The organism is Clostridium sp. (assembly GCF_047718555.1).
In the GTDB taxonomy this organism is placed as follows: domain Bacteria; phylum Bacillota; class Clostridia; order Clostridiales; family Clostridiaceae; genus Clostridium_I.
In genome coordinates this window covers 1-115,343 of sequence record NZ_JBDNRK010000005.1, presented here as the reverse complement: position 1 = coordinate 115,343, position 115,343 = coordinate 1, and the positions used below count along the sequence as shown (strand labels likewise).

The following is a 115,343-nucleotide window of genomic DNA, read 5'->3' as shown; positions in this document are numbered from 1 at the left end:
TTTAAGTATTTCATATATGGTTTTTGAAGTAGTATCTTCCATAGTGTAGCCTAAAAGGGCTACTACTTCCTTTAATTCATTTTCTTCATTTGTTTCGATTTCAATATAAGGGAAAGGGCAAAAGGATTTATCATTTATGTCTATTTCCACTAAAGTATTTTTATATTTATAGCTTTCTCTGGATTTTTTTATACTACTTTTAAGTATTAGACCAAGAGACAAAAATATATCATTTCCTGCATCACCATTACTTATGATAATTTCATTCTCTTCCATAATTTTATATTTTTCCTGACTTATAAGTTTTTTTGTAGTCATATAATAACGTGTTTCATTTTTTAATAAATCTTCTACAACTCTGATTCTAGCATAGCCTTTTTCTTTAAGTAGTCTATTATCAGGAAAGTCATATAAATTATTAGTTTGGTTTTCCATTTTTACTCTTTCAGCCTTTATGTCTATCAGTTTATTTCTTATTTCATCTATATTTATATGTATTATTTTTGTTTCAAGTTCTTTCAAAATGTTCACCTCTTAATTCGTCATAAGGACAGTTTAAATTTATATTTTTACATGACCCAAATATATTCATTGATATTATAACATAGTGCAGTTAAATAGGGCATCTTAAAATAAATAATAAGTTAGAAATGCGGTGCATATTTTCAATCATGCAAGGCAATGAATTATGATGGTAGTTGTGCTATCAGGAGTTTGTACTGAGGTAGTATAAATAGACTATAATACTGGATAATTTAGTAGAAGCTTATAAGTTTAGATTAAAAGGTTAGTGTGATATAATTAAGTATATTTAAATGTTAGACAAGGGAGATAAATAATGGATGATTTTTATGAACAATTTGTGGCCAGAAAAGACAGTAGATTATATAATTATGTTAAGTTTTTAATGTATGTTACTGGTTTTGTAGCCATAGCTTGTTTTGCTATAATGAAGATTATAGGTTTTATTATATTTGCTGTAATAACAGTTATTATTTTTGTTGCCAGAAGGATGTTATATGTGGAATATGAATACAGCTTTACTAATGGAGAAATAGACATTGATAAGATAATAGATAGAAACAAAAGAAAAACAGCAGCTAATTTTCAAATAAAAGATATTGAAGTGATGGCAAAGGCAGAAAGTGATTTTATAAAGTCTAGCGACTTTAAGTATGACAAAGAACTGAATTGTTATAATAATTGTAACAATAGTGATATTTACAGTATATTAGTAATTTGTAATCAGGAAAAATTGAGAATAAACTTTGGACCGGATAAAAAATTTATAGAACTCTGCTTTTCAATGAATCCTAGAAAAGTAAAGACATCCTCAAGGTAATCATAAAGAATTTGGAGGGAATATTTTGGAATACATTAATGAGGTTAATTTAAATGAGGCTATCATTCATGTGTTAGACAATAATGGTGATGAGCCTGTTTATAATGAATATACACTGGAGCTTTCTGATGAAACCTATGAATATATATTAAAACATATACAAAAATCTTTAAAAGATGAAGAATTGAAATATGCAGTGTTTAATAGTGAAAGAAACATTGTTAAAGAACTTTCACAGGAATATCTAAGTGGTCAGGGGGATTTCATAACTGTATCTAAAGAAATAGCAAAGCAGCTTTTTATATTGATGAAGTCAAATGGAAATATACCATCCTGTGATCTCATAGTAGTATCTATATCTACAGAATTTGGGCCCATGCTGGCACTTTTAAAAATGGATTATGTTAAAAATTACACTCATAATATAGAATTTTTGGAGAATAAAATAGGGATAAACATAATACCCCAATTTATAGGACTCCCTTCTGGAGGACAGAGACTTCAAAAATGCGCCTTTATAAAGCCAATTTTAGATGAAAACAGTTTCGATTTAATGGTTATAGATAAGCAGAGTAAAAGTAAAGAGGGAGAAGATTATGGATCAAATTATTTTATAAGTAATTTTTTAGGCTGTACTGTAGTTGAGAATGAAAGAGATATTACTAGGAATTTTATAAAGACAGCTGAAAAGTGGACAAGAAATAATTTAAAGGATAATGCGGAAGCGGCAGAGGTTGTAAGATCTTCTCTTAAGAAAAAACTTAAACAGGAGGATAAAATTGATATCAATGAATTTTCACAGGATGTTTTTGGTGAAAGTAAAGATGTAGCAGAAAATTTTGTGCAATATGTTAAAGAACAAGGTGTAGGTGATCATGTAGAGGTTGATAAGCAGTGGGTAGAGAATAAGCTAAAGAGAGTACGTCTTAAAATAGATAAGGATATCGATGTCTACATAAATGAAGAGACCTATGACGATAGTTCAAGGTTTGAAATTGTGAGAAATGGTGATGGAACCATAAATATAGTTATTAAGCATATTAAAAATTATATAGAGAAATAAATTGTTCAATATTATTAATTAGATGGATCATCAATAGAATTTATGTTATGGATATAAAGAATTATAAAAATGAGGGGTGAATAATGTGAAATTTGATTTTGATTCTATTATAAATAGGAAGGGTACCAATAGTATCAAATGGGATACAGTCCCTGAAGGTTATATTCCACTTTTTATAGCGGATATGGATTTTAAATCTCCACCTGCTGTTATCAAATCTATAGAGAAAAGAACGACTCATGGTGTTTTCGGATATACAAACCCTGGTGAGGAAGTTTATGATGCTATTTTTAAGTGGTTTTATAAGGAATATGGTTTTCAATTAAAAAAATCATGGATTACCTGGCTTCCTGGCGTAGTACCTGGACTTAGGGTGGCAAGTGCAATGGGTCAAGGAGATGTAATTACGACTACTCCTAATTATTCTATGCTGCTTTCTGCACCAGTAAAAGCTGGTAGGAACAGAATTGATTCTCCATTAAAGTTAGGTAGTAAAGGCTATGAAATGGATTTTGAGGATTTAGAGAGAAGAATTACTCCTGAAACAAAGGTATTTTTACTTTGTAATCCACATAATCCTGTAGGAAGAGTATATACAAAAGAAGAACTTTTAAAGGCAGCAGAATTTTGTAATAGACACGATTTAATTCTTGTATCAGATGAAATCCATTGTGAATTGATTTTTGATAGACCTCATGTACCTATTGTAACCACAGGTGATATTGCTCTGCAGAGGTCTATTACTCTTATGAGTCCTGGAAAGACTTATAATATTCCTGGAGTTCCTATTGCTTTTGCAATTATTCCAAATAGAGAACTTAAAAAACGTTTTGAGGCAGCTGGTTATGCCATGCCTCATCCAGGTGTACTAAACTATGAAGTTTGCCGGGCTGCCTATGGGGATTCAGAAATGTGGAAAAAAGAGCTCATAAATTATTTACGTAATAATCGTGACTATATTGAAAAAGAGCTTTCTAGTAGATTCCCAGATGTAATTTATACTCATGTAGAGGGTACCTACCTGACCTGGATTGATTTTAGACCTCTTGGAATAGAAAATCCCTTTCAATTTTTCTATGAAAAAGCTAAGGTGGTATTTTCAAATGGTAAGGATTTTGGCCAAGATGGTTTTGTAAGACTTAACTTTGGATGTTCCCGTCAGTTATTAAAGGAAGCTTTTCATAGAATAGAAGATGCTGTAAGAGAGTATTGCTAATGTTAAAAACAGTATATATATTTGAAGAGAGTATAGGAATAAGTTGATTATAAACAATAGAAAATAAATGTTAAATTTTAATTGCAATTTATATACAAAAATAATCATAGAAACAATATGTAATGTATAAAATAAAAAAAGGAAGGGGCCACCTTCCTTTTTAAAATTATAGAGTGTTTGCTGAACCTAAAACATTTTCTATTTTATCTTCTACAGTAGCTTGGATTGCAGCTCTTCCAGCTCCACAGTATTTTCTTGGATCAAATTCTTTTGGAGTATCTCCAAATACTTTTCTGATACCAGCTGTAAAAGCAAGTCTTAAATCTGTATCCATGTTTATTTTACATACAGCTAAAGATGAAGCTTTTCTTAACATATCAGTAGGTATTCCCTTTGCACCAGCAATATCTCCACCATATTTGTTACAAGTTTCAACAGCTACAGGATCAACTGCTGAAGCACCGTGAAGAACTATTGGGAAACCTGGTAATTTTTGTTGGATTTCTTCTAATATATCAAATCTTAATTTAGCTTCTCCAGTAAATTTGAAAGCACCGTGACTTGTTCCAATAGCTATTGCTAATGAATCAACTCCAGTTCTAGTTACAAAGTCTACTGCCTGCTCTGGATCAGTGTATACATGAACGTCGCTTTTAACGTCATCTTCAACGCCTGCAAGTACTCCAAGTTCAGCTTCAACTACAACGCCATGAGCATGAGCATAATCAACAACTTCTTTAGTTTTTGCTACATTTTCTTCATATTCAAAATGTGAACCGTCAAACATAACAGAAGTAAAACCGGTTTCTATAGCAAGTTTAACTGTTTCGAAATCTGGACCATGATCTAGGTGAAGAGCAAGATCTATTCCAGTATCAGCTATAGCAGCATCAACCATTGCCTTTAAATATTTAGGACCAGCGTACTTTAAAGCACCTGATGATACCTGAAGTATAACTGGTGATTTTTTAGCTTTTGCTCCGTTAACAACTCCTTGAATTATTTCCATATTATTGATGTTAAAAGCACCTATTGCGTAATGACCTTCATAAGCCTTTTTAAACAATTCTTTAGTAGTAACTAATGCCATTTTAAAATTCCACCTTTCAAACTTGAGTGGGGACTATTTTTGTCCCAGTGGGACATATCCCTACATATATTATAATTCAAATAAAGATTATTTTCCATAGTTTAGGCACAATAATTTTCATTAAAATGTGTTTTTAAATGTTAATTTTCTCTAAAATACGTTTTGAATGTTAATTTTCTCTAATTTTCTGATTCTTTCTATGAGAAATTCTATACTTTGAGCAGATGCAAGAGCTTCATCTTTATTTTGACATTTTATGTATTCCTGAAGTTTGTGTTCTTCTATGCTTATATCGTCAATTAGAGTATGATTTATAAATAGAGAACAGTTATTGGAATAAATATGCCAATCATTAGATATTTTAGCTGATAGATCGTTGGCAGCTTTCCAATTGTCATCATTAACATAATTTTTTATAGAATTATTAGAAGAATACATGATATAAGATATTTTGTTTAAATATTTTACTGAAAGAAAGCAAGTAAATATCATAGCTGCAAATAAGATGAAGGCTATAACGACATTTTTCATTATATTTCCTCCTAAAATTTAAATTTCATATATTTATATATTACAGTAAATTATTTGGTAAATAGACATTGCAGCACTCAACTTTTGAGTTTACGACAATAGCGATACTAGTGAACTTATTGATAATGTATCTAAGCTTGTTGAATGTATAAACTTCCGTTAAGTGAGCTTCATTGATAAAGTTGTGTGTAAAATTTACCCTTTGAATCAACGAGGGCAATAAATACATCTTTAGATGAATTTATATTTTTACTTCTTAAGGTTGTCATAAGCCATTTCTCATCTCGGTTTATAATATCTAAGTTTTTATAATTAACTACACCATCCAATATTAGAGTTACAGGAATAGCATCCTGTTTACATTTCACATTTAAATCCTGCTTTGTGGCGTTAGAAAGTTCAGTCTTTGGAATTATGGATAATTGACCGCTGGTTTCCAATATAGCAAATTCTATATCTTGTAAATTGTAATAGCCTTTAAGACGGACTTCCTCTAATAAATCATTCATATTCAATCTTTGACTTCTCATTACATCTATGTCTACTTTGCCATTATTGATAAGTATACTTGGCTTTCCGGATATTATTAAACGAGCAGCTTGAATCTTTAGTTGAAGTAGGGAAAAAATTATTTCTATAAATAAAAGAGTTACTATGGGTATTACCCCATGAATAATAGGTATTCTTGTATCCTGCATAGGAAGTGAAGCCAAATCAGAAATTATTATAGTTATTCCTAGTTCAAAAGGCTGCAATTCGCCTATTTGCCTCTTCCCCATAACTCTCATTACTATAACCAGTAAAATATATAATATAATAGTTCTTATCATAAGAATAAACATAAAATCTCCCCTTAATACTTAGGCATATTCAAATAAATAACTAGTCAGTATGCTAGCCTATTTTGAATCCTACTGCGTCAGCAGAACCCTCAGATAGCCTACTATCCTCGGAACCTGCTTCCTTGTTGAATTCAAAATATTCGTCGCATCTTTGACTTACTATTTATTTTCACATGCCTCATTCTATCTATAATCTATAATGTTTGCATATTTGTTAAATTTAATACAAAACAAATTTTTTATTTTAGTTGCCTTTTGTGGAAGATAAAAAGATAATAAATTTTACAAATAGTAGTGGTTGTTTTATGTTTAAGGGTGGTTTACTATGTTTATATACAATTATAATAAGGCACATTCAGATAAATAATAGTTAGTATGATGGTATCTTTGACTTACTATTTATTTCCATTTGCTTAATGGCACTATTGAAAAAAAGATAGGTGATAGAGATATGAAAGAGTTTAGTTGTTTTGATATAGTAGGACCAATAATGATAGGACCTTCCAGTTCACATACAGCAGGGGCTGCAAGACTTGGAAGAATTGCAGGTATAATTGCAGGAGAAAAAGAAATTTCAAAAGTTAAATTTTTTCTTCACGGCTCCTTTGCTAAAACTTATAGAGGACACGGAACGGATAAAGCACTAGTAGCAGGTATTCTCGGGATGGATCCCTGGGATGAAAGACTTAAAAATTCTTTTGAAATAGCAGAGGAGAAGGGATTAAAATATGAGTTCATAGAAACAGATCTTGGCATAGAGCATCCTAATACAGTTAAATTTGTTATTACAAAAAAGGATGGAAGCGAAGTTGCAGTTTTAGGCTCTTCAGTAGGTGGAGGAAATATAAATATAAGTGAAATAGATGGGCAAAGGGTGGATTTTGATGGAAATTATCCAACACTTATAATAAAGCATAAGGATGTGCCGGGAATGATATCAAAGGTAAGTACAGTTATATCAGAAGCAGGCATAAATATTGCATTTTTAAAGGTATATAGAAAAAGTAAGGGTCTTACTGCAGCTATGATATTTGAAACAGATGAAATTATATCTGAAAATATTTTAAATAAAATAAAGGATGTAGGAAATATTGAAAGTATAAGATGTGTAAATCCAGTTACGGAGGGAAGATAGATGTTTGTAGATACAGGCAGTGAACTTATAGATATTTGCAGCCGAGACCATATATCCATACATGAGTATACTCTGCTGCAGGAAATAGAGAAAAGCGGAGAAACGGAAAATATTATATTTAATAGAATGGGAAGGGCTTTGAATGTAATGAAAGAGTCAGCTGAATACGGATTAACTCATGAGGTTACCTCTGTCAGTGGACTCATTGGTAAGGATGCAGTAAAAGTATATAAATATGCCAAGAGTAAAAATACAATATGTGGAGAATTTTTAGTTAAAGCCATGGCAAGAGCATTATCTTCTTCAGAGGTAAATGCGGCTATGGGAAAAATTGTGGCAGCACCTACAGCTGGATCCTGCGGAATTTTACCGTCGGTTATAATAAGCACTGGCGAAAAGTATAGTAAATCTGAAGATGATCTTATAAGAGCACTGTTAACGGCTTCAGGGGTAGGTATAATAATAGCTAAAAATGCTACTTTAGCTGGAGCGGAAGGAGGCTGCCAGGCAGAATGTGGATCTGCAGCAGCCATGGCTTCAGCAGCAATAGTAGAGATGTTAGGAGGCAGTCCTAAGCAAGCCTTGGATGCAGCAGCTATAGTTATAAAAAATATTTTGGGACTTGTATGTGATCCAATTGCAGGACTTGTAGAAGTACCTTGTGCAAAGAGAAATATAGGAGGGACAGTAAGTGCATTATCTACAGCAGATTTAGTACTTAGTGGCGTGGAAAGTAAAATACCCTTTGATGATTGTGTAGCTGCTATGTACACCATAGGAAAACAATTGCCCTGTGAGCTTAGAGAAACAGCTCTGGGAGGACTTGCAGCTACGAAAACAGGACTTGAACTTAAAAAAATTGTTCAGAGCAAAAATCATTAAATTAGTATTTATCACATATAATATTAGTGATATTTATGTTAAAGGTGGATTTGATTTGTCAAAGAGAAAAGTTATAGAAAATTATTACTCCGACGTTAGCAATCTTGCGGATCTACTTGGAAGGCTTGTTAATTCTTATAGACTTTTAATCGGCGGAGTAGGTGAACTCAATCAAATAGCACTGGCTACTAAAAATGATGTGAAAAATGCACTTAAGAGAGTGGATAAGCTCGGTGATGTCATTGACAGCATATTGAGTGATATGGATGATACTAATGTACACTATATTCAATATTGTAAGCTTAAAAGTGAATTTCTAAAAAAATCTACAAATATAGATAGTATTCGTACAGAAATTGAAGAAGAGCTAAAATCATCAAATTAAAAGAGCTCCATAATTAGTTTATGGAGCTCTTTTTTACACTTTTTTAATTTTTAACTTACTTATCATAAGATATGATAGCATTATTATTAAGACAATGGTTAATGTTGCATTAGGAGCTGTTTTAGATAAAATTAGAATTAGAGAATAAAATGCAATAATTATGCCAGCAGCAGTTATTGGAATCCCCATAAAATTTCCATCAAAGGTTGTAGTATTATATCTTGCCAGTCTGTAAGCACCTGCAATTGGAAGCAGCAAAACTAAAACATAACCAATTAAACCAAATCTAGAAAAATCATACAAATTAAAAACCAAAATGGAAGGAGCAACACCAAAGGAAACTAAATCAGCCAGTGAATCAAGTTCCTTTCCAAGTTCACTAGAAACGTTTAAATATCTTGCTACTCTACCATCATACCTATCTATAAGTGCCGCGAATATAATAAAGAGACAAGCCCATTTGTAAGCGCCTAAATTTTGTGATGAAGCCTCGAATGTCATCAAAAGAGATAATACCCCGCAAGCCAAATTACTTAGTGTAAAAAAATTTGGTACAGAATTTTTAGCCATTTTTAAAATCACTCCTATGTTTTATATAATATTGCATAATGAGTTCGTAAATAAAACCAGATAATTGCAGTATATCAATCTGATATTATTAAGCATGTATAATATAATTATCTATTATAACTCATTTATAGGAAATAGTTAATAGTTTATTAATAATTTTATATATAAGTACTCTAGTTTTTGCAAATACTAGAAATGAATTTACTGCCATGTTATTATATAATATACTGGAGATGATAAAAATATGAAGGGCTATAATTACAAATTTAAATATGCTCTTATTATTTGTATTGTGATTATTGTTTTATACTTGTTTTTTTATAATAGAACTATACTTACATATACAGGTATGGGACATTTTAGAAAACATATATCTATGAGATACTTAAAAGATTATATATTAAGCTATGGAAATTTTGCGGTAGTTGTCTTTATTATAATATATTCACTTAAACCAGTAGTGCTAGTTATTCCAACTTCATTATTATCTATATTGGCAGGGAATATATTTGGACCAATGTATGCCTTTGTATTAAGTATGATAGGATGTTTTTTTTCGGCTTCTCTGGCATTTTTCCTTGCTCATATGCTTGGAAAACCCTTTGTGGATAAGATACTTAGAGGAAAGATTTTTAAACTTGACAATAGAATCGAAAAACATGGTTTTTTAATAATGCTTCTCATGAGATTATCTTTTGTCTTTCCCTATGACCCTCTTAGTTATGCCGCAGGGCTTACTAAAATGAGATATACGGATTTTATTCTTGGAACAATGCTTGGAATAATACCAGAAATGTTATCTTATTCCTTTATGGGAAAACATTTAAATAGACCTTTTTCAGTTAAAATGTTAATACCTATTGCTGCAATGCTTGGTGTTGCTTTTACAGCTTCTTACATATATAGAAGGTATAAAAAAATAAAAACTAATTAGGTATTATATAAAAATTACTCTTGGTTAAAATATAATTAGGAGGTGTTTTTATTATGAAAGTTAGCGAAATAATGACTGAAAGTGTAGCTAGTCTAAATTCAAATGATACTATTGAGAGGGCAGCTCAACTTATGATGGAACATAATATTGGTTCTATACCTGTGTGTAGAGGGGAAAAAGTTGTAGGTGTTATTACAGATAGAGATATAACTCTTCGATCTGTAGCCAATGGACAAAATGCAAAAGTACAAACCGTTAAGGAAATAATGTCTTCAAATCCTGTGCTTATACAACCTAGCATGGAGGCTGAGGACGCAGCAAGAATAATGAGTGAAAGGCAGATAAGAAGACTTCCCGTAGTAGAAAATGACAATTTAGTTGGTATTGTTTCTTTAGGTGATATAGCAACTAATTCTACCATGGAAAACTTAGCAGAAAAGACATTATGTGAGATTTCTGAGCCTTGTACACCAATAATTTAAAAACAGCCTGATATTAGGCACATGAAAATCAATGAATCTTACTTGGTGGGAGTTTTTATTCCCACCAAGTTTAGATGAATTATCTAGATGCTAGTCATGGAATAAACAACAAGTCAAGAAGATAAGTATGTTGACTTGTTATTTGTTTACAAATTATTTTGAAACAAATATTAAAAATAGAATATACTATATAAAGAGAGATAAATATGCTTTTATAATAATTTTGCTGCTTAAATGATATAATCTAAGCAATAATTATTTGTGGATAATAATTTTACATTATACTATTATGAAATTTATTGATAGGAGATACAGTATGCATAAAGTAAAATTTATTTATAATCCTTATTCGGGAGAGAATTCCATTATAACCAATATAGATAAGGTTATAGAGATACATCAAAAAAAGGGTTATATCGTAATACCATATAGAATAAGTAGGGGATATAGCATAGATAAGGCTTTTGAGGATATAGAAGATGACTATAAATATATACTTATAGCTGGTGGAGATGGTACTGTAGACACAGTAGTTAACTGTATGAGGAGTAAAGAAATAGATATACCTATAGCTATTCTTCCTGTAGGAACAGCTAATGATTTTGCAAAATTTATTGGTATGCCTGCTGACATCGAAAAGGCTTGTAAACAGATATTGAATACAGATGTAAAAAAAGTTGATTTAGGTAAAATAAATGATAAATATTTTATAAATGTAGCCAGCATGGGGCTGTTTACAGATATATCGCAAAAAATTGATATTAATTTAAAAAACACAATGGGAAAGTTAGCCTATTATATAAAAGGGATAGAACAACTGCCCAATTTTAGAAAGTTAAAGGTTAAGGTTAAATCTTCAAAAAATCATTTCGATGGAGATATGTACTTGATTCTTATATTTAATGGACAAACCGCGGGGAATCTAAATTTTGCTTATAAAGCTCATTTGGATGATGGGCTCTTAGATGTAATTATAATAAAAGCTAGCAATCCTGTAGATATGATAGGCCTATTTATAAATATGCTTAAAGGTGATCATTTAGATAATAATTCAATAATGTATTTTAAAACTGATGAACTGGAGATAGAAAGCTATGAGGATATAACTACAGACATAGATGGGGAGAAGGGGCCAGATTTTCCACTTAAAATTACCTGTATAAAGCATGGACTAAAAATTTTAGGTATAGAAGAATAAATAGAGTTTTTTACTAATATTAATAAGTAATAATAAGTTTGAGGAGAAGATAAATGATAGTTTATATATATCTAATTTTATTATTGCTTGTTTTATTATCTGTTTTATTTGGAATAGGACTATGCTTAAAAGGTCCAAAAAAAATACGAGCTCTTAGCAGCATTGTTTTAATTTTGCTATTGCTAAGATATATATCACTTTTCATTATGTATATAAATAATAATCTCAGTTATATGTATATTATGAAGTCTGTTTATTTTCTACATTTTACATGTATACCAATAAGTGGTGCTATAATACTGTATATTTTACTTAGAAGAGATAGTATAAATTTTTTACATATTACTTTGGGAGCCTTAGCATTTATAATTATCTATTTTTTAATGTTTTTAAAGGTCACAGTATATATATCAATGATAAATGATAGTTCACTGGGTTATAGCATGAATTTACAACATAATTTTTGGTATATAGATATAGTTTATCTTGTTATAAATATACTTTTCCTTATGTTGGCGATTAATGCGATAAACAATTCAAATATAAATAGGATAGGCATAATATTAGTAGTTTGCTCGGCTCTTTGTACTACAGTGGCTATTATATTACCTTATATTGGTATTCAAATCATGCCTCAGTATATATGGGGAGAACTTATGTGGGTATCAACTTTAAATTATTGCCTGGACAAGGTAAAGAAGAAATAGACTTAAAAATGGGAGCAAAAGAAAAGGGAGATAGCTTTTATGAATTTATTAAATAAAGATCAAGTAAACATTCTTGTTGTAGATGATGAGGAGAGTATAACCTTATTTATAAAAATGGGGCTGGAAGCTGAAGGCTTTATTGTATATACTGCATCTGATGGGATTGAGGCAATTTCTTTAGCGAGAAAATTAAATCCAAATGTAATAATATTAGATGTTATGATGCCGGGTATGAATGGCTATGAGGTATGTTCTCAAATAAAGAAACTTATAAAAACATCCATTATCATGCTTACTGCTAAGGATGAAATAGATGATCGAGTTAAAGGGTTGAATTTAGGGGCAGATGATTATATGGTAAAGCCCTTTAGTTTCAAGGAATTATTAGCAAGAATTAACGTTAGGCTTCGTAATAGATTTCCGGAGCTAAATGATGTGTTACATATAGGAGATTTTTCAGTAGATAATGGCGCTCATGAAATTTCTTTCCATAATAAAATTTTGAAATTATCTCCAACGGAATATAATTTACTTAATTATTTATTAGTTAATAATGGATTAGTATTGAGCAAAGCAGCAATACTTGAAAAAGTTTGGGGTAATGATTTTAATGGTGAAGAAAATATAGTAGAAGTGTATATTAGGTACTTAAGAGATAAGCTTGAAGATAAGGAACATAAAATTATTTGTAATGTACGGGGTGTAGGTTATAAGGTGGTAATATAGATGAAAAGGCTCAAAAATATATTAGAGACTAATAGCTTAAAATGGCAGCTATTATCTCGTTTTTTTCTAATATTAATATTGTTATTAATTATAATTGGAATTTTGCAATATGTAACCATGAAAGAATATTTATATGGAGGTAAAGAGCAGGTTTTAGACTCCAGATTTCATAATCTCGATCAATACAAAGTACAGCAAATTCAAACATCAGAAGATTTGATAAAAAATTCAAATAGTCTTATGGATAAAACAATTGATTCAAATATGAGTGGTGCAATTATAGATATAAATGGAAATATTATAGCAGGTGTTAGTAAGGGTTCAAGTAATATGGATACTAATGATATAAGTAAATCTAAAGATTTAGATAGATTCCAACAAACTGTTCCTATTCCAAAGTTATCACAGGATGATTATAAAAACCTATTTAAGCAAAGAGGAACTCTAGAAGGTTATAGATTAGTTAAAGATGAAAATAATAATTTACAGATAGTAGCTTTTCGTAAAATTGGAGATTTACATTTCCCCTCAGGTCTAATACAATTAAGCATTTCGGCTAAACCTGTTCAGGATATACTTTATCGACAATTTTACATTTACATAGCAGTTTCAATTTTAACATTAATGGTAGGTGGAATATTTGGTATAACAGTATTTAAATATACTTTAAAACCACTTTATAATATGACTAACATTGTAGAGAATATCAGCGTTGGACAATTAAATACCCGTTTGCCAATAGATAATAAACAATTGGAAATTGATAAATTAGCAAGTGCTTTTAATACTATGTTGGGAAAAATAGAAACATCCTTTGAAAAAGAACAATACATTAAAGAAAAGATGAGGCAGTTTATTTCCGATGCTTCCCATGAATTGAGAACTCCGCTTACGTCCATTCATGGATTTGTAGAAGTTTTATTAAGAGGGGCGGCAAAAAATGAGAAACAATTGGATTTAGCATTGAATAGTATTTTAATAGAAAGCGAAAGACTTAATAAATTGGTTAATGATTTATTATTGTTGACTAGATTAGACCAGCATGCTCCTGTAAAAATGAATAAAGAAAATATTAGTGATATTATAAATGAAATATATCCACAGCTAAAAATACTTTCAAAAGAAAGAAAAATAGAATTACAGTTAAAGGACAATATATTAGCTTATGCTAATAGAGATCAGATAAAGCAAGTTATTTATAATCTGATACAAAATGCTGTAAGGCATACAGATGAGGAGAAGGGCATTATAAGTATTATTACGGATTATGAAAAAGATTTTGTTCTTTTAGAGGTTAAAGATAATGGAATGGGAATATCTAAAGAGAATGTTACTAAAATATTTGATAGATTTTTTCGAAATGAGTCCCATAGATCACGTAAATATGGAGGATATGGCTTAGGACTTTCCATAGTGAAATCCATAATAGATGACCATCATGGAAAAATTGAAGTAAATAGTGAATTGGGAGTTGGAACTACTTTTTCTATATATTTAAAGAGGGTGCCTCAAAAGTAAAAATTAATGAATGATTTCCTAAATAACATTTATAACTATATACAAAAACAATAAGAACACTATGAAATTCAATTAAAATTATGTGAATTTCATAGTGTTTTTTATAATTATAAATTTTCATAACAAATATATTTTGAGGTAAATTCTATGCTTTAGCTTGATTTAACGCATCTTCTACTGCTGTCATAATTCCGTTACTACTATATGTAGCACCTGAAACAGCATCTACTTGAGGAGATTGTGCTGAAATTATTTCATTTTTTATTGAACTATAAGCCGTTTGATAATATTGATCATTCTCTGATACTGTTCGTATATTAACAATTTTACCACCTTTTATTGTAACTGAAATTTTAGTTTCACCCCTAAAGCCATTACCTATTCCCGTATATGTTCCGTCTTTATATTTACTTTGAGTAGTTGTACTGCTTCCAGTACTAGGTGCTACACTAGTTGTGCTAGAGGTTGTACTGCTCGTAGATTCATTATTATTTGTTGCATTGCTATTTTGAGATGGTGTAGTATTATTATTTGAAGAAGAACTATTATTTGCTACTGCGGTAGTATTACTTGTTGATGAATTACTTGCTACTGCATTGCTTAGTGCATTCTGTACTGCAGAAATAATTCCATGGCTGCTATATGTAGCACCTGAAACAGCATCTACTTCAGTAGATTGAGCTGAAATTATTTCATTTGGTATTGAGCTATAAGCCCTATTATAATAGTCTGGCGTATCTTCATTTGATATTGTTTCAACACTGGCAATTTTACCATTTTTTACTGTAACTGAAATTTTAGTTGTACCACCAAAACCAGTACCTGTTCCAGTATATGTTCCATCTTTATATTTTGTTTGTGGCATAGCGCTGCTGTTAGTATTGGCGGATACAGTAACAGGAAAATTTCTACTTATAACTTTGCCAGCTACATTATTGGCAGAATATAGTCCAGTAAAAGCAACAATGGCAATTGAGCTGGCCAATGCTGGATTAATGCTTTCATCACATATAGTTGCCTTAGTATTATTTCTAGGACATTTTTCTACACATTTTAAGCAATTTATGCATTCGCCACCCCTTACATTTTGAAGTTTATATAATTGTATTCCCATTGAACAATTGTTAGTACATACTCTACACTTACCACATTTATCAGAAGGTTTATTTATTTTAAATATACTAATCCTAGATATTATTGAAAATACAGCTCCTAAAGGGCATAAATATCTACAGAAGAATCTTTCGATAAATACAGCTCCAAAGGCTATTAATATCAATATAATAAAGCCTAGTGGATAATTTAAGATAACTTGCGGTAAATTAGTTATTTGTGCAAAGGCATCCCAGGGACTAAAAGTTTGGAAGGCTTTACTTCCAATTGTCCATATGAAAATTACTATAAATAATAGAACTACATATTTTAAATACTTTAATAGGGCATCTGCATCTTTATCAATTTTAAATTTGGTTTTAAATATTTTCCTTGATATAATATATATAAAATCATTAAAAGTTCCAAAGGCACAAAACCAACCACAGAAAAATCTGCTCAATACTATGGTTAAAATGAAAAGTGTTAACATTGACACTAAATTAGGAAATAACTGAAGAAGATTAAATTTTCCATTAATGATAGCAGAATATATTTCACCTAGTTGACTGAAAGCTAAAGCAAAAAGGCCGGGGAGTAAAAATAAAAATGCAATTTGAACAAAAATTCTAAATATCTGTATTTTAGGTATTTTTTTCATGACATCAATTCTCCTATTTCTATTTATTTAAAATGTATCATGAATATAACTATATAACACTTGTATTAATAAACACTTAAAGTTTACTTAAAGTTTGCTGAGAAATGAGTAACTATATTGTTAATATTATTTTAAAGTTATTTTACATGACTCTCATATATTTTTTCTTTTTTAATTCGATTTTAATCTTCTTTAAAGATAATAAAGGCGAAGATAATTACTATTTCTAAAAATAGTAGAATAGCTAAAAAGCTGTCTCCCAACGCATATGTATGCATTATGAGACAGCACATTTATCCTACACCTGAATTATAAAATCCACTATATTTTTTGCAATATTGGGATCACTATAATTTCTTTGACATTCTTTAATTTTTATTAATTCAGCAGCATCATCGGAAAGTAAGTTATCAATGGTGTTTTTTAGCCTTCTCACATTGGTACAGACTGCTCCTATATTGTATTTTTCAATATACTGGGGATTTTTTTCCTCCTGACCTGGTAAAGCTCCAGTTACAATCATAGGTAAATTACAGGCAATAGCTTCCATCATTACATTTGGGCTGCCTCTTGTGAAAGCTACATCAGATTCCACCATAAGTTCTTCAATATTATCTACGAAACCGTAGATATTAACTTTATCATCATATTTATCAAGTAAAGATTTTTCAAGTCTCCTTTTCAATAGTGAATTACGGCCTGTAACTATATTTAAATTACAATTAAAGTTGCTAAGGAGAATATTGGAAATCTTATTCATATTACCAACACCATCGCCTCCGCTAAGTAATAGGAAGGTTAAAGGATTATCATAAGTATCATATTTGTTTGTAATATTAGAATCATTATAAAATTTTGAGCGTACAGGAAAGCCTAAAACTTTAATCTTTGCTTCCGGAACTCCAAATTGTATACATTTTTCCATGGCCTCAATGGTTGGACTAATTATATAATCAGCTCTTTTATCTGCCCAAAGTGGATAAATACTTACTAGATCAGCAATAAAAGTGATAAAAGGAATTTTTATTTTGTTTTTCTCCATAATATTTATTATAGAGCCATTGAAGTTAGGATGCAGTGATAATATTAAATCTGGTTTTACACTTTTAAATAATCCCATGAATTTATCAGTTATGCTTAATTCAATTATTTCATTTATTATGGATGGTTTAATCGATGATAAATCCCAGATTAATTGCCATAAACCTTTGGCAGTTCTGGTAATTGTACCATAAGATTTACCAATTTTAAGTAGAGAATCACCACCCAAGGAAAAGCCATCTATTACAGTTACATTTATATCAGGATGCAGAGCAAATTGCTCGCATAAAGCTTCTGATATGCTTTTGTGGCCATTTCCTGTATAATTGGAAGAAATAATTAATATGTTTTTAGTCATGTTTTCACCTCTGTAATTAAATAATAGTTTATTGTTCTTTAGTATTTTGTTTAAAATACATACTAATTATTACACGAATAATTAATGAATTTTGTTGAATGCCTATAAATAAATTTTATATTAATAGGCTCATATTTAATGTTAACAATAAGTAAAAAATTTTTCAATGTAAAAATATAACTTTAGAAAATCAAACAGTTACAGTAATATATAATTTAAGGAGTGATTTTTTATTTATGAATAGAAGTAATATTAGAACAATATATACTGTGTTTATCTTTGTAGCCTTAGCAGCATTTGACAATATTATAATAGGTTTATTTCCACCTCTGTTTTCTTCTATAGCCAAGGATTTAAACATAAGTATATCTTCATTAGGAGTTGTATCTGCTATAAATATAATTGTTACAGCTATGTCATCAATCTTATGGGGATATGCAGCAGGAAAATACAATAGGAAAAGGCTTATTATGTTCGGTACCATTATTTGGTCTATATCTGTTTTTATGACTTCTAGAAGTAGTAATTATTTAGAGCTCATAATATCACAATTTTTTACAGGTATTGGTCTTGGCTGCATAGCGTCTATTGGTTTTAGTGTGCTTACGGACTTTATACCCTATAAATATCGAGGAATGATTCTCAGTCTTTGGGGAATGTCTCAGGGTTTTGGAGGGATAATGGGATCTCTAATGGCGTCACTTATTGCTACATCAAGTAACTGGAGAGAGCCTTTTCAGATTGTAGGCATAATAGGATTTTTCTTAACTGTTTTATATATTTTTATAAGAGAACCAGTTTTAGGTGAAGCAGAGCCTGAACTTAAAAAGCTTATAAGGGAAGGAAATACATATGATCACACTATACAATTAAGTGAAGTTAAAGGAATAATATGTAAAAAAACTAACCTATTGTTGCTGCTCCAAGGTATTTTTATGAATATTACTACAGGGAGTCTTATATGGCTTCCAACTCTATATATTTCAAAAATACAAAATCAAGGTTATGATAATAAAACAGCTATTATAGCCGCTGGATATCTGTATGCAATACTGCAGTTAGGTGGTTTGACGTCCTCTGGTTTTGGGTATCTAGGGGATTTATTGCAGAGAAAAAGTTATAAAGGAAGGGCATTAATGACTTCATTTTTTGTATTTATAACTATGCCGCTCTATGTACTTATGTTTATAATGCCAATGAATAAACTTTTTATTGATAACAGCAGTACTTATTCAATACTAATAAGTCTTTTGAAAGAAATAGTTATAAATCCGTGGATGATGGGAATATTTATACTGTCTTTTTTGGCAAGTGCTACTCAATCTTCAAATACTCCGAATTGGTTAGCCTTAATAACAGAGGTGAATCTTCCAGAACATAGAGGTGCAGCTTTTAGTATATCTAACATTGCAAATAGTCTTGGCAGAACTGTTGGAAATGTAGGAGTAGGATATTTGTTAGCTTTTATTTCAATATATAGAAGGGAACCCAGTAATTATATTATAACTATGGCAGTATTTCAGATGTTTTTGGTTCCAGCTGCTGTCTGTTATTTACGAATAGCAAAAACAAATGTCAGAGATATAAAAGACGTAAAGAAGACATTGTATAAGAGGGCTAAAGTTAATTAATATATTATTGTTTTGGTAATACATTCAATCTAAATTGGGCAAGTAATTCTTTTAAGTATTGATAGCTTTATATTTATAAAAATTTTACAAATATAAAGCTATCAACATATCTGCGATTACTTGCCCCCAAAATTTTAAGTAGGATTAAAATTTTTTTCGTAAATAAAATATTTTTAATCTAATTTTAATGTCCAGTGTGAATAATATATGTAAAATAGGGGAAAGAGGTGGGTAAATATGTATTTAAATATTTTAAATAGAATAAATATATTTGATAATTATGTGTTGAATTCTATTAATAAATATTTGAAAAATAAATATTTAGATAAATTAATGCCTATGATTACTACAATGGGGAATATAGGCATTATATGGATTGCAGTAGCTATTATTCTATTATTGAACAAGCCCTATAAGGTAATTGGAGGTATAGTAATATTGACATTGGCTATAAGTACAATTATTGGGGAAGGAATAGTTAAACACATAGTGAGAAGAATTAGACCTTGCAATAATGGAATTAATATTAATCTTCTAATATCCAGACCAATATCCTATTCTTTTCCCTCAGGACACACCAGTTCATCTTTTGCTGTGGCAGGGGTATTATCTATGTATTTTCATCAATATAGAATAATATTTATGGCAGTAGCATTCTTAATAGCATTGTCTAGATTGTACTTATATGTTCATTACCCTACAGATGTTATAGGTGGCATCATAATTGGAATACTATGCTCAAAACTAGTACTTATAATTTTAAATATAGTTTCTATACAAAATATTCATGTTTTAGGCATCTGAAAATAAATAAGAAGTCAAAGATGCGACGAATATTTTAAAGAAAAATAAATAAATTTTTAGGAGCTAGGACATTATATGATAAAATTTAATATTGATATATATTGAAAATAGAAAGAGGCTGAATATGAAAAATTTTAAAATACTCATAGTAGAAGATGAGAAACAGATGGCTATGTTTATTGAAATGGAATTGATTCATGAGGGCTATGAGGCTAATGTTTCTCACAATGGCATAGATGCCATTAAAAAAATAGAAAAAAACGGTTATGATTTAATTCTTCTTGATATAATGCTTCCTGGTTTAAATGGAATGGAGGTTTGCAAGGAAATAAGGTGCAATTATAACATACCTATTATAATGGTTACGGCCAAAAGTGATATAAATGACAAGGTTAAAGGACTTGACATTGGAGCGAATGACTATATAACAAAGCCTTTTGCAATAGAGGAGCTGTTAGCCAGAATAAGAGTAATAGAGAGGAACAATATACCAAGCTGTAAATATAATGAAATAAAATTCAAGGATATAATAATAAATAATAGTACACATCAAGTATTAAGAAGTGGTAGAAAAATTGATTTGACAAAGAAAGAATATGATTTATTAGAAACTTTGCTTATAAATAAAAATATAGTTCTTACTAGGGAACAGTTGATTGAAAAAATATGGGGCTATGATTATGAAGGTGACACAAATGTGGTAGATGTTTTTATAAGATACTTAAGGGGCAAAATAGATGATGATTTTGAAGATAAATTGATTACTACTGTTAGAGGGGTAGGATATGTAATTAATGAAAATTAATATTATTAGAGAAGCCAAAATTTCTGCTAAATTGACAATAATTTATGCTTTTATGTTTTCTTTTATATTACTTATATTAAATGCCTCTGTTTTATATGGCATAAAACATTATTTTTATTCTCAAGCTAATAAACAGTTAGTTGATGTGAAAAATATAATTTTAAATGATATAGGAGAACAAAAAGAAAATAACGATACAATAGATAAAAAAATATTAATAAATTTGCCATCTAGAGAAAATTTATATATAAAGCTTACAGAAAAGGATGGAAAGATAGTAAATATTCCAGAAAGATATTATTATAATGTAAAGGTTAATGAGGATTATGACAAAATAATACATTTAGAGGAAAAGGATAGGCATCTGATATATGAGAATGTAAAAATTGAAAATAATAATTATGGTATTAAAAATTTGCAAATAATCAAAGATATGGGTAGAGAATATGATTTTATGAAGATATTATTTTTCTTTATGGCAGTATCAGATTTTATAGGCATTGTCTCTTCAATTATTATTGGATATATTATAAGTAAAAAAATGCTGAAGCCTATAGATAATATTACTAAAGCAGCTGAAAATATAAGTATTAATAATTTAAATGAAAGAATAGATATGAAGGGTCCAGAGGATGAGCTTAAAAGACTGGCCGCTACTTTTAATAATATGATAAACAGACTTCAGGATTCCTTTAATAGGCAGACTCAATTTGTATCTGATGCCTCACATGAATTAAGAACTCCTATTGCAGTAATTAGTGGATATGTAAATTTGCTTGATAGGTGGGGGAAAAATGATAAAAAGGCTTTAGAAAAGTCAATTTATGCCATTAAGTTTGAAGTCTCTACTATGGCAGATATGATAGAAAAATTACTTTTCCTTGCCAAAGGTGATAGCGGTGTTTTGGAGATGAATAAAACTAGATTTTTTTTAAATAAACTTATAGATGAGGTAATTGAAGAAAGCAGGCTTATAGATAAAACTCATAATATATTAAGTGAAAAAAATCAAGTTGTAGAGATTCTTGCTGATTATAAAATGATAAAACAAATGTTTAGAATATTTATAGATAACAGCATTAAATTTACACCGGAAAATGGCAATATAGTTCTAAACTCCGTAATTAAAGAAAAAACTATAGAAATGACAATTAGTGATACTGGAATTGGAATACCAAAGGAAGAAATAGAAAGAATATTTGATCGGTTTTATACTGTTGATAAATCCAGGTCTAAAGATAAGGGAGGAACAGGTCTTGGACTATCTATTGCCAAGTGGATTGTAGATAGGCATAATGGAAATATAGAAGTAATTAGTGAGGAAGGAAAGGGAACAAGGATAATTATTAAAATTAATATAAATTATTTGGATGGAAATTTACTATAATCAGGTTTACTAAAAAGCATGTATTTGTAATTAAGAGAAGATATGAATACATGCTTTTTAGATAAGTAAAAATATTATTTTATTCTAGCTTTTGAGTTACTTTTCCTGGGATTATGTTTGTTAATCTTTGTATTGGTTTTATTGCTAGAAGAATGCTTTGTTTCATTAGTTGAAATTTTTCGCTTATTATTTTTAGCTTTAGTAGATTTATTTACCCTTGCCCTTGGAATAGATGGAATAAGACAATTAGGTCCACCACCTATTAAATCTTCTCTATGAGCCTTTACTAATGCTTCTTTAACAATTTTATAATTTTCTGGTTTAGCAAATTGCAGCAGTGCTCTCTGCATGTTTTTTTCATGCTGTGTTTTAGGAACATATACCTTTTCACCTGTAAAAGGATCCATCTCTGTATAATACATAGTAGTAGAAAAACTTCCAGGCGTAGGGTAAAAATCTTGTACCTGCTCTGGCTGGTATCTCATTTCCTTTATATATAAAGCAAGTTCTATAGAAGCATTAAGGTCACTTCCTGGATGACTGGACATAAGATAAGGTACAAGATATTGCTTCATTCCCAAATTATTATTTATATCAAAATATTTTTTTACAAATCTATCATAAACACTTCTGCTTGGTTTTCCCATCTTTTTTAAAACTTTATCACTTATGTGTTCCGGTGCAACCTTTAGCTGACCACTTATATGATGTTTGCAAAGTTCCTCAAAGAATTTTGTGTTTTTATCATGTATGAGATAATCATACCTTATTCCAGAACGTATAAATACCTTTTTTACCTTTGGCAGTGCTCTGAGTTTTCTTAGGAGACTAAGATATTCAGTGTGATCAATTTTTAAGTTTTTGCAGGGATTAGGGAAAAGACACTGTTTATTTTTACATACGCCTCTTTCAAGCTGCTCTTTACAGGATACATGTCTAAAATTAGCAGTAGGGCCACCAACATCATGAATATAGCCCTTAAAGTCAGCGTAATTTGTCATAGCTTTAGCTTCATCAATAATAGAATTCTGACTTCTATGCTGAATAGTTCTACCCTGATGAAATGTTAGAGCGCAGAAAGAACAGCCGCCATAGCAGCCTCTGTGGCTGGTAATGGAAAATTTGACCTCTGTAAGTGCTGGTATTCCCCCTTTATCTTCATAGCATGGATGATAGGTTCTAGTGTAAGGAAGATTATATACTACATCCATTTCTTCTTCTGATAAAGGATATTGAGGTGGATTTTGTACTATATATCTATCACCATGCTTCTGAACAATAGTTTTTCCTCTAAATGCATCCTGCTCCATAGCTTGAATCTTATAGGCATTTCCATAGGCTTTTTTATCTGAAGAAACCTCTTCGTAGGAAGGTGTCTCTACATAGTCCTTTAATGGACTTATGTCTGAAGTGATGTATTCCGTTCCACGTATATCCTTCATGTCTTTTATATTCATGCCATATTTACATAAATTTGCTATCTGAATGGTAGTTTTCTCACCCATGCCATAAGCTAATAAATCTGCTTTGGAATCAATGAGTATACTTCTTCTAACCTTGTCTTCCCAATAATCATAGTGAGCAAACCTCCTAAGGCTCGCTTCAATGCCGCCTATAACTATAGGAACATCTTTATAAGCCTCACGAGCTCTATTGCAATATACTATAAGAGCTCTGTCTGGTCTATGACCACTTTCACCTGCGGGGGAATAGAAATCATCATGTCTTTTTTTCTTTGCAGCAGTATAATGATTAACCATAGAATCTATATTTCCAGAGTTTATAAAGAAAGCATATTTAGGTTTTCCAAGCTTCATAAAATCCTTAGAACTTCTCCAATCAGGCTGAGCTATTATTCCAACAGTAAAGCCTTCATTTTCAAGAACTCTTCCAATTATAGCGCTGCCAAAGGAAGGATGATCTACGTAGGCATCTCCTGTTATTATTATAAAATCAAGCTGATCTATTTTTCTTTCTATTAAATCATTTTTACATATGGGTAAAAATTTATTGTTTTCCTTCATTAATTTTCTCCTAAATTTATTTTCAATATATTAATGTATTTCTGCTTTTAAATAGCTTTGTATAGTTATAAATGTTTTATTAAATATGAAAAACTGGCATTGCGTAATATGGGTCAATTAATAATATTAACATAATATAAGATAAATATAAATATGCAATAGTGAGAAAGTGAGAAAGGACGAAGTAACTATAAAGATTGAATAAACTAATAAATGTGGATTTTTGCTCATTGACAAGTGAAAGCTTTTCACCCGGCTTACGCGGTGAAAAAGTGAAAGATTGCCGCTGGGGCGTCAAGGTGAAAGAATTCACGGAGTGAATAGTGAAGGATGCTTTTTCTCTGCTATGTTGCGAAAAAAGCTTTATAAATAAAAACTTAATGATTATGGAATTCCAATTATTCTTTTAGACCGGTAGGTCGTTATAATAACTTGATTATCATGTAGACTTTGGATTTTATAGTAATATAGAGTGATTAGTAATAAGATTCATGGATTAATAGGGTAAAAGTAATTGTCAGTGGTCATTAATAGTGATTCAGCGCCCGCAGGGCTATGTTATGAATTTAAAACTTATAAATCGTCAATGTTATTTATTGGGTTAATGCCATCGGTCCTACGGACTATAATAAAACAACTATTTCAATTCTTCTGTTTTTAATAAATGAAAAACATTGCTTTACAATGTAAGAATACTGATAACAAACGGGCTTCCACCCAAAAAACTTTTTAAGAATTAAATTTCTATATTAAGTAGATTATTTTTAAATTTTTTCGTAGCATAGCGGAGAAAAATATCCTTTACCTTTGGCTTTAGCCAAATCTTTCACTTTCAACAAGCAAAGTGCTGTTGAAGCTTTCACCTTTCACGAAGTGAAATCTTTCGTTTTTTGTGGCTGTTAAATTCAATGCTTTTCGGGATTTTACACCACAAAAGCTTTCACTGGTTAATGAACAGAAACTTTCAAGTTAATTGGCACTTTTCTTATATTACGAATTTTAGATTTTTATAAATAAGCAATAAAGAAAAAATTTCCTTTAAAAGAAAAGTATTTTTTTCAGTGATTAAGTAAAAAATAGAATTATCTTTTATAACAGTAAAGGTAAGTTAAATATAAATAATTTGTGAAAAGGGGCTGAGAGCAGTTAGACAAAGTTTATAAAAATATTGAAATTTTTTAAGGTAAAAGAGCCAATAAGGCAAAGAAAATGATTAAGGAGTTGCTAAAAGATGAAAAGGGCGATTAACATTAGGCTTTTTCCATCTAAAGAACAAGAAATTCTTATGTGGAAGCATATAGGTTTAATGCGATATGTGTTTAATTGGGGATTAGATAAACAAATTAAACACTATGAAACCACTAAAAAGAAATTATCAGCAGCTGAATTAGGTATAGAACTTACTAAACTTAAAAATCAAGAAGGTTTTCAATGGCTTTATGATGTTAGTCATGCTACCTTAAAAGAAGCATTAAGAGATTTAGATAAGGCATATAAGAATTTCTTTAATGGGAGTGGATTTCCTAAATTTAAAAGTAAGAAAAAGTCTAAAGATAAGTTTTATTCAAGATACGATAAAATCTACTTTAAAGAAAACATAGTTAATCTTGAAAAGATAGGTAAAGTACAAAGTAGGCATAACTACGACGTTGATTTATCAAAAGTAAATAAATTCAGTAATCCAAGAGTGAGTTTTAATGGTAGAGTTTGGGTACTTTCAGTTGCTATTGAAATTAAAGTAGAAGATAAAAAAGAACAATTAAATGATTATAGCATAGGTGTGGATTTAGGTATAAAGATGCTTGCAATAACTAATATTGATAGTTTAGATACAAAGAATATTAATAAAACTCAAAAAGTTAAAAGACTAACAAAGAAATTAAAAAGATTGCAAAGACAATGTTCACGAAAATATGAAAAAAATAAGAAAGGAGTATGTTACCAAAAGACTGAGAACATTGCAAAACTTGAAAAGAAGATAAAAAGACTTCATAGTAAGTTAACACATATTAGAGAAAATCATATACATCAAGCTACTTCTAAAATCGTGAAAGCCAAACCTTTTAGAGTAGTTATGGAGGACTTAAAAGTATCTAATATGATGAAAAATAAGCACTTATCAAAGGCAATAGCGGAGCAAGGATTTAGTATGTTTATTACTCAAATGAAAAATAAATGTGCTAAATATGGAATAGAGTTTATCCAAGTACCAATTTTTTATCCTTCAAGTAAAACTTGCAGTTTATGTGGCAGGATAAAAAAAGACTTAAAGCTATCAGATAGAACTTATAAATGTGAATGTGGATTTGTAGCTGATAGGGATAAAAATGCTTCATATAACCTTGCAAAATATGGTTTAGAAATATCACTTTAAAGATATTCTAAATTGGGTATTCGTTATAACCCACTACTGAAAAGTAGCAAAGCTTATGGAGTGTTACACAAACCAAAGTAGCTTCGGCAAAATGGAACACTATGAAGTAGGAAAGAAACAAAATAATAATCTTTTATAATCTTTTTATAAAGTTTTATAGATTTTTGGTAACGGTGTACTCTTAGTAAAACTTATTTAAAGTTTTATTTAAAATAAAATAATGTAAATATATAAGTTTTGCTTAAGAGCTATTAGTATATGGAGACTATAAAAAATAAAAAAATAACATTTTCTTTAATAGCAGTATTGCTAGTTACATATTTTGGTACTTCTATTATTTTTTCTCCCTACAACAATGCTGTCAATGTTATTTCCTATAAATATGGATCAAGTGGAACTGCTGTAACCCAAATACAAACCAAACTAAAAAATTGGGGTTACTATAAAGATAGTGTAGATGGTAAATTTGGATATAATACCTATTTAGCTGTAAAAAGTTTTCAAAGTAAAAATGGATTGACGGCAGATGGTATTGTAGGAGATAGTACTTTGGCGGCTTTAGGGATAAATAATCCATCACAATCTGATAATGCACAATATTCCAGCAATAGTCAGGATTTAATGCTTCTTGCAAGATTAATTAATGGTGAGGCAAGAGGAGAGCCCTATGAAGGTCAGGTTGCTGTAGGAGCGGTAGTTATGAATAGAACAAGAGATTCAAGATTTCCTTCAACTGTTGCGGGAGTTATATATCAACCAGGGGCTTTTACAGCAACGGTAGATGGGCAGATAAATGCTAATATAGAACAGAGTTCTATTAATGCAGCAAGGGATGCTCTAAACGGCTGGGATCCATCAGGTGGAGCAATCTATTATTTTAATCCAGCTAAAGCTACAAGTAAATGGATATGGTCTAGGCCTTTAATTAAAATTATTGGAGAACATAGATTTTGTAGTTAATATATTTAATAGTCTAAGTTCAGTGAATTTATATCTTCACTGAACTTAGATTTATTATTTTCTAATTAATTAAAAAAACAAAATATATCCATAGAAGTTCATTAATATGTACACAAAAATGCGTTTATTTGCAAAATATAGTTGACAAAAAATAATTATAGAATATAATAAATATATAAAAACATACTCAAACACTTGGAAATATGTTGAAAAAGGAAAGTATTTTAAATGGAATTTTAAGAGAGAGAACTGGAAGCTGAAAAAGTTCTTAAAGGAAGTTTAAGAGAAGTGCCCTTTGGAATAGTGTCTTTGAATTTTAGTAAAAGGCAACGGTGAAGCCCGTTATAGCTTTAGGGCATATATGTGCTTGAATATGTAGCTTTTAGAGTGGATAACGAGCTATGAACTTCGTCTCTATAATGGGGTGGAGTTTTTTTCTTTTATATAAAAGAATTATATATTTATTTGAGGTGAGAGGTTAATGTTTAATAATCTGAAATACGATTTAGACAAAATAATGGAAAATGATCCTGCTGCTAGAAATAGAATTGAAGTATTTTTGCTTTATCCATGTGTACATGCAATATTATGGAGTAGGTTATCTCATTTTTTCTATAAATCAAAAATGTTCTTTTTAGCAAGATTAATTTCACAGTTAGCAAGATTTTTTACTGGAATAGAAATTCATCCAGGCGCAAAAATAGGAAGGGGTCTATTTATAGATCATGGAATGGGAGTTGTAATTGGGGAAACTGCTGAAGTAGGAGATAATGTGGTATTATATCACGGGGTTACTTTAGGGGGAACAGGTAAACACAAGGGAAAAAGACACCCTACTGTTGGAAATAATGTTCTTATAGGTAGTGGGGCGAAGGTATTAGGACCTGTGAATATTGGGAATAATGTTAAAATAGGAGCCAATGCGGTGGTATTAAAGGATATACCTGATAACTGTACGGCTGTTGGAGTACCGGCAAGAATAATTCCTCCCAGAGGAGGAGAAAAAAGTATAGTAGAAGAAAAAAATATAATAGATATGAAGGATTATATGTATTAAGTATAAAACTGCTGCTAAGGGAGCAGTTTTTTTATTAGCATAAGTATCAATGAATCTTATTTGTTCGTATAAACTCTTGATAAATAAGATTTAAAAATATAAATGGAGAAAAATATATGAGTAATAAAAGGCGTATTATAGATTTTTGCAGAAAATTAGGTATTTCAGAAATAGGTTTTTGTAAATGCGAAACCTTTTATGAATTAGAATCATATCTAAATAAAAGAAAAACTTCAAAATTACAAAATGAGTTTGAAGAAGAAGATATAAATAAGAGGATAAATCCTAATTTTTACATGGAGAAAGGTAAGACCATCATATCTATAGCATTTCCATATAGGTTTAATGAATATAAAAAAGAAGATGTATATTTTTCTTTATATACAAGGGGAAAAGATTATCATAAAGTAGTCTCCAGCTATCTTGAAAAAGTATGTAATTTTATAGAAACTCTAGGGGGGAGATCAGAATATTTTGTAGACAGTAATGTTCTTCCGGAAAGATATATTGCCTACAAAAGTGGAGTGGGTTTTATAGGTAAAAACAATATGCTTATTAATGAGAAGTATGGTTCCTATGTTTTTCTCGGAGAGATTATAACCGATTTATCTATGGAGCCGGATAAGTCAATTAAAAGTAAATGTGGGGAATGTGAAAGATGCATAAATGCATGTCCTACCAAATCCATAAATAGAGATTTTAATAATCCTAATATATGTTTATCTTATATTACACAGAAAAAACACATAGATGATGAATGGTTTAGTAGATTTAATGGCAGGTTGTTTGGTTGTGATACTTGCCAGATAGTGTGTCCTTTTAATTGTGAGGTGGATTATTCAACCATAGAGGATTTTCAGCCATTGGAGTTTATGAGCAAGGTTGATCTATATGAACTTATTCACATGGATAATAAAACCTTCAAGGATAAATATAAATTGTCTTCATGTGGATGGAGAGGCAAGAATATAATTCAAAGAAATGCTCTTATAAATTTTATGCTATATGAGAATAATAGAATGGTAGAGAATCAGAAAATAATATCACCTTACATAAATGAGTACCTTAATAGACTTTTAAATTTTAATAAATTATAATATAATAGACAATTGAAAGTTAATTTTGTAATTTACATATAGCTTGCGTATCTATGAAATTGTATATAATTTATTAATTGAAAGGCGGGATTTAAGTGATTATTTCTCCAAAACTATTAGGACTTATAGAGCTTCTTCCTACTGGAGTGGTTAGAGTTTTTGCTATTAAATTTTTGTCGAGGCTTATAGATAAACATGCAAAAATTCATTTATCGGGAACAGAGAATTTAAAAGGAGCAAAGGGACCATTTCTTTTTATAGGTAACCATTTGAGTAATTCTGATGGAATTATTTTATGGAAAGTTATGAAAGAATGGGATCCAACCTTTGTGGCAGGTGTAAAATTAAAGGGCGATGCCTTAACTTATCTAGGTACAATAGCTGTTAAAAATACAACTATAATACCAAATACTGCAGATAAAGAGGGAATATCAAACATAATAAAATTACTTAAAAGTGGGGAAAATATAGTGATGTTTCCTGAGGGAACTAGAAGTAGAGTAGGTTCTATGATAAAAGCTAAAAGAGGACTTAATTTAATTGTAAAGTTAAGTAAGGCTACGGTTGTACCCATAGGAATGTATGGTTCCGAAAAACTTCTCCCTATAGGCAAAGATTCTGACATGAATAATGAAACCTTTCACAAGTCAGATGTGTATATAAAAATCGGAAAACCTTTTGAAATGGCGAAGAGAAACAAAGATGAAGGTAGAAAAGAATATGAGGAAAGAGCTGCAGATGAAGCAATGAAGAGAATTGCAGAGCTTTTACCAGAGGAATACAGAGGAGTATATAAGTAATGTTCAAGTTAAATGCAGGCAATTGCTGTACAAAGTAATTCTATTCACGTATTAGAGAGTATATAAATAATGTTCAAATTTAAGAAACTAAATGTATTGATGGAAGTTTTCAATTATTGTTTATTTTAATATATCTAAATAAAAGTTGGTGACAAATTGAAAAAGAAAGATATTGATAGTACTTTAAAAGTTTTAAGTGAAGTTTATAATGAAGCAAAATGTGCACTGAATTTTAATAGCCCCTACGAGCTTTTAATTTCAACTATTTTATCTGCTCAATGTACAGATGTAAGAGTGAATATGGTAACTGAAAAATTATTTAGTGAATATAATACTCCAGAAAAAATGGCGGAGCTCACAGATGAGGAGCTTCAGGAAAAGATTAAACCTTGCGGTTTCTATAGAAATAAGAGTAAAAATATTTTAGCAACTTCCAGAGCTTTGCTTTTAAATTATAATGGCAAGGTTCCAAATACTATGGAGGAACTTACTGAATTACCTGGAGTTGGAAGAAAAACTGCTAATGTGGTTATGTCTAATGCTTTCAATATACCTGCTATAGCAGTGGATACCCACGTATTTAGGGTATCTAAGAGGATAGGCCTTGCCTCAGGAGACAATCCTCTTAAGGTAGAAGAAGAACTTAGAGCAGTTATTCCAAAAAAATTATGGAGTAATGCCCACCATTATCTCATATGGCACGGCAGAAAAATATGTAAAGCCAGAAAACCACAGTGCGAAATTTGCCCCATAAGTGAGTATTGTAATTATTATAAAGAAAATTTTAGTCACTTATAATTAATCATTGAGATTGAAGTATTGGAATCTATACTCAAGATTGATAAACAGAGTTCTTTGTTTCAGGTGGAATTTTTTTCTCCAGCTGAAACTTAGAAATCGTTATCCAGGGACGTAGCATCCGTTATCTCCCACTTTGATAGAAGATGGGAGTATTACGGATGGTAGTCATCGGATAAAATAAATCAAGAGGTGACTTTCATGAGATCTTTAAAAAAAATTTCTACAGAGGAATCCATTTTTATTGCAAGTGCACTAAAATGGACCTTCTTATCTATACTAATAGGTTTATTAGTAGGATCTTTCACAACATTATTTATAAAAATTATAGTCATTGGTGTTAATTTTACATCAAAATTTAAATTTTATTATTTATTTCTTCCGGCGGCATTTTTCTTAAGCAGCTTTATAATACTTAAACTTGCCCCTGATGCGAAAGGCCATGGTACAGAAAAGGCTATTGAAAGTGTAAATAAAAATAATGGGAATATGAATATAGTAGTAGTTCCTGTAAAACTTTTAACTACATTTATAACCATAATTTTTGGTGGTTCAGTTGGGCTTGAAGGTCCGGCAACTCAAATAGGTGGTGCAATTTCATCTTTCATAGGTCAGATGACAAAAATGAATGCAATGGACAAGCGTCGTATCGTGGTATGCGGAATAAGTGCTGGATTTGTGTCTGTATTTAATGCTCCTGTGGGTGCTGCAATATTTGCCTGTGAAGTTTTATACATAGGGAAAATTTCTTACATAGCTCTTCTTCCATCTCTTATATCTTCTTTTGTAAGTTATTATGTTGGACTATATATGGGAAATAAACCTTTGATTTTTACTATAAAATATGTACCTAATAATCAGGTAACTGCATTTTTAGAAGTATTTGTTTTTGGTATTGCCATTGGATTTTTAGCCATACTTTTTATAAAATTAATTAAATATGTTGAAAAAGGCTTTAAAAAAATCAAAATATATGCTCCATTAAGAGGAATTATAGGTGGTATTTTAATAATAGCAATAATTTATATGTTTAATTCTTTTCAGTCACTTGGAATAGGAGAGGGAACTATAAATAGAATTGTTTCAGGTGAAAAATTCAGTAATTCTTTATTTATAAATAAAGCTTTAGTAACTGCTTTCACATTGGGGTCTGGTGGAAGTGGTGGAATTCTAACACCTATGCTTTTCATTGGATCTTCCTTTGGAAATGCCTGGGCACAAATTACAGGTTCAAATGTAGCCTTTTATTCTGCATTAGGTATGGCATCCTTTTTAGCTGCCTGTTCAAATGTTCCAATTTCGTCCATTATAATTGCCATAGAGCTTTTTGGAAATCAGACTGGAATATATGCAGCTATAGCAATAGGAATAAGCTATATAATAGTTGGTCATGAAAGCATTTACCCAACTCAAGTTGTTATATACTCTAAAACACCTTCAGTGTCAATTGATGCAGATGTGGAAATAGGCGATATTAAAGAACAAAAAATATCAGAAAAAAAACATATTATGTGGAAATAACATCAGAATGAATTCACGAAACAGTACAGTCTCAAAATTTAGTAATGAGTTTTAGAGACTTCATTGTTTTTTATAGCTATTTTATATATTACTGCTTTCAATTAACTTCTCATTTTTGTGGGAAAATACTATTTTTAACAGAATAGGAGTAATTATAGTGGTAAGTATTACTACAATTAATGTGGGAAGAAATACTTCCTCGGATATAAGCTTTCTTTGGAGGCATATATTTGCAGTTATTATAGCTACTTCACCTCTTGAAATCATACCTACTCCAATTTGAAGGGATTCGCTTTTACTCATTTTCAGCATTCTGGCAGCAATACCGCAGCCCGCTATTTTTCCTATTACCGCCACTATGAACATTACTACGGTTATAAGTATTACTTCTAAATTCAATGCATTTAAATTTGCTTCAAGGCCAACGCTGGCAAAGAATATGAGAGATAAAAATCCAGAAGAAATGGCTTTTATGTTTCGTCCTATATATTCCTTGTAATGCAGCGATGAAAGAATAAGACCACATATATAAGCTCCTGTAATTGTAGCTATTCCCAAAGATTCAGCTATAAAGGCCATTAATAGGGCAAAGGCTATGGAAAATGTAAGTACAGATCGCCTTGGCTTTATATTTTTAGAGAATTTAATCATATATTTTGGTAAATATGCCACCGCAAATATTGAGCCGATGCAGAATAGGATTATCTTTGTAAAGGTTAATAAGAGTATTACAGCAGTGGAAGAGGCAGTACCTGCTGAAGTATTTGTCTGAGCTAAAGCCAGGACTAAAGAAATAAGAATAAGACCAAGTACATCGTCTATTACTGCGGCCCCTAAAATATTAATTCCAGATCTGGTATTTAATTTACCTAGTTCTGTTAAAGTTTGAACTGTTATACTGACGCTGGTAGCTGTTAAAATTACTCCAATGGTAATATTTTCCCATAAATTATTGAAAAACATATAGGCAGATAATGTACCCAGAATTAAAGGAACCGTAATCCCCATTATTGCAATTATAAGTGCAGATAAGCCTGATTTTTTAAATTCCTGTACATTTGTTTCTACCCCTGCAAGAAACATTAACATGATAACTCCTAGCTCTGAAAGCAGCTTTATATTATCATCATAATGCACAATATTTAATACTACGGGTCCAAGAATTACACCAGCTATTAAAGCTCCAAGAACTTCAGGCATTTTAAATTTTTTGCTTATTAGTCCTCCTATTTTTGTGAATATTAGTATTAAAGCTATATTTAATAAAGTTATTTCCATAAAGACCTCCTTGTTCAATAATTTAAATTATTTTTAATATGCAAATTGCAATTTAAATTATACATTTTAATAATATAACTAACTGCAATATAAGTTAAATCAATAGTTGTTTTGTAATGAATATTAGAATGTTATGCTATTTTAATGTAAGAGGCATTAAAATATTTTAAAATAACGACAAAAAAGCGGCAAGTATTGAAACTTTCCACCCCAAAAGTTATAATCTCTTGAAAACAAATAAATTATTTGTCCAACCGAAATACAAATATTAATTTTAACTTGATACTAGCATAAATATAATATTAAGTCAATTCATAGTTTATAGCTTATGCAATTTGTAATGCAGAATTTGTATAACAAATATTAGCTTAAAAATAATCTGAAATCCCATTGCTTTGTTTGAAACTTTTATGTTGATGCCTAATTATAAATTGTAGATATCATATTAATATAAAATTTTTACTACAAAATTACAATCAAAGTGATAAAAAAAAGTATAAATGGAAATAATATATTTACAAGTAATAAAATTTATATTAAAATGAAAATGAGAATCAATATCAATATATAAATGAAAATTAATAGAGAATATTTTGTTTAATTAAAATAATAGGAGGGAAGATTTATGAGTATTTTACTTGTTGGGGGAGACAAACTGGATAATATAAAGGAAAAGTTAACGGAAAAGGGATTTCAGAATATAGAGCATGTTAGTGGTAGAAAGAAGAGCGACAAGAAGATAAAAATTCCTGAAAATACAGATTTAGTTTTAGTTTTTGTAGATTATGTAGGACACAAGCTTTCACAAGCTATAAAGGAGCAATCCAGAAAGTATGATGTAAGAATTGCTTTTAGTAAACGTTCTTGGACGTGTATGGAGAAGACTATTCAAAAATATATTGAGGACATAGGAAATGATAAGCGAAGTTCTATTTAGAACTAAAGAAAAGACTATATATCATGATATTATTGAAAGCTTGGTAACAGCTCTTGAAGCTAAGGACATTTATACAAGTGGTCACTCGGAAAGAGTTGCTTTTTTATCCTATGAATTATCTAAAAAAATTGGTCTAAAAGGATTAGATATTGAAAATATCCATATAGCCGCTCATCTTCATGACATTGGGAAAATAGGTGTACCTGACAAGGTATTGAATAAACAAGGAAAATTACTACCACATGAATGGGAGTATATGAAGATGCATCCTAAAATAGGATATAATATTTTGAGTAAGTCGAAAAAATTAAAGCATATAGGAAAAATGGTATTGTATCATCATGAAAGATGGGACGGAAAAGGATATCCCAATGGACTTATTCGAACAGATATTCCATTAGGTGCAAGGATAATAGCTATATGTGATTCCATTGATGCAATGACATCTAATAGACCTTATAGAGAAGCAATGGGTTTTCAGATCTGTATGAAGGAAATATTAATTAACAAAGCTATTATGTTTGATCCATACATAGTTGAGTGTATTGAGGATAATTTAAATTTTATGAGGGAAATTATTAATATAAAATAAAATTATAATAAATTTATGTTGTTTTAAAATTTTTAATATTAAAAGCTTTAATACTGGCAATGCAGTTAATACCAGCGTTAAGGCTTTTATTTTATATTTGCATAATAATTTAAAAAATGAGGAAAATAAAAAAATTGATAATTAAATATATTTTTATCTTGCAGCAAAGGGAGTGGAATGATATGACAAATGCCTTTTTTAGTGAAATAATCTCGGCTACTGCAATCATAAGCGGAACTCTTATAGGTGCCATATGCAGTTATCTTATAGCTAAAAGTACTACTAATAAAAGTACAAAGGTTCAAAATGAAATATTTAATGAAAGCAGAAGATTAGAAGAAAATATAAGAAAAAAAAACACTTGTCAATATGCAAATATACTACAGCTAGATATATGTACAGCCATATTTCAAAGTATAAGGTCAATAAAAAATATTAATAGTAATGAAAATAATAAATATCCAATTTATATACCGGTAAATACTCAATATTCTAAAGCCATTGCATTTCTTACGGATGATTTTAATTTAAAAGAAATGAGTTATTTATATCAATTATATGGAATTATTGAAAAGATAAATTATGATATAAAAAATTTGAATTATAAAAATAATAGAGATTATGATTCTATAAAAATAGATTTTGAAATATTTCTAGAAAAGCTTTATGGGAAAAATATGAATATAATTTTAAATTTGGACGTAGATAATGAAATTACTTATGAAGAATTAATAAGTAATAATTTTATAAAAGATGGTTATAAAATTGTACTTCAGAAATTAAATAAAATTTGTAATTCTTCAAAATAAATTTTTAGTATAATAAGAAGCTATCTTATGGGAAATAAACAATTAATCAATTTTTGCCAAAAGTTTAATTATTATATGGAACTATATAAGGCACATTCAAATAAATAACTAGTCAGTATGCTGGTCTATTTTGAATCCTACTACGTCAACAGAACCCTCAGATAGCTCACTATCCTGGTCACCTGTTTCCTTGTATGATTCAAAATATCCGTCGCATCTTTGACTTACTATTTATTTTCATATGCCTAAAATGAATAATTAAATGTAATTTTATTAATAACATGATATAATTTAATTAGAAAATTTAGAATAAATGGTAAAAAAGAAACTTTAATATAAACTTAGTAGGAGAGTGTTGGAATGCCTTATATTAACTCAAATTTAACAATGAAACTTACAGAGGAAAAGAAAAATACAATAAAAGAGAAGTTAGGGGAACTTATAAGCATTTTACCTGGCAAAAGTGAGGAGTGGCTATTTGTAGGATTTAATGATAATAAGACTTTATACTTTAGAGGAGAAAAAAAAGAAAGAGCGGCGGTTGTAGAAGTACAAATATGTGGAAGTGTAAGTAGAGAAAGTAAAGAAAAACTTACTGGTGCCATTTGCAATTTATTAAGGGAAGAACTTAATATTGATGGAGAAAGTATATATGTGATTTTTCATGAAATTAATGATTGGGGTTATAATGGAACTCTATTTTAGAATATATTTTTCAAGAATATAAATTTATAGTATTTCTTTGTATGGAAACACATAGAATTAAAAGTAAATTTCATAAATATTTAGGAAAGGAAAAGGTTGACATCTTAATAAATAAGAGATGAATTTTATATAATATTCTGTCAACGGTAATTATATGAGTAAAACTTTAAAAACAATAATAATAGTCATAGTAATTGCATTAGTTATTATTGTGCCAATTATAGGCACCTACAATTCTATGGCGGCTTTAAATCAAAAGGTAAATAGTTCATCCTCAAACATAGATACCCAGCTGCAGAGAAGATCTGATCTAATTCCTAATCTTGTGGCTACAGTGAAAGGATATGCTTCTCAGGAAAAAGGTATTTTTACCGATATCGCCAATGCAAGGGCGAAGCTGGGTAGTGCTCAGGGAATACAGGAAAAAGCAGATGCAGATAATCAACTATCTCAATCATTGTCAAGACTTTTAGTTGTAGTGGAAAATTATCCGGATTTAAAGTCCAACCAGAATTTTAGAGATTTATCTGTAGCACTTGAGGGCAGCGAAAATAGAATTTCTGTAGCAAGGCAGGATTATAATAATGCTGTAAATGATTATAATACATCTATAGTGAAGTTTCCTAGCAATATTGTAGCTAGAATTTTTGGATTTACTTCTAAGCCTTATTATAAGGCTGATGCAGGAGCTTCTCAGGTACCTAAAGTTGATTTTACAAAGTAGGGATTATTATGAATAAAATTAAAGGTAAGCTAATATTAATATTGATGATATTAATATTAGTAATTATAGTATCGGTGTTGCATATAAAAGCACAACCTCAACCTCTTTCACCTACAAGTCTTAAATATGTAAATGACTATGCAGGTATAATGGACGATAGTACAAAACAGTATATTGTATCTGTTGGAAATGAACTTGAAAATAAAACCGGTGCCCAGTCAGTGGTGGTTATAATTAATTCATTAGATGGCAGGGATATAGAAAGTTATGCTAATGGACTTTTCAGAGAATGGGGTATAGGTCAGAAGGATAAAAACAATGGTTTACTTATACTCATTTCTATGAAAGACAAGAAATGGAGGGTAGAAGTAGGAAAAGGCCTGGAGGGTACTATAACTGATATTTATTCTGCAAGAATTATGGATTCTGTGGCTGCACCTAAATTTTCAACTGGAAATTTTAATCAGGGCATAAAAGATGCTTATTCTGTATTTGCGGATGACATAGCAAAATCTTATAATGTAAAACTAGAAAAGAATTCACACATAAAAATAAATGAAAATAGCGATAAAAATACCAGAGGAATAGTGAGTTTAATACCAACTGCTGCTATAATTTTGATTGTTATAATTCTAATCTTAAGGTCTTTTAGAAATGGACCAAGAGGTGGAAGCGGATTTGGTGGCGGGGGTTTTGGCGGATTTGGTGGAGGCGGATTCGGTGGTTCAAGTGGAGGATCTTCTGGTGGAAGTGACTTCGGTGGTTTTGGTGGTGGAGATTCCGGCGGCGGCGGGTCTTCGGGAGGTTGGTAGCAAAATAAGTGATAGCCTTAGTAATTTGACCTTGAGCCCAGTATTATTTCATAGAGAGGGTAAAGAATATGTACACACAGAAAAATAAATCTATTCTAAGGCTTTACAGAGAGCAGCTTGCAATAATTGTTATACTACTTACTTCAGCAATAATCGTTTTTTTCTCATTACTAATGGTGAATGTATATAGAAATCATCAAGGTATTAATCTTTCTAATTCACTTTCAGAACAAATAACATTGACGCAGATTATGGCAAAAGATTCTAATAGAGTTTTTGAAATAGAATCTTTGCTGCAAGTATACGATGGCAATGGTGAATCAAAGGAATCCCTACAAAATAAAGTAAATGAAACTTTAAAAGACTTAAAACAGGCAGAGAATAGCTATATTAAACAGTATAACTTTATAAAACAGGGATACATAGTTCAAGATAATGCTATAGTGAGCTTTAAGGGAATGCGTAATGATAATTTAAATAATATCTTTATTAAGCATGATAAAATTTGGCCGCAATATTATGAAAGTATAAATGTAGTTTTTAATAACAAAAGTAATCTTACGGAATTATTAAAAGCTACAAGATACATAAACGAGAATAATCAGATACTTCTAGACTATAATGAAAAAATGGCAAATTTAATTAAAGAATATGATAATAATAGAATGCAGGTTTATATTAATATTCTAACTGCTGTCGGAATATTAATATTAATAATATTAGCTGTATTTATGACAAACACTTATATAAATTTATTTCTGCCTATGAATCAATTTTATAGGGGAATGACTAATATAGGAATTAATGACCTCAACGTAGCCATACCTAAATTTAGGAGAGAGGAATTAAAACCTGTATTTTACGAGGTACAAACTGTATTCGATAAGTTGAAGAGTTTGATTAACATAATTGAAGATTTGAGTAAAAATTTACCTTTTAAAGATATATTGGATAAAATCTTCAATTCTTTTCAAGAATATGTTCCTTATACATATATAGGAGTAGCACTTATTGAAGATGATGGTAAGTTTATAAAAGCTTCTTACGCCTCAGCGGGAAAAGAACATGAAAATCTAGCTAAAAGGATGTTGGGTATAAAGGCAGAAATTGTTAGTACAAGCCTTTACAAAATATTAAAAGATAAAAAAGCAAGGCTTATAAATGATTTAGAGGAATATGTGAATGGAAAAAATGTACGTGAATACAATAAAATATTACTAGAAGAAGGTATAAAGTCATCAATAACTTTTCCGTTAATAAATAATGACAGTCCTATAGGAATAATATTTTTTTCCAGCAATCAAAAAAACATTTACAAAAAAGAACATATAGAATTTCTTGAAATAGTTGCCAATAGCATTATGCTAAGTCTTGAAGAAGATATTTTAATTGAAGATATGATTGTAAGCTCAACTTTAGCTCTAGCAGTTCTAACAGAAGAAAGAGATCCAGAAACAGGGGAACATTTGGATAGAATGAAAATTTATTCAAGAATGTTAGCTGAATATTTATCAAAGGAGGACAAATATAAGGACATAATTGATATGACTTATATAAATTCCATAGAAAGATTTAGTCCTCTTCATGATATAGGAAAGGTAGCTATAAGGGATGATATATTGCTAAAGCCTGATAAATTAACGGAAGAGGAATTTGAAATAATGAAAACACATACTACTTATGGTGGAAAAGTATTAAGATTGGCAGATGAAAATCTGATGAAAAAAGGTAGAAGTGTATTTAAAATGGCCATTGAAATAGCAGAAGGGCATCATGAATGGTGGAATGGTACAGGCTATCCTTACGGGAGGAGCGGTGAAGAAATTCCACTTAGCGCAAGAATAGTTTCTATAGCTGATGTATTTGATGCATTAACAAGTAAAAGACCATATAAAAAGGCATTTTCTTTTGAGGATTCCATAGAAATTATAGCTCAGGATACAGGTAAGCATTTTGATCCATATATTGCAGAAGTATTCTTTAAAAATATTGATAGATTTAGGGCTAGATATAGAAGATTTAATAGACAGCGTCAATAAATTTTTTATATAAATATTCTCAATTTATTTTGAATAATTAATAGATATTGTGCAGAATAAAATAAGTATAAAGACTACTATAGCATTTAGTTTAAAGAGTGTATTATAGTAGTCTTTTATTTAAGGTTGGAAAAGTATATTCATCTAAATAAGTATCTCAGATACTTATTATTTACAAAATTTTTGTAAGAAAAATTGAGATTTGCCAATAGTTAAATTAGCTTTTCATGCAGTAATTAATTATTAAATCCAATGTAGATAATATTCCATCAATATGAGTTCTCTCATAGCCGTGAGATGCATAAACGCCAGTGCCTATAAGAGCAGTTTTTATGTCCCAGCCAGCTCTTAAAGCTGCAGAAGCATCAGAACCATAGTGAGGATAAATATCTGTTTTGTAAAATATATTTTTGTCTTTGCATATATTGGTGAGCTTTTTTCTAAGTTCTAAATCATAGGGACCAGAGGAATCTTTTGCGCAAATACAGACACTGTATTCGGAAGAATTCTGACCGGTACCAGGTGCGCCCATGTCTACTGCAATAAACTCTTTTGTATCTTCAGGTATGCAGGAGCCACCATGGCCCACCTCCTCATAATTGGTAAATAAAAAATTAACGGTATAAGGAAGTTCTATATTGTTTTCCGTAATATATTTTATAGCATAAAGCAATATAGCAGTACTTGCTTTATCATCTAAATGTCTGCTTTTTATAAATCCGCTGTCAGTAAATTTTATTCTAGGATCAAAGGTAATGAAATCACCTACGTCTATACCCAAATTTTCTACATCTTCTTTTGTAGTAACCTTTTCATCCAGCACTACTTCCATATTTGAGGATTCTCTTTTTAAATCTTTTGCATCACTATGGATATGAACTGAGGGTTTTATAGTTTGTATAGTACCACTAAAGCTTTTACCTTCCAAAGTTTCAACTATACAATTTTCACCTTCGATTGAATTCATCATAAATCCACCTATAGGAGATAGTGCGAGAGTTCCTTTAGATTTAATTTCCTTAACCATGGCACCCAAAGTGTCTACATGACAGGAGAAAGTTTTTATATAATCTTTATTTTTACCATCTATTTTTGCCACAACTGAGCCCTTATTTTTCGTATAATAAAACACATTCAATAAATGTAATTCTTCCTTTATATAATCCATTATATTGCAAGTAAAGCCACTTGGACTAGGAATAGCAAGAATATTATTAAGATAATATTTGATTTTGTCAACATTATACATCATATCACTTCCTTTCTCATAATTTTATCATAATATATAATTTTTTTGAACTTAAATATGTCTAACTTAGTTTTAATAAAAGTTAATGATCCTATTCTACATGTAAGAAAAATTTAATATTTTATAAATAAGGTACAATGTATAAATAACTGTTATTTTATAGTATAATAAATATCATATAGTGTGAAAGACGAGGAGATTGTTTATGAAGAAAAAAAATATAATTATTATAGGCATTGCCTGTGCTGTTATAGTAATTATGGGTATTTCGATACCAGCATATAATATTTATTCAAAGGTTAAAAGTTTCGACAATATTATTTATCCAGGAGTAAAAATTCAGGATATAGATGTTTCTGGTAAAAGTATAGATGAAGCCAAAAAAATGGTTTCTGATAAATATCAAGCTGTAGTTGGAGATAAGAAAGTAAATGTACAAGCACAGGGAAAGAATTATAGCATTTCTTATTCTAAATTAAACGCCCAATATAATATAGATAAGGTTACAGCAGAAGCTTTCAACTATGGGAAAAATCTTAGTACTTATGATAAGTATAAGCTTATAAAAAAGCCTCAGCAAAAGGATATTAAACTTTCCTTTACTTATGATAAAAAACCCCTAGATGAATTTGTAAACAATATAAAGAAAGATGTCAATAAGGATGCTATAAATGCTACCATTACAAAGTCTGGTTCAGGATTTCAAATTACACCAGATACAGATGGATATAAATTAAATGATGTTGAACTGAAAAATAAAATAACAGCAGCCATAGATGCCATAGGTGGAACTATTACTTCAGATACAAATGTACAAGCTAATGTAGAAACTGTAAAAGCAACTAGGACTAAGGAAAAGCTTCAAAAGATTAACACATTAATATCTACATTTAATACAAGCTATGGACCTATATCAAGTCCGGGAAGAGCAATTAATATTCAGCTTGCGACAAAAGCCATAAATGGTCTTGTTCTCATGCCAGGAGAAAGCTTTAGCTTTAATGGAGTGGTAGGTGAGAGAACGGCAGCAAAGGGTTATCAATCTGCACCTGTAGATATTGGGTACTCTACTGGAATGGGACTTGGTGGAGGAATATGTCAGGTTTCCACTACACTTTATAATGCGGTATTACAAGCTGGTATAAAGGCAACTGAAAGATTGCATCATACTATACCTTCTGCCTATGTACCCTTAGGTTTTGATGCTACTGTAGATTATGGTAATTTAGATTATCAATTTAAAAATACTTTGGATTTTCCAATATACATTGAGGGAAATTCAGATAATGGAATAGAAACCTTCAGTATATATTCTGACAATAGCTTGACTGGTAAAACTTATAAGGTAGCAAATAATGTTTATGAAACTATTCAGCCAAAGGTATCTTATATTGATGATCCTACTATGCCAGCGGGAACTACAAGAATTGATCAAAATCCTTCAGTAGGACATAGAGTAAAAGTATTTTTGCAGACATATCAGAATGGACAGATGATTTCACAAGATGTAATAGCTAATGACACATATAATGCTGTTGATCAGGTGATAAGAAGAGGAACAAAGAAGTAGATTTTTTGATTTTTATAAGATGTAAATAAAGGTGATTTTTGAGTAGAGAGTTGAGTGAAAAATCCTAGAGCTGATAAAGTGCTCTAGGATTTATTTTAATGTTTTGGGAATAATTATTGAATTTAGTAAAATAATTACTATAGATATAAATAGCATGATAAGGTATATATAAGTAGAAAATTTTTAGGGAGTCACCAAAACTGGCGATGTAATATTTTTTTTTAGAGTATTTAAATGGATTATTAATGGTTGATTATTTATAAGAGTGGTGTATAATAGGATATATCAATTATGCTAATTCTAGTGTGAAGTAGTAAGAAAATATATAGTGTGAATGGCTTAGTTATGCGGGTATGGCGGAATTGGCAGACGCGCTAGTTTCAGGTATTAGTGGGAAACCATGCAGGTTCGAGTCCTGTTATCCGCACCAATATAAAGTCAGTAATATCAATAGGTTGCGGTGGGTTAACAGTGATAACCTTGCCGAAATCTATAATATAATCCGCACTAATTCTTTGTGTAAATTAAACAGAGGGTTAGTGGGGGTTTTTTGTCGTGAAAAGAAAGAAATTAGAGCTGAACAGAGTTAAAGAAGGTAAGACATTTCAGAAAGGTTTTGAAGAGTTCATTCTCTATTGTAAAGCCAGAAATCTAAGGGAAACTACAATTAAGCACTACAGAGATATAGAACATATTTGGTATTTGTTTATACCTCCAGATACACAGCTAAGCAGTATCACCAGTAAAACAGTTGAAGAATTTATCAGACATCTAAGAAACAATACAAAGTCTAATGAGGTAACTGTAAACTCAACACTAATAACAATAAGAGCAGTTTTGTATTACTTTATGAAGTTGGAATATGTAGAGAGATTTAAGATACCCAAGTTAAAGTATGATAAAAAAGTTATTGAAGTATACACAGACGCAGAGCTGGAGTTATTGTTGCAGAAGCCAGACTTAAAGAGTTGTAATTTCCTAGAGTATAGAACATGGTGTATAGTGAACTTTCTACTTGCCACAGGTTGCAGAGCTAGGACATTAGTAAATATACGGTTGAATGACCTGGACTTCCAGAATGACTTAGTTAAATATACTTGGACTAAAAACCGTAAAGAACAGTTAGTTCCAATGTCCAGTACGATAAAGAAAATATTGATTGAGTATTTGCAGTATAGACAAGGAGAACCAGAGGACTTTTTATTTGTTAATGCTTATGGTAATTTCCTACAGGTAGATTTACTTTCACACAATATAATAGACTACAACGCAAGAAGAGGTGTAATGAAAAGGGGAGTTCATAGGTTCAGACATAGTTTCGCTAAGAAATGGATATTAGCTGGTGGAGATATATTTAGATTACAGAAGATATTAGGACATTCTTCAATGGATATAGTTAGAAATTATGTAGAAATGTTTACCAGTGACTTACAGAAGGACTTTGACCAGTATAATCCGTTGGAGCAGATGAAGCCAGAATCAAAACAAAGTATTACTATGAAGAGAAATAAAAGAAAATAAGCCAGTATTCGCAGTACCGACTTATTCCACAATTGAATACTGTTAAACTGTAAGCCTAACAAATTCAAACTTAACGATATTTTCATTATAATTTAAAAAATAGGATTTGTAAAGGCTTAGTTTCCTATTGTCTTTTTTGGTAATAGGTTAGTTATCTATGCACTGGAATAACTATAAAGGCTATCCAGTAGGTGACATTGAGCCGACGCTATAAAATCAATGGGGACAAGCTATTTTACTGTTATTAAATGCCTGCCCCTTAGTCGGGTACAGATGACCGTCTATGCTAAATTATCTGGGGAGGTACATTCGGATTAAATTCGGCATTAATACAGCCATATGGCACTCTATGGGCGAATAATAGGGTGAAAGTATTGATACAATGACAGTGCATAATGAGAGGGAAACTTCAACATAAACCAAACACTAATATGCAGATTCTGCCCAAAATCACAGGGCAAACTGCGTCCATTTCAAGGTTGCTTAACATTCCCAAACATTAACAGGTAATTAATTATGGGTTAATAGCATTTGCAAAAAAAGCATAGATTATTAAGGCATTGGAGAAATCCAGTGTCTTTTTTTCTTTTTGTCTTATTATTCTGTACAAACTTAATATCTGTTTTTAAGCCATTATTACTTTCTTTGTACAAATTGTTACTACCTAAGTATATATTATATATCTCTTATTATCTTTTATATAAATACTGTTATGTCACAAATATTAATACAACAGCTCATTATTACTGAAAGGAGTTGTTGAAGATGGAAAACATCATAGGGAAAAAGGGATTCAAGAAAACAGGTTTTTATGCTGGATTAATTGGTGTAATTAGTAAAAGTGACTGGGAAGGATTCGAGCATTTATACAAGATAACTTTTAAATATGGTGGAAGTGTACTAACAAATATAGATGATATTCAGATTGTAGAAGGGGGAAATAAAAATGTCAAATGTTAATAAGAGTTTTTTTAAATTAGGTAGTGAAACAGATAACGAAGGAAATGTAAAGATATTATTACAGCTTGATACAGAGCTTATCAGAAAGGGAGCATTAAGGGTATTGACACCTTCACAGCTAAAAGTATTGCTGGCTATTGCTTCACATATGGATGAAAATGGGGAAGCTTTTCCTTCTATGAGGTATTTGTCAGAGATTACAGGAATATCTACGAATACTGTCAATACAGCAATAATAGGACTACTAGATGTTAGAGTGGATGGCTTACCTATTGTTAAAAGAAAGATTGAGGGAACTGGAGCTAGGAAGAAAAGCAGATATAGTTTCATTGTGGATAATGACTGGGATGTTGAGGAAGTTGAGGTCGCTGGAGTAGTAAGGGTATCACCTAAAGCATTATTGCTATTTTTCTGTGAAGAGTTTGAGAAAGAGTTCAGGTCACAATATAGACCAAACTGGGGAAGAGATATAAAGAATATAAAGAGCATAATGGAAAAAATTGAAGATGATGAAGATATAAAAGAGATTTTCCATGTAGCAATAACAGAATATAGAAACAGGTGGGCTTCACCTTCATATCCTACTCCTACTGTGGGGGCTGTATGTGGCTGGATTGGTAATAATGTAATAGAGATAATACAGGGCAGACATGAGAGAAAACAGGGTACAAGCAGTAAATATGACTATAAGGTAGATGAAGGGTTCACATTGGATTAAAACCAAAATGTTTAGCAACGAAGTCACAAAGTATAAATAGACCGCTCATTATTAGTGTAACACAAAATAATACAAATTTAGGGGGAAGAAAAATGTCAAATAATTTATCTGTAATTGATGAAAGAGTAGTTTTGGGTAAGGATTTTAAAGTTTACGGTACTGTGGAAGAACCTTTGTTTCTGGCAAAAGATGTAGCAGAGTGTATAGAGTATAGTACAAGGGCAGATGGAAGTTATAGAACAGGAACAATGATAAATTGTGTAGATAATGATGAAAAAGTTTTTACCGCCTTTATTGCTGACGGTAGAAGAATAGAAGCTTGGTTTTTAACAGAAGATGGATTATATGAAGTGTTAATGCAGAGTAGAAAACCGATAGCAAAAGAGTTTAAAAAACAGGTAAAACATATTTTAAAAACTATCCGTAGAAATGGAATGTACGCTACAGATGAATTACTGGATAATCCAGATTTATTAATAAAAGCGGGACAGAAGTTGAAGGAAGAAAAGGAAGCCAGATTAAAAGCCGAAGCAGAGAGAGCCGAAGCAGAAAAACAGCAGAAGTTAGCAGAGGAAGCAAAACGCATAGCAGAACATGAAAAGGCAGAAGCAGAAGAGATACTAGAGAAACAAAAACCTAAAGTAGAATTTTATGATGATTTTATGAAAGCGGGAGAAACTTGCTCAACTACGGAATTGGCTAAATATGTAAATCAAAGTATGGGATTGAACACAACAGCTACAGAAGTAAATAAAGTATTATTAGCTCTTGGTGTATTTAATAAGAGAGTTGCTAGACGCTGGGACGAAAAAACACAGAAATATAAATCTACAGGGAAATATATATTGAATAAGAAGTTTGAAAGCAAAGGTTGGCATAAATATGTAATGAATAAGGACAGTAAAACAGGTAAGAACTTTACGCAGACAAGATGGACTAATAAAGGTATACATGGAGTTATCCAATTATTTGAAGTAGAAAGAGAAAAATTGAAATTAAAATATAGTGCATAGACAAATAACTGGGAGCTGGCAGAAATGCTGGCTCTTTTCTTTATGTCACAAATATTAGTACACCCGCTCATTATTACTGAAAGGAGTTGTTATGAGTGAGAGATACTAAAGATTGTGCATTTAGGGATACCTGTAAGAAATACGGTACAGCGGATTGTAATAACAGATGTTATCCTCATGTTTTTCTATATGGCATAGAAGGTACTGGGGGATTCTGGCGGACTAGAAATGTGCCAAAGAAATATGAGAATAGCTTTCTGAAAAACTTACCTATCAAAGAAGATAATCCAGCAATCTACAAAGCGGTAGAGATTTACATTGCAGACATTATAAATAGAGTACAGAAGCAAGGTAAGAGCTTATATTTTGTGGGGGGTACAGGAACAGGAAAGACTACCACAGCAGTAACAATACTGAATGAATACCTAAGAGCAAGATGTAAACAGCATTTAACAAGTGAGAAAGCTATTGAATATAATCCAGTGTTCTTTATGCGTCTAGCGGAGCTTCAAAATGTTTATAACAGTCAATTCAGAGGTACACCAGAGCTACAAGCAGAGAACGCACTTAAATATTCTACATTCAAAGAAATGATTAAAAAAGTGGAATTGCTGGTAGTAGATGATTTAGCACTTAGAAGTTGTCCAGAGGGATTCCAGAATGAATTGTATGAGCTGATAGACCACAGAGCTATCGAAGAGCTGGCAACACTTATCACATCTAATGTACCTTATGAGAACTTATTTGAATACTTAGACGACAGAATTATTTCAAGAATACAGGGTATGTGTAGAAAACCAGCAGTATTCAAAGGCAATGACCACAGACAAGATGATTTGTTTTAGAAGGGAGGTTTAAATTGTGGAAAATAGATTATTAAGCAAGGTTATAAATGATGGTGATATGTCAGCTCTAACAAGAGGAAATATTACAGCAGACGACTTCTTTATCGACAAGAAAGCCTATCTGTTTATCAAAGACTATACAAAGCAATACGGAGAAGTACCGCCAGCGGAAGCAGTAGTAGCAGAATGTGAAAATTTTGATTATGACGCAGATGTACAAGAGAATATCAACTACCTAGTAAAAGCGGTAAAGAATAATTCAGCAAAACAAAGAGCTATGTTATTCCTTAAAAATGAGTTAGAAGATAAATTCAGTGAGCTACAAGGAATGACTTTTATTAAATGGATGGCAGAAGAATCAACAGCTCTTTACAATACAGCTTGTGCCGAAAGTGGACTAGGTACAAACTATGCTACTAATGGTCAAGAGAGATTAGAGAATTATAAAAACCGTAAGGAAAATAGGACTGGAATGTTTATCCCAACACCATATCCAACTTTAAATAAATGGCTGGGTGGCGGTACAGAATTAAGCGACTATGTGCTGTTAAATGCTTATACAAACAGAGGTAAGTCTTGGATAGCTTCACAGTTCGGACTATGTGCATGGAAAGCTAGTTTCGGAGTTCTTCACTATTCTCCAGAGTTAAGCAGAGAGCAACAGGAGGACAGGCTTGATACTTTGAACGGACACTTTAGTAACATGGCTCTTAAAATGGGTAATTTGTATGACGAGGACAAGTTTGAAAGTTACTTAGAGCAATTCAACGAAGAAAATGAAACTCCTTACATTATCAAAACTATGGGAGATATGCCAAAGGGATTGTCGCTAGAGGTTATTGAAGCAGACTTGCAAGCGAATCCTAATATAAAAATGGTAATTATTGACGGCTTTAATCTAATGACACACAAAGGAAATAAAGGCAGTTCTAACAGGGACAACATGAGTAACACTTCCAGAGCTTTAAGACAGTTATTTGGTAAGTACAAAGTAGTGGGAATTGTAGTACATCAAACTCCAACTTCCGCAGAAAAGGAAAATCAAGGTAAGGATGAAAGCGGAGCAAGAATTGTTAAGCCACCAGAAATACACCAGTATTCAGAAACCATAGCTGTAGTACAAGACGCTTGCACAGTTTTAACATTCGACCAGTACGACGGTTGCGGAAAAATGAAGCTGGCAAAATCAAGAACAGATGGTGTGGGAAATGAGCTGGAGCTACAGGTGGACTTCAATAGAGGTTATATCAGAGAAGTTGAAGCTGTGGACTACTTTTAAGGGGGCATGAACAAATGGAAATAAGAGATATTGAATTGGAAGTAGATGTGCTAGAAGAGCTGGAACAATTTGACTGGGTGAATGAACAGATTAGAGGGAATAAGTTTCAAGCTTGTTCTCCCTTCCGTTCTGATAATCACCCATCCTTTGCAGTAAACCTAGGGAGTGGATTGTGGATAGATTCTGGAAGTACAGATGATTATTACTATAAAGGGAACTTCACTAAACTATTGGCACTTCTTAGAAATGAGGATTATGAAACTATTGAAAACTACCTTATTGAGAAATACACACTATTCCTTTCAGATACTTCCGCACTAGAGCTTCATTTAAACCTATATGGAGAACAGGACAAGCCTAAGATAATAGAGCGGTCAGAAATAAGCAACCTATACACTTCTAACAGCAACTACCTAACAAACAGAGGTATTACATTAGAGGTACAAAAACTATTTGGTACAGGCTATCTGGAGGATTCAAAAGCAATAGCCCTTCTGTGGACAAATAAAAAAGGTGAGGTAGTGAATGTAAAGTACCGAACAGTGGCGGGAAAGACCTTTTGGTATGAAAAAGAGGGTCAGCCAATCCGTCAACATCTATTTGGAATCTATCAATGCATACTACAGAAAGCTAAAAGAATTTACTTATGCGAAGCTGAAATTGACGCTCTAACCTTTTGGAGTGCTGGGCTTCCCGCTGTAGCTGTAGGGGGTAGTAACTTGTCAGAAGAACAGGTGAGAATACTCCTAAGTTCTGGAATAGAAGAGCTGGTAATTGCAACTGATAATGACCCAGTAGGTGCTAGATTTAGGGAACATATAAAAGACACATTAGCTGGTTTCCTAGTACTTTCAGATTTTCCAGTTTACCAAGGAATAAAAGACATAAATCAGCTAGGAATTGACAGAATACTTGTGGCAAATAATGATGTAAAACCTTCCAAAATATCCTTTCTATAAACCACTTGGTAGTTAATACTTATTCACCAATCTTTCCTTCAAATTGTGGTTGCTTTGACCATTGTAGATAATCTTATGAATTGTCTGAAAACTGTGGATAAGTAACCATAATCTTTGTATTGAACGCTATTACGGAAAAGGGTTATATTGTAATCGCAGACAAGGAAGTTAATACAAATGACGGACAATATTTTTTTTGCAAGTTCAATTACGCTTTTCCGTTTATGAGTAAAACTGAAATGTCACAAAACAAAATTACCCCGCTCATTATTTATGAAAGCGAAAAAAGGAGAGAAAAACAATGACAAATTTAAACAAAGAAATGGTAAATAACTTAGCTCACAAACTTTCAAATGAGGTATTAAGCGACACTGAAAAGCAATTTGCATATACAGACTTGGTAAATGAATTATTACCCTTAGTACCTAAGTTGACTGACTACTTCATAAGAAACAATGACATTAGCGACTTAAAAATAAACGAGGATGATTACAATTCTAGGATAGTCTTTGAGGGAGTTACACATTCCATTAAAGGTTACAACAAAGCTATGGGGGACTTCACAGCAAGATTTAAGTTCTTTTCAATAGCTTGGTTAAAAAGTCAGAGAAACTTAGATATGGCTAAAAAGACACTTGCGACATTAAAGGCAGACAATTACGACCTACTATTCGAGAGTGAAAAAATTAATCCAACTTGCGAATTAGATGATTCAGTGGATGAAATACCAGACACACTTACAGTAATAGAAGAGTTCATTGCTACTGATAAAGAAGGACAAGTTATTGCTATTCTCATTGATGTACAAGGTCAAAAAGAAAGAAATGAAGCTTTCGCTAGGTTATTTGGAAAATACACAGCTACAGAAAGAAAAAAAGTACAGAGAGCTAAACAAAGATTACAAGCACACCTACAAAAAATTGGTGTTTGTATATAGATTGCAACAAAAAAACAGATAAAAATAGGAGGAATGTCAAATGTCATTAATAACAGGAAAAGGCAATGATATCAATTTCGGAGGTAATGTAGATTTAAAGACAGTATTCATAAGACTAAAAGACAAGGATTCAGTTAAGGTAAGAGTATTAGGGCTTACAGATTATGTAGAATATAAGGCTCACAGTAGTTTTGAGCATAAAGTTTACACACAGCCTTGTGTAGCACCACTTGGGGAAGAATGTCCAAACTGTGTAGCAAGTAAATCTGGTGTAGAAGGATTCGACGGTTTATATGCAAGAAAGAGGTATGTATTCGCTTTTGCAGACTTAGACAAAGGGCAAATAAGAGTATGGGATTGCTCCAAAAACCAAGCTAAAGACCTTATAGCACAGATTGAAGAATATGCAGACGACATAAACGATATAGCTTTCAACTTCAAAAGAACAGGCAACAAAACAGATACTTCTTATAAGTTAAATCCAATCTTAAAAATGAAAGGTGACGACCAAGAGAAGTTTGACGCTTTTGATGGTGTTGAAGTAAACATGAAGTTCTTTGAAAGTGTGTTAGTACCAAGAACTAGGGATTTAATGATAAGGGTATTAGATGAAGCTGGATTCCCAGTTAAAGAATACTTCCCAGATTACACACCAGAGGGGGAAGAAGCTCCAACAAATAATACACCGCCAGCAGATGATGTTGACCCAGCATTTTAATAAAAGCAATACACAGGAGAGAGTTTAACAGCTCTCTTCTTTTATTTTGTCACAAATTGGGAAGTACCCGCTCATTATTTATGTAGGGTTATTCACTTACGCATTTTAGAAAGGAGTTGCTTACATGGGATTAGCAAAGAAAGTAGATTTAAAAGTTGAAGCAGAAGTTTCACAGAGAAGCAAAGATTTAGCGGGGGGACTGTTTAACCAATTTAATAAGTGGCATGAAACCGAACATTGGGGAGATAAAAGGGTGGAAGCAGTTTTACTAAGACAGAAGGAACAGGAAATTGAGTTCATGAAGAACAGACCAGCTAGACCAGATGTACCGTGTGTATTTAGTCCTTCTGGAGCTTCAAAGTGTGACAGGGAATTATTCTTTAAGGCTCTAAGATTGAAGCAGATTGAAGAGGACAAGTATCCATACCACAGAAGATGGACAAGGAACGCTACAGCGGTTCACGAAGCCACACAGAGTGACCTATTATATATGTCTATGTTGATGAAGAATCCAGACTTTACAGTAAAGCTTGCAGAGAATGGGCTACCAATGTGGGAAGAGAATTTAAAGACACATAAGATATTTGAACACAATGGGGCTAGGTTCGCAATACTGGGGATGATGGATGGGATACTAACTTACAAGGATGGTACTGACATAGGGTTTGAATTTAAAACTAAGAGCAATACATTAGGACAAGTTGGGCATTACAAGATGAAAGCTCCAGCACCATATCATTTAGAACAGTGCAATGCTTATTCATTACTGTTTGGACTTGAAGAATTTGTGTTGATGTATGAGAGCCTACCAAAAGATGGTTGGACTAAAGGAGCAGAAGCAAAAGTAGATATTAGGACATTTTATTATAAATCAACAGATGAAGCAAAGGAATTATTACTGGACAAGTTTGCAGAAGTTACCAAGGCAGTTGAAGCAGAAAATAGACCGCCAATGCAATCAGATAAATGTTTATTTTGTCCATACAAATATCTGTGTGAGGGAGGTAAATAGTTGGTGATAATGAGCTTACTTGGTTTTATCGGAGTAGGATTTTTAGTTTTGTTAGCAATGATTGTTATTGGCACAATAGTAGGATTTGTATTAATGATTATCGGTTTAATAATAGAATTTTTTACTTTTTAAGGGGGAGATAAAATGTTAGAAATACTTGTTTTTATAATACAACTTTTTGTTATGGGATTACCTTTGAGTTATGGATTGACACATTTTGCTAAAGGTGATTATGGTATAGGAGCTTGTATATCAGTATTATTCACTGTTTATTATTTGGTTAGAGCGGTTCAAGTGAACGGTGCTGATTGTAGTGGCGAATAAGAAAAGAACAATTAAAAGAATACTTGCAATGGACTTATCAATGTCACTTCCAGCATACGCTGTGATGGATATAGCAAACGGAAAAGTATTAGTAAAGGAAATACGCTACACTGATAATAAAAGCGGAAATAGACCAAAATTAAGCCATGCTGAAAGGTTGGACAGGATAGCAAAAGATATAGCTGGAATATTTAAAGATTATCCAGATATTGAAGCTGTGGTAAGGGAAAAAGGTTTTAATAGATATGCAAATGTAACACAAGTTCTTTTCAGAGTTGTTGGTGTATCCGACTTAAAGGTATATGAAAATTCTGGAATAACTAAGATAGATGAAATAGCTCCTACTTCTGTAAAGCGACTTGTAGCTGGGGATGGAAAAGCAAGTAAGGCAGATGTAGAGGAAGGTGTCAGAGAGCATTTGGTGGAACTACAGAAAGATTTAACATTTGATACTGATGATTGCTCCGACGCTGTAGCAGTAGGAATAGCATGGTTTATAAAAGGTGGATATATAGAATAGGACAGGTTTAGAGAAGGAATTTATTATGTGTGTAATATTTTCCTTCTTTAATATATTCTGTTAAATAGAAAATTATGAATTAACTTTTTTATAAAAACATCAATAAATGCTATTCATAAGCACAACAAACACTTTTGATGTGGAATTCAATCTCTATATATAAATTATGAGCCATTTATTAAATTGTTTAAATCTAATATTTCTTTTTGAAAGTATTGTGAACTAGAAAATAAATATCTATTAGAATATATAAAAGTTTCAAGATTTATGTGTTCAACTTCACCTACACTAATTTTTTCAACTACGCTTCTGTACCTTCCCCATGAGCCGAATAAACAAATCTTACTAGTTAAAGGGAAAGTAACTATGACCTCTGGACTACTACTAATACCACACATCAATAAATTTACTTCCTTAGGATTTCTTACGACAACTGGATTATCAGATGTTATGAAATTTGCTCCGTTTGGTGCAATTAATAATGACCAATCCATTCTTAATAGTAAATGACTTACCCCATGTGTTGCCCTAATAACAGAATCCATCATAAGCTTTGATGATTTGTTTTCTAAGTTATCATCTTCATTCATAAATTTATCTGCATACCCACTTTCAATAGCAAATTTACACATAGCACGAAACCTAGGTACTCTTTCCAACATAGAAAATACAAACTTAGCAAGTGTTAGTCGCTCACTTCTTGATATATATTTTAATTTTATAATTTTTCTATATATTTTTGATGTATTATCTTCAATCTCTTGGAATTGGTCTTCAACAATAGAGGAAACATTACCATCCTTGTCCATAATATTATTATACCCATTCTCGTAAGCTATATTTTTAGGTGATTTCTTTTTAATAGATTTATCGGTTCTATCATAAACCCATACATAAGGAGCATACATAATTGGTATCAAAGGGTCAGTAAAATAATTCAAATAAAACTGTGGTATATAATGTTGCTTCTTTTTTTCCATGAACTTCATCTCCGTTTAAGGCTTTTCTATTTCGTTCTATTTTACAATTCTGAATTAACTCTTCTTCAAATCATACCATTATTTTATATTAAATTATATATTTTCATAAATTTTAACATATTTTATTTCTTCTCTTTATCCCCACCAATTAAGTCACAATTGAATCTTATACCGCTCATTATTAGTGTAACAACAAAACCAAAGGGGGAACAGAAATGGAATTAATAATACCTTACAGAAGTGTTAATGCCTATGAAGCAAGATATATTCAAATCTTAAACAGTGTAGGAATTAAGAAGAAGGATATTTCAGAGAGGTTCGGCTACAAATACATGGATACCGTAAATGTTCTAAGGGGTAATTCATTCAGTCATGTTACTGGGATTCTAAATAAGAATGTTAGGTCGGATGAATATTTTATATCTGCATGGCTATTAAAACAAGGACATTCTTATAGAGCTGTGGCAGAAATGGCGGGGATTGACGCTAACAAAGTAAGAAACATACAGGGAGTTTTGAAGTATAAGGGGGAGATTTAATGGCTAAAGGTTTTTACCAGATGAATGTAGGGGACTATTTAAGATACAGAATAGCAGAAATGAGAGCAGAAATAAAGGATTTAATCTACGGTATGGAAGATAGGTCACACAGCCCACATGAACTAGGATTTCTTGGCGGTAGAATTGCTGAACTAAACGAACAGATAAAACATTTAGAGCATGACTTGGACGACTACAAACAGGAAGATGATGAAAATTTTTAGTTGTTAAAGAAGGAATATGTAGGACTATAAAATACCCAGTGAATTAAGTAGCTGGGTTCAAAATTTAATTACTGGGAGGAAGCTAGAAAAAAATGAGATTATTAACAGATGAATTTATAGGAAAATATGAGGGATTAGAAGCAATGAAACCACTAGGCTCTTTTGTTTATTACAGAACATATTCAAGATGGCTACCAGAAAAAGGCAGAAGGGAAACTTGGGTAGAAACTGCTAGAAGAGCTGTAGAGTATAATTGCTCTTTAGATAAAAATTGTACAAGAGAAGAAGCAGAAGAGCTATTCGACAATGTGGTAAATCTTAGATGTTTCTTATCTGGAAGAACTTTCTGGATAGGGGGAACGGAAGCAGTAAGCGACCACCCATTAGCTAACTTCAATTGTTCTGGAATTGTACTTAATAAATATGAGAAGCTACAGGAATTATTTTATGCTCTTATGGTTGGAACTGGAGCTGGATTCAGAGTATTACAGGAAGAGGACATATCACACTTACCACAGCTTAGAAAAGTGACATTAAAACATAAGAAGTACAAGCCAAAAGCTAGAGATAAAAGAGCAGAGAGTACAAGCCTTATATTCAAAGAACAGGGAGCAAAAGCGGTAATTCATGTCGGAGATAGTAAGGAAGGATGGACACAGGCTCTTGGATTCTATTTTGATTTACTTACCAAAAAGGAATACAGAAAGGTAGTACAGATTACTATGGACTATGATTCTGTAAGACCAAAGGGCGAAAGGCTAAAGAGATTTGGCGGTACTGCTTCTGGACATAATTCACTTTTAAATATGTTCATAAAGATTAACAAGGTAATCCAAAGTAGATTTACAGATGGGGTAGAGATAGCTCCAGTAGAATCTATAGATATGTTAGATTTCGCCAATATCATAGCAGAGAATGTGGTTGTTGGGGGAGTAAGAAGAAGTGCTGAAATAGGAATGATTGGTGCTGATGATACTAAATGTATACAGGCTAAGAATGGTTTATATACACAGGATAAAGACGGTAACTGGGTTGTTGATACTGATATTATTCATAGACAGCTTTCTAACAATACAATAATTCACTGGAAAAAACCTACAAGAGAGTTTTGGCACTGGCAGTTTGAGCAAATGCGTTTCAGTGGAGAGCCAGCTTTCTACAATGGTGCTAATGCTCTATCCAGAAATAAAAACTTCAAGCTTACTAATCCTTGCGGAGAGGTATTACTTGACGACCAGCAAACTTGTAACCTAGTAACTATAAATGTTATGGCTTTTGTAAAGGATGGCAGAGTGGATTTAGAAGCATTACTTAGAACACAAGAATTGAACGCTAGAGCTTCCTACAGAATGACTTTGGTGGAGCTGGAGTTACCAGAATGGAATTATAAACTTCATAGAGATAGATTACTGGGAGTTTCTTTAACAGGATGGCAAGATATGGTTAATGCTGTGAACATGGATAAGAACGCACAAAAATATTTACTTGATTTAATGAGAGATAGAGCAAGAAAGGGAGCAGATGATATAGCAGAGGAATTAGGATTGAATAAGTCTTTACTGGTTACCACTGTTAAGCCAGAGGGTACATTATCCTTACTTCCTACGGTTTCTTCTGGACTACATTTCAGCCACAGTGCTTATTATGTTAGGAGAATAAGAATTAACGCAGACGACGCACTGGCTAAAGTTTGTTTGAGCCTTGGATATCCAGTACACCCAGAAGTAGGGCAGACTTGGGAAAATGCAAGGACATATGTAATTGAGTTCCCTGTTAAAGCTCCAGAAGGTCGCACAAAATATGATGTTTCAGCGATAGAGCAATTAGAAATATACAAAATGTTCATGGACTTCTATGTTGGCCACAACGCAAGTATTACGGTATCTGTGAGAGAGCATGAGTGGGAAGCTGTAGAAGAATGGGTTTATGAAAACTGGGATAGCTGTATAGGAATATCTTTCTTAGCATTAGACGATTCTTATTTCCAACTATTACCGTTTGAAGCAATTACAGAAGAAGAATATAACAACAGAGTAGCAGAAATGAAAGACTTTAATCCAGAGTTGCTACTACAATTTGAAAAGGGCGAAGAGTTCGACATTGGCGATTCTGAATGTACAGGGGGAGCGTGTCCTATTCGGTAAAACTAGAGGGAGCTGTAATGGCTCTCTTCTTTTTTTTATCCAAAAACCGAAATGTCACAACTCAAAAAACCTCCGCTCATTATTAGTGTAAGGCAGTTAAGCAAGCCTAAAACAAAAGGGGGAAAACAATTATGGCAAAGTTAAGAGTAGGTCAGAGAATTAAGGTTAGAGAGGATTTAGATTTTGGTAGTTATTACACAGAGGAAGGTAATATGACAGATGGTGCTACAAGTGAAATGGTAGATTTAGCTGGGAAAATAGTAACAATCTCTAGGGTAGACGACTATCCAAATGGTGACACTAGATATTTTGTAGCAGAAGATGAAGGAAGTTGGAATTGGACATATGAAATGTTTGAGCCAGTAAAACCAGCTAACATAGTGATTACTAAAAAAGATAAAGAGTTTATGTCACTTTCAATACAAGCAAATAATTATATACCTTTAATGTCAAGATTGGACAGGATTATCTACAACGAAGAAGCGAGAGTTGTAGTTGCTTTTTACCATGATATTAATACAGGAAAGACTACAAAATCTGTAGCAAAGTGCGACCCAGAGGACACATTCAATTTAGAAGATGGATTAAAAGTAACAGCTTTAAAATATGCACTAAGATTTATACAAAAAGAATTGAGGTGGATGTAATTATGGGTAGAAATTGTGGAGAATGTAAGTTTTATGAGGTGTTTTACAGCCAAGAACCTTGTTCCAGATGTGATGAATACGGTAGTGAATTTGTGGATAGTGAAGAGCCAAGCCTAGATTGCGACACTTGCAAGTTTGAAGATGTAAACGGATATGACCAACCTTGTGATGATTGCTACATAGATAACAATAAATGGGAAGCCAAGGTAACAGCGGATAGTTTTGAGTGTGATATCTGTAAATACGAGAAATTTACCTGTGATGAATTTCCATGTGATTTATGTACTAAAGAAAATTATATGTTTGAGCCACAGGAAGTAGAAGAGGAAGAAGTAAAAGAAAAATGCGAAGGTCATTGCGGTAGTTGTGGTAGCTGTAGTTGTCCAGAGCCACCAGAAGAGCCTACTGCTGATAAGCCAATAAATAAAACAGAGGTTATAGAACTGCCAGCGGATTTAACATTGATAGTAAAAAATGGTTCTATTGTTGCACTAGAAGATGGGGAGTATTTGGCTACCTATACGGAAGATAGGATAGTACGAGCATTAATAAAAAGAATACTTGGGGGTAAATAATATGGAAAAAATTAGAGGCTTTGAAATAATAGCAGATGGACATAGAACATTACCAGAGGATTCAGTTTACCTTCCAGTAAGAGGTACTAAGACAAGTGCTGGGTATGATTTCTTTTCTACTGTAGATTTAACCATTCTTCCACAGCAGAGCGTCAAATTCAAGACAGATGTTAAAGCATATATGGGAGCAGATGAATTTTTATTTATAGATGTTAGAAGCTCTATAGGAAGTAAGAAAGACCTTATGATTACAAACACTATAGGAGTTATTGATTCAGATTACTACGAAAATGTGGACAATGATGGAAACATGATGATAGGACTTAGAAACTTGAAACCACAGATAATGGTTGCTGGCTCAATTTGTATAGAAGATGTTAGCGGAATGTTCCACAGAATACCTAGAATATTAGACCTTACCGAAGAGAATACAGTTGTAATCAAAAAAGGGGAGCGAGTAGCACAGGGCATATTTATTAAGTTCTTGGAATCGGATAATTGCAATACAGAGGTTAAAAGAACAAGTGGAACAGGACATACAGGGGTTTAATCCCTTGTCTGTCTTACCAATAATAGGAGGGCTTTTAATATGGTGTACAAGGATTATTTCGATATTATGCAAGACATAGAGAATATAATTGATGATTACAAAGTAAAAGAATTGCCAGAGAAGATAGCTGATTATGTTACTAAGCAGATAGATGAAATAAAGGAAAGACACGCAGAGGAATTATTAAAGAAGCAGATTGAAATAGAGCAGTTAAAAGGTGAGGTGGCTGGTTACAAATTACAGCTCCACAGCCCAAGACCTACAACTCCAGAGGAACATAAAATCAGAGCCATTACAGCAATTATAAATAGCAATGAGATAAGTTTTGAAAGCTATGTCTACTTAGGTGATGATTGCCTATCAATTGAATTAAAGGGAGGGGAATAATATGACTACTTTAGCAGAAATAACAAGCGACCTTATGAAGATGTTTAGTAAGCCAGCAGACCAGATAGATGCTATGGAATTAGTTGGATATATTTACGACAAGATAAAGACCGCAGAGTTTGAGGTAGCTAAATTAGAGGAAGAATATGAAGCCCTCATGGATGATTATGAAGAATTGGAGCAAAGCGAAGATGGTAAATATTATAACAGCATAATAAATGCCAAGGATATAAGAATAATGGAGCTACAGGACATTATAGGTGAGAAAGACCTTGTGATAGATGAAAAGCAAGATGAATTGGACAACCTATTAGATTATTTATCAGACCTAAGAAGAGGTGAGCATGATGAAAATTAAATTTCTGGGGGTAGATGGTAGCTGGCGAAAAGTAGCTGATAGTTGCAGAACTACAGTAGGAAAAGGAGAGGGTGACGGAGAGCCTTCTTCTAACTGGAAAAGGAAGCTTTTATTATCAGAACACAGTCCAATTAGAAAACTGAAATTTAGCTGGCGGTGGCTGGGAATACCTTACTGGGTTAGTACACATTTTGTTCGCCACAAATTCGGTATAGAGCATTGGATATCTACACAAAGAACGGACAGAACTGGTGAGGATAGAAATGTAAAGCCACAGGGAGCAGAGGTAACACATGAATCAGAAGCAAATGCACAGGCACTAATTACTATTTCCAGAAAGAGGTTATGTCATGGAGCTTCACCAGAAACACAGCAAGCTTGGAAATTAGTTAAAGAAGAGATAGCAAAAGAAAATCCAGAGCTAGCTTCCTGTATGGTAAAAGACTGTGTTTACAGAGGTCATTGCTATGAAATGTATTGCTGTGGCTATCATAAGACCGAAGCATTTAAGAAAGAGCTGGAGGAATACAGAAGGGGGATTAACTAATGTATGAATATAAAGCTTTTGTTGAGAGAGTTATTGATGGAGATACAATACAATGTCATTTAGACTTAGGATTTAACATTTTTGTTAAGGAGAAATTTAGACTTGCGGTAATCAATGCTCCAGAAACAAGTACACCAGAAGGAAAGGAAGTTAAGACTTTAGTTGAAAATAAATTGACTGGGGAAACTGTAGTTCTAAGAGTATTAAAGCAAGACAAGTATGGACGCTGGTTAGCCACAGTAATTTTAGATGGACAAGACTTCAATCAGTGGCTACTAGATAATGGTCACGCTAAATTGTATGGGGAGAAGGAGTAATGGCGAGAACGCTGTGGGAAGATGGGGAGTTTAAGATATTACACGCTAAAGATTATGTTGTGGTGCGTAAGAATTGCCCATATGATTTCCACAGTCATTTTAAAAAGTTTTCTGGAGCTAGAAGTTTAGTTCAGATGTTTTATAAGAAGCTCCAACCTTACGACGAGTATTTCAATGTAGCTATGCAGAGGATTACTACAGAGGAAGAATGGTCAAAGTTTACACCGCAGAAACCTAAACAGCGGTACTTTAATTCCAATAAGGGGAGAAGGAGATAGTATGACTAGCACTGGTTTAATATTTGCAATTTTACTATTCACAGTCTTAATTACAGCTTATTACTTTGAGTACAGAATCAGTAAGCTTGAAAACATGATGAAGGATTTTGAAATAGATATAGTTGAGTACGCTAAATATTTACAGCACAAAAAAGAGCAAGAGCAGAGAAGTCCAATAACAAAAGTTGGTAAATGGAGATAGAGGTCACAAAGTATAAATAGACCGCTCATTATTAGTGTAGGCAGTCAAGCCACAAAATAAAAATTATAGGGGGAAACAGAATGTTAGGATTTTTTAAGAAAGTTAAGGAAGTTGAAGTTACATTATTTGATAAGGCTAAGTTAGCAGTATTAGGTGTAGAAAGTGCAATGTCTGTATTCGCTAATTTGATATCAGAATTAAACCACGCTAATAACAGCTTGAAGGAAGTTGTAGACGAATGTGAGCAAGTTATTCAAGAACATAAGGATACACAGGACAAGGCGAAAGCTTCAATACAAGAATATGAAACATTATTGCAAAATATTGAAAAATTAATGGGGGGTACAAAATAATGAAAAATATTAATGTATTGGTAGAACAATTCGAGGAAATAATCACAGAGGATAAGGGAGCAGATACAAAACAATTATTACTGGATATCTACGCAGAACTTATAGAAGAGGGATTCACAGCAGATGAATTAAAAGTAAATACAGAAGTAGCAGACATACTTCTAATAGATTTCAAACACAGATTTGTGGAAGAGGATACCGTCAATCTTCTTTCTACAGCTCTAGCAAACATAGCAATATTTGACAGCTTGGGAATAGACCTTGGAAGAGAAATAACAGTAGATGAACCAGAGATTGAAGAAGGAGAAACAGAAATACTTCCAGATATTAAGTATACATTATCAGTAATCGAATTTGATTTAGATGATTTAACAAAGACTACAGGAACAGTTGATTACATTTTTGATAGCATAGCTGACATTAACGACTACATTGAGAAGTTAGCACAAGAAGTTTACAGAAGAAAAGTGTTATTAGAAGGATATTCTCCAGACATTGATTGCGGAATATTCCCTACAGAAGATATGGAGGGAGCTACAGAAAAAATAAAAGAGTTCGGAGCTTTAGGAGATTTGATACTTGCTGAAAAACACGCTGGAGCTGTGGCAATGACATTAATAATGGTGTTAGACCCAGCACAAGAAACTACCGAGTTTGTACAGATGTTCCAAGTAAGAGAACTTAAAAAATATACTCCAGATTTAATAACAGCAGAATAGTAATAAACAGGGTGTGGCTAAATGTCACATCCTTTCTTTTGTCCGCTCATTATTATTGAAAGGAGTTGACTGGGCAGATGAAAGACATTTCTAAGCAGTTTGAAGAAGAGCAGAAAAAACAGGCTGAAAAACAGCAGAGAATTAAAGAAGCCAAAGCCAAGAAAGCCAAAGCAAAAGAAGAGCCGACTTGGGATGAAGTATGGGTTACTGGATATGGCAAGAAAAAAGGAATATTCCAGACAAAGATTTCAGATTTAGATAAGCAGAGATTATTAGAAGTTAAACAAGCTATTGAGGATGGAGAACTAGGAACTCATGTTGAGAGTATGAAGAAGTTTAGTAAGTCCCATGCGTTGAACCTTTACAAAATCCTTATGGAAAGTAGAAAAGAAAAAATCATTGCGAAGATGATAGCGGAAAAGCCAGATAATTATAAGTTAATTACTAACATATTTGATTTAAAAAAGCTGGCACAGGATTTAAAGAAAGAAGAAGAAACTGGACTGGATACAGAAACAAACGGTTTGGATTATGACAAGAATCACATTGTAGGTATATCTATAACATTACCCAAAGCCGACTACCATGTTTACATTCCTATAAGACATGAGCAAGAGTGGTCAGAAATACAGCTTCCTCCTAAGATGGTATTCAGTGCATTGAAAGAATATTTAGAGGACAGCAGTATAGGAAAGGTACTCCACAATGCTAAGTTCGATTTTCATATGTTCTACAGAGAGGGAATATATGTTAAAGGCTTATTGATGGATACGCTTATAGCAATGAAAGTATTGAATGAGAATGAGCCTACTTATGCATTGAAGAACCTAGCTACTAAGTACGGTAAATATTTCGGATTTGAAGATAAGTCCAGCACATACGAAGAGCTATTTGGTAAGGGTGGTTTTGAGAATACTCCTTTTGATATTGGTACTGTATATGCTTGTAAAGATACTCACTTATGTTACAAGTTCTACAAGTGGATTAAGACACAATTTGAGAGATTACCGAAGCTTGGAAAGATTTATTTTGAGATTGAATTACCTAATACTATTACAGCGTTTGATATGGAAAAGAATGGTATGCTGGTAGACCTTTCATTTGCACAGAAATATACAGTTAAGCTTAGTGCCGAAGTAAGAGAAATGGAAGCAAAACTTCATGAAATATTTGGCGGTATAAACATCAATAGTAATGACCAGTTGGGTAAAGCTTTATATGACGATTGGGGGCTGGAAGATGTCAGTAAGAAAAGAAGTGTTGACGCTGATACCATAAAGTTCCTGGCACAGAGCAATGAGAATCTACAATTGCTTCTGGACTATAGAGGTAAAAACAAATTACTAACTACTTACTTTGAAGCATTACCGCAGAAGGTTTGGCAGAGGGACAGCCGATTACATGGTAGCTTTAATCAAACTGGTACAAAGACAGGAAGGTACAGCTCCAACAATCCTAACCTACAGAATATACCACCAGAAGCTAGACCAATGGTAGTAGCACCGAAAGGCAAAGTAATACTAGGTAAGGATTTGAGCCAGATAGAGCCAAGATGTTTAGCTTATATGTCTGGTGATAAACAATTCCAGGAACCATATTTAACTAAGAAGGATTTATATGTGTCACTTGCTAGAAAGGTGTTCAACTTAGAAGAAAAATATTGCTTAGATGGAGCTTACGACCCAACACATACTTTTAAGCCTAGAAAGAGAATGAAAACTGGATTACTTGCAGTTATGTACGGTACTTCAACTTATACTCTTTCCCAACAATTAGAGATACCAATAGAGGAAGCAGAGCAATTTATAATAGATTTCTTGGAAACTTATCCTACAGCAAAAGCATATATCCAGAGCATTAAAGATTTTGTAGACAAAAATGAATATGTTGAAACTTACTTAGGTAGGAAAAGAAGATTCAAAGGTCATAAACAGGTAGCTACAAAATATCATGCAGTTTGTAAAAAGATAAAACAGAAGCTTGGATATATACCTTCTAACATTTGGGCTGAAAAGAAGTTATCCAGAAGCTTAAAGCAAGAATATTGGGAAGTAGCAAAAGCATACAGCAGAGTTACAAGACAAGCTGTTAATGCTGTAATCCAAGGCTCTTCCGCAGATTATATAAAGTTAGTTATGCAGAGAGTAAATGCTTATTTAAAAAACCTTGGGGAAGAGTACAAGCTTATAGGAACAATTCATGATGAAATACTACTAGAAGTTCCAGACACAGTAGCTCCAGAGGTTATCGCAGAACTTGACCGCATAATGACCAATATTGAATGGTTCAAATTCCCAGTTAAAACAGATACGGTAGTTATGTACAAATGGGGTGAAGAAATACCTGTGGCTCAATGGATGGAGAACAGAGAAGAATATAACAAAAATAGAGGGGGGGCATATAAATGAAAAGAAGTGACATGGTTGATTATATTGTAAATAGATTAGTAGTAAAGGAAAGAGCTACAGAAGAGCAGAGGTATTATTTAGTTTATCAATTGGCTTGTATGACTGATAAACAATTAGAATCACAGTATGATTTTATAAGAATGTCACAAAGATAAAAGACACCGCTCATTATTTATGAAACCAAAATTACAGGGGGATTGAATAATGAGTATGTCAGTTTTAGAGAAGTTGGAAAAGGTAAAAGTAGCAACAGGAGAAGAGTTCATAAACAGATGTAGCAGAGAACATATCAATATTTTAAAAGGTTCTATAGGACAAGTAGAGCTAGAAGTATTAAAGACTGTATATGAGGTGAGTTATGCTAGGGATAGCAGAGATTCAATCAGATATGCACAGGATATAATCTTAAATTGGATACTGGAGGATTATATATTTGTTAATTCCAAGAGGATTCTAGGAGTACAGCTACACTTAAATGGAACTGATAAGGATAGAAATTTCTTACCAGAAACTAAGATAGGAAGCGACGCAGATTTCTATTTTGAGCATAATGGTAGAAAAGTATATTTAGAAATGGTTACTAATTTCACTGATTTCTGGACTAGAACTGGCAAACTCCATTTAAGGGGTAAGAAGTATAACAAGTTAGTAGACAGTGGAACAAAGCTTCTGGCTGTAGATTTACATTCAAAGAAGATAGGAACAGTTAAGCTTGGTGAAGCAAAATATATACCAGAGTTTAGAGCCTTTGGTGGTAAGCCAGCTAATGAAATAGATATAGATGTTACGAAATTAAAAAACTTAGGGGGAATGTAAGAATGGGAAAGAAGAAAATAGGATTCGATATTACAGATGAACAGGAAGCAGAGGTAAAAGAAGAAGATAAAAGACCACCTTCCAGTGAAACAATAACAGATGAATTATATAACATACTTAGTCATTTATTAGCCAGCGGTAGAGGTATCAAGGAAGTATCTGTAAAGATGGATTTCAAAGGTAACAAGTCATTTAATTTAAAGCATTTCTAGGAGGTATTATGGGGGAATCAATTTTTGCAGGAGTGTTTTGGTTAGTTATTATGCCAGCAGTTTTAGCCATCCAATTTAAGGAGGAATGTTAAATGCAAATTTATATAAATGGGAAGATAAAACAGGAACAGAATTTAAATATGATAATAGGGGAAGCTCTTAGAGGGTTAGGTGATAGAATAGGAGTTCCAGAAGATACAGAAATTGCTTTAACAGAGCTACAGTTTAAAGTTGTATTCAACATCAACGGTCAAGAGCAGTATGCTACAGTACCAAGGGAAGTAAACGGAGAAACAGTAAATGAGCTATTCGCAGTATCCATTCACTTAGACGAAGAAGGAAATATAATCCAGAGAGAAGATAATGAGGAAGAAAGTTTTTATGACCCATACACATTGGCAAAAGCTAATGGTCAAGAATATCAATATGAGGGCATAGAAAGTAAATATAAAAATAAGGATTTAGAAATTATTGATAGTATCGGTGAGCCAGAACCTAATGAGCCTATGGCGGTAAAATATTCAATCAAAGGAACAGATAGAAAGCTGGTTAGGCACTACAAAGGAGAAAAGTTGGTAGCTGAATATGAATTGGATGGAGAACCAGAAGAAAAAGAAGAGTAAAAAGAAAGGGAGCTGTTTAGCTCTCCTTTTTATTGTTATTTACTAATTCAATTACTTCCAGTGGCATAGATTTTGTTTCTATCCATTCCGTAGCTTCCCTGTCAAATTTCTGCTTAGTCTTTTCGTCAAATTCTATAGATAATATTTCAGACATATCTGTTATTCTTAAAGCTATCATTACAACGATTATATGTAACTTATTTAGGCTTGTTTTATCGCCCTTAATTAGCTCACTAATAGAAGCCTGTCTTAGCCCTGTTATTTCTGCCAAGTCCTTTTGGGAAAGTCCTCTTTCAGCGAGAGCGTCGTCCAATCTGGAAGTAATAGTTATCCCATCCACAGAGTTTATTATATTCAATATTGTATCGTTAATTGAGCTGTGTCTTATGCTGTCAATATTAGGTCTACGCAATGTAATCACTCCCTTATCATTTTCACAATTACACTTTAGCATAATTCAGTCACAAAGTCAAACAGCTCCGCTCATTAATAGTAGGAGGGTAAGAAACCTTCAAATACAAAATGGGGGAATGAATATGAAGATTGCAATAGTAGGTAAAATGCGAAGTGGCAAGGATACAGTAGGTTCAATGATTGAGAATTATGGTGACTTTCACAAGATGGCTTTAGCAGATGGAATCACTGGTATTATAAAGGATTATTTTCCAGAAGCTTTATTAGAAGGAAAACCAAGGAAACATTATCAGCAGATAGGTTCTGCAATGAGAGAGCTGGATAAAGATGTTTGGGTGAATTACCTAGACCGCAGAATTAAGGATATAGAAGCTTTATACAGATATGAAGCGGATTTTTTGGTCACTGATTGTAGATTTGTTAATGAAGCTGATTACCTTAGAAAGAATGGTTTTTTAATAATTAAGGTTGTAGCTACAGATGAAATAAGAGTACAAAGGTTAATGCAATCCGCAGAAACAACAACATTAGAACAGATGAATCATAAAACGGAAGCACAGATAGACTTAATAACTCCAGATTACTACATCTATAACAATGGAACATTAGAAGAGCTGGAGAAAAAAGTTGATGAAGCTATGCAGTATTATGAGTACCACTTTGTACCAACACAGAAATACTATAGAGAGCTGGAGGGCTACAACAATGCAGATTAATAATTACACAGTTGAACATATAATTTCACTACTTCAAAACAAGCATAAACTAGGGGAATCCAGATACTATAAGGCAGATTTGGAAGCAAGTAATTTACTTATGGACTTAGATTTAATTATAGAGCAATCACAGCTAACAAAGAAGCAACAGTTTATTGTAGACCATTACTGGATAGCTGGATATACACAGGAAGAAGTAGCAAGCAAATTGGATATCACACAGCAAATGGTGGTCAAGCATTGTAACGCTGTTAAGAAGAAGATAGAGAGGGTTCTAATAGATATGGGGGAGTTGAACTAATGGCTAGAAATGATGTATTAACAGAGTTTGAAAATAGTATTAACGCAATGGTGGAAGTAGCTCTAGTGCCAAGTTTACAAGAAAGATATAATCGCACAGTACAGATAAACGAGGAATTTTTTGAAAGAACAGGGGGGAGTAATCTTCCATCATACCTTTTAAACATTCTAGCAGATTGGATTCTACTGGAGATACTAAAGGATAAAGATGTGGACAAGGTATCAAAGACAGAGTTTGCGATACTATCACCAAGACAGATCCGCAGAAGAGATAAAAGAGAAAATTCAGTTGAGGATGAAATAATGGACTTCCTAAACTTAAAGTATGTAAAGCAGAAAGACAGCTTATATAAAAAACTAAAGAAAGCAAGTGAGTAATATGGCTGGAAAGAAAAAAGCACAGGGACGGTTCAGATACAAGGACTGTCCTTCTGGCTTAGATGAAAAGATATTTTACCTTATCCGCAGAAGAAGATTGCAGATGTTGATATATTCTTATCTGTACTATAAGCTAGATAATTCGATACTACATGATAGAGATTTTGATAAAATGGCACTGGAATTAAAAGAGCTTCAAAAGAACTATCCAGAAGAGAGCAAAGCAGTAGAGCTGTATGAAGAATTTAAAAACTGGGATGGTACTACTGGATATGATTTACCGCTGTACTTACCGTTTGTTGAAGTAATAGCTCTAAGGGTACTGGAAGAAGATAAAAAATATACAGAGGGCAACAGAAAAGTTCCATAACTTACCGCTATTTTTTGCTGTGAATTTCAATTATAATATCCGTATAAGCTAACAGATTATTTTAAAATACAGGGGGAGTAATCAATGCCAATAATTTTAGCAATACTGGCTTTCTTTGCACCGAAAATTTTTACTCATGGTACTAGAAGTGCTGAAAGAGGTATTAATGATATAGCAAAGGGAGTAGCAGATGTGAAGGCTACTAAGGCAGAATTTAAAAGACAGAGGGCTGTAAATAGAGCTGTACCTAATAAGTTAAAGGCAGAAAATAGAACTGCTAAAGATAATGAAAACCTAGAGCGATTAAAAAGGGAAGCAGAGGAATTAAGGACGAGTAGAAAGAGATAATTTTTTAATAGAGGGGAGGGGTAAACTTAAACTTAAATTACCTTTCCTTATTTTTTTATATCTGGGGGAGAGGTATTTTTAATACTGGGGAGGGGTCAGTGAGATTTTAAGTAGGAGAGGTCAATCTGCTCCAGCATTTTTAAGTAGGAGAGGTCTATGAGGTATGTGAATATGTACAGGTTATACACTGATATGCTTGTGTATATGTGGATAATATACAGAAATGTGTATGCAGATATATGTAATATGTACTGGAAATGGTTGTATTTGTTTGGATAATCTCTGAAATAGTTTATTAAAAGAATAGAATAGTTAAGGTTAGAATAATTTTAGGAGCTGTAAAAAGCAGTAGAAAGGACTTTTTATTGCTGCTTTAGCTGTTATTTATGCTTTTCTTATATACTTGTAGGTTGTAATAGGTACATAGATACACAGTGTATACACTTCTGCTTATGTACTTATCTGCATATCTGCACACACACTTGCTCTACCGCTTACACACGCTGTACGCACACACATACACACGCACACGCCCATCCGACGATTTTCTTACGGGTGGAGATGGTAAAATTCAGCGCAGTGGGAAAAATTAGAGTTGGAAAAGATTGAAATGAAAATGGTAAAGTCTGTAAATACTATAATTTCCCAGTAAATTAGAAAAGGTTAGTGTATATGGTGTAATTTGGAAAGGTACATTTATCTTATGGTTTTACCATAATTTATAGAGAATAGAAAGTTTTTCTATAGTTCTCACCGGATACCGCCACCAGTAAAACCGCTGTAAATTATTCATTTTTCAAACTTCTAAACACATTATAACATAGTTTTTTGAAGAGCCAAAACATATAAGCGTGTCAATGGTAACTATTACCACTGCTTATTTTTATGGGCTTTTATTTTTGTCTATATAATGCAGTAAAGAAATTAAAATGGGAAAACTTACTTGTTTACGCTTATACGGTATAGTGTTATTATAAGTACATAGCAAGGGGAAAACAAAAACAGCACAAAATATATTAATGGGTGGGGTGGAAAATTATGATAAAAATAATTAAGGGTAAAAAGATATTAACATTAAGTGAGAAAAACTCAAAACTAATACCAACAAAAGAAAATAAGTTCTTAATATGGAGTATTCCAGCGGTGGTGACTTGTCCGAATCGTACCGCATTATGTGAGCGTTACTGTTATGCTATGAAGTCACAAAGATTATATCCTAACACTAAAAACAGTCGTGAAGAATCTTTTAATGATAGCCTATCAAGTGACTTTGTAACTAATATAATTGACACTATACATTATTACTTAGATAAAAAAAGTTATGAGGGAAAAAATGTATATTTTAGAATACATGAGAGCGGTGATTTTTACAGTAAAGAATATGTAAATAAATGGATTCAAATAGTAAAGCAGTTCCCAGCAGTTCACTTCATGGGCTATACAAAATCAGTACAATTTTTTAAAGATGTAAAGTTACCACAAAATTTGGTAATTCGTTATTCAATATGGGCTGACAGTAATCCAGCAGATATAGAGCTTGCAAGTCAACTACAATTACCAATTTACACCGCTTTTAATAAAGTGGACTTGGACAAGGCTATCAATGAAAATGGCTTTATACAATGTGTTGGTAGCTGTGAAAACTGTAAAATGTGCTATAAAAAAGATGTGAAAAAATTGGCAATAAAAATTCATTGAAAAACTATTTACACTTATACGCTATAGTGTTATCATATAAACATAGCAAGAGAACAAACAAGCGGTAATCCAAAATTACCAATATTTTTAACTCAATCATTATACGGAATAGCGTAAATATGGATAACAAGTTGGACAGCCACAATTATTCAGTAAAAAATAAAAAAAAATACTTGACAAACAAATGTATAAACAATTTAAAAATAAAGGAGATTGGAAAAATGAGTAAACTAAAAAGAGTTGATAGAGCCACTTTATTAAAGGATAGAATACTTGAATTAACACAAGAAATAGCACTAAACAAGGATAACAATGTACTGGCACTTATTTATATAAACCATAGAACGCATTTACTAAGTGAATTAAAAGAGCTTGTCCACGACGGTGCTTATAGATGTTTTATAGAGTTGGAAATGGAAAAGACTTCAAAAATATTTAATAGATTTGAAAAGGAGGTGTTTTAAGATGAAAAAATTAATACTGGTGATAGCTGTCTTACTGGTTGTCACCGTATACGCTCAAAATAACCACCATGAAATAATAGAGGGTGTAAATATCACACTAACTACAAAGGACTTAAAAGCAATGTCTAGTGATGATATAGACACATATAGAGAGGTCGTTTACAACTTGGAGCAACGACAGCTAAAAAGTTTAAAAGATGAAAAGTTAAAGCAGTCCTTAGAATTGCAATATGAAGTGTTAGAAGATAATTTAATCGTATTAGCTAATAACAAAGACGGTTTAGAACACTATACAGAAAATGAAATAAATTATGTTTATCAAAATATTGAAGCTGTAAAAAATACAATACAAATTTTAGGGGGTAGAAAATAATGTTAAATATATACATTGCAAATTTAGGAAAATATGTTGAGGGTGAAATGGTTGGTGACTGGCTAGAACTTCCAGCAAGTGAAGAGGAAATACAGGAGTTTATGGTAAAAAATGGAGTGGGATATTATGACTTTAAAGGTGACTATATTCGAGGTGTAGAGAAAGACGGTGTAATCTATGAAGAATATGCAATACATGACATTGAGTGCGATTTTACACCACTTTACAATGAAATAGGAGAGTACACCAGCTTGACAGCCCTAAATGAGATAGCAGAAAAACTAGAAGAGCTTGACAGCGACGAACTGGAAAAACTTGAAGCTATTATTGAGTATGATGGTATGGGGGGCATAGAAGGGCTTGACAGTTTAATTGATGAACTTGACTACTATATTTTATATACAGATATCGAAAGTGATTACGACCTTGGATATTATTGGATTGAAGAAAGTGGCTGTTATGATATTCCAAGTTTTTTACAGGGATATATAGATTATGAAAGTTTTGGAAGGGATATACGATTGAATAGTAGTGGCAGTTTTACAAAATATGGATGGATTGAGGTGGCATAGATGGTAAAAACAGTTATACAGCCTATATTAAGTAAAAGTGAGGTACAAGCTGTATTGAATGATAAAGATGTAGTTGGTATTAAGCTAAAATATGAAAATATGGATATAGTAGCCATGACTGGATATAAAGGCTATGTACTGTATATTAACTATGAGTTTTCAGTGAAAACAACTTTAAATAAAATAATGGAACTAATACAAAGCAGAAAAAACACTGTGGAATTACTGGAGGTAGGGGAAAATGGAAAATAAAGTTATTGCAAGTTTAACAGTATGTAATACAGCGACACTGAATATTTACAGCGTAGATTATGGAATAGATGATTATATTACAGTAGGATTGAACAACTTTAAAAGTCGTAAATATAAGCTTTACAGCACCAACAAGGGAACTTATTTTAATTATGACGGTTTACGGTATTATGTACATGAATTTTTAAAAGTGGGGGCGGTGGTATAATGGTAAAGAATGGTTTTGGCTGGAATATAGAAGTAAAAGACGAGCAAAATATAATAAATGATAGAGTTATAAGACAGCTTAAAAATTTTGATAGTGCCATTTATTTAAATAGGTTAATAGAGAATCACTTTATACTATATATTGAAAATGAGAATATATGTTTTACTGTAATAAAGGTAGATATTGAAAGTAATTACTTATTATTAAAAGCTAAGGAGGTTTAAGCATGGATAAATGGAGGGCATACACAGATATTGAAGCGGTGGAAAAGGGATTATTATTTAGTTATAGCACAGTAAAAAAAGCAATTGATAAAAGGGAACTAAACCATTTTTGTAAGAGCCATACACTGGATAGAAGGTTTACCATAAAAGTGATAAATGAAAGGCAATGCCAGTATAAAGACAGTGTCTACAGCTACAACTACATTGAGAATAAAAAGCAGTTTACAGTTAATAAAATATAGGTATAATATAAATATATGGAGGTCGTTAAAATGAGTGATAATGATTTACTACAGAAAATATTGAAAAAACTAGAAAAACTTGATGTATTAGAGGGCGACTTGAAAGAAGTAAAAGCGGATATAAAAGAAATAAAGGCAACTATAATTGATTTAGACCCAAAAAATGCCAATAGACATATAGAGCTTGATAGTGATATAAAAGCTATTAAACAAGGTATAACGGAAATAAAAAGCGACTTAAAAGAAATGAAAGTAGTCACTAGAGAAAACAGTTACGATATAAGTTATTTAAAAGGGGTAAAATGAGTTTATAAAAGGCGGTTAGTACAAAGGTATTAACTGCTTTTTTTATTGTGTTTACGGTGGTATTAGAGCCATCCAAAAGGGTATAAAGTGAGGTCGTGTTTCATTGTGTTTCATAACTGAAAATAGACCGTAAATTTAAAGATAGTGGGACAGTAAAAGTCCTGCTAATTACTGATAAATAGGAGGTTTACCGTAAATGACAAGTAAGAAAACTGGAAACGACGCTTCACTTAAAAAGCTTGCTACAAAATACAGGAACGCTACACTGGACGAAACCCAGAAAAAGGTTGCAGAAGAAATTGCTTACAAAAAATTGACTGGCAAGAAAGAAGAGGAAATTGCTATAGAATATGGTATTTCAAGAAGTACAATCTGGAGATGGAAAGCATTGCAAGCATTTAATGATGAAGTTAACAGAATAGTCAAAGAGTTCCAAAAGTCCCACCTAGTTGATGTCAATGGTATTTTAATGGATATACTGTTAAATGGTAGCGAGAAAAGTAAATTAAAGGCAATAGAGTTATATTACAGAAATCAAGGTTTATTTAAGGATACTATGGAGGTTATAGAAAAACAGGAAAAACCATCCAGCCTTGATGATATATTGAAAGAATTAGAAGATATGTAATGGTTGGTATCTGTATTAGTAATTGGATATAACTGTACTATTCTCTTTTAATTGGGAGGGGGTTGCTGATAAATAATGGAAGCCCCTTCTTTTTTTTATCGTGGAGGGCAGTATCAAAATTCTTGAATTATGGGACTGTTTTTTAGGGTCGGTATAATGCGGTCTTAGGCGGTATCATATATTAGTATCAAAAGTATTATTGTTATTCCAGAGTATATTCACAGATAGGGACGGTATATATCCAACTATTACCACAGATATTATTACCGCTTATTCCATTATTATCTACTGTATTATACTACCAATTGTACTGTATTATACCATGCTATTTATAGCCAATCCTTACAGTATATGTATTGTATATCATTACCATTATTACTGTATCATTCCATGTAATCATCTGTTATATTAACTATTTATTTCTATTGTAAAAGTTTATTGAAATTTACCATTTATTCCATTGTCACCAACTGTTACAATTATTGAATTTTTCTGTATTAATTTATTTATATTTCCAGAATACCCAACCAACGGTGGAACTGGGGGAGTTACCCAGTGGTCTAGTGCTTACAACTTACGCAATATAAATTTTACTTTTAAGGAAGCAGAAAGTCAAGCCATTTGTGCCAGTATTTTCACAGCATATATACAGACACCCCACCATAGGAGTGACTATTTATTTCCTGTTGACAACTGCCTTACAAATTTTCATAGCAGAAATTTACTTTTCGTATACAGTGTAATTACTTCTAACAAACGGTTAATTACTGAGAAAAAGTTCCACTGTATTAATATTAGTTACATTCTTAAACTTAGTAATACCAGTATCTAACAGTATCTATGTACAAATTACTACTACCTAACTATATCTTTATAACTGTTATTATCTTTTATTTAGTTATAGTTTAGTGTAAATAATGTAGACAAAGGAATAAATTAGTAGAAAGGGAGATTGATTAACCATGTCATATTTAACTTTTCCGTACATTGAATATGAATCACAGTTCCTTATTGCAATGACACCAGAACACCACAGCAGACATTTAGGACAGGCTTATAGCTATTCACAGATACTACCTGTAATAAACAATGGTGCTTCCTACTATTTTGAGATTAGAACGCCTTCCGACTTACATGAGGTTGCTATGAAAGTTGTAGATATTGTATCCGATAGAGTTTTACAGGTTGAGTTTTATGAAGCTCCTACAATTACCACAATAGGCACAGTCGGAGTTCCATTAATACAGAGAAATAGAAAGTCAACTAATGTAGCTCACACTACTATCTACAATAATCCTTCTGGCATATCTGGCGGTACTTTATTAAGGACATTGCTGTATGGAGCTGGTACTTCTTATTGCTGGAATGGGTTCTGATGATACTGGCTGGAGCTTGAAGCCTAACACAAAGTATATAATTAAGATTACCAACATTGGCGGTTCAGCTACACAGTATGTAGGTATTCACGGGCTATTCTTTGAAGTGGAAAGAGATTAAAGAAATGATATAATTAGAATACTCATAGAGCAAGAGGGTTTACTCCGTTTGAGTAAGCCTTCTTTTTTTATTGTATAATTTTGTTTGTCTTCCCTGTAAAGTACGGTATACTTATAATATGTTAATACAGACTTGTAAATAGTTATGAAGTAAAGATTAGTAGTAAGGAGTGAGATTGATAAATATAACAAAATATATTGCTGAACAATTTGGAAAGCCAACTGGCATTGGAGGAATTATATCTACATTTATTATGAACAGGATGAATCAAATTCAATACAAGAGTGTTATGAATAATTTGAATTGTTCTCAAAAAGATAGAGTATTGGATATTGGTTTTGGAAATGGGTATCTTATTAAGCATTTGGCAAAGAAAAATGAAGGTGATTTTTATGGTATTGAAATTTCTGATGACATGTTAAAAACTGCTTGTAAACGCAATAGAGAATTAATAAAACAAGGAAAAGTGTATCTAACAAAGGGTAATGTAATGGATATTCCTTTTGAAAATTCTTTTTTTGATAAAATTTATACCGTTAACACCGTTTACTTTTGGGAAAACTTAGATAAAAGTTTATCAGAAATTAAACGAGTGTTAAAACCAAATGGAATTTTTATTAATGCTATTTATTCAAAACAGTGGTTAGATAATATTAAATATACACGATATGGTTTTTCAAAATATACACCTAAAGAATTAGAAGAAGCAACTTTGCATAATGGATTAAATGTTTTTCGTGTTATTGAAACAAAGAAAAATATTTCATATTGTATTATTTCAAAAATAAACTGATAAAAATATAGTGCTCACAAGCTTCTTATAGGCCGTATTAAATAACCAAACAGGAGATAGGCTATTTCAGCTTACCTCCTGTTTTTAGTTCACTATTTATCAACCATTGCAAAATAATAAAAATATAAATCTTACATCTTAATATAGCATTGTAATAATAATTATAGAAAAGGCTAAAATTAATACATTATACAAAATATCTTGTAACTATATCAATCCTAATGCTAAAAAATCCTTTTCTATCTCATAAATCCTTTCATATTCCTCATCCAAACCTAATAATTTTTTTAAAAATTTTAATTCAATTGATGACAATTCCAGTTCTTCATACCATGGTTTTGATTTCTTATTAGTTTTTGTAAAAGAAGAATAATATAAGTGAAGAAGTAAGTGACCAAAATATAGAAAATCTTCATAAGGTGCATACTTTTTATTATCAATTAATCTTGCTAGTCCAAAATCAACAAGATAAACACTATCTTTATCAACAATTACATTTGGTATCCTTATATCTCTGTGAACAATATTTCTTTCGTGAATATACTTTATTATATCTATCAATTTAATTCCCACTTTATAAATTTCACACTTAGTAAATCTATGCTTATCTCCGAAAATCGTATGCTCAATGGTCTTTCCGCTTTTATATTCTAAGATATAAGCATAGATATTATCATTTTTTACAGTATCAACTATTTTAGGAATAGCTGGATTGTCAATAGATGAGAGTATTTCTTGTTCAAATATAACTTTTTTATCATTCTTTTTAATCACTTTAGGCTTTATTTCTTTTAAAACATATTGTTTCCCATCTAAATCAACTAGATAACATATTCCAAACCGACCTTCACCTATTAATCTTATAACTTTGTACCTATCAATAAAAAAGCCTGATGGGTACCTCTTTTTTGAAAAAAATGAAATCATGACCATGAGCTTCTATATTTCTTTCTATGATGATTTCTGCCAGAATAGTTATTTCTTCTATTTGAATCATCAGAGTAGTGATTATCATATCTTCTATCTGAATCATGGTAATTATTATTGTGTCTTCTACCTGAATTAGAAAATGAGCCAAACATATTGAATAAACGACTAAAAAATCCCTCTCGCTTATAATAGTTGCTCCCTTGCTGATTATCTCTATGCTCCCGTTTCCCTAACAGCCTTGAAAAAAATCCCATAATATCATCCTCCTAATTTTATTCTTTAATATTTTAAGTTTCAAAATTATTTTATCTGACAATTAGCTACTACGATACTATATCTTATTTGTAAATTAACTTATGGTATACTAATAGTATAGATAAGGTGCAGTTCTAAAAATTTCTCCACCAAATTGAGTTATTATTATTTGTAATAATCATGTACTGGCATTATCCTTGTAAATAAAATTAATAATTTATTAACGCATATGTTTTATTTAATATTACCAACATTAAGAACTCTCATAGCATTCAATACTGCCATTACTGTAACTCCAACATCTGCAAAAACTGCTTCCCATATTGTTGTAACTCCAACTACTGCAAGTACTAAAAATATAAGTTTAACTCCCATTGCAAAAATTATATTCTGCCAAACAATTCCTCTTGTTTTTTTTGCTATTTTAATTGCAGAAACTATTTTTGAAGGTTCATCAGTCATTATTACAACATCTGCTGCTTCAATGGCTGCGTCTGACCCTAATCCGCCCATAGCAATTCCTATATCAGCTCTTGCCAGCACAGGAGCGTCATTTATACCATCTCCAACAAAGAGTAATTTTCTCCTTGGATTTTTCTCTTTATCAAGAATCTCCATTTTCTCAACCTTTTGATTAGGAAGTAGCTCTGCATAGAATTCATCAAGTCCTAATTGCTCTGAAACCTTGCTTGCTATTGACTTGCTGTCACCAGTAAGCATTACAGTCTTTTTAACACCTATTTCTTTTAATCCTTTTATAGCTTCTCTTGAATCTTCTTTTACTTCATCTGAAATAATAATATATCCAGCATATTCCCCATCAATAGCCACATGGACTACAGTTCCAGCTACATCAATGTTTTTGTAATTAACATTTTCTTTGTTCATTAGTTTTATATTACCTGCTAAAATTTCTCTATCTCTAACCTTTACTTTTATACCATGACCTGATATTTCATCATAGTTATTAATTTCATTCTTATTAATTTCTTTACCATATTCTTTTATTATTGATACTGCTATTGGGTGATTAGAATAACTTTCAGCATATGCCGCATATTCTAGTAATTCGTCTTTGGTAATACCATCTTGTGTATTTATTTCAGTAACCTTGAATACTCCTTTAGTTAGTGTGCCAGTCTTATCAAATACAACTATATCGGCATTGTTAAGTGCTTCAAGATAGTTGCTACCTTTAACTAATATACCTTTCTTTGATGCTCCACCGATACCTCCAAAAAATCCAAGTGGTATTGAAATAACCAAGGCACATGGACAAGATATAACTAAAAATGCTAATGCTCTATACAGACATTCAGAAAAAGTAACACCTTCTACTACTAAAGGAGGTATTACTGCCAATAAAACTGCAATAATAACTACTACTGGAGTATAGTATCTTGCAAATTTTGTTATAAAATTCTCTGTTGGAGCCTTTTTACTACTTGCATTTTGAACTAAATCCAATATCTTTGTAACTGTAGATTCTCCAAATTCCTTTGTAACTTCTATTGTTAAAATTCCATTTTTATTAATAAAACCACTTAAAACTTCATTTGGAGCTTCTACTTCACGAGGAATGGATTCACCTGTTAATGCTGATGTGTCGAGCATTGATTTACCCTCCACTACTTTACCGTCAAGTGGAACTTTTTCTCCTGGTTTAACTACAATGAAGTCTCCTACTTTAACATCATCAGGAGATACTCTTTGTAAATCATCTCCTACCTTTAAGTTAGCGTAATCAGGTCTTATATCCATAAGAGCAGTAATAGATTTTCTTGAACGATTTACTGCTATACCCTGAATAAATTCTCCAACTTGATAGAATAACATTACTGCTACACCTTCTGGATATTGTTTAATAGAAAATGCACCAATTGTGGCTATACTCATTAAAAAGTTTTCATCGAATACTTGACCTCTAGTAATATTTCTTAATGCCTTAAGCAGTACCTCACCACCTACTAAAATATAGCTTATAAAGAATAATATAAATTGTATAGTTTCTGATGACTTAAATAGAAATGCTATAGCAAATAATAAACCTCCCACTATAAGTCTTATTAATTCTTTTTTATTGTCTTCATTTTCTGTAACAATTTCGTTTTCACTATTATTTTCACTTGACTTTTTAGTTGAGCTATCTTCAATAACTACTTTTACATCTGGCTCTAATCTGTTTACTATCCCTTTAATTTCTTCATATATTTCAGTTAAATTTCTTTTATCATTGACTTCTATTAACAACTTTTTTGATACAAAATCCAAGGAAGCTGACTTCACTCCAGTAATATTCTTAACCTTTGTTTCAATTTTTGAAGCACAATTTGCACAATCTAATCCCATAAGTAGAACTACTTTTTTATCTGATTTAGTTATAACCTTTTCTCTTACAACAACATCTGGTTCAAATTTATTTACTATTTCATTTACTTTCTTGAGAATATCTTGAAAATCATTGGCATACTCTGTTTCAATTGTAAGTGTTTTATTAACAAAGTTCATAGCTGATAAATTTACACCTTTTATTTTACCAACTTCTGTCTCGATTTTTGAAGCACAATTTGCACAGTCTAATCCTTCTAATATAAGTTCTTTTTTGATTTTTGTACTCATTAGATTTCCCTCCTTAACTTTCTTCTTTTACATGAACTAATCCTTGGTTTAATATTAACCTTATGTGTTCATCAATTAATGAATAGTAAACAACCCTTCCTTCTTTTCTTAGTTTAACTAATCTTGATTGCTTTAATACTTTAAGTTGATGTGATATTGCAGACTGGCTCATTTTTAACAAAGCAGATATATCGCAAACACACATCTCTGACATAGAAAGAGCGTCTAATATTTTTATTCTTGTACTATCACTAAAAACTTTATAGAATTCAGCAAGATTATATGAGGTATCATTGTCAATCATATTAGGTTTAACTTTATTAATAATATCATTGTGTATGATAGTACATTTGCAAGTTTCAAATTCCACATTTTTGTTATCCATATTTACCTCCTTTATACACTATATGTGAATATATGCTTATATGTTCATACCTTCATATGTAGTATATAATGAATTTATATAACGGTCAACTAGTTTTGGTTAATATTTATACTTTAAATTTCTCAATTATCTAATACAAAAAGAAAGAGCCAGTGTGCCTATCATAGACAAACCAGCTCCAAGACTTCTAAACCTCCGCCAAAGCCAACTGCTCCTTACGCTCTTTCAACCTTCTAAACAGTGTCGCTCTGGAAACTCCAGTATTTTCACATATTTTATTCGCTGACATTGTGGCAGATTCAAATAATTGTACTGCGAAGTCTAACTGCTTATTCTTCACTTTCTTCCTACCCATTTTTACTCCCTTACTGACTGCCACAGCTCTTCCTTCTGCTGTACGCTGTAGTAATAGGTTTCTTTCAAATTCAGCTATACCACCAAGTACGGTTAACATCAATTTACCAGCGGGAGTGGAAGTATCCAACCAGCCTTCATTCAGTGACTTTATATCTGCTCCCTTGGCAGTTATTTTCTCCACTAATTGTAACATATCTAAGGTACTTCTGGATACTCTGGTCAATTCTTTAACGATAACTATGTCGCCAGCCTGTAGCTCTGTTAACATCTTCTGCAATTCTGGTCTATTAGTGTTCTTCCCAGATAACTTTTCCTCGTATATCTTTTCTGCTCCAGCTTCCTTTACCGCAATTATCTGTCTTTCCAAATTTTGTTCTATAGTTGATACTCTACAATACGCTTTTTTCATGTTTATACGCTCCTTAATTTTAGTTTGTCATATGTATGCCCTGTGTGACTGTGAGAGGGCTTCTGACGCTAATTTGTACTATTCAGAGTGTATTTACTCTATTGGTATTTGATGTGCCTTAAATAACACTTATACGCTATATAGGATTTGTGCTATTCTATGTTCTTATTATATACGGAAAAGGGTAATTTGTATATAAGTAATTACTGGTAATTTGGTTGTGAAAGATTGCAGAGGTCGGCGGGCAAGTTTCTTTGGATATGATGTGGTAAATATTGCTTTTAATTGAGTTATAAAGGTTACAGCTAATTTTTCTTTTGTCTGAATGTGGTAAATATTGGTGGCAAATGGTTAGAAAGTTGAACAGGTATAAAGATTATATTTTGGGGGAGGGAATTACTTTGTTCAACGATACAATGCCAGAAAATATTCGTACAAAATTACAGAAAATTGAGGATTCTATCCACAAGATAGCAGATGAAATAAAGACTGGGGAATATTCTCCAGAAGAAGCACAGGAGCTTTTAGAAATTGCCAGAGATTTAAAGACACAATACAGGATACTTAGATGTGAATATGATGTTTTGTATTTTGCCTATGAGTATTTTTCAGATAAGAAGAATCCAGATAATGACAATAATTTAATTCCCAATGGTGCGGGGATAGAAGAAGCTCCAGACTTTCATGAGGAACTTTGTGGGATACTGGATAGTTTGAATACAGATATTACTAAGAGAATTGCGTGGTCAGTTCCCAGAGGTCATGCTAAGTCGGCTTATTTGTCTAATGTTTTCCCAGTACACCAGATAGTATATAAGAAAAGAAAATATATGTTGATTGTTTCCGAAACTGACAGCATGGCTCAAAAGTTTGTTGAGTGGGTATCTAACCAGTTGAAATACAATGAGAAGCTCCGAGAAGATTTCGGGGTTCTTTTGCATGAAAATAAAACAGCTAATGAAAAAGATAACCAAGAAGAATTTGTAACTACTAATGGTATCAAGGTTCAAAGTGCTTCTATGGGTAAACAGCTTAGAGGTGCTAGATATGGAGCTTACAGACCAGATTTAGTTATTCTTGACGATTTGGAGAGTGCTAAAAATACAAATACCAAGGAACTTAGGGAGAAAAATCTACATTGGTTCAATTCAGTAATTATGCCAATTGGTGACATTACCAGAACAGCCTATATTTACATGGGAACTTTGGTTCATGGTCAAGGATTACTTCCAGCGGTTCTTGGTAGGTCGGATTTCCGAGGTAAGATTTATTCGGCTATTGTAGCAGAGCCAGACAATGCGGGGCTGTGGGAAGAGTTGGAGAAGATTCTACGCAATCAGGAAAATGACGACAGGGAGCATGACGCAGAGGTTTTCTATTATGCAAATAAAGAGGAAATGGACAAGGGAGTAAAAACACTATGGCAAGACCGCTTTCCTTACTATGAGCTTATTAAGATAAAAGTCAATGTTGGTTCAAGAGCTTTTGGTTCAGAGTATTTGAATAAACCTACAGATGATGAATCAGCAATCTTTAAAAGTGGATATCTACAGTATTACGAAGATAAAGACCTGTTCTATGCAGATGGTAGACCTATGAATTTAGAGGTTTATGGATTCTGGGATATAGCAATAGGTAAAAATTCACGCTCTGACTACAACGCTATCATAACTATTGGTAGAGATAAGCGTACTGGAATACTTTATGTACTTGACGCTTGGGTAAAAAAAGTTCCTATGCATGAAGCTTTAGAAGTAGTTATTAAAAAGATTGAAGAGTATGGACATAATGCTTTTGGAGTTGAAACAGTACAAGCCCAGTACGATATGTACCGCCAGTTAAGAGAGCGGTTAATAAAGAAAGGATACTACAAGACTAGGGTATTAGCTGTAAATCCTAAAGGCAGAAAAGAAGATAGGATAGAGCAATTAGAACCTTTGGTAGAACAGGGAGTAATTAAGTTTAAAAGGTCGCAGAGATTGTTGTTAGAAATGTTAGAACAGTTTCCTAACCACGATCATGACGACGCTCCAGACGCTTTGGCTTCCGCAGTAGAACTAGCTGGAAAGCAGAGGAAAAGAACTTATTACAAGAAACCTACTGGAATGTAGGTATTTTAAGGAGGATAAAACACAATGGCAAAGTTTAATATAGATAGTTTTTTAAAGAATTTATCCAGTGCAATACCGACATTCAACTTGGGAGCTACGGAAAAAGATTATGCTACACCAGAAGGAGAAGTAGGAATTTCGCTTACACCATGTTACTACTTTAATTCTGGGAAAATGTATCCACCTGTGGAGCATAGAGAAAGAGTAGACCGTTATAAAAGGAATAGGAAGCTCTTTAAGGGCGAACATTTCGAGGTTTTCAAGGATTATAAGGGAAGCAAACAACAACAAGACCTATTATATATCAGCACGAATATTGCAGGAGTAATCTGCAAGAAATCGGCTGATTTTTTATTTGGTGAAGCTGTACAGGTTAAGGCGGGTAATGGTGACAGCTCTCCAGAGCAAATGGCTTTCGATAAGTTTGTGGATGAAAATGGCTTGAATATACTAGCTTATGAATCAGCTCTTGCCAATGCCTACAGAGGTGATAGTTTCTTTAAGGTTAGATACGGTCAAGAATATGGTGGTGAGTTACCAAAAGAGCTTGACGCTCCAAGAGTAATTATAGAGCCAGTAAATCCAGAACATATATTTCCAGAAGCTTCTATATATAACAAGAATAAAATAGTAGCTTATCACATTGCAGTACCAGTCTTAGTGGAAGTGGATGGCGAAGAGTGCTGGCAGTTATTTGTTGAATCTCACTATGCTGGAAGAATAGAGTATAGAGTTTACAATATTAGTGTTTTAGAAACTAGATTTCATGGTGGGTTCACAGAAGTAACTAGCTGGAAAATTGAGGATGAAATACTAGAAGCTCAAAATGTAGTAGTTACAGGTGTTCCGTTGCCTTTAATAGTTCATGTTCCTAACCTTTCTACTGATGATACATGGGAAGGGCTGGACGATATTTCAGAGCATATCTCCATAATGGACGAGATAAACAATAGACTTACGCAGATAGCTGATATTTTAGACAAGCACAGTGACCCAGCAATGGCAGTACCAAGCGGTATTCTGGGTGAGGATGATGAAGGTAATCCAACATTCCATGTACAGCGTGACAAGGTATTTGAGGTTATGGGCAAAGAAGATGTTATTCCACAATATATTACTTGGGATGGACAGCTTCAACAGGCTTTCACAGAGCTTGATAAATTGGTTGACCTTCTATTGACTACAGCAGAAATACCAGCGGTGGCATTAGGTAAGCCAGATGGTGGCGGTACAAGTGGTACTTCTGGACTGGCTATTAAGTGGAGAATGAATAACTTGTTAGCTAAGATTAACAGAAAAAGACAATATTATACTAAGGGCTTGAAGGATATATTTGTGATTGCACAACTATTGGAACAGGCTGTGGGTATTGCTGATTATGCACTTACAGTACCACAATTAGTATTCCAAGATGGACTTCCAAAGGACAATGCAGAGGAAGCTACAGTTATGAATATTAGAACTGGTGGAGCTAAGACATTGAGCCAGAAGTCAGCTATTATGAGAATGGAAGGCATGACAGAAGAACAGGCTCAATTGGAGATAGAAAGAATCAATGAGGAAGCTCAACAGGCGGTAGACAGGATGGCTACAGTTGATGGCTCTATATTCAATGATACTTCTACGCACGCAGAAGGTAGCCCAGTTACAGATGAAGCTAATCAAGACCTAAGTAAAACAGGAACAAAGAAGGATACCACAGGGGAAGAGTAAAATCTTCTCCTTTTTATTTTATATGATGTCCCATTTTAGGACACCATTTTTAAGGGGGAAGCCAAATGAGTATAAATGTCAGACCTTTAATTGTTGAAAGTAATTTAAGAGTGATTAAGGCTTTTGAAAAGACCTATACAGAAATAGCAAATAATCTTTCTAAGTCTTTGAGCTACAATCACAATCCAGAGTTTACCGTTATAACTATATATCTAATTTATAAATACTTAGACCATAAATTTGAAGAGCTTAGAGCGGATATACAAAACACAGTAAATGACGAAACAGACTACCTGTATTATTTGGGCTATGGGATTGGATTAATGTCTTTCTATGATTCCACTGGTACGAGCTATACTGTGAAATCTGTATTAAAAGAAGTTCCTAGTTTAGTAGATAGAGAAACACTGGTACAGATAAAAAATGTTACTATGGCAGATTTGCTACAGGTCACTAGGAATACCGAGCTGTCCATAAAACAGTTTATAAGAGATACCATGACTAAGCACCTCAATATCAGAAACCTACAGAATATGGGCAGAGAGGATTTATATAAAAAGCTTATCAGTGACTTAAATGGAACTAAGCTCCAGCAAGCGGTAAAAGATAATATGATTGCTATTGTAGATAAGGCTGGTCGAAGGTGGAAAGTTGATAACTATGTAGAAATGGTAGCCAGAACTAAGGCACAGGAAATAGTTACAGATGGCATGAAAGAATATGTCAACAATAATGATGGTCATGGAGATTTAGCAAGGATTCCAGTTAATCCAGCAACAGTTGACGCTTGCCTAGATTTTGAGGGCTTAATTATTTCTATGACAGGAGCTACAGAAGGTTACAAAACATATGCAGAGTTAAAGCGAACCAACTTAATTTTCCATCCAAGTTGTCGCCATACACCTATTCCATATCATAGTTACAATGATATTCCAGCAGATGTATTAAACCGCCATGAAAAGGTAAGTAAAGGGCTAGAGTAGGGACTTAATTTAAAGCCCTACTTTACTGTTTATCTGTCAACTTTTTCTTACTTTTACTACCAAACTTAATGCCAAACCTATTTCATCCGCAAATGGAATCGGGTCAGGAATTAGCATATCTGCAATAGTAAGTATAACTGTAAGCGGTGTAGGTAAAAACACTCCGATTAAAAAGGTGACTACAAATACTATCAAGCTTAGCATATTTTAATTCCTTTCTAAGAAAATATATAATTTCACATACATTAATTCTACACAATATATGAAAATCCTTCTAATTGTTCATAAATATTCAATACTATTGTAGTTTTCTGTAAATAAAACAATTAAAAGGTTGTAAATATATTCCAGTAAAGGGCAAGAGGGTGAAACAGGGTAGCCATAGGAGGTAAAGCTTGTATTGACGGATACAACGCTCTCCTTCTTCCCCCACCCAATTATAGCGGTTCGGTTTGATACTGGACTGCTTTATTTTGGTTGTGGCAGGAAGATACAAAAATGAAAGGTGAGGGGATTAAATAGTGAAAGAAAAAGAATACAGTTTAAAAAATATGAACTTACAGTTATTCGCTGAAAGCACTCCAGAAGGTGGACAGGAAACACCTCCAGCTACAGACCCAGTGGAGAAAGTAGAAACGACACCACCAGCAACAGAAGAGCCAAAAGCGGAGGAACAACCAAAAACTGATGATGTATACAAGAGCTTACTAGACAAAATCAATAGCCTAGAAGCAAAAATAAATGAACCAAAACCAGAACATAAAGAAGAACCTAAACCAGCAGAGGAAGTTAAAACAGATGAAAAGAATGAAGAAACTCCAAATGCTGATTTAGACGCAATTCAAAAAGAACTTAACCAAGCTAAAACAGACGCAGAAACTAAGAGTAACTTGGTAACTGAATATGAGGGAATTTTGAATAGCATAATCGAAGCTAAGTTGTCTGAAATACCAGAGGACTTAAAAACTTTAGTTCCAGAAAACTTACCATTAAAGGAAAAATTGGACTGGATTACTAAGGCTGAAAAGACAGGTATTTTTAAGGGCAAAGACACTGATATTGAAATTGGTAAACCGTTAAATCCAAAGGATACTAAACAGCATACCGATACTTCCAAAATGAGTGCTTCTGCTTTAATGTCACTAGCTTATGGAAACACAAAAGGTAAAAAGAAATAATACGAACACTACGCTCTGAATTAACAGGGCTTTTTTTATTGCAAAAAATAAGAAAACACAGGAGGAATTATAAATGGCAGTAACTTTAGTAGAAAGTGCAAAGCTTTCCCAAGATATGTTACAAAAAGGTGTTATCGAAACAATGGTAAGGACTTCTGCTGTACTTGAAGTGCTACCTTTCATGGAAATAGTAGGTAATGCTTATACTTACAATCAAGTTTCTACATTACCAACAGTTGAATTTAGGGATGTAAACGCTGGTTACACAGAAGCTTCCGCTGGATTCACACAGAAAACAGCTACACTTGTTATGCTTGGTGGAGATGTAGATGTGGACAAATTCATAGCAGAAACAAGAGGTAACATAAATGACCAAAGAGCTATCCAGACTGAATTGAAAGCTAAAGCAGTAGCAGAGAAGTATACAGCAACATTCTTCTACGGTGATGTAGCAGTAGATACTAAGTCTTTCAATGGTTTAGCTAAATATGTTACTGGTGGACAAGACATTCAAGTTATCGACAATACAAATGGTGCTTTAGTTTTAGAAGATTTAAACAAATTAGTTGACGCTGTACCTCATGGTGCTGACGCATTATTCATGTCAAGAGGTTGCAGAAGAATATTAATGAATCTTCTACAGAACAACCAGCATTATATTGAAACTTCTGTAGACGCTTTTGGTAGACCAGTTACTATGTACGCTGGAATCCCTTTAAGAGTTTGCGAGGACGCTGTAATGCCACAACAGTCTAGTGCATACGAAATATTCGCTGTAAAACTTGGTGTTCTTTCTGATGTATCTGGAATACAAAACGGTGGAGTTAGAGTTACAGATATCGGAGAATTAGAAACTAAGCCAGTTTACAGAACTAGAATTGAATGGTACACAGGTTTAGCAGTATTCAATCCTTTATCAGTTGCAAGACTTAAAGGAATAAAGAAATAGTATCACCTAATGGGGAGTAGAGGGCTTATGCTCTTCACTCTCCACTTTTTTTATTATCTGAAAGGGGGAGCATAAATGGTAAAGGTGTTTTTAAGAAATAAAATGAACGCTAGACTAGGTGGAGAAATGTTCTATGCTGGGGTAGCGGAATTTGAAGATAAAGAAGAAGGTATAAAATTCGCTGAAATGTATTACTTGAAATATGAAGTAGTTGAAGTAGAAAAGCCTAAGAGAAAAAGGGCGGTGAAATAGCATGACTGATGAAAGATTCGCATTAATAACAGCATATATTACTGACAACATATACCATAGTGAACAATGGAATGAAGCAACGGAAGCACTAAGAAAAAAGGCAGTAAATAACAGTGCGGCTACCTTGCTAAATGTACTTAAAAAGTATTACACCGTTGAAGCAGATATTCCAGATGATGTGATTGCACACCAGACCATATGGTTTATGAGGATAGATGATACTTTCCTTAGAGCTGAAATGGGAGTTACTTATATTCAAATGTCTGGCTTGATGATTACTATTAAGGATAAGGATAGAAGTATAGCTCCATATGTTCTTGACGCATTAAAAATAACTCCAGACGCTTTAACTGGTGGAGTATCCAGAAGAAAGGTTGGAAGTTATTCTGGTAGAACAATAGGTACTCCAGACAGCCTCATGAGAAGGGAGCAGTAGTTATGTTAGGATGGATACCAATGAATGATATAGCTACTGTTTTGTCACAGACAGGAAATGTAGACCGCTGGGGAAAACCCGTCCTAACTGAAAGTTATACTGGAAAATGTCAGATAAACTACAATACTAATCTGGAGAAAATATCTGGCTTGGATGGGTTCACTTCTATTATGTCCGCTACCGTACTTTTCAAAGGCTTTGTTATGGCGAAGGATGGAGATTATATACAGTTTACTGCTGCTAATGGATTGACCAACAAATACCAAGTTATAGATGTTTTCTATTTTAAGGATTATGTTGGAAATATAATGGCTACAAGGGTTGTGGTTGGTAATGGCAAAAGGGCTTAAAATTGAAGCAGTAGGACTGGAAATGTTCAAAGATGTAAATGAGGTAATATTTGGAGCAGTTGAAGATTGTATGTCTGATATAAAGGACGACGCTGTTAAGGTTGCTTCTGGTTCTGCCCCAGTTGACACAGGAAAACTTGAAAAGTCCTACTATGTTAGAACAAAGAAAGTACCGCTTAAAAGGTGTGACTTCTCACTGTCATTTAGAGCTATGAATGGGAACTTTAATTATGCTATCTGGACTAATGATGAAACCTACAACTTAGGTGCTAGGTCACGAATGAAAAGACCAGCTAAAGGCAGATTTATGAAGGATACTCCAAAGGTCGGTACTGGATATTTAACTAATACTGTGGAACTTTCAAGAGAGGGCTGGGCTAAGTTTATACAGGAAAATGTAGCAAGAAAAATGAGAGCTTCAATCAGAAAGAACAGCAAAAGAAAAAGTAAATAGGGGGTGTGCCAGTTGAAACTAGTGGAATTGACTGACTTCATACAGAACACTTTATTGTTACCAGCGTATCCGTTACAGTTTCCATACAATATTGAAACAGAAAATTTAGTAGCTGTGGATATTATAAACGGTGATTTTACTGGTGATGTAAAAGATATGAATATTCAGCTAATGTACAGAAGTGAACACCCAGAAACAGCAGAGGAACTAGCCAACACACACATTGAATCCCTTCACAATATGACTAATAAAACTGCTGGAGTATGGCAAGTTATTCTAATTCAGTGTACAAGTCCTAATCCGTTTTTCAATGGATTGGATGAAAATAACAAATATATCTATGCCGTAAATTACAGAGTTTTAGCAAGTAAGTCCTAAATAGTGGGCTTTTTTTTATTGCCCAAAAATATATAAACGGAGGTTTTATAAATGGCAAAGGTAGCTGGAGTTGATGTATTACTAAAGATTAAAGTTGCTTCCACTATGACTGCTTTAGGTGGTCAAACAGGAGCTTCACTTTCTAGGTCAGCGAACACTATAGACACTACTGATAAAAATAGCGGTGGATGGGCTGAAAGCATGGCTGGAGTAAAAAGTTGGTCAGTTGACTGTGACGCATTTGTAGTTTTAGGTGACGACGCATTGGAAGCTTTACACACAGCTTTTGAAGATAGAGTTGCTATTGATGTGGAAATAAGAGTTGGAGCTAATGACAATGCAGATGGTTACACTTACACTGGAAAAGTTGTTATTACTGACTTCCCAGAGGATTTCCCACAGGACGACGCAGTTTCAATTTCTTTAAGCTTACAAGGTGCTTCACCATTAGTAAGAACAGTTGGAACAGTAACACCTTAGTAATATAAAACTGGTGCTTTGGTAGATTGTGCCGATAAACAACTACCACAAAATTATACTTAGGGGGAAGAAAATAATTATGGCAAGTAAAATAGTTGTAGTTAATTTAGATAAGGAAAGACATTTAAGATTTAATTTAAACGCATTAGTATTATTGGAAAAGGAAACTGGAAGAAGTATGTCCGAACTAGTTCCAGATGAAAAGTCTGGGAAAAATGGTTTTGATATGGAAATGTTAAGAGCATTACTATACGCTGGACTTAAATGGGAAGATAAAGACCTTACTATTGACGCAGTAGGGGATATGATAGATTTCGACAACATGAATGAAGTATCAGAAAAACTAGGAGAAGCAATGGAAGGGGTAAAGTAGTAGCGGGTTTATCTACGGAAGAAATAGAAATGTTCGGTTTAGCTTATTGTAGGTTGGACTATGAGTATATGTATGAAGTGGATATAAACATTTTGGCTGTACTCATTAAAGCCGAGATAAACAGAGAAAAGCATGAGAATGACTTGACTATGCAAAGACTGGCTTGGCAAACAGCTCTACTAATGAACGCTACTGGAAATTTCAAAAAGCCTGTAAAGCCCGCAAAACTCTATTCTCCAGCAACACAGCAAAAGAAAAAAGTTACTGTGGAAAAGAAAGAAGATATAGAAGCAAAAAGAGCCGAATTGATGAAGAGGTTCAACATATAAACACACAGGGGAGGTTCTGGGATTAATTTCTTAGAGCTTCCCCTTATTTTTTGGTATTTGAGAAAGGAAGGGATTAAATAAATGGCAGATGAAAAGGTAAATATTAATGTCGAAGCTGACACCGAACAGGCTACCTCCGCTTTTGACCGACTGAAAAAATCAATGTCCAATCTGGGTGACACTATAAAGAAAAATACTGCTGAATCAGCAAACAGCTTTAATAACATGATGAACAACATAGGTAAGAGTATCCAGAATGGTTCAGAAAAGTTGAATAAGTTCGGTAAGGGTACTCAACAGCTAGGACAAGACCTATCCAGTGCTGGGCAGAAAATAGCTCTATCCGTTTCTACTCCGCTTTTAGCAATAGGTAAACAGGTAATAGAGCAAGGTTCTAATATGCAAGCTTTTGAAGCTACTTATAAGCAGTCAATGAAAGGTATGGCTTCTGTTGGTGACGCTTTTGCAAAGTCCTATTCTAATGTTGCTGGCATTACAGAAAATCAAGTTAGACGACAGATTCTATCCTTCAATCAATATGGTAAGTCAATGGGATTCTCACAGGAAGAAGCTTTAAATTTCAGTGAGAAGATGGTACAGCTTACCAATGACTTAGGAGCTTTCACAGATGTCCCATTTGATGAAGCTACAGACAGAATGAAAAGTGCTTTAATGGGTAACTATGAAGCGGTGGACAAATTAGGGCTTTCATTTGGTGAAGCTACCATAAAACAAGAAATGATGAAGGAAGGTTTAAAGGGTCAATTCAGTGACTTAAAGGAAACTCAAAAGCTTAATTTATTGTATAACCTAGCAGTAAGACAGGGAGCAGACGCAATGGGTCAAGCTGGTAGAGAATCTGGTCAGTACCAAGCTAAAATGATGAAGCTTAAGGGTGTATTGCAAGATTTAGCTAAACAGGTATTTGATGTTATAGCTCCTTCTGTAACAGACACACTACAGAAATTAACAGACTTCTTAAAGAGGTTACAGCAGTTATCTCCAGAGCAAATAAAGTTCTATGTAAATATTGCTAAGTGGGCTATTATCCTACCTATTGCTACAACTTATTTAGGCTACTTGATAGAAGCTATAGGAAGATTAATTGTAGTTTCTAGCGGAGCTATGAGGGGTATTGGTTGGATTGTTGCTAACATTGGATTGCTACCTACAGCTATAGGAGTATGGGCTTTAAATATACAGAAGTATGCCCTAATAGTTGTGGGTGCTTTTAAGACCTTGGCTACAGGAATAGCTACAGCAATGAAAGCTACATTTAGTGCGGTATTCTCCCCAGTAGGACTTATTATATTGGCTATAGTTGGTATTGCTGTGGCAGTTTATTTCATTGTAAAATACTGGGATGAAATTAAGGCTTATACGCAACAAGCATGGTCGGCTATAAGGGATTTTTTCGGACAATTATGGACTGATATAGTAGCAATATTTGACCAAGCCAAAACAGCCATACAGCCAATAATTGACGCTATAGGTGCGGTTATTACCAGCATATTTACTAAGTACATTTTACCATTCTACACACAGTATATTAAGCCTTTTGTAGATACCATAATATACCTTGCACAGATTATATACTACGGACTTTCAGTAATTGCTATGGCTATCGGTGTTGTACTTGCTCCAGTGGTTGCCATCATAAGTGTAATTGCCAAGATTATATTTGTAGCTATCATGATTGTAGTTGATGTATTTAAGGTTCTTTGGCAAGTAATAGTGTTTGTTGCGAATTTGATAGGAGTTATTCTTGGAGTTCTGGCTACAGCATTTTTAGTAGTATTTGGAATAATTTCAACTATAGTGCTGGCAGTAGGTAAGGTAATCTGGTGGGTAATTTCTGGAATTATAGTACCTATTCTGGAGTTCCTAATGATTATATTTGCTATCATCTTTGTTCAAGTATTAAAGGGCTGGTGGAACGCTATAAAAATTATCTTTGGCTATGTCATGGATTACATTAAAGTGATGGCTAGTGTCTTTATGTGGTTATGGAATAACGCTATAAATCCCGCTCTACAGTGGATTGTACAGGGCTTAAAGTGGCTGTACGGAATATTCGCCCTAATATTTGCACAGATGGCTCAAAATGCTATTGCTTTCGGTAATGGTGTACTTTCAGTTTACAACAAATATGTAAAACCATTCTTTGATTGGATATTAAGCGGATTAAAAACTCTGAATAGTAATTGGAACTCTATCTGGAGGGGCTTTGGTAGTGTAGTTAGTGATGTTGTTGGCACTATAAGGAGAGCTTGGGATTCAATAATCGGAGCTTTCAAACTTCCGCACTTTAAAGTAAATGGTGACTTTTCAATTATGCCACCTAAAGTACCTTCATTCTCTGTAGATTGGCACGCAAAGGGTGGTATATTCAATAAACCTACTCTTCTGGGTAATGGCTCTCATGGAGTTGGTGAAGCTGGAGCAGAAGCAGTATTGCCATTAACTTCCGCTGTACTTGGCGGAATAGGACAAGGAATTGCAGAGGTTATGCCAGACAATACAGGCGGCGACGACAACGGTGGTGGCGGTGGTGCTGTAATCACTGGAAACAACTTCTATATAAGAGAGGAAGCCGACATAAAGAAAACAGCACAAGAATTGTATAGATTGGAAAGACAAAACCAAAGAGGAAGGGGTAGAAGATAATGGCAGATTTTAAAGTAACTTTTAATGGATTAGATATACCAAGTTTTATAAAGGTTCGGACAGTAGATTTTGCTGTCCTTCCTTCTATTACTCACAGTTTTAAACAAATTGCTGGAAGAATCGGAGCTATGGAAACAGGTACTTCTATAGGTTCAAAGCCACTAAAAATGAAAATCCTTATAGTACCAGAGGATGGGAAACCACTTACTGAAATGGCTAGAGAACTTGCACTATGGGTCAGAGGAAATAATTTTAAGACCTGTGAGCTAGTTGTTTCAGATGATAAACAGGTGACATACCAAGCTAAAATAAATACCAGTATTGATATAACAGATTTAATATTTGCTGGAGAAGGAGAGCTGGAGCTTATAGTACCTAGCGGAATGGCAAAGGGTATAGATGTGGATGAAACCGTTACTTTTTCTACAGGTGGCGGTTCTTTTATGTTGGCTTATAATGGTACAGCTCCTTCACAGCCTGTAATAACTTGGACACCTTCTTCTACAGCAACCACAACTCTTACTCTTACTTGCGGTGATAATACAGTTTCTATTACAGGTACTTTTACCAATGCTGCTCCTGTGATTATAGATTGTAAAAACAGAAAGGTTACTGTAGGCGGTACAGTTAATCAAAAGGTGATAAATTTTAGCACTAAATGGTTAGAGTTTGAAAGCCGAGGAACATTTACCATTTCAGTAGATAAGGCTGGAAGCTATGCGGTAAGTTATTCTGAATACTGGCTATAAGAGAAGGGGGAAATAAGTTGGTATTTTATGTATTAAATAGAGATGAAGAAATAGTAGCTGTTCTAGGTAATACCAATCCAGAGAATCCAGTGATAAGCAGTGCTGTAGTTTCGGAACAGCAAAATGATATGTATACTTTGGATATGTCTATAAATGGAGCAGTAGATGAATCCGAGTTTGTAATTGAAGAAAACTACCTAGTATTCCAAGACCTTTTAGGAAACTGGCAGATGTATATAATTAGAAAAGTTGATGAAGAACATGGGGAAGAGCATACCAAGTCAATCCACTGTGAACACTGTTCGCAAGAGTTATTTGACGAGGTATGCTTTTATCAGATTACAGGAACAACATATACACCCTCGCAGTTATTAACTTCTGTGTTGAATGGCACTAGATGGGAGGTAGGGGCAGTTGATACAGTGACCACCCACCCAGCGGTTAATGAAACGATATATAAATCTGTTCTTGAAGCAGTTTATCTTACAGCAGAAGAATACTCATTGAATGTACAATTTAGGTTAGTTATTTCTGGAAACCAGATTACTCATAGATATGTAGATTTAAAAGCAGTTGTTGGCAAGGATAATGGGAAGAGATTTGAATATAGTAAGGATATAGAAAATGTAAAAAGGGAAGTTGATACTTCTGAAATAAAGACCGCAGTAATTCCAAAGGGAGCAGAAGCAAGCGACGCAGACAACGCACCATTAATAGATATTACTTCTGTGACTTGGACAACTCCTACTAATCCACTGAATAAACCTAATGGACAGCTTTACTTAGAGAATACTACAGCTACAGCACAGTGGGGATACAAGGGAACTTCTGGTAAAAGACCACGCTACCATTATTACGAAAACTCTCAAATGAAAACACCAACGGATTTAATTAATGACGCTTATAAAGTTCTAATGGAACTGTCTACTCCTAAGATTACCTATACTGTAGACGCTGTGGACTTATACGCTATGACTGGTGATGATAACTTTGAATTTGAGAGCGTAGTTACTGGGGATATAGTAACAATTATTGACCATGAATTTAAACCAGCTCTCACACTGTCAGCTATGATTATTTCCAGAAAAGTAGATTTGCTAGAGCCTGTGAATACTACTATAGAGCTTGGAAGCTTTAAGATTATGACAGACCAAGAAAAGAATAGACAGTTTAACCAAGTTACTACAGAGAAAGCTAATAAGTCTACTGTAAATGCCCAGATTTCTAATGTTAATGGTCAGCTTGAATTGAAGGTTGAGGAAGGTGATGTAAAGTCTATAATTTCCCAAAGTCCTACAGAAATAAAAATAGGATTCAATAATATAAATAACAATGTTTCCATTACTCCAACAGATGGAATAAAAGTAAATCACAGTGATGGTTCTTATACCAAAATGAGTTCTGGTGGTATTGAAAGATTTATTTCTGGTACAGGACATAAGTATCATTTCTTATCTAATGTAGGAACTGCTATAGTACCAGATGACCAAGTATTTATTGTAATCCAATTGCCAGATGAATTTAAAAACAAGAATTTTAGTGTAATTGTACAGGCTTCTAGTCTACAAAACAATACTACTGGATTTGCACTGAAAACATTCTTTGTACAAGCAGATACTTTTGATTATGGCAATGCTACTTTTCATATATACGGAGCTTGTTATGCTACAGAAATAGCTAATCCAGCCAATGCTCCAAAACTAGATTTCGCTGTTACTTATATGGTTATTGCATAGAAGGGGGAAATAACTAAAATGGAAAAACTAACTTTATTTTATTTGAAAGATACTGGAGTAATTAAATATTACTGCACAGGTGTTCAAGATATGAATTACTTTGGAGATAATAAGAGTAAAAAAGAATTGACCATTGACTTTGTAGTTGTAGATAATAACAGGGCGATTGTAGACAATAAAGACAATTTTTATATAGATTTAGAAACTAAAGAGTTAAAAGAAATATAAAACAGGGAGCTTCGGCTCTCTTCTTTTTTTTATGTAAATGTTGTGTTGTAATTCCATAGTTTGCCAAGTATAGAAAGCGACAGCAAGGGGTTCACTCCCTAAACAATAGAATAAGGAGGTTCACTATGAATTTAAATGAGCTTTTGCTTAGTCCTGCTGTTTGGGGAGTTATTGGTTCAGTGATAACAGGATTTGTAACTTACCGAACAACGACAAGTAAGAACAATATAGATTTATCAATTAAAAGAGAACAATTTATAGACGCACAATTACAGAAACTATTTACTTCATACCAGAACGAGATAGCAGAAATGAAGGAAGAAGTTAAGGGATTGGTTGCTGAAAATAAATTGTTAAGAGAAGAAGTAATTCAATTAAAAGGAAAAATAGTTGAAATGGAGGGTCATAGAAATGTTAAAGAAAATAACTAATTTAATAGAAGTAAGAAAATTGATGGCTTTGGGGATTACAGGTTTATTCATATTGTTAGCAGTTTTAGGAAAGATTGATACAAAGTTGGTAGAGTATGTGGTGACTTCTGTAATAGCTTTTTATTTCGCTAAGTCTACAGCTTTAGAAGGAGCAGTAATAAAGAGCGAGAAAACATCAGATAACTAATAAGGAGGTAAGGATATGGCTTTTTCTAATCCAAGAGATTATACTATCATCCTTAATTTGATTAGTGAGTTTACCCAGATACCAAAGAAGGTAAAACAAAGAGATAACAACTCAACTGTACTCCATATACAAATTATTGATGGTATAACTCCAGTAAATTTGACTGGATTGACTTACACTGTATCAATAGAAAAACCAGATAAAACAGTAGTTTACCAGATTCCTACCTTAGTTGACGCTACATTGGGAAAGCTAGATGTTGTTTTAGCTTCCCAGAGTTTAGCGGTAGGAGGAACAGCAAGAGCGGAAGTGAGCTTATTTGATGGACTAGGCGGTAAGCTGACCACATTTGATTTTGAATTTATTATACAACCTAATGTAGATACCACAAGTGCTGTAGAAAGTTCGGATTATTTACCAGCTATTGAGGACGCTGTAAGTAAGGTTCATGTTCACACAAATAAAACTACACTAGATAAGATTCCAGATAGTACAGGGCAAGCGGTAGATAATGTACTAGCTGTAGGTGCTGGAAATACTCTTGTGTGGGCTGTAGGTAGTGGAAAGATAAAACAGAACAGAATAGTGGTTGGTGCTTATGGTACTACTTCTTTTGGAGTAGGTATTACAGGCTATTCCAGCACTACAGATGTACTTCTAATTCAGATAAATGGAAGCTTAGTTTATGAAGGTGTTCACTGGTCAGTATCTGGTAGTACGGTAACTTTATTGAGCAGTTACAGCTTAGATTTGAATGATGAAGTTATTATAGTTTGTGTTAAAGGGGGAAAATAATATATGCAATCATCAGCGGGATACTTTTCTTATTTTGACTTTAGAGAGAGAAATGTTATGCCTAAAGGTATAGATTTTGCTACTTATCAATATCCGTTAATCAATGGAAGTGGTTCAAGATTAATAAGAGCAGATGGTTTAGACTTTGTAATTTTAAGAGCTGGAAACCAAAGCCAAGACGCTAATACAAAAATTCAAGATACTAGCTTTAATACAACTAATGTAAATGCGTTGAGAGCAAAGGGATTAAAAATTGGTACTTATTATTATTGTAGACATATCAACACTTTTAACATTTATGCTGGAGGATATACAGACGCTAACTTACAAACAGAAGCTACAGTAGAAGCTAACAATTATGCTGATATATTAGAGAGTGTATTTGGAGCTGGTAAATGTGGTGATGTACTTCCTGTATGTGACTTTGAGGATAACAGAGCAAATTATGGAAGCAACTCAATGACAGCCCATCAAACTTATATATGGATAAAGGCTTTCAAAGACAGAATGGTAGTTAGATTTCCTCAACTTGCTTCTAGGGGTGGAGTAATGCTATATACTGCTTACTACTATATAGATGGTGCTTGTGGTGGAAATATTCAGCATACAAATGGTACTAAAATAAATGTAGATGTTCCTAAACTATGGCTTGCTGTCAATGCACCAGATGTTGACGCTCATGCTTCCCTAGCTTATCCAAACTATAACTTCACTACTTTTGGTGGATATACTACTTATCTAATGTGGCAATATTCAAGTGATAGGACAAGACTGGGATACTCATATGGACTAGCTACCACAGGATGTGACAATGATGTTGTTGATACTTTAAATAATAACTACGAGGACATACTTGTTTATCCAGAAGTAAAACCGAGGGGAATATCTCTCTTAGACGGAAAGGCAAATAAAATCCACACTCATATCGGAGAATATCTACCTGTTCAGAACGGTTACTTAGAGGGAGTAACTAGGGTATTAACTCCCAATGGCTTTGTATTCAAACAGGAGCAGAATAAAAGTTGGAAGTTAGGAAGATTATCCACCAGTGTTGCGAATACTCATGTTGCTGGGGAAATAGCTCTTATACCTTCAAGTGATTATTCAGACCCTTCCGTACCAGCAGAAGGAGAAACATGGGATACAAGTAAGGCAATAGTATTTAAACCAGACGGTAATATTGCTGTAAATGGCAGTAATGTTGTAACGGAAGCTACTCAAACAGCTTTCAATACCGCTTCCGACTATACTGTATCTGGGAAATGGTCACTGTCTGGCGGTTACATTTCCAGAGGTAGAGTTATGGCTACAGAAGGTACAGGAACGGACAAGTATTACATTGCAGGAAGATTTACGACTAATGGAACATACCAGAGAGCATACATGGAGCTGTTTTACTTTGCTTCTGGTAACTATATTCACACAGGTAAAATAAAAGCTTATCTAAGTGTTACAACGGATTTCAAAACTGTTTCCGCTGGCTCTTTTGTTGAAGCTTATTGCGATAATAACGCTATAAAGTTCCAAGCTGGTGATGTAGTAATAGTTAAGAAAGAAGCTGGTAGTTCTTATATTTGGGATATTTACATTAAGATATATGGTTACGGTGCTGGATACGGTAATGTTCCTTTCTATATGAATAATGGTGGAGCGACCTTTACTTTTGTTCCAGATAATGGAGCTAACCTGTCAGCACTTCCAGCGGTGAATGATGTACAGACTATCAATTCAGTTTCATATACAGTAAAAGAAGTAACCAATGCTACAATTAAGACTTATACAGCAACTTAAATAGAGGGCTTAACAGCTCTCTTTTTTTATTTTTGGAGGGATTAATATGGACACTTATGTAATAGCTATGATGTTCAAAAACCTATTTATATTCATTAGTGGCTTGACTTTAGGGGTTTTATTATTCGCTTACATTTCTAATAGAGCTGGAAGTAAATACGAAGTTCCTAAGATGTTTATATTACTAACTGGATTCCTTACCATTCTAGCAATGTGGGGAATCTTTTTTATTGCACTACCATAATCTAAGGGGGAATTAAAATGTTACCAATTCAAATAAAGCATATAAAGTACAATTACTCTACTAATACCGATAAAAAGATATACATTGTAATTCATGACACAGGAAACAGGGGAACTGGAGCAAACGCACAGGCTCACTTCAATTACTTTAACGGTGGAGATAGACAAGCTTCTGCCAATTACTTTGTTGATGATAGTAATATAATGGAGCTAGTTGACCCTAACCTTACAGCTTGGCATTGCGGTGATGGTGCTGGTAAATATGGGATTACAAATAGAAATTCAATAGGTATAGAGATTTGTATTAACAGCGACGGAAACTATGATAAAGCTGTGAGCAACGCATTAGAACTTACTAAAAATTTAATGGCTAGATATGGAATTGATACTAACCATGTAGTAAGACATTACGACGCTTCAAGAAAGAATTGCCCGCAGTCTATGAACTACAATAACTGGGCTGGCTGGACAGCTTTTAAAGCTAGATTAGGTGGAGCTACAGTAACCAGTAGCAATAACACAGGAGGTGGAACAACTACGGTGGATAATACAGTATTAACTATTCAAAAACAGCTTAATGCTATGAACGGTGCTGGACTGGTTGAGGATGGAATCAGCGGAGCAAATACAATACAAGCTATAAAGAACTTCCAAGCTAAATATGGTTTAACTGTGGATGGTATCTGGGGTCAACAATCTGCTGGTAAGATGAATCAATTATATACAGAAGCAGACGCAAGAGCCAAGGCAGAGCAAGCTAGAAAAGAAGCCGAAGCAAAGGCTAAAGCAGTAGCAGAGGAACAGGCTAGAATAGAAGCACAGAAAAAGGCACAGGAAGCACAACAGCAAGCCCAAGAGATATATAGAGTAAGGAAGTCTTGGAACGACGCAGAGAGCCAACTAGGAGCTTACACAGACCTACAGAACGCTAAAGACATTGCAGACCAGAATCCAGATTATATTGTTTATAACAGTAAAGGCGAAATGGTATATAGAAAAGCTGTTACAAAAACAGTAGAACAGCGACTTGCAGAGCTTGAAGCAAGAGTAGCAAAATTAGAAGGAAAATAGGAAAAAGCAGTTGGGGCTAATAACCTTGACTGCTTTCTTTTTTTAGTTTAATTTAGTAATTCGATTGATACAGTGTCCTCGATATGCGGACAAACCTTAAATGGCAGTTTCATTTCCATAAAGTATTGAATTAGCCCTGTAGCTTCTCCAATATCTAATCCACCCTTGCCAGCAACAAGAATCTCTTCACATATATTACGCTCGTTATTTATTTTATCTAAGAATGAATTTTGTATCAATCATATTCTCTCCTTTTATATAGTTTTAATTAACTCTTACCCATGCCTAAATTATATTATGTAAACCTATAATTGTCCACTGAAATTTAAGCAAAAAGATTATGTATATTATGGAAAAATCGGCAACAATGAATAGTAGCTTTTGTATGGGGTATACTTTAAAATATCAGTAGTGGGGTGATGGATTGGATAAAGAAAACATATTTAAAAAAGCTGGAGAACAGCTAAAGCAATACCGAAAGAAAACAGGCAACTCAATTTTTAAAGTAGCAGGGAAGATTAACATTTCTGGTAACTATTTAAGTGAGCTGGAGCGAGGATTAAAAGAACCTTCTGATACTGTACTGGAAGCAATTGCTGAATATTATGGATTACCTCTTGATAAAACATTTGCCCTATATGATAGAATAGCACCAGTTGAAACTACCTTGCTACTGAATAATCCTACTTTAAATAAAACACTTGTACAAATTAGTATAGATGATAGGCTCACAGTGGAAGAGCAGAAACACTTATCTATAGAGTTTAAGAAGCTATATGATGATTTGGTCAAGAATAAATAAGAGGGGGTAGCGGTTGTGTCTGTGGCAATAGGTAACGGAGTGGTAAGAGATATAATACAATGGCTCATAAATACTTTAGGCTATTACAATACTATTGTTCTTAAAGATGTAATATTGTTTGTAGCAGGGGTGTCTATCGGTGGAATTATAATGATATTACTTGTGAGCAGATTTTTCTACAGGATAAAGAAAGTAGAGAGTTTAGGAAGGGTAACTTCTGTTCGATTCAGACATGGAGGACAGGACTTTCATTTTATACAGACTAATAACTTTTGGCAATCTATAGAATTTCTATTTATGGCTGTATTCTTACCCTCTCATAACCAATACACTTTAGAAGATATAAAGCGAACAAGAAACTTGGTAATATTCATATTTGTAATTTTGGGTGTGCTTACATTTTTGGGTATCCTGTTTATATTTCATCCGTTATTAAATTATAGGAGCACGAATATTAACTAGGCTCTTCTGCTAATATGGGAGGGCTTTTCCTTTTTATAAATGAAACATTTGGCGAATATTTAAACATATTTCTACTGATAGTTTTTGTAAGGTTGACTGTAGGTTGCTGGAATATATTTCTTGTGGGTTGACTGTGGGTTGCTGTTGATAATTCTAAGGTGCTGTGATAAAATAATAATATACATAGGATTAGTGATGATTATTAAAGTTGATATATTGAACATAAGGAATAGCAAGGCTTACGGATATACTGGATAATGTAGCAGTTTCAGGTATTAGTGAGAAATCATGCAGGTTCGAATCCTGTTATCCGCACCAAGTTAGAATTTATAAGGCTTCCAGTAAATTTACTGGAAGCCTTGAGTTTTATACTCCAAACATATCTTTTAGATGCTTTTCTGTTAAAATTATCACTAAAATTAAAAATATAATACTTAAAATAGCGAATACTCTATAAGAACATTACGAATTGCCTATTTAAAATACTTAAAGCTTTCAATAGTTTCATTATCGATACCATATTTTTTAAATTGTATATAATCTAGCATTACTTAGCCAAGTATCTGATATTTATTATGATAATCTTTCTTATATATTAACGTGTAAAATTTTGTGCCATGTTTCTTAACAAACATTAATGAGGAATTAACAAAGAATATCTTGTAACATGTGTTACATATTGATATATTTAATGTAAGCTATGAGAAAATTTGTTAAATTGGAGATGGATTCAAACTTTCGGCCAATAGCAATACTTTAATAATTTTTAATAGGAGTGATTTTATGAAATCCAAAAGATTAAAGTCTATAATTGTCATGGGGACACTTTCGTTTCTTATACTTACTATGTCAGCGTGTGGTAAGCAAAACACAGCATCTGCCTCAAGTTCCAACTCTTCTTCAAGTTCAGGTAAGAAACAGCTTGTATTGTATTCAGCTCAGGGTTACGATAAAGCTGTTGCAGAAGCATTCCAGAAAAAAACTGGTATAAATGTGAAGCTGGTAGATGATTCTACAGGTATGATAACAGCAAAAATGGAGGCTGAACGTTCAAATCCTCATTGGGATGTTGCTTGGTTTGATGGTAATGCTACTATGCAAGCAATTGATAATGAACAAATGCTTCTTCGCGATTGGACACCATCGGATATACAGAATTTTACGGATTTAGGTAAATCACTTATACCATCAAATAAGTCTTATTATCCGGTTACAGTTACAGCTGCGGCTGCAATTGGTGTTAATACAAAATTAATGAAACCAGCAGATTATCCTAAAGATTGGAAGGATTTAACCGATCCTAAGTTCAAAAACGGAATAGCTATGAATGATCCTAGTACATCAGGACCTACATATCCTTATGTTAGCGGAATGCTTCAAAGTATGGGAGATACACAAGGTAAGAATTTCTATCAGAATCTTAAGACTAATGGACTTAAAGTATTTCCTACAAATGATAATACATTAAAGGCATTAGTATCTGGTCAGGTTAAAGCTATAACCATACAGAATTCGGCACTTATTAATGCTAAGAAAAGTGGGGATCCAGTGGATATAATATATCCTTCTTCTGGGGTATTTACGCTTCCAGGTGTCATTTCAATAAACAAGAATGCTCCTGATATGGATGCAGCCAAACAATTTGTTGAATACTGCCTTTCTCCTGAAGGACAATCTGTAATGCTCGATCCCAAAAATGGCGGCGGTGATTCATATTTTAACCCAGTCATAAAGGGCGTACAAGCTAATAAAGAAGCCCTGACAACTGATGTTAAATGGATAACGACAGATCCAATAGCTGCTGCTAAAAATGAAAAAGATATTAAGAAGTGGTTCCATGATAATATCCTCCAATAAGAAATTATTTGTAAGATTTGGTGAGAAGTTCGGAGAGGTATTTGGTATTATTGCAATGGCGGTAATTGTCGTATATCCGTTAGCAGCCTTATTGCTGCAATCAATATTTCCTCATATTTTTGACAAGATATCGAGTATCACTCCATCTTTTGCAAATTTACTGAGTGTATTCACTGATAAGTCAAACTTTTTAGCTCTATCTAATTCAATAATTATTGGGCTTTTGGCAGCAGTGATTGCTGTAATATTGGGGACTTTTTCGTCTATAGCAATACATCATATGCCAGATGCTGCTGCAAATATATTTAACTCACTTATTTGGATAGCATTTTTTATGCCTTCATATGTCATTGCAGAAGGCTGGATGCTGCTTATGCAAGATGGAGGAATACTTAGTCAAATATTCGGTTTACCCTTTGGCTGGTCTGCATGGTTTTTTACTAGGTATGGGCTTGCATTAATAATGGGACTGCGGTTTTTTACGTATGTATATTTTAGTATGCATCAGGCTCTAAAAAATATAGGAACAGAATTGTTAAATGCTGGGAAAATAGGTGGCGCCACTAAAAGTCAATTGTTTTTTAAGATCACACTTCCCCTCTTAACACCGGCATTACTTGCAGGAGCTTCAATTGCATTTGCAGAAGGTTTTGGGGATTTTGGTATTGCTGCTGCAATAACACCAAATTCCCATATTCCACTTTTAACGTACCAAATATATTCATCATTAAACCAAGATCCAGTTAATTATTCTGTTGCAGCCAGTTTATCAGTAATTGAAGTTTTTGTTACATCTGCTGCAATTGGTTTACAGTTTATGATAATGAGGAAGAAATCATATGTTACAACTCCATCGTTTAAGAAGAAAGATAACATTGCAGAAAAATATGGTGTCAAATCCAAGTATTATTCAATATTTTTTGTTGGTATGGTAATAATAATAATTTTATCATTTGTTCTTCCGATTATGTCTAATATATGTGCATCTTTATGGAAGGTATGGAGTAATGGTATCAATAGCTCAAATTGGACTTTTGCACATTATAGAGATGTCATTCAAATTAATGGTGATGGATATGCTTCACTATTACGCTCAATTACTTATTCAACTATAGTTGCGATTATAGCTGTGCCTTTTGCAGTTATCTTAGCATATCAGTTGATATTTAAGCATTCACTTACAAGTAAATTTATAAATATTCTAAACATGTCAACACTTGCAATACCTGGAGTTGTACTGGCAGCAGGATTTGTGTTTGCTTGGAATGCAGTATGGCTTATACCATTAAATCTAGTACTTTATGGAACTCCTATATGTCTTGCAATGGCTTATCTTGCAGGTGCACTGCCATATTCTATAAGATTACAAACTGGAGCATTGAGCACGCTTCCACCAAATTTATTGAAATCAGCTAAAGTTTTTGGAGCTAGCAATATGCAAATAATTTTTAAGATAATAGTGCCATTAATAAGTACAACTACAATATCTACATTTTTTATGTCTTTTGCAGGTATGATGTTCGAATTACCGGCAGCTTCGCTGCTATATCCACCAGGGCAGCCACCATTTTCTGTAGTGATTCAGTCTAGATTTAATAGTTCGGATTGGTCTAATGGTTCAGCACTTACGATAATCGGTATATTAATTGTATTTTTAGTATATCTACTTACTAAAAGTATAATCTGGGTTATGGGATATGCAAAACTACATCTTTCAGCGGCAAAAATAATTGATACAACAAATGTGACTTCTGAGAATAATCCAGTACAAACTGTGGAAGATGTTAAGCAATTTTAACATTAAGTTGATTCTGAGGCTGATGTAGATGATTTAAAATATTTTATAAGTAAGGTGATTTTTATTTTTATTGAGATTGATAATATTTCAAAATCATATGGTTCAAGACTTATATTGGATCATATTTCAATGAAAGTTGAAAAAGGTCAATTTGTTACATTACTTGGCTCTTCAGGATGTGGTAAAACTACACTACTCAATACAATTGCAGGTTTGACTAATATTGATAGTGGATTAATTAGAGTAAATGGATCAGTTTGGTCATCAAATAATTTCACCATGTCACCTGAGTATCGTAACATCGGCATGGTGTTCCAAGATTTTGCTTTATGGCCTCATATGTCAATATTTGAGAATATAGCATTTGTGTTAAAACTTAAAAAAGGAAAAAAGATGAGTAGAACAGAGATAAAATCGAGAGTCAGTGAAGTACTTGAAGTTGTCCAAATGAATGGATTCCAGCACTATTATCCTCATCAGCTTTCAGGGGGCCAAAAACAGAGAATTGCAGTCGCACGTGCACTTGCGCCCAATCCTTTTTTCTTACTTATGGATGAACCATTATCAAGTCTTGATGCAAAAATGAGAGAAAAAATGCGATGGGAATTATTACAGATTGTTAAAAATGCAGGTATAACTACTATATATGTTACGCATGATCAGATTGAAGCATTAAGTATGTCTGACAATGTTATTTTATTGAATAACGGACATATAGAACAAGAGGATGATCCAGTCAAGCTATACCAAAAACCGCAATCTGCATTTACTGCATCTTTTTTGGGCGCTTCTAATTTCCTTGAAGGTAATTTTATAAGTTATTCAGGTAGTGATATGCTAATTGAGTGCCAGGGATTTAACATTTTGGCTTCGCCAGTACAAGATGTTAAAAATAAGATTAGTGTCATGATACGCCCAACAGATATACTTGTAGATATGGATTATGATGGAGTTGCTACAAAATTAAAAGGAAGAATTTCTCAAAGAGCATTTCAGGGAACTTCATGGCAATATAAAGTAGAAATACAAGGTACAAATAATATATTTCTTGATGTATGCAGTAAAATGGAAATGTCTGATAACTCAGAGATTATGTTATGCCTGCCAGCTTCGATTTGTCACGTAGTTAAGGCATAGCTTAGATTTGCAAAACACCTCTTTACATTCAATATAAGATATCAGTGTAAAGAGGTGTTTGTTTTATAATAACCGATGCTGGTATTAGGTTTTATAGCCAATGGTAAAAAAGCTATGATGGAAATAAAAACCTCCAATAACTCATTATAGTTATTGGAGGTTTTTAAATCATACATTTTTTACTAAATCGTTATATTTAGCTTTTCATTAGCTGTATCCATATTTATTTTTCTATCTTTGATTCCTTAATTATATATGGTATTAGTATATTTTTCTATCTTTAATTTAGCTGCTCAATAATTATATTTGCATTTTTCCCAGGGCACAGAGATAAATCTAAACCAGAAACAATTATTTTAATTGTAGTATTATTTTCTTGTATATTGAAGATTCCATTACCGATTAGGGGAGTCCCTGGAGTTATTAAAATAGTTGGGATATCAAGGGGAATATTATTTATAACTATATCAGCACCTCCAAGAGGAGAGGATTTAGTTGTATATAGTATAAATGTAATTTTGAAAATACCGGGTGTATTTATTTCAAAGGTAGTGTCGTTAAGTTGATTAATATTAGAACCATATTTTCCAACTAAATGGTTAAAGGGGACAGAATCATCAGTGTGTATAGTAGCTTCTTCTTTACCTGAATTATTAGAAGCAAATAGGGACGAGTTTAAGTTAGAATTAATTACGCTGGAAACTTTATTTTCAGCAATGGCATTTTTAGTTGAATCCTTATCATTAGTAAAATTAATTTTTTTTTCTGAAGTATTTAAGAATTTTATATCATTATCTATATCATCAAAATTATGTGTAATTTTTTTAACAGAATTATTATGTTTTCTAGAAAAAGTATTAGTACTCTTTTCAGAAATGGTATCAAAATATATATAATTTTTTCTTGTTTTTTCGGTATTCAGTACTATATTAGATACAGCCTTATGAAAGTTGTTAACCCTCGGTTTTGGAGCTCTTTTTAAATATCTAATTGCTCTTCGAATTCTCATAGGATATTGCCTCCCTATTAAAGTTTAAATTTTCATTATAGTATAATTTATGTAATTTTTTAAAACTATGTTACATTTTTTATTTAATATGCATATATTATAGTGCAATCAAAAAAATAGGAGTGTAATTATGTATTATACCTATAATAGATATCAGGAACCAGAAGAACCTGACAATGAAAATAGAGAGGAATTTGACAGCATAGAGGATGATGATTCTTTTCAGTATTTTGAAGAACCAACTTACTATTCCTATAGAAATAATCAACCAGATCCTTGGGATTATTCTCAGTATGATACCAGACAATTTAATCCTAGTGCACCTCCCGGACCGCCACCATCCTCTGTGCCAGCACAGCCACAGCAATTTCAAGCCGGTGGACCTGGCGGGCCGCAGACTTTTGCTGTAGATCCTGGTGCAATAAGACCATGTCTCCATAGATTTGTATACATTTGGCCTAGAAGAGGACATGGATTTTGGGCATGGCTTACTTTTGTGGGAAGAAGATCTGCTTCAGGCTTCAGGTGGAATGGCTTTCGATGGATATACTTTGGGATTGATCTAAGAGATATAAGAAGTTTTCAATGTTTATAATAATATATAGAGAATTTTTGAATTGATCTCTAGCTTAGAATTGAGAGTAGAAAAATAGATTTTTAATTCATGGTGAAACTATGATGCTGCAAAATTGTTTTTTACTATTAAACTCTCAATTTTAAGCATATTTTAAAAAACTATATAAATATCTAGTGAATTCTATAGCGGCAATTTGATTTTTTTATACATATGGAGTATGATATAATTTAGTATAATAAAGTGAGAAATTATATTTTACTAGGAGGACTTTTTATGGAAAATGCAACCTTTGCAGTGAGTTTTGAAATAAGAAGTGCAAAATTGGCACTGGATTCCATGTCTGTTTACAGAAATTTACTTAATGATAACGTGATAAGTAGTTTGCGTTTACTTCTTGATTACATAAATATAGGTAAAGTTGAGTTGTCTTGCTTTACTAATTTATACAATAATTTTTTCTTTGCCTTAGCTGAAAGTGGTACAAACACCTTAGAAGCATATGTAGTTGATAAGATTATTTTTGATGAGAATCCATTTTCATTAAAGGCACAGAGTAACATTGTGAACAAAAGTGCAAATTTAATTGAAAAGGCAGCAGCAAATGATTTAATAAATCTTCAGTTAATAGCTAAACTAAATCCATATATTATAAAAAATCAATTGTTAAGATATTTTGATGAAAGTGAATTTAAATACATAATAGAAAAGCTTCCAGAGTGGGAAGTTGAAGGTGATTTCCCTTCAGAAAATTGCCCTGAACATATAAGTGAGATAAAACAAACCTTTTACTACAGCAGTCAATGGGGTGAATGTATAGAAAAACTTAGAAAATTTCATGGAAATTATGGTTGTGGAATTTTTGCAATGTACAGAGCCTTTGTTTGGGAACGTGAAAATGACCTTGGATACTGTAAAGGAATTAAAAAACCTGATCCCATTACTCTTTCTGATCTTATTGGATATGAGCAGGAACGTTCAGTTGTACTAGAAAATACAGAACAATTTTTAAAGGGATTTTCTGCTAACAATGCATTGCTCCATGGAGATCGTGGAACAGGTAAATCTTCCACTGTTAAAGCAATATTAAATAAATATTATACAGAAGGATTGCGTATGATTGAAGTACCTAAAGCATATCTTACGGATTTTCCTGATATAATAAGAGTTTTAAAAGATAGGCCTCAAAAATTTATTATATTTATAGATGATTTGGTATTTGCAGATGATGAGGGAAGTTATACTGCACTTAAGGCAATGTTGGATGGTGGACTTGAGCACAAATCCTCAAATATAATAATATATGCCACTTCAAATAGGAGACATTTGGTGAAAGAATACTTCAGTGAAAGATCAGGTCCTAATGAGGAAGTCCGTGCAGGAGATAGTGTTCAGGAAAAGCTTTCTCTTGCAGACAGATTTGGTATTAATGTTGTATTTTCATCTCCAAATAAAAATGAATACTTAAGCATTGTAGATGGTATAGCAGATAAGAGAAATCTTAATATTGATAGGGAATTATTACATAGTGAAGCTATAAAATGGGAAATGTGGTATAACGGGCGTTCAGCTAGAACCGCAAGGCAATTTATTGATTGGATAGAAGGCAAAATAGCCATGAATGAGATCTAACAGGAAAAGATATATTAAAAGGAAACGGATGGCTAAAAAAGTACTTGACAATATTCAAATTAAGTAATAAAATTTTGTAACAGTATAAAATATATTATATCAAAAGCATTGAAGGGGAAGAGTATATATTATTCTTGAAATAAAGAGAGGGAAATTAGGCATATACAATAGGAAATAGATTAGCATATTGTTAGTTATTTACTACAATGCCTCAGGTGAGAGTTTCCCATGATAGATGTGTAGAAGGTAGCCCTGGAGCTTCAAATAGAAATCTATATAGAGAGTAGAGTTTGACGGAATTCCATCGTTAAAGGGAGTTAAAGTATGATATATACTTTTTTAAGTGTGTACAGTTTTTGTACGAAAAAAGGTGGTACCGCGGAGATTATAACTTCGTCCTTAGTTGGACGGGGTTTTTTTGTATTTAAAAAAGTAAAATTTAAGTTATTGTGTATTCTAAACTTAGATTTGGCAAATTGATATTTAAATTATCTATTGTAATTTTTTAGTGGGAATTAAAGATTACAATAGAAATTGTTAGAATTCATGGAGGTATATATATGAAATTAACTGGGGCTGAAATTACTATAAAATTACTAGAGAGATGCGGGATTAAAATTATTGCTGGAATTCCTGGAGGAACTAATCTTCCATTATATGATTCTCTACTAAGCAGTAATATAAAACATATTCTGGCTAGACATGAACAAGGGGCTGCCTTTATAGCTCAAGGCATAGCACGTTCTACAGGTAAGGCAGCAGTGTGTTTTGCCACTTCTGGTCCGGGTGCTACAAATTTATTAACGGCTATTGCTGATGCAAAACTGGATTCTGTGCCTATTATTGCTATAACAGGCCAGGTTCCCTATTCCTATGTTGGAACAGATTCTTTTCAAGAGGTAGATATTTATGGACTCACAATACCTATAACAAAGCATAATTTCTTAGTACGTTCTGTAGAAGAACTATTTACAATTATACCTGAAGCTTTTAAAATAGCAGAAAATGGACGACAGGGCCCAGTACTGGTTGATATACCGAAGAATATACAGAGTGAAGAATTTGAATTTGATAAGTGGCCGGAGATAAGCAGTTACGAAGAAGAAAACTTTCTTGATGACTCTTTAGTTAGTAAAGCTGCAAAAATGATAAATGAAGCTGAAAGACCTATTCTCTATATAGGAGGAGGAATAACTAATTCTGATTCAGGTAAGGCATTATATGAATTTGCAAAGAAAAATAATATACCTGTTACCTCAACATTAATGGGATTTGGTAATTTTCCTATTGATGATCCTTTATTCATGGGTATGCTTGGTATGCATGGAGCAAGATACACTAATTTATTGTTAAATAAGGCAGATCTACTTTTAGCTTTTGGAGTAAGATTTGATGATAGAGCTATAGGAAATGTAAATAAGTTTTGTCCTGATGCAAGGATAATTCATATAGATATAGATGATGCGGAAATTGATAAAATTAAAAAATCTAATCTTTCAATTTGTGAAAATGTAGGAATTGTGTTAAATAAAATTATTCCTCTTGTTGAGAAAAATGAACGAAAGGATTGGATAAATTATATTGAAAGTGTTAAAAGGGAAAAACCTATGATCTTCCCTGATGAAGAAGATTCTTTTCATCCTATTAATATAATTAAAACTGTAAGTAAATTGGTTAAGGAAGATACTATAATTACTACGGATGTAGGTCAGCATCAGATGTGGACGGCTCAGGCCTATCCTGTTAAAAAGCCTAGAACTTTTTTAACTTCAGGAGGTCTTGGAACTATGGGCTTTGGGTTGCCTACAGCTATTGGTGCAGCCGTTGCAAATCCAGATAAGCAAGTAGTTTGTTTTTCAGGAGACGGATCATTTTTAATGAATATTCAAGAGCTGGCAACTTTAGCAGATTTAAAATTAAATTTAAAAATAATAATATTAAATAATGGTCATCTTGGACTTGTAAGACAGCAGCAACAGCTATTTTATAATGAGCACTATATGGCGTCAAGGTTTATTACCAATCCAGATTTTGCAAAGATAAGTGAAGGTTTTAATGTTAAAGGTTATAACATTAATAAGGATAATGATAATTTAAATGAAATACTTAATGAAGCCTTTAGTTCGGAAGGGCCTTGTTTAATAAATATATCTATTGAAAGCTTTAAAAATGTATATCCAATGGTACCGCCAGGCGGTGGAATTTCGGAAATGATAGGTGGTGAGCAGTGTGAAGGAAAATGATAATTATGTAATTAAGTTAATAGTGAATAATCATCCAGGAGTTATGTCTCATATAGTAGGTCTCTTTTCAAGGAGGGCCTTTAACCTTGAAGGTATAATATGCTTAAGACTTGAGGAAGGAAATACTAGTGAAATGTATCTGCTTATTAAGAATGATGAACGTACAGAACAAATTTTAAAGCAGCTTGAAAAATTATATGATGTATTAAAGGTTTCTCTGCACACAGAAGAGGAGTGTCCTGTATTTAATAAATTTGCATAAATATTTATTCTATGATTAGCCATTGTGTACTCTACTTTTTAAAGTTTGAGATAACTGTGGCATATCTCAGGATAATTCATATAAACTTAGTGACGGTACATATGTCCACTAAGTAAAGCTTATTGGAGATTACATTGAAAATAAAAAACACTATGAAAATCAATATAAATAAATTATATGAATTTCATAGTGTTTTTTAGATCTAGTTTTTATTCAGGAACAATTATCAGCAGAGTATGAGTGTCCTGTAGAACTTTTCTGGTTACAGAACCAATCATTCTAGCCAAGCCTTTTTTTGAAGATTTAGTCATGATTATGGCATCAAATTTATCTTCTCTGGCTTTTCTTAATATCTCATCAGCAGCATAGCCGAAAGTATTAATGGCCTCAACGGTGTAGCCTTGAAGTTGTGCTTTAGCATTTTCGAGAATAGCCTTACTTTCATTTTCTGAATTTGTTACTACAGTGTCTGATAGCATCATGTCATTTATTATGACTATTTCCAAAACATTTAATAGAGTAATAGTTATCTCATCTTTTTTAAATAATTGTTTTACATAATCAAGTGAATGCATGCTTCTATCAGTTCCATCTAGGGGAATTAGAATTTTTTTCTTATTTGTGGTCATAATAACACATCCTTTTAATTATTTAGCCAATTATTTATTGATAATAAATTTTAGCTAGTTTTTATATTTTGTAATATAATATTTTAAATATTATATTACTATGTAATAATGAATTAACCTTTTTAAAATTAGATTCAATTGATATTACACAGGCTCTGTTAAATAGCCTAAATTTTATTACTCATTATATAATATGCTTATATTTCAGTTACTATTTCAGAATAATTGTATCTTTTAAGTCTTGGATATAGCTGGTGAGATTTATCAAAATAGCCTAGTGCAATTAACATAACTACATTTTTATCTTCGCCTAATTTAAATTCTTTTTGTATACCATCAAAATCAATACCATTGATTGGATGAGAATCCACTCCATAATATTGTGCTGCATACATAATAGACATCCCTAGTAATCCGCCGTTGCTTTCAGCAAATTTTATTTTTCTTTCTTCAGTAGTAGCATAAAGCAGGTGTGCAAATTGCTTTGCGCCATCAGTACCTTCCTTACCTGCCTGTGCCTCAAAGGTAGACCAAGCTTCTTTATCAGGTAAGTAGCCGGCTTTATCTCCTGCAATTATTAAAGTTACAGGCGCTTCTAAAATTTTTGGTTGATTAAAAGCTAAAGGGTAAAGTCTTTTTTTAGCCTCTTCTGATTTTACAGCAATAATTTTCCAAGGCTGAAGATTGAAAGCCGATGGAGCCAGTACAGCCAAATTTATAATATTTTCTAAAGTATTATTATCTAATTTTTTATCCTTATCAAAAAAATTAACTGATCTTCTGTTTTCATATATTTCTTTTAAATCTGTCATATATATGCCCTCCAAATAATTTATTTTATATAAATTAAAAATCAGAAAGGTTAATTATTATCCTTTAATAATA

Annotated in this window: 134 protein-coding genes, 1 tRNA gene and 1 other annotated feature (1 of these 136 running past the window's edge); of the genes, 113 read left to right on the top strand and 22 right to left on the bottom strand. The window is 32.7% G+C overall.

Translation table 11 applies throughout. The features are described from left to right. Positions 1 to 522 carry the 5' portion of a class IV adenylate cyclase gene (locus ABF633_RS03770; RefSeq protein ID WP_415522168.1) on the bottom strand. 18 nt of this gene lie to the left of the window's left edge, so 522 of the gene's 540 nt are visible here — the first part of the coding sequence; it begins with the start codon at positions 520 to 522; its stop codon lies off the left edge, out of view. Positions 523 to 838: 316 nt separating this feature from the next. Between ABF633_RS03770 and ABF633_RS03765 the strand changes: the two genes are divergently transcribed. The 3 genes from ABF633_RS03765 to ABF633_RS03755 all read left to right on the top strand — a co-directional run bounded on the left by ABF633_RS03765 (position 839) and on the right by ABF633_RS03755 (position 3,621). Beyond that, positions 839 to 1,342 carry a DUF6106 family protein gene (locus ABF633_RS03765; protein WP_415522166.1) on the top strand — a complete coding sequence of 168 codons (504 nt, stop codon included), beginning with the start codon at positions 839 to 841 and terminating at the stop codon, positions 1,340 to 1,342. Between the two features lie 25 nt (positions 1,343 to 1,367). Further along, positions 1,368 to 2,405, top strand: a complete 1,038-nt coding sequence (locus tag ABF633_RS03760) for a nucleoid-associated protein (protein ID WP_415522164.1) — start codon at positions 1,368 to 1,370, stop codon at positions 2,403 to 2,405. A gap of 85 nt (positions 2,406 to 2,490) precedes the next feature. After that, complete coding sequence (locus ABF633_RS03755; protein WP_415522163.1) at positions 2,491 to 3,621, top strand: MalY/PatB family protein; 1,131 nt, start codon at positions 2,491 to 2,493, stop codon at positions 3,619 to 3,621. A gap of 166 nt (positions 3,622 to 3,787) precedes the next feature. On the opposite strand, the gene fba is transcribed toward ABF633_RS03755, so the two are convergent. From fba to ABF633_RS03740, 3 genes are all read right to left on the bottom strand, one after another. After that, on the bottom strand, positions 3,788 to 4,711 hold the full coding sequence (fba, locus tag ABF633_RS03750; protein ID WP_415522161.1) for a class II fructose-1,6-bisphosphate aldolase: 924 nt from the start codon (positions 4,709 to 4,711) through the stop codon (positions 3,788 to 3,790). A gap of 150 nt (positions 4,712 to 4,861) precedes the next feature. Further along, entirely contained in the window at positions 4,862 to 5,242 is a 381-nt protein-coding gene (locus tag ABF633_RS03745) for a DUF4363 family protein (RefSeq protein ID WP_415522159.1), read from the bottom strand. A gap of 170 nt (positions 5,243 to 5,412) precedes the next feature. Further along, on the bottom strand, positions 5,413 to 6,084 hold the full coding sequence (locus ABF633_RS03740; protein ID WP_415522158.1) for a DUF421 domain-containing protein: 672 nt from the start codon (positions 6,082 to 6,084) through the stop codon (positions 5,413 to 5,415). A 451-nt stretch (positions 6,085 to 6,535) separates the two neighbouring features. Here ABF633_RS03740 and sdaAB point away from each other — a divergent pair, with 451 nt between their 5' ends. The 3 genes from sdaAB to ABF633_RS03725 are packed head-to-tail and all read left to right on the top strand — an operon-like array spanning position 6,536 to position 8,486. After that, a complete protein-coding gene (sdaAB, locus tag ABF633_RS03735) occupies positions 6,536 to 7,219 on the top strand; it encodes an L-serine ammonia-lyase, iron-sulfur-dependent subunit beta (protein ID WP_415522156.1) in 684 nt (227 codons plus the stop codon). Beyond that, positions 7,220 to 8,101 (top strand): L-serine ammonia-lyase, iron-sulfur-dependent, subunit alpha, encoded by an 882-nt coding sequence (gene sdaAA, locus ABF633_RS03730; RefSeq protein ID WP_415522154.1) that lies wholly within the window; start codon positions 7,220 to 7,222, stop codon positions 8,099 to 8,101. It begins immediately after the preceding gene. 55 nt (positions 8,102 to 8,156) lie between these two features. Further along, positions 8,157 to 8,486, top strand: a complete 330-nt coding sequence (locus ABF633_RS03725) for a hypothetical protein (protein ID WP_415522152.1) — start codon at positions 8,157 to 8,159, stop codon at positions 8,484 to 8,486. 33 nt (positions 8,487 to 8,519) lie between these two features. Here ABF633_RS03725 and pssA read toward each other — a convergent pair whose 3' ends face one another. After that, entirely contained in the window at positions 8,520 to 9,056 is a 537-nt protein-coding gene (gene pssA, locus ABF633_RS03720) for a CDP-diacylglycerol--serine O-phosphatidyltransferase (RefSeq protein WP_415522150.1), read from the bottom strand. Positions 9,057 to 9,300: 244 nt separating this feature from the next. On the opposite strand from pssA, the gene ABF633_RS03715 reads away from it, so the two are divergent. The 5 genes from ABF633_RS03715 to ABF633_RS03695 all read left to right on the top strand — a co-directional run bounded on the left by ABF633_RS03715 (position 9,301) and on the right by ABF633_RS03695 (position 14,621). Beyond that, the gene (locus tag ABF633_RS03715) at positions 9,301 to 9,990 is read left to right on the top strand and encodes a TVP38/TMEM64 family protein (protein ID WP_415522148.1); all 690 of its coding nucleotides are present in this window, start codon (positions 9,301 to 9,303) and stop codon (positions 9,988 to 9,990) included. 53 nt (positions 9,991 to 10,043) lie between these two features. Next, positions 10,044 to 10,472: a CBS domain-containing protein gene (locus ABF633_RS03710; protein WP_415522146.1), complete on the top strand. Its 429-nt coding sequence runs from the start codon at positions 10,044 to 10,046 to the stop codon at positions 10,470 to 10,472. A 316-nt stretch (positions 10,473 to 10,788) separates the two neighbouring features. Then, entirely contained in the window at positions 10,789 to 11,670 is an 882-nt protein-coding gene (locus tag ABF633_RS03705) for a YegS/Rv2252/BmrU family lipid kinase (protein WP_415522144.1), read from the top strand. A gap of 746 nt (positions 11,671 to 12,416) precedes the next feature. Further along, positions 12,417 to 13,103 carry a response regulator transcription factor gene (locus ABF633_RS03700; protein WP_415522142.1) on the top strand — a complete coding sequence of 229 codons (687 nt, stop codon included), beginning with the start codon at positions 12,417 to 12,419 and terminating at the stop codon, positions 13,101 to 13,103. Beyond that, positions 13,104 to 14,621: an ATP-binding protein gene (locus tag ABF633_RS03695; protein WP_415522140.1), complete on the top strand. Its 1,518-nt coding sequence runs from the start codon at positions 13,104 to 13,106 to the stop codon at positions 14,619 to 14,621. 145 nt (positions 14,622 to 14,766) lie between these two features. Here ABF633_RS03695 and ABF633_RS03690 read toward each other — a convergent pair whose 3' ends face one another. After that, positions 14,767 to 16,374, bottom strand: a complete 1,608-nt coding sequence (locus ABF633_RS03690) for an FMN-binding protein (RefSeq protein ID WP_415522138.1) — start codon at positions 16,372 to 16,374, stop codon at positions 14,767 to 14,769. Positions 16,375 to 16,672: 298 nt separating this feature from the next. Continuing rightward, positions 16,673 to 17,773, bottom strand: coding sequence for an MGDG synthase family glycosyltransferase (locus ABF633_RS03685; protein ID WP_415522136.1), 1,101 nt, complete (start codon positions 17,771 to 17,773; stop codon positions 16,673 to 16,675). Positions 17,774 to 18,009: 236 nt separating this feature from the next. On the opposite strand from ABF633_RS03685, the gene ABF633_RS03680 reads away from it, so the two are divergent. The 4 genes from ABF633_RS03680 to ABF633_RS03665 all read left to right on the top strand — a co-directional run bounded on the left by ABF633_RS03680 (position 18,010) and on the right by ABF633_RS03665 (position 22,400). Further along, positions 18,010 to 19,404, top strand: coding sequence for an MFS transporter (locus tag ABF633_RS03680; protein ID WP_415522134.1), 1,395 nt, complete (start codon positions 18,010 to 18,012; stop codon positions 19,402 to 19,404). A 237-nt stretch (positions 19,405 to 19,641) separates the two neighbouring features. Next, positions 19,642 to 20,208, top strand: coding sequence for a phosphatase PAP2 family protein (locus tag ABF633_RS03675; RefSeq protein ID WP_415522132.1), 567 nt, complete (start codon positions 19,642 to 19,644; stop codon positions 20,206 to 20,208). A 124-nt stretch (positions 20,209 to 20,332) separates the two neighbouring features. Beyond that, on the top strand, positions 20,333 to 21,013 hold the full coding sequence (locus ABF633_RS03670) for a response regulator transcription factor (protein WP_415522130.1): 681 nt from the start codon (positions 20,333 to 20,335) through the stop codon (positions 21,011 to 21,013). Further along, the gene (locus tag ABF633_RS03665) at positions 21,003 to 22,400 is read left to right on the top strand and encodes a sensor histidine kinase (RefSeq protein WP_415522128.1); all 1,398 of its coding nucleotides are present in this window, start codon (positions 21,003 to 21,005) and stop codon (positions 22,398 to 22,400) included. The genes ABF633_RS03670 and ABF633_RS03665 overlap by 11 nt, the downstream gene beginning before the upstream one ends. Positions 22,401 to 22,474: 74 nt before the next feature. Here ABF633_RS03665 and ABF633_RS03660 read toward each other — a convergent pair whose 3' ends face one another. Beyond that, a complete protein-coding gene (locus ABF633_RS03660) occupies positions 22,475 to 24,424 on the bottom strand; it encodes a YgiQ family radical SAM protein (protein ID WP_415522126.1) in 1,950 nt (649 codons plus the stop codon). 1,231 nt (positions 24,425 to 25,655) lie between these two features. On the opposite strand from ABF633_RS03660, the gene ABF633_RS03655 reads away from it, so the two are divergent. From ABF633_RS03655 to ABF633_RS03625, 7 genes are all read left to right on the top strand, one after another. Continuing rightward, positions 25,656 to 26,798, top strand: coding sequence for an RNA-guided endonuclease InsQ/TnpB family protein (locus tag ABF633_RS03655; RefSeq protein WP_415522124.1), 1,143 nt, complete (start codon positions 25,656 to 25,658; stop codon positions 26,796 to 26,798). A 258-nt stretch (positions 26,799 to 27,056) separates the two neighbouring features. Further along, a complete protein-coding gene (sleB, locus tag ABF633_RS03650) occupies positions 27,057 to 27,758 on the top strand; it encodes a spore cortex-lytic enzyme (RefSeq protein WP_415522122.1) in 702 nt (233 codons plus the stop codon). 481 nt (positions 27,759 to 28,239) lie between these two features. Further along, positions 28,240 to 28,815 (top strand): serine O-acetyltransferase EpsC, encoded by a 576-nt coding sequence (epsC, locus tag ABF633_RS03645; protein ID WP_415522120.1) that lies wholly within the window; start codon positions 28,240 to 28,242, stop codon positions 28,813 to 28,815. Between the two features lie 116 nt (positions 28,816 to 28,931). Then, the gene (queG, locus tag ABF633_RS03640) at positions 28,932 to 29,912 is read left to right on the top strand and encodes a tRNA epoxyqueuosine(34) reductase QueG (protein WP_415522118.1); all 981 of its coding nucleotides are present in this window, start codon (positions 28,932 to 28,934) and stop codon (positions 29,910 to 29,912) included. 98 nt (positions 29,913 to 30,010) lie between these two features. Continuing rightward, positions 30,011 to 30,712 (top strand): lysophospholipid acyltransferase family protein, encoded by a 702-nt coding sequence (locus ABF633_RS03635; protein ID WP_415522188.1) that lies wholly within the window; start codon positions 30,011 to 30,013, stop codon positions 30,710 to 30,712. A 156-nt stretch (positions 30,713 to 30,868) separates the two neighbouring features. Next, positions 30,869 to 31,510, top strand: a complete 642-nt coding sequence (gene nth / locus ABF633_RS03630) for an endonuclease III (RefSeq protein ID WP_415522116.1) — start codon at positions 30,869 to 30,871, stop codon at positions 31,508 to 31,510. Between the two features lie 201 nt (positions 31,511 to 31,711). Next, the gene (locus ABF633_RS03625; RefSeq protein ID WP_415522114.1) at positions 31,712 to 33,031 is read left to right on the top strand and encodes a chloride channel protein; all 1,320 of its coding nucleotides are present in this window, start codon (positions 31,712 to 31,714) and stop codon (positions 33,029 to 33,031) included. Positions 33,032 to 33,112: 81 nt separating this feature from the next. Here the strand turns inward: ABF633_RS03625 and ABF633_RS03620 are convergent, their stop codons facing one another. Continuing rightward, on the bottom strand, positions 33,113 to 34,309 hold the full coding sequence (locus ABF633_RS03620; protein ID WP_415522112.1) for a cation:proton antiporter: 1,197 nt from the start codon (positions 34,307 to 34,309) through the stop codon (positions 33,113 to 33,115). A 199-nt stretch (positions 34,310 to 34,508) separates the two neighbouring features. Then, positions 34,509 to 34,565 (bottom strand) — a sequence feature (sodium ion sensor (DUF1646 type); this cis-regulatory element may regulate processes involved in with the transportation of sodium ions). Between the two features lie 369 nt (positions 34,566 to 34,934). On the opposite strand from ABF633_RS03620, the gene ABF633_RS03615 reads away from it, so the two are divergent. From ABF633_RS03615 to ABF633_RS03585, 7 genes are all read left to right on the top strand, one after another. After that, a complete protein-coding gene (locus tag ABF633_RS03615; RefSeq protein WP_415522110.1) occupies positions 34,935 to 35,246 on the top strand; it encodes a DUF2325 domain-containing protein in 312 nt (103 codons plus the stop codon). After that, positions 35,224 to 35,838 carry an HD-GYP domain-containing protein gene (locus tag ABF633_RS03610; RefSeq protein WP_415522108.1) on the top strand — a complete coding sequence of 205 codons (615 nt, stop codon included), beginning with the start codon at positions 35,224 to 35,226 and terminating at the stop codon, positions 35,836 to 35,838. Before ABF633_RS03615 ends, ABF633_RS03610 begins: the two co-directional genes overlap by 23 nt. Before the next feature lie 182 nt (positions 35,839 to 36,020). Next, the gene (locus ABF633_RS03605) at positions 36,021 to 36,647 is read left to right on the top strand and encodes a hypothetical protein (RefSeq protein WP_415522106.1); all 627 of its coding nucleotides are present in this window, start codon (positions 36,021 to 36,023) and stop codon (positions 36,645 to 36,647) included. A gap of 360 nt (positions 36,648 to 37,007) precedes the next feature. Next, positions 37,008 to 37,352 (top strand): phenylpyruvate tautomerase MIF-related protein, encoded by a 345-nt coding sequence (locus ABF633_RS03600; protein ID WP_415522104.1) that lies wholly within the window; start codon positions 37,008 to 37,010, stop codon positions 37,350 to 37,352. Positions 37,353 to 37,506: 154 nt separating this feature from the next. Continuing rightward, positions 37,507 to 38,076, top strand: coding sequence for a LemA family protein (locus tag ABF633_RS03595; protein WP_415522102.1), 570 nt, complete (start codon positions 37,507 to 37,509; stop codon positions 38,074 to 38,076). Positions 38,077 to 38,084: 8 nt separating this feature from the next. Then, positions 38,085 to 38,888 carry a TPM domain-containing protein gene (locus tag ABF633_RS03590; protein ID WP_415522100.1) on the top strand — a complete coding sequence of 268 codons (804 nt, stop codon included), beginning with the start codon at positions 38,085 to 38,087 and terminating at the stop codon, positions 38,886 to 38,888. Between the two features lie 68 nt (positions 38,889 to 38,956). Then, positions 38,957 to 40,927, top strand: coding sequence for an HD domain-containing phosphohydrolase (locus ABF633_RS03585; RefSeq protein ID WP_415522098.1), 1,971 nt, complete (start codon positions 38,957 to 38,959; stop codon positions 40,925 to 40,927). Positions 40,928 to 41,144: 217 nt separating this feature from the next. Here the strand turns inward: ABF633_RS03585 and ABF633_RS03580 are convergent, their stop codons facing one another. Further along, positions 41,145 to 42,179 carry a M42 family metallopeptidase gene (locus ABF633_RS03580; protein ID WP_415522097.1) on the bottom strand — a complete coding sequence of 345 codons (1,035 nt, stop codon included), beginning with the start codon at positions 42,177 to 42,179 and terminating at the stop codon, positions 41,145 to 41,147. Between the two features lie 202 nt (positions 42,180 to 42,381). Here ABF633_RS03580 and ABF633_RS03575 point away from each other — a divergent pair, with 202 nt between their 5' ends. The 15 genes from ABF633_RS03575 (at position 42,382) to ABF633_RS03505 (ending at position 54,552) form a co-directional block, all read left to right on the top strand. Continuing rightward, positions 42,382 to 43,746, top strand: coding sequence for a VanW family protein (locus ABF633_RS03575; protein WP_415522095.1), 1,365 nt, complete (start codon positions 42,382 to 42,384; stop codon positions 43,744 to 43,746). Positions 43,747 to 44,093: 347 nt separating this feature from the next. Continuing rightward, positions 44,094 to 44,176: transfer RNA gene (locus tag ABF633_RS03570), tRNA-Leu, on the top strand. Between the two features lie 125 nt (positions 44,177 to 44,301). Continuing rightward, on the top strand, positions 44,302 to 45,267 hold the full coding sequence (locus ABF633_RS03565; protein ID WP_415522093.1) for a tyrosine-type recombinase/integrase: 966 nt from the start codon (positions 44,302 to 44,304) through the stop codon (positions 45,265 to 45,267). Positions 45,268 to 46,032: 765 nt separating this feature from the next. Further along, a complete protein-coding gene (locus ABF633_RS03560; protein ID WP_415522091.1) occupies positions 46,033 to 46,227 on the top strand; it encodes a hypothetical protein in 195 nt (64 codons plus the stop codon). Continuing rightward, the gene (locus tag ABF633_RS03555; RefSeq protein ID WP_415522089.1) at positions 46,214 to 46,945 is read left to right on the top strand and encodes a helix-turn-helix domain-containing protein; all 732 of its coding nucleotides are present in this window, start codon (positions 46,214 to 46,216) and stop codon (positions 46,943 to 46,945) included. Before ABF633_RS03560 ends, ABF633_RS03555 begins: the two co-directional genes overlap by 14 nt. 92 nt (positions 46,946 to 47,037) lie before the next feature. Continuing rightward, positions 47,038 to 47,958, top strand: coding sequence for a BRO family protein (locus tag ABF633_RS03550; RefSeq protein WP_415522088.1), 921 nt, complete (start codon positions 47,038 to 47,040; stop codon positions 47,956 to 47,958). A 95-nt stretch (positions 47,959 to 48,053) separates the two neighbouring features. Continuing rightward, on the top strand, positions 48,054 to 48,803 hold the full coding sequence (locus ABF633_RS03545; protein WP_415522086.1) for an ATP-binding protein: 750 nt from the start codon (positions 48,054 to 48,056) through the stop codon (positions 48,801 to 48,803). A 16-nt stretch (positions 48,804 to 48,819) separates the two neighbouring features. After that, positions 48,820 to 50,082 (top strand): DnaB-like helicase C-terminal domain-containing protein, encoded by a 1,263-nt coding sequence (locus ABF633_RS03540; protein WP_415522084.1) that lies wholly within the window; start codon positions 48,820 to 48,822, stop codon positions 50,080 to 50,082. 14 nt (positions 50,083 to 50,096) lie between these two features. Further along, complete coding sequence (locus ABF633_RS03535; protein ID WP_415522082.1) at positions 50,097 to 51,041, top strand: toprim domain-containing protein; 945 nt, start codon at positions 50,097 to 50,099, stop codon at positions 51,039 to 51,041. 301 nt (positions 51,042 to 51,342) lie between these two features. Next, positions 51,343 to 51,978: a hypothetical protein gene (locus ABF633_RS03530; RefSeq protein ID WP_415522080.1), complete on the top strand. Its 636-nt coding sequence runs from the start codon at positions 51,343 to 51,345 to the stop codon at positions 51,976 to 51,978. 40 nt (positions 51,979 to 52,018) lie between these two features. After that, positions 52,019 to 52,696: a hypothetical protein gene (locus tag ABF633_RS03525; RefSeq protein WP_415522078.1), complete on the top strand. Its 678-nt coding sequence runs from the start codon at positions 52,019 to 52,021 to the stop codon at positions 52,694 to 52,696. Between the two features lie 124 nt (positions 52,697 to 52,820). Then, positions 52,821 to 53,708 (top strand): PD-(D/E)XK nuclease family protein, encoded by an 888-nt coding sequence (locus ABF633_RS03520; RefSeq protein ID WP_415522076.1) that lies wholly within the window; start codon positions 52,821 to 52,823, stop codon positions 53,706 to 53,708. Then, a complete protein-coding gene (locus tag ABF633_RS03515) occupies positions 53,709 to 53,840 on the top strand; it encodes a hypothetical protein (protein WP_415522074.1) in 132 nt (43 codons plus the stop codon). It begins immediately after the preceding gene. Between the two features lie 12 nt (positions 53,841 to 53,852). Then, positions 53,853 to 54,032, top strand: a complete 180-nt coding sequence (locus tag ABF633_RS03510; protein WP_415522072.1) for a hypothetical protein — start codon at positions 53,853 to 53,855, stop codon at positions 54,030 to 54,032. After that, positions 54,022 to 54,552, top strand: a complete 531-nt coding sequence (locus ABF633_RS03505) for a crossover junction endodeoxyribonuclease RuvC (protein WP_415522070.1) — start codon at positions 54,022 to 54,024, stop codon at positions 54,550 to 54,552. The genes ABF633_RS03510 and ABF633_RS03505 overlap by 11 nt, the downstream gene beginning before the upstream one ends. A gap of 164 nt (positions 54,553 to 54,716) precedes the next feature. Here ABF633_RS03505 and ABF633_RS03500 read toward each other — a convergent pair whose 3' ends face one another. Beyond that, positions 54,717 to 55,532, bottom strand: a complete 816-nt coding sequence (locus tag ABF633_RS03500) for a DUF4238 domain-containing protein (protein WP_415522068.1) — start codon at positions 55,530 to 55,532, stop codon at positions 54,717 to 54,719. A 215-nt stretch (positions 55,533 to 55,747) separates the two neighbouring features. On the opposite strand from ABF633_RS03500, the gene ABF633_RS03495 reads away from it, so the two are divergent. From ABF633_RS03495 to ABF633_RS03405, 19 genes are all read left to right on the top strand, one after another. Further along, entirely contained in the window at positions 55,748 to 56,071 is a 324-nt protein-coding gene (locus ABF633_RS03495) for a hypothetical protein (protein ID WP_415522066.1), read from the top strand. A 20-nt stretch (positions 56,072 to 56,091) separates the two neighbouring features. Next, positions 56,092 to 56,295, top strand: a complete 204-nt coding sequence (locus ABF633_RS03490; protein ID WP_415522064.1) for a hypothetical protein — start codon at positions 56,092 to 56,094, stop codon at positions 56,293 to 56,295. 92 nt (positions 56,296 to 56,387) lie between these two features. Further along, a complete protein-coding gene (gene nrdJ, locus ABF633_RS03485; protein WP_415522063.1) occupies positions 56,388 to 58,439 on the top strand; it encodes a ribonucleoside-triphosphate reductase, adenosylcobalamin-dependent in 2,052 nt (683 codons plus the stop codon). 131 nt (positions 58,440 to 58,570) lie between these two features. Further along, positions 58,571 to 59,086, top strand: a complete 516-nt coding sequence (locus tag ABF633_RS03480) for a hypothetical protein (protein ID WP_415522061.1) — start codon at positions 58,571 to 58,573, stop codon at positions 59,084 to 59,086. Between the two features lie 2 nt (positions 59,087 to 59,088). Continuing rightward, the gene (locus ABF633_RS03475) at positions 59,089 to 59,661 is read left to right on the top strand and encodes a hypothetical protein (RefSeq protein WP_415522059.1); all 573 of its coding nucleotides are present in this window, start codon (positions 59,089 to 59,091) and stop codon (positions 59,659 to 59,661) included. 1 nt (position 59,662) lies between these two features. After that, positions 59,663 to 60,211 (top strand): dUTP diphosphatase, encoded by a 549-nt coding sequence (locus ABF633_RS03470; RefSeq protein WP_415522057.1) that lies wholly within the window; start codon positions 59,663 to 59,665, stop codon positions 60,209 to 60,211. Positions 60,212 to 60,250: 39 nt separating this feature from the next. Then, positions 60,251 to 60,598, top strand: coding sequence for a hypothetical protein (locus ABF633_RS03465; protein WP_415522055.1), 348 nt, complete (start codon positions 60,251 to 60,253; stop codon positions 60,596 to 60,598). A 1-nt stretch (position 60,599) separates the two neighbouring features. After that, entirely contained in the window at positions 60,600 to 60,956 is a 357-nt protein-coding gene (locus tag ABF633_RS03460; RefSeq protein WP_415522053.1) for a hypothetical protein, read from the top strand. Then, positions 60,946 to 61,503 carry a hypothetical protein gene (locus tag ABF633_RS03455; protein ID WP_415522051.1) on the top strand — a complete coding sequence of 186 codons (558 nt, stop codon included), beginning with the start codon at positions 60,946 to 60,948 and terminating at the stop codon, positions 61,501 to 61,503. Before ABF633_RS03460 ends, ABF633_RS03455 begins: the two co-directional genes overlap by 11 nt. Then, on the top strand, positions 61,503 to 61,820 hold the full coding sequence (locus ABF633_RS03450; RefSeq protein ID WP_415522049.1) for a thermonuclease family protein: 318 nt from the start codon (positions 61,503 to 61,505) through the stop codon (positions 61,818 to 61,820). Before ABF633_RS03455 ends, ABF633_RS03450 begins: the two co-directional genes overlap by 1 nt. Further along, positions 61,820 to 62,098 carry a hypothetical protein gene (locus ABF633_RS03445; RefSeq protein WP_415522047.1) on the top strand — a complete coding sequence of 93 codons (279 nt, stop codon included), beginning with the start codon at positions 61,820 to 61,822 and terminating at the stop codon, positions 62,096 to 62,098. The genes ABF633_RS03450 and ABF633_RS03445 overlap by 1 nt, the downstream gene beginning before the upstream one ends. Position 62,099: 1 nt before the next feature. After that, positions 62,100 to 62,300 carry a hypothetical protein gene (locus ABF633_RS03440; protein WP_415522045.1) on the top strand — a complete coding sequence of 67 codons (201 nt, stop codon included), beginning with the start codon at positions 62,100 to 62,102 and terminating at the stop codon, positions 62,298 to 62,300. 80 nt (positions 62,301 to 62,380) lie between these two features. Further along, positions 62,381 to 62,653: a hypothetical protein gene (locus ABF633_RS03435; protein ID WP_415522044.1), complete on the top strand. Its 273-nt coding sequence runs from the start codon at positions 62,381 to 62,383 to the stop codon at positions 62,651 to 62,653. Further along, on the top strand, positions 62,653 to 63,372 hold the full coding sequence (locus ABF633_RS03430; protein ID WP_415522042.1) for a hypothetical protein: 720 nt from the start codon (positions 62,653 to 62,655) through the stop codon (positions 63,370 to 63,372). The genes ABF633_RS03435 and ABF633_RS03430 overlap by 1 nt, the downstream gene beginning before the upstream one ends. A 77-nt stretch (positions 63,373 to 63,449) precedes the next feature. Beyond that, positions 63,450 to 65,780, top strand: a complete 2,331-nt coding sequence (locus ABF633_RS03425; RefSeq protein ID WP_415522040.1) for a DNA polymerase — start codon at positions 63,450 to 63,452, stop codon at positions 65,778 to 65,780. Then, positions 65,777 to 65,935 carry a hypothetical protein gene (locus tag ABF633_RS03420; protein WP_415522038.1) on the top strand — a complete coding sequence of 53 codons (159 nt, stop codon included), beginning with the start codon at positions 65,777 to 65,779 and terminating at the stop codon, positions 65,933 to 65,935. Before ABF633_RS03425 ends, ABF633_RS03420 begins: the two co-directional genes overlap by 4 nt. Before the next feature lie 49 nt (positions 65,936 to 65,984). Continuing rightward, positions 65,985 to 66,596, top strand: coding sequence for a hypothetical protein (locus ABF633_RS03415; RefSeq protein ID WP_415522037.1), 612 nt, complete (start codon positions 65,985 to 65,987; stop codon positions 66,594 to 66,596). Between the two features lie 2 nt (positions 66,597 to 66,598). Next, positions 66,599 to 66,808, top strand: coding sequence for a hypothetical protein (locus ABF633_RS03410; protein WP_415522035.1), 210 nt, complete (start codon positions 66,599 to 66,601; stop codon positions 66,806 to 66,808). A gap of 92 nt (positions 66,809 to 66,900) precedes the next feature. Further along, positions 66,901 to 67,431, top strand: coding sequence for a hypothetical protein (locus ABF633_RS03405; protein WP_415522033.1), 531 nt, complete (start codon positions 66,901 to 66,903; stop codon positions 67,429 to 67,431). Between the two features lie 16 nt (positions 67,432 to 67,447). Here the strand turns inward: ABF633_RS03405 and ABF633_RS03400 are convergent, their stop codons facing one another. Beyond that, on the bottom strand, positions 67,448 to 67,885 hold the full coding sequence (locus tag ABF633_RS03400) for a helix-turn-helix domain-containing protein (RefSeq protein WP_415522031.1): 438 nt from the start codon (positions 67,883 to 67,885) through the stop codon (positions 67,448 to 67,450). An 82-nt stretch (positions 67,886 to 67,967) separates the two neighbouring features. Between ABF633_RS03400 and ABF633_RS03395 the strand changes: the two genes are divergently transcribed. The 18 genes from ABF633_RS03395 to ABF633_RS03310 all read left to right on the top strand — a co-directional run bounded on the left by ABF633_RS03395 (position 67,968) and on the right by ABF633_RS03310 (position 77,214). Further along, a complete protein-coding gene (locus ABF633_RS03395; protein ID WP_415522029.1) occupies positions 67,968 to 68,561 on the top strand; it encodes a hypothetical protein in 594 nt (197 codons plus the stop codon). Further along, positions 68,551 to 68,862: a hypothetical protein gene (locus ABF633_RS03390; protein WP_415522027.1), complete on the top strand. Its 312-nt coding sequence runs from the start codon at positions 68,551 to 68,553 to the stop codon at positions 68,860 to 68,862. Before ABF633_RS03395 ends, ABF633_RS03390 begins: the two co-directional genes overlap by 11 nt. Then, entirely contained in the window at positions 68,862 to 69,239 is a 378-nt protein-coding gene (locus tag ABF633_RS03385) for a hypothetical protein (RefSeq protein ID WP_415522025.1), read from the top strand. Before ABF633_RS03390 ends, ABF633_RS03385 begins: the two co-directional genes overlap by 1 nt. Before the next feature lies 1 nt (position 69,240). Beyond that, a complete protein-coding gene (locus ABF633_RS03380) occupies positions 69,241 to 69,609 on the top strand; it encodes a DNA ligase LigA-related protein (protein WP_415522023.1) in 369 nt (122 codons plus the stop codon). A gap of 84 nt (positions 69,610 to 69,693) precedes the next feature. Further along, entirely contained in the window at positions 69,694 to 69,957 is a 264-nt protein-coding gene (locus ABF633_RS03375) for a hypothetical protein (RefSeq protein ID WP_415522021.1), read from the top strand. 1,038 nt (positions 69,958 to 70,995) lie between these two features. Continuing rightward, positions 70,996 to 71,655, top strand: coding sequence for a GP88 family protein (locus ABF633_RS03370; protein WP_415522020.1), 660 nt, complete (start codon positions 70,996 to 70,998; stop codon positions 71,653 to 71,655). 221 nt (positions 71,656 to 71,876) lie between these two features. After that, positions 71,877 to 72,119 carry a hypothetical protein gene (locus ABF633_RS03365; protein WP_415522018.1) on the top strand — a complete coding sequence of 81 codons (243 nt, stop codon included), beginning with the start codon at positions 71,877 to 71,879 and terminating at the stop codon, positions 72,117 to 72,119. Position 72,120: 1 nt separating this feature from the next. After that, positions 72,121 to 72,492 carry a hypothetical protein gene (locus ABF633_RS03360; protein WP_415522016.1) on the top strand — a complete coding sequence of 124 codons (372 nt, stop codon included), beginning with the start codon at positions 72,121 to 72,123 and terminating at the stop codon, positions 72,490 to 72,492. Beyond that, the gene (locus ABF633_RS03355; RefSeq protein WP_415522014.1) at positions 72,492 to 73,064 is read left to right on the top strand and encodes an antirestriction protein ArdA; all 573 of its coding nucleotides are present in this window, start codon (positions 72,492 to 72,494) and stop codon (positions 73,062 to 73,064) included. Before ABF633_RS03360 ends, ABF633_RS03355 begins: the two co-directional genes overlap by 1 nt. Beyond that, a complete protein-coding gene (locus ABF633_RS03350; protein ID WP_415522012.1) occupies positions 73,065 to 73,316 on the top strand; it encodes a hypothetical protein in 252 nt (83 codons plus the stop codon). Beyond that, on the top strand, positions 73,306 to 73,524 hold the full coding sequence (locus tag ABF633_RS03345) for a hypothetical protein (RefSeq protein WP_415522011.1): 219 nt from the start codon (positions 73,306 to 73,308) through the stop codon (positions 73,522 to 73,524). The genes ABF633_RS03350 and ABF633_RS03345 overlap by 11 nt, the downstream gene beginning before the upstream one ends. Further along, entirely contained in the window at positions 73,524 to 73,748 is a 225-nt protein-coding gene (locus ABF633_RS03340) for a hypothetical protein (protein ID WP_415522009.1), read from the top strand. The genes ABF633_RS03345 and ABF633_RS03340 overlap by 1 nt, the downstream gene beginning before the upstream one ends. 2 nt (positions 73,749 to 73,750) lie before the next feature. Continuing rightward, a complete protein-coding gene (locus ABF633_RS03335) occupies positions 73,751 to 73,990 on the top strand; it encodes a hypothetical protein (RefSeq protein ID WP_415522007.1) in 240 nt (79 codons plus the stop codon). A gap of 30 nt (positions 73,991 to 74,020) precedes the next feature. Continuing rightward, on the top strand, positions 74,021 to 74,296 hold the full coding sequence (locus tag ABF633_RS03330; protein ID WP_415522005.1) for a hypothetical protein: 276 nt from the start codon (positions 74,021 to 74,023) through the stop codon (positions 74,294 to 74,296). 196 nt (positions 74,297 to 74,492) lie between these two features. Beyond that, positions 74,493 to 74,924 carry a phBC6A51 family helix-turn-helix protein gene (locus ABF633_RS03325; RefSeq protein WP_415522003.1) on the top strand — a complete coding sequence of 144 codons (432 nt, stop codon included), beginning with the start codon at positions 74,493 to 74,495 and terminating at the stop codon, positions 74,922 to 74,924. A gap of 962 nt (positions 74,925 to 75,886) precedes the next feature. Continuing rightward, entirely contained in the window at positions 75,887 to 76,300 is a 414-nt protein-coding gene (locus tag ABF633_RS03320; protein ID WP_415522001.1) for a hypothetical protein, read from the top strand. Next, on the top strand, positions 76,263 to 76,421 hold the full coding sequence (locus tag ABF633_RS03315) for a hypothetical protein (RefSeq protein ID WP_415522000.1): 159 nt from the start codon (positions 76,263 to 76,265) through the stop codon (positions 76,419 to 76,421). The genes ABF633_RS03320 and ABF633_RS03315 overlap by 38 nt, the downstream gene beginning before the upstream one ends. Before the next feature lie 175 nt (positions 76,422 to 76,596). Further along, positions 76,597 to 77,214 carry a class I SAM-dependent methyltransferase gene (locus ABF633_RS03310; RefSeq protein WP_415521998.1) on the top strand — a complete coding sequence of 206 codons (618 nt, stop codon included), beginning with the start codon at positions 76,597 to 76,599 and terminating at the stop codon, positions 77,212 to 77,214. Positions 77,215 to 77,421: 207 nt separating this feature from the next. Here the strand turns inward: ABF633_RS03310 and ABF633_RS03305 are convergent, their stop codons facing one another. The 5 genes from ABF633_RS03305 to ABF633_RS03285 all read right to left on the bottom strand — a co-directional run bounded on the left by ABF633_RS03305 (position 77,422) and on the right by ABF633_RS03285 (position 82,169). Continuing rightward, a complete protein-coding gene (locus ABF633_RS03305; RefSeq protein WP_415521996.1) occupies positions 77,422 to 78,141 on the bottom strand; it encodes a serine/threonine protein kinase in 720 nt (239 codons plus the stop codon). Further along, positions 78,138 to 78,398 carry a hypothetical protein gene (locus ABF633_RS03300; RefSeq protein ID WP_415521994.1) on the bottom strand — a complete coding sequence of 87 codons (261 nt, stop codon included), beginning with the start codon at positions 78,396 to 78,398 and terminating at the stop codon, positions 78,138 to 78,140. Before ABF633_RS03300 ends, ABF633_RS03305 begins: the two co-directional genes overlap by 4 nt. Before the next feature lie 235 nt (positions 78,399 to 78,633). Further along, entirely contained in the window at positions 78,634 to 81,018 is a 2,385-nt protein-coding gene (locus tag ABF633_RS03295; RefSeq protein ID WP_415521992.1) for a heavy metal translocating P-type ATPase, read from the bottom strand. Between the two features lie 13 nt (positions 81,019 to 81,031). Next, the gene (locus ABF633_RS03290) at positions 81,032 to 81,403 is read right to left on the bottom strand and encodes an ArsR/SmtB family transcription factor (protein WP_415521989.1); all 372 of its coding nucleotides are present in this window, start codon (positions 81,401 to 81,403) and stop codon (positions 81,032 to 81,034) included. 187 nt (positions 81,404 to 81,590) lie between these two features. Continuing rightward, complete coding sequence (locus tag ABF633_RS03285; RefSeq protein ID WP_415521987.1) at positions 81,591 to 82,169, bottom strand: recombinase family protein; 579 nt, start codon at positions 82,167 to 82,169, stop codon at positions 81,591 to 81,593. A 401-nt stretch (positions 82,170 to 82,570) separates the two neighbouring features. Between ABF633_RS03285 and terL the strand changes: the two genes are divergently transcribed. The 3 genes from terL (at position 82,571) to ABF633_RS03270 (ending at position 86,976) form a co-directional block, all read left to right on the top strand. After that, on the top strand, positions 82,571 to 84,280 hold the full coding sequence (terL, locus tag ABF633_RS03280) for a phage terminase large subunit (RefSeq protein ID WP_415521985.1): 1,710 nt from the start codon (positions 82,571 to 82,573) through the stop codon (positions 84,278 to 84,280). 24 nt (positions 84,281 to 84,304) lie between these two features. Further along, a complete protein-coding gene (locus tag ABF633_RS03275) occupies positions 84,305 to 85,993 on the top strand; it encodes a phage portal protein (protein ID WP_415521982.1) in 1,689 nt (562 codons plus the stop codon). Between the two features lie 65 nt (positions 85,994 to 86,058). Then, positions 86,059 to 86,976, top strand: a complete 918-nt coding sequence (locus ABF633_RS03270; RefSeq protein WP_415521980.1) for a phage minor capsid protein — start codon at positions 86,059 to 86,061, stop codon at positions 86,974 to 86,976. Positions 86,977 to 87,012: 36 nt separating this feature from the next. Here ABF633_RS03270 and ABF633_RS03265 read toward each other — a convergent pair whose 3' ends face one another. Then, complete coding sequence (locus tag ABF633_RS03265) at positions 87,013 to 87,180, bottom strand: hypothetical protein (protein ID WP_415521978.1); 168 nt, start codon at positions 87,178 to 87,180, stop codon at positions 87,013 to 87,015. Positions 87,181 to 87,527: 347 nt separating this feature from the next. On the opposite strand from ABF633_RS03265, the gene ABF633_RS03260 reads away from it, so the two are divergent. From ABF633_RS03260 to ABF633_RS03165, 20 genes are all read left to right on the top strand, one after another. Further along, complete coding sequence (locus ABF633_RS03260) at positions 87,528 to 88,154, top strand: hypothetical protein (RefSeq protein WP_415521976.1); 627 nt, start codon at positions 87,528 to 87,530, stop codon at positions 88,152 to 88,154. Between the two features lie 73 nt (positions 88,155 to 88,227). Beyond that, the gene (locus ABF633_RS03255) at positions 88,228 to 89,103 is read left to right on the top strand and encodes a major capsid protein (RefSeq protein ID WP_415521974.1); all 876 of its coding nucleotides are present in this window, start codon (positions 88,228 to 88,230) and stop codon (positions 89,101 to 89,103) included. Between the two features lie 75 nt (positions 89,104 to 89,178). Continuing rightward, the gene (locus ABF633_RS03250) at positions 89,179 to 89,355 is read left to right on the top strand and encodes a hypothetical protein (protein ID WP_415521972.1); all 177 of its coding nucleotides are present in this window, start codon (positions 89,179 to 89,181) and stop codon (positions 89,353 to 89,355) included. Position 89,356: 1 nt separating this feature from the next. After that, a complete protein-coding gene (locus ABF633_RS03245) occupies positions 89,357 to 89,791 on the top strand; it encodes a hypothetical protein (protein ID WP_415521970.1) in 435 nt (144 codons plus the stop codon). 2 nt (positions 89,792 to 89,793) lie between these two features. Beyond that, on the top strand, positions 89,794 to 90,141 hold the full coding sequence (locus tag ABF633_RS03240; protein WP_415521968.1) for a hypothetical protein: 348 nt from the start codon (positions 89,794 to 89,796) through the stop codon (positions 90,139 to 90,141). Next, entirely contained in the window at positions 90,125 to 90,595 is a 471-nt protein-coding gene (locus ABF633_RS03235; RefSeq protein WP_415521966.1) for a hypothetical protein, read from the top strand. The genes ABF633_RS03240 and ABF633_RS03235 overlap by 17 nt, the downstream gene beginning before the upstream one ends. Positions 90,596 to 90,616: 21 nt before the next feature. Continuing rightward, on the top strand, positions 90,617 to 90,973 hold the full coding sequence (locus ABF633_RS03230; RefSeq protein WP_415522186.1) for a minor capsid protein: 357 nt from the start codon (positions 90,617 to 90,619) through the stop codon (positions 90,971 to 90,973). Between the two features lie 51 nt (positions 90,974 to 91,024). Next, positions 91,025 to 91,453 carry a phage major tail protein, TP901-1 family gene (locus ABF633_RS03225; RefSeq protein WP_415521964.1) on the top strand — a complete coding sequence of 143 codons (429 nt, stop codon included), beginning with the start codon at positions 91,025 to 91,027 and terminating at the stop codon, positions 91,451 to 91,453. Between the two features lie 79 nt (positions 91,454 to 91,532). Beyond that, the gene (locus ABF633_RS03220; protein ID WP_415521962.1) at positions 91,533 to 91,826 is read left to right on the top strand and encodes a hypothetical protein; all 294 of its coding nucleotides are present in this window, start codon (positions 91,533 to 91,535) and stop codon (positions 91,824 to 91,826) included. A gap of 29 nt (positions 91,827 to 91,855) precedes the next feature. Next, complete coding sequence (locus ABF633_RS03215; protein ID WP_415521960.1) at positions 91,856 to 92,155, top strand: hypothetical protein; 300 nt, start codon at positions 91,856 to 91,858, stop codon at positions 92,153 to 92,155. A gap of 81 nt (positions 92,156 to 92,236) precedes the next feature. Continuing rightward, on the top strand, positions 92,237 to 94,822 hold the full coding sequence (locus ABF633_RS03210; RefSeq protein ID WP_415521959.1) for a hypothetical protein: 2,586 nt from the start codon (positions 92,237 to 92,239) through the stop codon (positions 94,820 to 94,822). Beyond that, on the top strand, positions 94,822 to 95,571 hold the full coding sequence (locus ABF633_RS03205) for a distal tail protein Dit (RefSeq protein WP_415521957.1): 750 nt from the start codon (positions 94,822 to 94,824) through the stop codon (positions 95,569 to 95,571). Before ABF633_RS03210 ends, ABF633_RS03205 begins: the two co-directional genes overlap by 1 nt. 17 nt (positions 95,572 to 95,588) lie before the next feature. Continuing rightward, positions 95,589 to 97,307, top strand: coding sequence for a phage tail spike protein (locus ABF633_RS03200; protein ID WP_415521955.1), 1,719 nt, complete (start codon positions 95,589 to 95,591; stop codon positions 97,305 to 97,307). Positions 97,308 to 97,325: 18 nt separating this feature from the next. Further along, a complete protein-coding gene (locus ABF633_RS03195) occupies positions 97,326 to 97,535 on the top strand; it encodes a hypothetical protein (protein WP_415521953.1) in 210 nt (69 codons plus the stop codon). Between the two features lie 125 nt (positions 97,536 to 97,660). After that, positions 97,661 to 97,966 carry a hypothetical protein gene (locus tag ABF633_RS03190; RefSeq protein ID WP_415521951.1) on the top strand — a complete coding sequence of 102 codons (306 nt, stop codon included), beginning with the start codon at positions 97,661 to 97,663 and terminating at the stop codon, positions 97,964 to 97,966. Continuing rightward, on the top strand, positions 97,947 to 98,153 hold the full coding sequence (locus ABF633_RS03185; protein WP_415521949.1) for a hypothetical protein: 207 nt from the start codon (positions 97,947 to 97,949) through the stop codon (positions 98,151 to 98,153). The genes ABF633_RS03190 and ABF633_RS03185 overlap by 20 nt, the downstream gene beginning before the upstream one ends. Before the next feature lie 15 nt (positions 98,154 to 98,168). Further along, positions 98,169 to 98,948: a BppU family phage baseplate upper protein gene (locus ABF633_RS03180; RefSeq protein ID WP_415521947.1), complete on the top strand. Its 780-nt coding sequence runs from the start codon at positions 98,169 to 98,171 to the stop codon at positions 98,946 to 98,948. A gap of 3 nt (positions 98,949 to 98,951) precedes the next feature. Then, positions 98,952 to 100,739, top strand: a complete 1,788-nt coding sequence (locus tag ABF633_RS03175; RefSeq protein ID WP_415521945.1) for a hypothetical protein — start codon at positions 98,952 to 98,954, stop codon at positions 100,737 to 100,739. A gap of 46 nt (positions 100,740 to 100,785) precedes the next feature. Continuing rightward, positions 100,786 to 100,983, top strand: coding sequence for a hypothetical protein (locus ABF633_RS03170; protein ID WP_415521944.1), 198 nt, complete (start codon positions 100,786 to 100,788; stop codon positions 100,981 to 100,983). Positions 100,984 to 101,000: 17 nt separating this feature from the next. Next, the gene (locus ABF633_RS03165) at positions 101,001 to 102,053 is read left to right on the top strand and encodes an N-acetylmuramoyl-L-alanine amidase (protein WP_415521942.1); all 1,053 of its coding nucleotides are present in this window, start codon (positions 101,001 to 101,003) and stop codon (positions 102,051 to 102,053) included. A gap of 47 nt (positions 102,054 to 102,100) precedes the next feature. On the opposite strand, the gene ABF633_RS03160 is transcribed toward ABF633_RS03165, so the two are convergent. Further along, on the bottom strand, positions 102,101 to 102,292 hold the full coding sequence (locus ABF633_RS03160; protein ID WP_415521940.1) for a hypothetical protein: 192 nt from the start codon (positions 102,290 to 102,292) through the stop codon (positions 102,101 to 102,103). Between the two features lie 185 nt (positions 102,293 to 102,477). Between ABF633_RS03160 and ABF633_RS03155 the strand changes: the two genes are divergently transcribed. From ABF633_RS03155 to ABF633_RS03135, 5 genes are all read left to right on the top strand, one after another. Next, positions 102,478 to 102,855, top strand: a complete 378-nt coding sequence (locus ABF633_RS03155; RefSeq protein WP_415521938.1) for a helix-turn-helix domain-containing protein — start codon at positions 102,478 to 102,480, stop codon at positions 102,853 to 102,855. A 15-nt stretch (positions 102,856 to 102,870) separates the two neighbouring features. Continuing rightward, positions 102,871 to 103,317, top strand: a complete 447-nt coding sequence (locus tag ABF633_RS03150) for a hypothetical protein (protein ID WP_415521936.1) — start codon at positions 102,871 to 102,873, stop codon at positions 103,315 to 103,317. 783 nt (positions 103,318 to 104,100) lie between these two features. Beyond that, on the top strand, positions 104,101 to 105,174 hold the full coding sequence (locus ABF633_RS03145; protein WP_415521934.1) for an ABC transporter substrate-binding protein: 1,074 nt from the start codon (positions 104,101 to 104,103) through the stop codon (positions 105,172 to 105,174). After that, the gene (locus tag ABF633_RS03140; protein WP_415521933.1) at positions 105,128 to 106,972 is read left to right on the top strand and encodes an ABC transporter permease; all 1,845 of its coding nucleotides are present in this window, start codon (positions 105,128 to 105,130) and stop codon (positions 106,970 to 106,972) included. Before ABF633_RS03145 ends, ABF633_RS03140 begins: the two co-directional genes overlap by 47 nt. 114 nt (positions 106,973 to 107,086) lie before the next feature. Continuing rightward, complete coding sequence (locus ABF633_RS03135) at positions 107,087 to 108,109, top strand: ABC transporter ATP-binding protein (protein ID WP_415521931.1); 1,023 nt, start codon at positions 107,087 to 107,089, stop codon at positions 108,107 to 108,109. A gap of 280 nt (positions 108,110 to 108,389) precedes the next feature. Here ABF633_RS03135 and ABF633_RS03130 read toward each other — a convergent pair whose 3' ends face one another. Continuing rightward, the gene (locus tag ABF633_RS03130) at positions 108,390 to 109,118 is read right to left on the bottom strand and encodes a BclA C-terminal domain-containing protein (RefSeq protein ID WP_415521929.1); all 729 of its coding nucleotides are present in this window, start codon (positions 109,116 to 109,118) and stop codon (positions 108,390 to 108,392) included. Between the two features lie 130 nt (positions 109,119 to 109,248). On the opposite strand from ABF633_RS03130, the gene ABF633_RS03125 reads away from it, so the two are divergent. From ABF633_RS03125 to ilvN, 4 genes are all read left to right on the top strand, one after another. Continuing rightward, complete coding sequence (locus tag ABF633_RS03125; RefSeq protein WP_415521927.1) at positions 109,249 to 109,713, top strand: hypothetical protein; 465 nt, start codon at positions 109,249 to 109,251, stop codon at positions 109,711 to 109,713. Positions 109,714 to 109,968: 255 nt separating this feature from the next. Next, the gene (locus ABF633_RS03120; RefSeq protein WP_415521925.1) at positions 109,969 to 111,324 is read left to right on the top strand and encodes an ATP-binding protein; all 1,356 of its coding nucleotides are present in this window, start codon (positions 109,969 to 109,971) and stop codon (positions 111,322 to 111,324) included. Positions 111,325 to 111,884: 560 nt separating this feature from the next. Beyond that, positions 111,885 to 113,567 (top strand): biosynthetic-type acetolactate synthase large subunit, encoded by a 1,683-nt coding sequence (ilvB, locus tag ABF633_RS03115; RefSeq protein ID WP_415521923.1) that lies wholly within the window; start codon positions 111,885 to 111,887, stop codon positions 113,565 to 113,567. Then, the gene (gene ilvN, locus ABF633_RS03110) at positions 113,554 to 113,829 is read left to right on the top strand and encodes an acetolactate synthase small subunit (RefSeq protein ID WP_415521921.1); all 276 of its coding nucleotides are present in this window, start codon (positions 113,554 to 113,556) and stop codon (positions 113,827 to 113,829) included. Before ilvB ends, ilvN begins: the two co-directional genes overlap by 14 nt. Before the next feature lie 209 nt (positions 113,830 to 114,038). On the opposite strand, the gene ABF633_RS03105 is transcribed toward ilvN, so the two are convergent. Then, on the bottom strand, positions 114,039 to 114,458 hold the full coding sequence (locus ABF633_RS03105; protein ID WP_415521919.1) for a universal stress protein: 420 nt from the start codon (positions 114,456 to 114,458) through the stop codon (positions 114,039 to 114,041). Between the two features lie 197 nt (positions 114,459 to 114,655). Then, entirely contained in the window at positions 114,656 to 115,270 is a 615-nt protein-coding gene (locus ABF633_RS03100) for a nitroreductase family protein (RefSeq protein WP_415521917.1), read from the bottom strand. Positions 115,271 to 115,343: the final 73 nt, after the last annotated feature.

Coding starts and splice junctions, on each gene's coding strand:
- ABF633_RS03765 (WP_415522166.1), top strand. CDS start 839: ATGGATGATTTTTATGAACAATTTGTGGCCAGAAAAGACAGTAGATTA.
- fba (WP_415522161.1), bottom strand. CDS start 4,711: ATGGCATTAGTTACTACTAAAGAATTGTTTAAAAAGGCTTATGAAGGT.
- ABF633_RS03745 (WP_415522159.1), bottom strand. CDS start 5,242: ATGAAAAATGTCGTTATAGCCTTCATCTTATTTGCAGCTATGATATTT.
- ABF633_RS03740 (WP_415522158.1), bottom strand. CDS start 6,084: ATGTTTATTCTTATGATAAGAACTATTATATTATATATTTTACTGGTT.
- sdaAB (WP_415522156.1), top strand. CDS start 6,536: ATGAAAGAGTTTAGTTGTTTTGATATAGTAGGACCAATAATGATAGGA.
- sdaAA (WP_415522154.1), top strand. CDS start 7,220: ATGTTTGTAGATACAGGCAGTGAACTTATAGATATTTGCAGCCGAGAC.
- pssA (WP_415522150.1), bottom strand. CDS start 9,056: ATGGCTAAAAATTCTGTACCAAATTTTTTTACACTAAGTAATTTGGCT.
- ABF633_RS03715 (WP_415522148.1), top strand. CDS start 9,301: ATGAAGGGCTATAATTACAAATTTAAATATGCTCTTATTATTTGTATT.
- ABF633_RS03710 (WP_415522146.1), top strand. CDS start 10,044: ATGAAAGTTAGCGAAATAATGACTGAAAGTGTAGCTAGTCTAAATTCA.
- ABF633_RS03705 (WP_415522144.1), top strand. CDS start 10,789: ATGCATAAAGTAAAATTTATTTATAATCCTTATTCGGGAGAGAATTCC.
- ABF633_RS03700 (WP_415522142.1), top strand. CDS start 12,417: ATGAATTTATTAAATAAAGATCAAGTAAACATTCTTGTTGTAGATGAT.
- ABF633_RS03695 (WP_415522140.1), top strand. CDS start 13,104: ATGAAAAGGCTCAAAAATATATTAGAGACTAATAGCTTAAAATGGCAG.
- ABF633_RS03690 (WP_415522138.1), bottom strand. CDS start 16,374: ATGAAAAAAATACCTAAAATACAGATATTTAGAATTTTTGTTCAAATT.
- ABF633_RS03685 (WP_415522136.1), bottom strand. CDS start 17,773: ATGACTAAAAACATATTAATTATTTCTTCCAATTATACAGGAAATGGC.
- ABF633_RS03680 (WP_415522134.1), top strand. CDS start 18,010: ATGAATAGAAGTAATATTAGAACAATATATACTGTGTTTATCTTTGTA.
- ABF633_RS03675 (WP_415522132.1), top strand. CDS start 19,642: ATGTATTTAAATATTTTAAATAGAATAAATATATTTGATAATTATGTG.
- ABF633_RS03670 (WP_415522130.1), top strand. CDS start 20,333: ATGAAAAATTTTAAAATACTCATAGTAGAAGATGAGAAACAGATGGCT.
- ABF633_RS03665 (WP_415522128.1), top strand. CDS start 21,003: ATGAAAATTAATATTATTAGAGAAGCCAAAATTTCTGCTAAATTGACA.
- ABF633_RS03660 (WP_415522126.1), bottom strand. CDS start 24,424: ATGAAGGAAAACAATAAATTTTTACCCATATGTAAAAATGATTTAATA.
- ABF633_RS03655 (WP_415522124.1), top strand. CDS start 25,656: ATGAAAAGGGCGATTAACATTAGGCTTTTTCCATCTAAAGAACAAGAA.
- sleB (WP_415522122.1), top strand. CDS start 27,057: ATGGAGACTATAAAAAATAAAAAAATAACATTTTCTTTAATAGCAGTA.
- epsC (WP_415522120.1), top strand. CDS start 28,240: ATGTTTAATAATCTGAAATACGATTTAGACAAAATAATGGAAAATGAT.
- queG (WP_415522118.1), top strand. CDS start 28,932: ATGAGTAATAAAAGGCGTATTATAGATTTTTGCAGAAAATTAGGTATT.
- ABF633_RS03625 (WP_415522114.1), top strand. CDS start 31,712: ATGAGATCTTTAAAAAAAATTTCTACAGAGGAATCCATTTTTATTGCA.
- ABF633_RS03620 (WP_415522112.1), bottom strand. CDS start 34,309: ATGGAAATAACTTTATTAAATATAGCTTTAATACTAATATTCACAAAA.
- ABF633_RS03615 (WP_415522110.1), top strand. CDS start 34,935: ATGAGTATTTTACTTGTTGGGGGAGACAAACTGGATAATATAAAGGAA.
- ABF633_RS03610 (WP_415522108.1), top strand. CDS start 35,224: ATGATAAGCGAAGTTCTATTTAGAACTAAAGAAAAGACTATATATCAT.
- ABF633_RS03605 (WP_415522106.1), top strand. CDS start 36,021: ATGACAAATGCCTTTTTTAGTGAAATAATCTCGGCTACTGCAATCATA.
- ABF633_RS03600 (WP_415522104.1), top strand. CDS start 37,008: ATGCCTTATATTAACTCAAATTTAACAATGAAACTTACAGAGGAAAAG.
- ABF633_RS03595 (WP_415522102.1), top strand. CDS start 37,507: ATGAGTAAAACTTTAAAAACAATAATAATAGTCATAGTAATTGCATTA.
- ABF633_RS03590 (WP_415522100.1), top strand. CDS start 38,085: ATGAATAAAATTAAAGGTAAGCTAATATTAATATTGATGATATTAATA.
- ABF633_RS03585 (WP_415522098.1), top strand. CDS start 38,957: ATGTACACACAGAAAAATAAATCTATTCTAAGGCTTTACAGAGAGCAG.
- ABF633_RS03580 (WP_415522097.1), bottom strand. CDS start 42,179: ATGATGTATAATGTTGACAAAATCAAATATTATCTTAATAATATTCTT.
- ABF633_RS03575 (WP_415522095.1), top strand. CDS start 42,382: ATGAAGAAAAAAAATATAATTATTATAGGCATTGCCTGTGCTGTTATA.
- ABF633_RS03560 (WP_415522091.1), top strand. CDS start 46,033: ATGGAAAACATCATAGGGAAAAAGGGATTCAAGAAAACAGGTTTTTAT.
- ABF633_RS03555 (WP_415522089.1), top strand. CDS start 46,214: ATGTCAAATGTTAATAAGAGTTTTTTTAAATTAGGTAGTGAAACAGAT.
- ABF633_RS03550 (WP_415522088.1), top strand. CDS start 47,038: ATGTCAAATAATTTATCTGTAATTGATGAAAGAGTAGTTTTGGGTAAG.
- ABF633_RS03535 (WP_415522082.1), top strand. CDS start 50,097: ATGGAAATAAGAGATATTGAATTGGAAGTAGATGTGCTAGAAGAGCTG.
- ABF633_RS03530 (WP_415522080.1), top strand. CDS start 51,343: ATGACAAATTTAAACAAAGAAATGGTAAATAACTTAGCTCACAAACTT.
- ABF633_RS03525 (WP_415522078.1), top strand. CDS start 52,019: ATGTCATTAATAACAGGAAAAGGCAATGATATCAATTTCGGAGGTAAT.
- ABF633_RS03520 (WP_415522076.1), top strand. CDS start 52,821: ATGGGATTAGCAAAGAAAGTAGATTTAAAAGTTGAAGCAGAAGTTTCA.
- ABF633_RS03510 (WP_415522072.1), top strand. CDS start 53,853: ATGTTAGAAATACTTGTTTTTATAATACAACTTTTTGTTATGGGATTA.
- ABF633_RS03500 (WP_415522068.1), bottom strand. CDS start 55,532: ATGGAAAAAAAGAAGCAACATTATATACCACAGTTTTATTTGAATTAT.
- ABF633_RS03495 (WP_415522066.1), top strand. CDS start 55,748: ATGGAATTAATAATACCTTACAGAAGTGTTAATGCCTATGAAGCAAGA.
- ABF633_RS03490 (WP_415522064.1), top strand. CDS start 56,092: ATGAATGTAGGGGACTATTTAAGATACAGAATAGCAGAAATGAGAGCA.
- nrdJ (WP_415522063.1), top strand. CDS start 56,388: ATGAGATTATTAACAGATGAATTTATAGGAAAATATGAGGGATTAGAA.
- ABF633_RS03480 (WP_415522061.1), top strand. CDS start 58,571: ATGGCAAAGTTAAGAGTAGGTCAGAGAATTAAGGTTAGAGAGGATTTA.
- ABF633_RS03475 (WP_415522059.1), top strand. CDS start 59,089: ATGGGTAGAAATTGTGGAGAATGTAAGTTTTATGAGGTGTTTTACAGC.
- ABF633_RS03470 (WP_415522057.1), top strand. CDS start 59,663: ATGGAAAAAATTAGAGGCTTTGAAATAATAGCAGATGGACATAGAACA.
- ABF633_RS03465 (WP_415522055.1), top strand. CDS start 60,251: ATGGTGTACAAGGATTATTTCGATATTATGCAAGACATAGAGAATATA.
- ABF633_RS03460 (WP_415522053.1), top strand. CDS start 60,600: ATGACTACTTTAGCAGAAATAACAAGCGACCTTATGAAGATGTTTAGT.
- ABF633_RS03455 (WP_415522051.1), top strand. CDS start 60,946: ATGAAAATTAAATTTCTGGGGGTAGATGGTAGCTGGCGAAAAGTAGCT.
- ABF633_RS03450 (WP_415522049.1), top strand. CDS start 61,503: ATGTATGAATATAAAGCTTTTGTTGAGAGAGTTATTGATGGAGATACA.
- ABF633_RS03445 (WP_415522047.1), top strand. CDS start 61,820: ATGGCGAGAACGCTGTGGGAAGATGGGGAGTTTAAGATATTACACGCT.
- ABF633_RS03440 (WP_415522045.1), top strand. CDS start 62,100: ATGACTAGCACTGGTTTAATATTTGCAATTTTACTATTCACAGTCTTA.
- ABF633_RS03435 (WP_415522044.1), top strand. CDS start 62,381: ATGTTAGGATTTTTTAAGAAAGTTAAGGAAGTTGAAGTTACATTATTT.
- ABF633_RS03430 (WP_415522042.1), top strand. CDS start 62,653: ATGAAAAATATTAATGTATTGGTAGAACAATTCGAGGAAATAATCACA.
- ABF633_RS03425 (WP_415522040.1), top strand. CDS start 63,450: ATGAAAGACATTTCTAAGCAGTTTGAAGAAGAGCAGAAAAAACAGGCT.
- ABF633_RS03420 (WP_415522038.1), top strand. CDS start 65,777: ATGAAAAGAAGTGACATGGTTGATTATATTGTAAATAGATTAGTAGTA.
- ABF633_RS03415 (WP_415522037.1), top strand. CDS start 65,985: ATGAGTATGTCAGTTTTAGAGAAGTTGGAAAAGGTAAAAGTAGCAACA.
- ABF633_RS03410 (WP_415522035.1), top strand. CDS start 66,599: ATGGGAAAGAAGAAAATAGGATTCGATATTACAGATGAACAGGAAGCA.
- ABF633_RS03405 (WP_415522033.1), top strand. CDS start 66,901: ATGCAAATTTATATAAATGGGAAGATAAAACAGGAACAGAATTTAAAT.
- ABF633_RS03400 (WP_415522031.1), bottom strand. CDS start 67,885: ATGCTAAAGTGTAATTGTGAAAATGATAAGGGAGTGATTACATTGCGT.
- ABF633_RS03395 (WP_415522029.1), top strand. CDS start 67,968: ATGAAGATTGCAATAGTAGGTAAAATGCGAAGTGGCAAGGATACAGTA.
- ABF633_RS03390 (WP_415522027.1), top strand. CDS start 68,551: ATGCAGATTAATAATTACACAGTTGAACATATAATTTCACTACTTCAA.
- ABF633_RS03385 (WP_415522025.1), top strand. CDS start 68,862: ATGGCTAGAAATGATGTATTAACAGAGTTTGAAAATAGTATTAACGCA.
- ABF633_RS03380 (WP_415522023.1), top strand. CDS start 69,241: ATGGCTGGAAAGAAAAAAGCACAGGGACGGTTCAGATACAAGGACTGT.
- ABF633_RS03375 (WP_415522021.1), top strand. CDS start 69,694: ATGCCAATAATTTTAGCAATACTGGCTTTCTTTGCACCGAAAATTTTT.
- ABF633_RS03370 (WP_415522020.1), top strand. CDS start 70,996: ATGATAAAAATAATTAAGGGTAAAAAGATATTAACATTAAGTGAGAAA.
- ABF633_RS03365 (WP_415522018.1), top strand. CDS start 71,877: ATGAGTAAACTAAAAAGAGTTGATAGAGCCACTTTATTAAAGGATAGA.
- ABF633_RS03360 (WP_415522016.1), top strand. CDS start 72,121: ATGAAAAAATTAATACTGGTGATAGCTGTCTTACTGGTTGTCACCGTA.
- ABF633_RS03355 (WP_415522014.1), top strand. CDS start 72,492: ATGTTAAATATATACATTGCAAATTTAGGAAAATATGTTGAGGGTGAA.
- ABF633_RS03350 (WP_415522012.1), top strand. CDS start 73,065: ATGGTAAAAACAGTTATACAGCCTATATTAAGTAAAAGTGAGGTACAA.
- ABF633_RS03345 (WP_415522011.1), top strand. CDS start 73,306: ATGGAAAATAAAGTTATTGCAAGTTTAACAGTATGTAATACAGCGACA.
- ABF633_RS03340 (WP_415522009.1), top strand. CDS start 73,524: ATGGTAAAGAATGGTTTTGGCTGGAATATAGAAGTAAAAGACGAGCAA.
- ABF633_RS03335 (WP_415522007.1), top strand. CDS start 73,751: ATGGATAAATGGAGGGCATACACAGATATTGAAGCGGTGGAAAAGGGA.
- ABF633_RS03330 (WP_415522005.1), top strand. CDS start 74,021: ATGAGTGATAATGATTTACTACAGAAAATATTGAAAAAACTAGAAAAA.
- ABF633_RS03325 (WP_415522003.1), top strand. CDS start 74,493: ATGACAAGTAAGAAAACTGGAAACGACGCTTCACTTAAAAAGCTTGCT.
- ABF633_RS03320 (WP_415522001.1), top strand. CDS start 75,887: ATGTCATATTTAACTTTTCCGTACATTGAATATGAATCACAGTTCCTT.
- ABF633_RS03315 (WP_415522000.1), top strand. CDS start 76,263: ATGGAGCTGGTACTTCTTATTGCTGGAATGGGTTCTGATGATACTGGC.
- ABF633_RS03305 (WP_415521996.1), bottom strand. CDS start 78,141: ATGATTTCATTTTTTTCAAAAAAGAGGTACCCATCAGGCTTTTTTATT.
- ABF633_RS03300 (WP_415521994.1), bottom strand. CDS start 78,398: ATGGGATTTTTTTCAAGGCTGTTAGGGAAACGGGAGCATAGAGATAAT.
- ABF633_RS03295 (WP_415521992.1), bottom strand. CDS start 81,018: ATGAGTACAAAAATCAAAAAAGAACTTATATTAGAAGGATTAGACTGT.
- ABF633_RS03290 (WP_415521989.1), bottom strand. CDS start 81,403: ATGGATAACAAAAATGTGGAATTTGAAACTTGCAAATGTACTATCATA.
- ABF633_RS03285 (WP_415521987.1), bottom strand. CDS start 82,169: ATGAAAAAAGCGTATTGTAGAGTATCAACTATAGAACAAAATTTGGAA.
- ABF633_RS03275 (WP_415521982.1), top strand. CDS start 84,305: ATGGCAAAGTTTAATATAGATAGTTTTTTAAAGAATTTATCCAGTGCA.
- ABF633_RS03270 (WP_415521980.1), top strand. CDS start 86,059: ATGAGTATAAATGTCAGACCTTTAATTGTTGAAAGTAATTTAAGAGTG.
- ABF633_RS03265 (WP_415521978.1), bottom strand. CDS start 87,180: ATGCTAAGCTTGATAGTATTTGTAGTCACCTTTTTAATCGGAGTGTTT.
- ABF633_RS03260 (WP_415521976.1), top strand. CDS start 87,528: ATGAACTTACAGTTATTCGCTGAAAGCACTCCAGAAGGTGGACAGGAA.
- ABF633_RS03255 (WP_415521974.1), top strand. CDS start 88,228: ATGGCAGTAACTTTAGTAGAAAGTGCAAAGCTTTCCCAAGATATGTTA.
- ABF633_RS03250 (WP_415521972.1), top strand. CDS start 89,179: ATGGTAAAGGTGTTTTTAAGAAATAAAATGAACGCTAGACTAGGTGGA.
- ABF633_RS03245 (WP_415521970.1), top strand. CDS start 89,357: ATGACTGATGAAAGATTCGCATTAATAACAGCATATATTACTGACAAC.
- ABF633_RS03240 (WP_415521968.1), top strand. CDS start 89,794: ATGTTAGGATGGATACCAATGAATGATATAGCTACTGTTTTGTCACAG.
- ABF633_RS03235 (WP_415521966.1), top strand. CDS start 90,125: ATGGCAAAAGGGCTTAAAATTGAAGCAGTAGGACTGGAAATGTTCAAA.
- ABF633_RS03225 (WP_415521964.1), top strand. CDS start 91,025: ATGGCAAAGGTAGCTGGAGTTGATGTATTACTAAAGATTAAAGTTGCT.
- ABF633_RS03220 (WP_415521962.1), top strand. CDS start 91,533: ATGGCAAGTAAAATAGTTGTAGTTAATTTAGATAAGGAAAGACATTTA.
- ABF633_RS03215 (WP_415521960.1), top strand. CDS start 91,856: ATGTTCGGTTTAGCTTATTGTAGGTTGGACTATGAGTATATGTATGAA.
- ABF633_RS03210 (WP_415521959.1), top strand. CDS start 92,237: ATGGCAGATGAAAAGGTAAATATTAATGTCGAAGCTGACACCGAACAG.
- ABF633_RS03205 (WP_415521957.1), top strand. CDS start 94,822: ATGGCAGATTTTAAAGTAACTTTTAATGGATTAGATATACCAAGTTTT.
- ABF633_RS03195 (WP_415521953.1), top strand. CDS start 97,326: ATGGAAAAACTAACTTTATTTTATTTGAAAGATACTGGAGTAATTAAA.
- ABF633_RS03190 (WP_415521951.1), top strand. CDS start 97,661: ATGAATTTAAATGAGCTTTTGCTTAGTCCTGCTGTTTGGGGAGTTATT.
- ABF633_RS03185 (WP_415521949.1), top strand. CDS start 97,947: ATGTTAAAGAAAATAACTAATTTAATAGAAGTAAGAAAATTGATGGCT.
- ABF633_RS03180 (WP_415521947.1), top strand. CDS start 98,169: ATGGCTTTTTCTAATCCAAGAGATTATACTATCATCCTTAATTTGATT.
- ABF633_RS03175 (WP_415521945.1), top strand. CDS start 98,952: ATGCAATCATCAGCGGGATACTTTTCTTATTTTGACTTTAGAGAGAGA.
- ABF633_RS03170 (WP_415521944.1), top strand. CDS start 100,786: ATGGACACTTATGTAATAGCTATGATGTTCAAAAACCTATTTATATTC.
- ABF633_RS03165 (WP_415521942.1), top strand. CDS start 101,001: ATGTTACCAATTCAAATAAAGCATATAAAGTACAATTACTCTACTAAT.
- ABF633_RS03145 (WP_415521934.1), top strand. CDS start 104,101: ATGAAATCCAAAAGATTAAAGTCTATAATTGTCATGGGGACACTTTCG.
- ABF633_RS03140 (WP_415521933.1), top strand. CDS start 105,128: ATGAAAAAGATATTAAGAAGTGGTTCCATGATAATATCCTCCAATAAG.
- ABF633_RS03130 (WP_415521929.1), bottom strand. CDS start 109,118: ATGAGAATTCGAAGAGCAATTAGATATTTAAAAAGAGCTCCAAAACCG.
- ABF633_RS03125 (WP_415521927.1), top strand. CDS start 109,249: ATGTATTATACCTATAATAGATATCAGGAACCAGAAGAACCTGACAAT.
- ABF633_RS03120 (WP_415521925.1), top strand. CDS start 109,969: ATGGAAAATGCAACCTTTGCAGTGAGTTTTGAAATAAGAAGTGCAAAA.
- ilvB (WP_415521923.1), top strand. CDS start 111,885: ATGAAATTAACTGGGGCTGAAATTACTATAAAATTACTAGAGAGATGC.
- ABF633_RS03105 (WP_415521919.1), bottom strand. CDS start 114,458: ATGACCACAAATAAGAAAAAAATTCTAATTCCCCTAGATGGAACTGAT.
- ABF633_RS03100 (WP_415521917.1), bottom strand. CDS start 115,270: ATGACAGATTTAAAAGAAATATATGAAAACAGAAGATCAGTTAATTTT.